Source organism: Heyndrickxia shackletonii, assembly GCF_001420715.1.
GTDB lineage: Bacteria > Bacillota > Bacilli > Bacillales > Bacillaceae_C > Margalitia > Margalitia shackletonii.
This window is the reverse complement of the sequence record NZ_LJJC01000004.1, coordinates 252,547-367,889: the sequence shown is the minus strand read 5'-3', so window position 1 is coordinate 367,889 and position 115,343 is coordinate 252,547. Positions and strand designations below refer to the sequence as shown.

The 115,343-nt window shown below is 36.8% G+C and carries 114 protein-coding genes, 1 pseudogene, 4 riboswitches and 2 other annotated features (1 of these 121 running past the window's edge); of the genes and pseudogenes, 36 read left to right on the top strand and 79 right to left on the bottom strand.

From position 1 onward, the window contains the following. Nucleotides 1-775: the 5' portion of a LysR family transcriptional regulator gene (locus AN964_RS01900; RefSeq protein ID WP_055738097.1), read on the bottom strand. Its footprint begins 107 nt before the window's first position; only the first 775 of its 882 coding nucleotides appear in the window; the start codon lies at nt 773-775; its stop codon lies off the left edge, out of view. Between the two features lie 107 nt (nt 776-882). Between AN964_RS01900 and AN964_RS01895 the strand changes: the two genes are divergently transcribed. Beyond that, complete coding sequence (locus AN964_RS01895) at nt 883-1,434, top strand: flavodoxin family protein (protein WP_055738096.1); 552 nt, start codon at nt 883-885, stop codon at nt 1,432-1,434. Between the two features lie 66 nt (nt 1,435-1,500). Here AN964_RS01895 and AN964_RS01890 read toward each other — a convergent pair whose 3' ends face one another. Beyond that, entirely contained in the window at nt 1,501-1,965 is a 465-nt protein-coding gene (locus AN964_RS01890) for a hypothetical protein (RefSeq protein ID WP_055738095.1), read from the bottom strand. A 112-nt stretch (nt 1,966-2,077) separates the two neighbouring features. Next, on the bottom strand, nt 2,078-2,617 hold the full coding sequence (locus AN964_RS01885) for a CBO0543 family protein (protein ID WP_126647284.1): 540 nt from the start codon (nt 2,615-2,617) through the stop codon (nt 2,078-2,080). Between the two features lie 431 nt (nt 2,618-3,048). Between AN964_RS01885 and AN964_RS01880 the strand changes: the two genes are divergently transcribed. Beyond that, nucleotides 3,049-4,014, top strand: coding sequence for an MraY family glycosyltransferase (locus tag AN964_RS01880; RefSeq protein ID WP_055738093.1), 966 nt, complete (start codon nt 3,049-3,051; stop codon nt 4,012-4,014). A 221-nt stretch (nt 4,015-4,235) separates the two neighbouring features. On the opposite strand, the gene AN964_RS01875 is transcribed toward AN964_RS01880, so the two are convergent. The 3 genes from AN964_RS01875 to AN964_RS01865 form a co-directional block, all read right to left on the bottom strand. Next, nucleotides 4,236-4,769 carry a GNAT family N-acetyltransferase gene (locus AN964_RS01875; protein WP_235950532.1) on the bottom strand — a complete coding sequence of 178 codons (534 nt, stop codon included), beginning with the start codon at nt 4,767-4,769 and terminating at the stop codon, nt 4,236-4,238. Between the two features lie 47 nt (nt 4,770-4,816). Beyond that, nucleotides 4,817-5,461: a pentapeptide repeat-containing protein gene (locus AN964_RS01870; RefSeq protein ID WP_055738092.1), complete on the bottom strand. Its 645-nt coding sequence runs from the start codon at nt 5,459-5,461 to the stop codon at nt 4,817-4,819. A 265-nt stretch (nt 5,462-5,726) separates the two neighbouring features. Next, complete coding sequence (locus AN964_RS01865; protein ID WP_161809194.1) at nt 5,727-7,319, bottom strand: WG repeat-containing protein; 1,593 nt, start codon at nt 7,317-7,319, stop codon at nt 5,727-5,729. Nucleotides 7,320-7,526: 207 nt separating this feature from the next. Between AN964_RS01865 and AN964_RS01860 the strand changes: the two are divergent. Next, nucleotides 7,527-8,276: pseudogene (locus AN964_RS01860) on the top strand (alpha/beta fold hydrolase). Between the two features lie 8 nt (nt 8,277-8,284). Further along, nucleotides 8,285-8,881 carry a TetR/AcrR family transcriptional regulator gene (locus tag AN964_RS01855; RefSeq protein WP_055741097.1) on the top strand — a complete coding sequence of 199 codons (597 nt, stop codon included), beginning with the start codon at nt 8,285-8,287 and terminating at the stop codon, nt 8,879-8,881. Between the two features lie 253 nt (nt 8,882-9,134). Here AN964_RS01855 and AN964_RS01850 read toward each other — a convergent pair whose 3' ends face one another. Next, complete coding sequence (locus tag AN964_RS01850; RefSeq protein WP_055738090.1) at nt 9,135-9,371, bottom strand: hypothetical protein; 237 nt, start codon at nt 9,369-9,371, stop codon at nt 9,135-9,137. Nucleotides 9,372-9,728: 357 nt separating this feature from the next. On the opposite strand from AN964_RS01850, the gene AN964_RS01845 reads away from it, so the two are divergent. Next, nucleotides 9,729-10,277 carry a shikimate kinase gene (locus AN964_RS01845; RefSeq protein ID WP_055738089.1) on the top strand — a complete coding sequence of 183 codons (549 nt, stop codon included), beginning with the start codon at nt 9,729-9,731 and terminating at the stop codon, nt 10,275-10,277. 193 nt (nt 10,278-10,470) lie between these two features. Here AN964_RS01845 and aroQ read toward each other — a convergent pair whose 3' ends face one another. The 12 genes from aroQ to AN964_RS01790 form a co-directional block, all read right to left on the bottom strand. Next, on the bottom strand, nt 10,471-10,914 hold the full coding sequence (gene aroQ / locus AN964_RS01840) for a type II 3-dehydroquinate dehydratase (protein ID WP_055741096.1): 444 nt from the start codon (nt 10,912-10,914) through the stop codon (nt 10,471-10,473). Nucleotides 10,915-10,972: 58 nt separating this feature from the next. Continuing rightward, nucleotides 10,973-11,869: a hypothetical protein gene (locus AN964_RS01835; protein ID WP_055738088.1), complete on the bottom strand. Its 897-nt coding sequence runs from the start codon at nt 11,867-11,869 to the stop codon at nt 10,973-10,975. Nucleotides 11,870-12,038: 169 nt separating this feature from the next. After that, nucleotides 12,039-13,223, bottom strand: a complete 1,185-nt coding sequence (locus AN964_RS01830) for an MFS transporter (RefSeq protein ID WP_055738087.1) — start codon at nt 13,221-13,223, stop codon at nt 12,039-12,041. Between the two features lie 151 nt (nt 13,224-13,374). Next, nucleotides 13,375-14,577 carry an MFS transporter gene (locus AN964_RS01825; RefSeq protein ID WP_055738086.1) on the bottom strand — a complete coding sequence of 401 codons (1,203 nt, stop codon included), beginning with the start codon at nt 14,575-14,577 and terminating at the stop codon, nt 13,375-13,377. 714 nt (nt 14,578-15,291) lie between these two features. Continuing rightward, nucleotides 15,292-16,305 (bottom strand): LacI family DNA-binding transcriptional regulator, encoded by a 1,014-nt coding sequence (locus AN964_RS01820; RefSeq protein WP_437177105.1) that lies wholly within the window; start codon nt 16,303-16,305, stop codon nt 15,292-15,294. A 125-nt stretch (nt 16,306-16,430) separates the two neighbouring features. Continuing rightward, nucleotides 16,431-17,018 (bottom strand): kinase, encoded by a 588-nt coding sequence (locus AN964_RS01815; RefSeq protein WP_083489180.1) that lies wholly within the window; start codon nt 17,016-17,018, stop codon nt 16,431-16,433. 24 nt (nt 17,019-17,042) lie between these two features. Beyond that, nucleotides 17,043-17,924, bottom strand: a complete 882-nt coding sequence (locus AN964_RS01810; protein WP_055738084.1) for an aminoglycoside 6-adenylyltransferase — start codon at nt 17,922-17,924, stop codon at nt 17,043-17,045. A 38-nt stretch (nt 17,925-17,962) separates the two neighbouring features. Further along, nucleotides 17,963-18,535, bottom strand: a complete 573-nt coding sequence (locus tag AN964_RS01805; RefSeq protein WP_055738083.1) for a GNAT family N-acetyltransferase — start codon at nt 18,533-18,535, stop codon at nt 17,963-17,965. An 84-nt stretch (nt 18,536-18,619) separates the two neighbouring features. Then, nucleotides 18,620-19,162, bottom strand: coding sequence for a hypothetical protein (locus tag AN964_RS01800; RefSeq protein WP_055738082.1), 543 nt, complete (start codon nt 19,160-19,162; stop codon nt 18,620-18,622). Nucleotides 19,163-19,635: 473 nt separating this feature from the next. Then, entirely contained in the window at nt 19,636-20,022 is a 387-nt protein-coding gene (locus AN964_RS01795; RefSeq protein ID WP_055738081.1) for an HTH domain-containing protein, read from the bottom strand. 54 nt (nt 20,023-20,076) lie between these two features. Then, nucleotides 20,077-20,205 (bottom strand): hypothetical protein, encoded by a 129-nt coding sequence (locus AN964_RS27240; protein ID WP_268888324.1) that lies wholly within the window; start codon nt 20,203-20,205, stop codon nt 20,077-20,079. A 153-nt stretch (nt 20,206-20,358) separates the two neighbouring features. After that, complete coding sequence (locus AN964_RS01790) at nt 20,359-20,946, bottom strand: GNAT family N-acetyltransferase (protein WP_055738080.1); 588 nt, start codon at nt 20,944-20,946, stop codon at nt 20,359-20,361. Between the two features lie 401 nt (nt 20,947-21,347). Beyond that, nucleotides 21,348-21,448, top strand: a riboswitch (SAM riboswitch). Nucleotides 21,449-21,532: 84 nt separating this feature from the next. Here AN964_RS01790 and AN964_RS01785 point away from each other — a divergent pair. After that, nucleotides 21,533-22,660 (top strand): 5-methyltetrahydropteroyltriglutamate--homocysteine S-methyltransferase, encoded by a 1,128-nt coding sequence (locus tag AN964_RS01785; protein WP_055741094.1) that lies wholly within the window; start codon nt 21,533-21,535, stop codon nt 22,658-22,660. Between the two features lie 158 nt (nt 22,661-22,818). On the opposite strand, the gene AN964_RS01780 is transcribed toward AN964_RS01785, so the two are convergent. The 3 genes from AN964_RS01780 to gntK (AN964_RS01765) all read right to left on the bottom strand — a co-directional run bounded on the left by AN964_RS01780 (nt 22,819) and on the right by gntK (AN964_RS01765) (nt 25,904). Next, nucleotides 22,819-23,604: a putative protein N(5)-glutamine methyltransferase gene (locus tag AN964_RS01780; RefSeq protein ID WP_055738079.1), complete on the bottom strand. Its 786-nt coding sequence runs from the start codon at nt 23,602-23,604 to the stop codon at nt 22,819-22,821. A 253-nt stretch (nt 23,605-23,857) separates the two neighbouring features. Continuing rightward, nucleotides 23,858-24,355 carry an NUDIX hydrolase gene (locus AN964_RS01770; RefSeq protein ID WP_055738077.1) on the bottom strand — a complete coding sequence of 166 codons (498 nt, stop codon included), beginning with the start codon at nt 24,353-24,355 and terminating at the stop codon, nt 23,858-23,860. 7 nt (nt 24,356-24,362) lie between these two features. After that, nucleotides 24,363-25,904, bottom strand: coding sequence for a gluconokinase (gene gntK / locus AN964_RS01765; RefSeq protein WP_200915603.1), 1,542 nt, complete (start codon nt 25,902-25,904; stop codon nt 24,363-24,365). A gap of 159 nt (nt 25,905-26,063) precedes the next feature. On the opposite strand from gntK (AN964_RS01765), the gene AN964_RS01760 reads away from it, so the two are divergent. Beyond that, on the top strand, nt 26,064-26,858 hold the full coding sequence (locus AN964_RS01760; protein WP_055738075.1) for a MurR/RpiR family transcriptional regulator: 795 nt from the start codon (nt 26,064-26,066) through the stop codon (nt 26,856-26,858). 51 nt (nt 26,859-26,909) lie between these two features. Here AN964_RS01760 and gntK (AN964_RS01755) read toward each other — a convergent pair whose 3' ends face one another. Both gntK (AN964_RS01755) and AN964_RS01750 read right to left on the bottom strand, forming a co-directional pair. After that, a complete protein-coding gene (gntK, locus tag AN964_RS01755; protein ID WP_055738074.1) occupies nt 26,910-28,451 on the bottom strand; it encodes a gluconokinase in 1,542 nt (513 codons plus the stop codon). Between the two features lie 181 nt (nt 28,452-28,632). Continuing rightward, on the bottom strand, nt 28,633-29,955 hold the full coding sequence (locus AN964_RS01750; RefSeq protein WP_055738073.1) for a GntT/GntP/DsdX family permease: 1,323 nt from the start codon (nt 29,953-29,955) through the stop codon (nt 28,633-28,635). 263 nt (nt 29,956-30,218) lie between these two features. On the opposite strand from AN964_RS01750, the gene AN964_RS01745 reads away from it, so the two are divergent. Together AN964_RS01745 and AN964_RS01740 are read left to right on the top strand one after the other, a co-directional pair. Further along, nucleotides 30,219-31,007, top strand: a complete 789-nt coding sequence (locus tag AN964_RS01745) for a hypothetical protein (RefSeq protein WP_055738072.1) — start codon at nt 30,219-30,221, stop codon at nt 31,005-31,007. A gap of 5 nt (nt 31,008-31,012) precedes the next feature. Next, complete coding sequence (locus AN964_RS01740; protein WP_055738071.1) at nt 31,013-31,471, top strand: inorganic phosphate transporter; 459 nt, start codon at nt 31,013-31,015, stop codon at nt 31,469-31,471. Nucleotides 31,472-31,596: 125 nt separating this feature from the next. On the opposite strand, the gene AN964_RS01735 is transcribed toward AN964_RS01740, so the two are convergent. The 6 genes from AN964_RS01735 to AN964_RS01710 all read right to left on the bottom strand — a co-directional run bounded on the left by AN964_RS01735 (nt 31,597) and on the right by AN964_RS01710 (nt 37,601). Continuing rightward, on the bottom strand, nt 31,597-33,087 hold the full coding sequence (locus AN964_RS01735; protein WP_055738070.1) for an amidase family protein: 1,491 nt from the start codon (nt 33,085-33,087) through the stop codon (nt 31,597-31,599). A 77-nt stretch (nt 33,088-33,164) separates the two neighbouring features. Beyond that, the gene (locus tag AN964_RS01730; RefSeq protein WP_055738069.1) at nt 33,165-33,491 is read right to left on the bottom strand and encodes an antibiotic biosynthesis monooxygenase family protein; all 327 of its coding nucleotides are present in this window, start codon (nt 33,489-33,491) and stop codon (nt 33,165-33,167) included. A 411-nt stretch (nt 33,492-33,902) separates the two neighbouring features. Next, nucleotides 33,903-35,147, bottom strand: a complete 1,245-nt coding sequence (tyrS, locus tag AN964_RS01725; protein ID WP_055738068.1) for a tyrosine--tRNA ligase — start codon at nt 35,145-35,147, stop codon at nt 33,903-33,905. A gap of 231 nt (nt 35,148-35,378) precedes the next feature. Continuing rightward, nucleotides 35,379-35,586: a binding site (T-box leader), on the bottom strand. 74 nt (nt 35,587-35,660) lie between these two features. Next, nucleotides 35,661-36,167, bottom strand: a complete 507-nt coding sequence (locus AN964_RS01720) for a hypothetical protein (protein ID WP_055738067.1) — start codon at nt 36,165-36,167, stop codon at nt 35,661-35,663. Between the two features lie 29 nt (nt 36,168-36,196). Beyond that, entirely contained in the window at nt 36,197-36,991 is a 795-nt protein-coding gene (locus tag AN964_RS01715) for a phosphotransferase family protein (protein WP_055738066.1), read from the bottom strand. Between the two features lie 70 nt (nt 36,992-37,061). After that, a complete protein-coding gene (locus AN964_RS01710; protein ID WP_055738065.1) occupies nt 37,062-37,601 on the bottom strand; it encodes a DUF1572 family protein in 540 nt (179 codons plus the stop codon). A 158-nt stretch (nt 37,602-37,759) separates the two neighbouring features. On the opposite strand from AN964_RS01710, the gene AN964_RS01705 reads away from it, so the two are divergent. Together AN964_RS01705 and AN964_RS01695 are read left to right on the top strand one after the other, a co-directional pair. Next, nucleotides 37,760-38,152 (top strand): hypothetical protein, encoded by a 393-nt coding sequence (locus tag AN964_RS01705; RefSeq protein WP_055738064.1) that lies wholly within the window; start codon nt 37,760-37,762, stop codon nt 38,150-38,152. A 429-nt stretch (nt 38,153-38,581) separates the two neighbouring features. Further along, nucleotides 38,582-38,782 (top strand): hypothetical protein, encoded by a 201-nt coding sequence (locus tag AN964_RS01695; protein ID WP_055738062.1) that lies wholly within the window; start codon nt 38,582-38,584, stop codon nt 38,780-38,782. Between the two features lie 309 nt (nt 38,783-39,091). On the opposite strand, the gene AN964_RS01690 is transcribed toward AN964_RS01695, so the two are convergent. From AN964_RS01690 to AN964_RS01670, 5 genes are all read right to left on the bottom strand, one after another. Beyond that, nucleotides 39,092-40,078 (bottom strand): ABC transporter ATP-binding protein, encoded by a 987-nt coding sequence (locus AN964_RS01690; RefSeq protein ID WP_055738061.1) that lies wholly within the window; start codon nt 40,076-40,078, stop codon nt 39,092-39,094. Continuing rightward, nucleotides 40,071-41,060, bottom strand: a complete 990-nt coding sequence (locus AN964_RS01685; protein ID WP_055738060.1) for an ABC transporter ATP-binding protein — start codon at nt 41,058-41,060, stop codon at nt 40,071-40,073. Before AN964_RS01685 ends, AN964_RS01690 begins: the two co-directional genes overlap by 8 nt. 12 nt (nt 41,061-41,072) lie before the next feature. Then, nucleotides 41,073-41,924, bottom strand: coding sequence for an ABC transporter permease (locus tag AN964_RS01680; RefSeq protein ID WP_055738059.1), 852 nt, complete (start codon nt 41,922-41,924; stop codon nt 41,073-41,075). Nucleotides 41,925-41,929: 5 nt separating this feature from the next. Beyond that, entirely contained in the window at nt 41,930-42,883 is a 954-nt protein-coding gene (locus AN964_RS01675) for an ABC transporter permease (protein WP_055738058.1), read from the bottom strand. 198 nt (nt 42,884-43,081) lie between these two features. Then, the gene (locus tag AN964_RS01670; protein ID WP_055738057.1) at nt 43,082-44,665 is read right to left on the bottom strand and encodes an ABC transporter substrate-binding protein; all 1,584 of its coding nucleotides are present in this window, start codon (nt 44,663-44,665) and stop codon (nt 43,082-43,084) included. Nucleotides 44,666-44,896: 231 nt separating this feature from the next. On the opposite strand from AN964_RS01670, the gene AN964_RS01665 reads away from it, so the two are divergent. Continuing rightward, nucleotides 44,897-45,337, top strand: a complete 441-nt coding sequence (locus tag AN964_RS01665; RefSeq protein WP_055738056.1) for a hypothetical protein — start codon at nt 44,897-44,899, stop codon at nt 45,335-45,337. 309 nt (nt 45,338-45,646) lie between these two features. Here the strand turns inward: AN964_RS01665 and AN964_RS01660 are convergent, their stop codons facing one another. From AN964_RS01660 to cidR, 3 genes are all read right to left on the bottom strand, one after another. Next, on the bottom strand, nt 45,647-46,135 hold the full coding sequence (locus AN964_RS01660) for a DinB family protein (protein ID WP_055738055.1): 489 nt from the start codon (nt 46,133-46,135) through the stop codon (nt 45,647-45,649). A gap of 95 nt (nt 46,136-46,230) precedes the next feature. After that, on the bottom strand, nt 46,231-46,830 hold the full coding sequence (gene uptA / locus AN964_RS01655) for an undecaprenyl phosphate transporter UptA (protein ID WP_055738054.1): 600 nt from the start codon (nt 46,828-46,830) through the stop codon (nt 46,231-46,233). 211 nt (nt 46,831-47,041) lie between these two features. Continuing rightward, nucleotides 47,042-47,947 carry a cidABC operon transcriptional activator CidR gene (gene cidR, locus AN964_RS01650; protein ID WP_055738053.1) on the bottom strand — a complete coding sequence of 302 codons (906 nt, stop codon included), beginning with the start codon at nt 47,945-47,947 and terminating at the stop codon, nt 47,042-47,044. A gap of 99 nt (nt 47,948-48,046) precedes the next feature. On the opposite strand from cidR, the gene AN964_RS01645 reads away from it, so the two are divergent. Beyond that, nucleotides 48,047-48,418 (top strand): CidA/LrgA family holin-like protein, encoded by a 372-nt coding sequence (locus tag AN964_RS01645; protein WP_055738052.1) that lies wholly within the window; start codon nt 48,047-48,049, stop codon nt 48,416-48,418. Continuing rightward, nucleotides 48,418-49,101 carry an LrgB family protein gene (locus AN964_RS01640; protein ID WP_055738051.1) on the top strand — a complete coding sequence of 228 codons (684 nt, stop codon included), beginning with the start codon at nt 48,418-48,420 and terminating at the stop codon, nt 49,099-49,101. Before AN964_RS01645 ends, AN964_RS01640 begins: the two co-directional genes overlap by 1 nt. A 97-nt stretch (nt 49,102-49,198) precedes the next feature. Here AN964_RS01640 and AN964_RS01635 read toward each other — a convergent pair whose 3' ends face one another. From AN964_RS01635 to AN964_RS01625, 3 genes are all read right to left on the bottom strand, one after another. After that, complete coding sequence (locus AN964_RS01635) at nt 49,199-49,630, bottom strand: DinB family protein (protein WP_055738050.1); 432 nt, start codon at nt 49,628-49,630, stop codon at nt 49,199-49,201. A 68-nt stretch (nt 49,631-49,698) separates the two neighbouring features. Next, nucleotides 49,699-50,508 carry an ABC transporter permease subunit gene (locus AN964_RS01630; protein WP_055738049.1) on the bottom strand — a complete coding sequence of 270 codons (810 nt, stop codon included), beginning with the start codon at nt 50,506-50,508 and terminating at the stop codon, nt 49,699-49,701. Further along, nucleotides 50,505-51,395 (bottom strand): ABC transporter ATP-binding protein, encoded by an 891-nt coding sequence (locus tag AN964_RS01625; RefSeq protein ID WP_055738048.1) that lies wholly within the window; start codon nt 51,393-51,395, stop codon nt 50,505-50,507. The genes AN964_RS01630 and AN964_RS01625 overlap by 4 nt, the downstream gene beginning before the upstream one ends. 255 nt (nt 51,396-51,650) lie before the next feature. Between AN964_RS01625 and AN964_RS01620 the strand changes: the two genes are divergently transcribed. Then, the gene (locus AN964_RS01620) at nt 51,651-52,238 is read left to right on the top strand and encodes a TetR/AcrR family transcriptional regulator (RefSeq protein WP_055738047.1); all 588 of its coding nucleotides are present in this window, start codon (nt 51,651-51,653) and stop codon (nt 52,236-52,238) included. Between the two features lie 99 nt (nt 52,239-52,337). Here the strand turns inward: AN964_RS01620 and AN964_RS01615 are convergent, their stop codons facing one another. The 6 genes from AN964_RS01615 to AN964_RS01590 all read right to left on the bottom strand — a co-directional run bounded on the left by AN964_RS01615 (nt 52,338) and on the right by AN964_RS01590 (nt 58,591). Beyond that, entirely contained in the window at nt 52,338-54,278 is a 1,941-nt protein-coding gene (locus tag AN964_RS01615; protein WP_055738046.1) for a BglG family transcription antiterminator, read from the bottom strand. A gap of 181 nt (nt 54,279-54,459) precedes the next feature. Continuing rightward, nucleotides 54,460-55,848 (bottom strand): glycoside hydrolase family 1 protein, encoded by a 1,389-nt coding sequence (locus tag AN964_RS01610; RefSeq protein WP_055738045.1) that lies wholly within the window; start codon nt 55,846-55,848, stop codon nt 54,460-54,462. Between the two features lie 76 nt (nt 55,849-55,924). Continuing rightward, entirely contained in the window at nt 55,925-56,230 is a 306-nt protein-coding gene (locus AN964_RS01605; RefSeq protein WP_055738044.1) for a PTS lactose/cellobiose transporter subunit IIA, read from the bottom strand. Between the two features lie 85 nt (nt 56,231-56,315). Continuing rightward, a complete protein-coding gene (gene celB / locus AN964_RS01600) occupies nt 56,316-57,611 on the bottom strand; it encodes a PTS cellobiose transporter subunit IIC (RefSeq protein ID WP_055738043.1) in 1,296 nt (431 codons plus the stop codon). A gap of 23 nt (nt 57,612-57,634) precedes the next feature. Then, nucleotides 57,635-57,943: a PTS sugar transporter subunit IIB gene (locus AN964_RS01595; RefSeq protein ID WP_055738042.1), complete on the bottom strand. Its 309-nt coding sequence runs from the start codon at nt 57,941-57,943 to the stop codon at nt 57,635-57,637. A gap of 369 nt (nt 57,944-58,312) precedes the next feature. Continuing rightward, a complete protein-coding gene (locus AN964_RS01590) occupies nt 58,313-58,591 on the bottom strand; it encodes a YbyB family protein (protein ID WP_055738041.1) in 279 nt (92 codons plus the stop codon). A gap of 172 nt (nt 58,592-58,763) precedes the next feature. On the opposite strand from AN964_RS01590, the gene AN964_RS01585 reads away from it, so the two are divergent. The 3 genes from AN964_RS01585 (at nt 58,764) to AN964_RS01575 (ending at nt 60,272) form a co-directional block, all read left to right on the top strand. Beyond that, a complete protein-coding gene (locus AN964_RS01585; RefSeq protein WP_055738040.1) occupies nt 58,764-59,081 on the top strand; it encodes a winged helix-turn-helix transcriptional regulator in 318 nt (105 codons plus the stop codon). A 165-nt stretch (nt 59,082-59,246) separates the two neighbouring features. Next, entirely contained in the window at nt 59,247-59,651 is a 405-nt protein-coding gene (locus AN964_RS01580; RefSeq protein WP_055738039.1) for a DoxX family protein, read from the top strand. Between the two features lie 135 nt (nt 59,652-59,786). Continuing rightward, nucleotides 59,787-60,272 (top strand): C40 family peptidase, encoded by a 486-nt coding sequence (locus tag AN964_RS01575; protein ID WP_244885856.1) that lies wholly within the window; start codon nt 59,787-59,789, stop codon nt 60,270-60,272. A 66-nt stretch (nt 60,273-60,338) separates the two neighbouring features. Here the strand turns inward: AN964_RS01575 and proS are convergent, their stop codons facing one another. The 11 genes from proS to AN964_RS01520 all read right to left on the bottom strand — a co-directional run bounded on the left by proS (nt 60,339) and on the right by AN964_RS01520 (nt 71,733). Continuing rightward, nucleotides 60,339-61,736, bottom strand: a complete 1,398-nt coding sequence (proS, locus tag AN964_RS01570) for a proline--tRNA ligase (protein ID WP_055741092.1) — start codon at nt 61,734-61,736, stop codon at nt 60,339-60,341. A gap of 90 nt (nt 61,737-61,826) precedes the next feature. Then, nucleotides 61,827-62,041: a binding site (T-box leader), on the bottom strand. A gap of 70 nt (nt 62,042-62,111) precedes the next feature. Further along, nucleotides 62,112-62,537: a nucleoside 2-deoxyribosyltransferase gene (locus AN964_RS01565; protein WP_055738038.1), complete on the bottom strand. Its 426-nt coding sequence runs from the start codon at nt 62,535-62,537 to the stop codon at nt 62,112-62,114. A gap of 175 nt (nt 62,538-62,712) precedes the next feature. Beyond that, a complete protein-coding gene (locus tag AN964_RS01560; protein WP_055738037.1) occupies nt 62,713-63,618 on the bottom strand; it encodes a TIGR01777 family oxidoreductase in 906 nt (301 codons plus the stop codon). Between the two features lie 106 nt (nt 63,619-63,724). Next, nucleotides 63,725-64,984 (bottom strand): group II intron reverse transcriptase/maturase, encoded by a 1,260-nt coding sequence (ltrA, locus tag AN964_RS01555; protein ID WP_055737770.1) that lies wholly within the window; start codon nt 64,982-64,984, stop codon nt 63,725-63,727. A 612-nt stretch (nt 64,985-65,596) separates the two neighbouring features. Beyond that, nucleotides 65,597-66,316 (bottom strand): amino acid ABC transporter permease, encoded by a 720-nt coding sequence (locus AN964_RS01550; protein ID WP_055738036.1) that lies wholly within the window; start codon nt 66,314-66,316, stop codon nt 65,597-65,599. A gap of 14 nt (nt 66,317-66,330) precedes the next feature. After that, a complete protein-coding gene (locus AN964_RS01545; RefSeq protein WP_055738035.1) occupies nt 66,331-66,981 on the bottom strand; it encodes an amino acid ABC transporter permease in 651 nt (216 codons plus the stop codon). A 63-nt stretch (nt 66,982-67,044) separates the two neighbouring features. Further along, entirely contained in the window at nt 67,045-67,794 is a 750-nt protein-coding gene (locus tag AN964_RS01540; RefSeq protein WP_055741091.1) for a transporter substrate-binding domain-containing protein, read from the bottom strand. A gap of 178 nt (nt 67,795-67,972) precedes the next feature. After that, nucleotides 67,973-68,701: an amino acid ABC transporter ATP-binding protein gene (locus AN964_RS01535; protein WP_055738034.1), complete on the bottom strand. Its 729-nt coding sequence runs from the start codon at nt 68,699-68,701 to the stop codon at nt 67,973-67,975. A 262-nt stretch (nt 68,702-68,963) separates the two neighbouring features. Next, nucleotides 68,964-69,989 carry an AI-2E family transporter gene (locus tag AN964_RS01530; protein WP_055738033.1) on the bottom strand — a complete coding sequence of 342 codons (1,026 nt, stop codon included), beginning with the start codon at nt 69,987-69,989 and terminating at the stop codon, nt 68,964-68,966. Between the two features lie 167 nt (nt 69,990-70,156). After that, nucleotides 70,157-71,365: an MDR family MFS transporter gene (locus tag AN964_RS01525; protein WP_055738032.1), complete on the bottom strand. Its 1,209-nt coding sequence runs from the start codon at nt 71,363-71,365 to the stop codon at nt 70,157-70,159. 188 nt (nt 71,366-71,553) lie between these two features. Further along, nucleotides 71,554-71,733, bottom strand: coding sequence for a twin-arginine translocase TatA/TatE family subunit (locus AN964_RS01520; protein WP_055738031.1), 180 nt, complete (start codon nt 71,731-71,733; stop codon nt 71,554-71,556). A gap of 354 nt (nt 71,734-72,087) precedes the next feature. Beyond that, nucleotides 72,088-72,231, top strand: a riboswitch (cyclic di-AMP (ydaO/yuaA leader). 147 nt (nt 72,232-72,378) lie between these two features. On the opposite strand from AN964_RS01520, the gene AN964_RS01515 reads away from it, so the two are divergent. From AN964_RS01515 to AN964_RS01505, 3 genes are all read left to right on the top strand, one after another. Next, nucleotides 72,379-74,199, top strand: a complete 1,821-nt coding sequence (locus tag AN964_RS01515) for an APC family permease (RefSeq protein ID WP_055738030.1) — start codon at nt 72,379-72,381, stop codon at nt 74,197-74,199. Nucleotides 74,200-74,560: 361 nt separating this feature from the next. Beyond that, nucleotides 74,561-74,752, top strand: a riboswitch (Lysine riboswitch). Nucleotides 74,753-74,968: 216 nt separating this feature from the next. Continuing rightward, nucleotides 74,969-76,438, top strand: a complete 1,470-nt coding sequence (locus AN964_RS01510; RefSeq protein WP_055738029.1) for an amino acid permease — start codon at nt 74,969-74,971, stop codon at nt 76,436-76,438. Nucleotides 76,439-76,675: 237 nt separating this feature from the next. Beyond that, nucleotides 76,676-77,671, top strand: coding sequence for a DUF3231 family protein (locus AN964_RS01505; protein WP_235950783.1), 996 nt, complete (start codon nt 76,676-76,678; stop codon nt 77,669-77,671). Nucleotides 77,672-77,709: 38 nt separating this feature from the next. Here the strand turns inward: AN964_RS01505 and cstA are convergent, their stop codons facing one another. The 4 genes from cstA to AN964_RS01485 form a co-directional block, all read right to left on the bottom strand. Continuing rightward, nucleotides 77,710-79,512, bottom strand: a complete 1,803-nt coding sequence (cstA, locus tag AN964_RS01500) for a carbon starvation protein CstA (protein ID WP_055738028.1) — start codon at nt 79,510-79,512, stop codon at nt 77,710-77,712. A 333-nt stretch (nt 79,513-79,845) separates the two neighbouring features. Further along, a complete protein-coding gene (locus AN964_RS01495) occupies nt 79,846-80,580 on the bottom strand; it encodes a LytR/AlgR family response regulator transcription factor (protein ID WP_055738027.1) in 735 nt (244 codons plus the stop codon). After that, on the bottom strand, nt 80,555-82,342 hold the full coding sequence (locus AN964_RS01490) for a sensor histidine kinase (protein ID WP_083489178.1): 1,788 nt from the start codon (nt 82,340-82,342) through the stop codon (nt 80,555-80,557). The genes AN964_RS01495 and AN964_RS01490 overlap by 26 nt, the downstream gene beginning before the upstream one ends. Before the next feature lie 316 nt (nt 82,343-82,658). Beyond that, entirely contained in the window at nt 82,659-84,041 is a 1,383-nt protein-coding gene (locus AN964_RS01485; RefSeq protein WP_055738026.1) for a glycine--tRNA ligase, read from the bottom strand. 450 nt (nt 84,042-84,491) lie between these two features. On the opposite strand from AN964_RS01485, the gene AN964_RS01480 reads away from it, so the two are divergent. From AN964_RS01480 to AN964_RS01470, 3 genes are all read left to right on the top strand, one after another. After that, nucleotides 84,492-85,028, top strand: a complete 537-nt coding sequence (locus tag AN964_RS01480; protein ID WP_055738025.1) for a YceI family protein — start codon at nt 84,492-84,494, stop codon at nt 85,026-85,028. A 195-nt stretch (nt 85,029-85,223) separates the two neighbouring features. After that, entirely contained in the window at nt 85,224-85,958 is a 735-nt protein-coding gene (pyrH, locus tag AN964_RS01475) for a UMP kinase (RefSeq protein WP_055738024.1), read from the top strand. 98 nt (nt 85,959-86,056) lie between these two features. After that, a complete protein-coding gene (locus AN964_RS01470; protein WP_055738023.1) occupies nt 86,057-87,040 on the top strand; it encodes a ketoacyl-ACP synthase III in 984 nt (327 codons plus the stop codon). A 40-nt stretch (nt 87,041-87,080) separates the two neighbouring features. On the opposite strand, the gene AN964_RS01465 is transcribed toward AN964_RS01470, so the two are convergent. Beyond that, nucleotides 87,081-87,959: a LysR family transcriptional regulator gene (locus tag AN964_RS01465; RefSeq protein ID WP_055738022.1), complete on the bottom strand. Its 879-nt coding sequence runs from the start codon at nt 87,957-87,959 to the stop codon at nt 87,081-87,083. Nucleotides 87,960-88,084: 125 nt separating this feature from the next. Here AN964_RS01465 and AN964_RS01460 point away from each other — a divergent pair, with 125 nt between their 5' ends. The 6 genes from AN964_RS01460 to AN964_RS01435 all read left to right on the top strand — a co-directional run bounded on the left by AN964_RS01460 (nt 88,085) and on the right by AN964_RS01435 (nt 94,441). Beyond that, complete coding sequence (locus AN964_RS01460; protein WP_083489177.1) at nt 88,085-89,131, top strand: YeiH family protein; 1,047 nt, start codon at nt 88,085-88,087, stop codon at nt 89,129-89,131. Between the two features lie 824 nt (nt 89,132-89,955). Continuing rightward, nucleotides 89,956-90,777 carry a nuclease-related domain-containing protein gene (locus tag AN964_RS01455; protein WP_055738021.1) on the top strand — a complete coding sequence of 274 codons (822 nt, stop codon included), beginning with the start codon at nt 89,956-89,958 and terminating at the stop codon, nt 90,775-90,777. Nucleotides 90,778-91,057: 280 nt separating this feature from the next. After that, the gene (locus tag AN964_RS01450; protein ID WP_055738020.1) at nt 91,058-91,963 is read left to right on the top strand and encodes an ABC transporter ATP-binding protein; all 906 of its coding nucleotides are present in this window, start codon (nt 91,058-91,060) and stop codon (nt 91,961-91,963) included. Between the two features lies 1 nt (nt 91,964). Next, nucleotides 91,965-92,702: an ABC transporter permease gene (locus AN964_RS01445; protein WP_055738019.1), complete on the top strand. Its 738-nt coding sequence runs from the start codon at nt 91,965-91,967 to the stop codon at nt 92,700-92,702. A gap of 6 nt (nt 92,703-92,708) precedes the next feature. Continuing rightward, the gene (locus AN964_RS01440) at nt 92,709-93,842 is read left to right on the top strand and encodes a sensor histidine kinase (RefSeq protein WP_055738018.1); all 1,134 of its coding nucleotides are present in this window, start codon (nt 92,709-92,711) and stop codon (nt 93,840-93,842) included. Continuing rightward, nucleotides 93,839-94,441: a response regulator transcription factor gene (locus AN964_RS01435; protein WP_055738017.1), complete on the top strand. Its 603-nt coding sequence runs from the start codon at nt 93,839-93,841 to the stop codon at nt 94,439-94,441. The genes AN964_RS01440 and AN964_RS01435 overlap by 4 nt, the downstream gene beginning before the upstream one ends. A gap of 127 nt (nt 94,442-94,568) precedes the next feature. Here AN964_RS01435 and AN964_RS01430 read toward each other — a convergent pair whose 3' ends face one another. From AN964_RS01430 to AN964_RS01410, 5 genes are read right to left on the bottom strand one after another with little or no spacing between them, the layout of a single operon-like run. Continuing rightward, the gene (locus tag AN964_RS01430; protein ID WP_055738016.1) at nt 94,569-95,642 is read right to left on the bottom strand and encodes an ABC transporter substrate-binding protein; all 1,074 of its coding nucleotides are present in this window, start codon (nt 95,640-95,642) and stop codon (nt 94,569-94,571) included. Further along, nucleotides 95,639-96,442 carry an ABC transporter permease gene (locus AN964_RS01425; protein WP_055738015.1) on the bottom strand — a complete coding sequence of 268 codons (804 nt, stop codon included), beginning with the start codon at nt 96,440-96,442 and terminating at the stop codon, nt 95,639-95,641. Before AN964_RS01425 ends, AN964_RS01430 begins: the two co-directional genes overlap by 4 nt. A gap of 3 nt (nt 96,443-96,445) precedes the next feature. Further along, entirely contained in the window at nt 96,446-97,246 is an 801-nt protein-coding gene (locus AN964_RS01420; protein ID WP_055738014.1) for an ABC transporter permease, read from the bottom strand. Continuing rightward, nucleotides 97,236-98,342 (bottom strand): ABC transporter ATP-binding protein, encoded by a 1,107-nt coding sequence (locus tag AN964_RS01415; protein WP_055738013.1) that lies wholly within the window; start codon nt 98,340-98,342, stop codon nt 97,236-97,238. Before AN964_RS01415 ends, AN964_RS01420 begins: the two co-directional genes overlap by 11 nt. Nucleotides 98,343-98,355: 13 nt before the next feature. Further along, nucleotides 98,356-98,898 (bottom strand): helix-turn-helix domain-containing protein, encoded by a 543-nt coding sequence (locus AN964_RS01410; protein ID WP_055738012.1) that lies wholly within the window; start codon nt 98,896-98,898, stop codon nt 98,356-98,358. Between the two features lie 347 nt (nt 98,899-99,245). Between AN964_RS01410 and AN964_RS01405 the strand changes: the two genes are divergently transcribed. Then, nucleotides 99,246-100,004 carry a class I SAM-dependent methyltransferase gene (locus AN964_RS01405; protein WP_055738011.1) on the top strand — a complete coding sequence of 253 codons (759 nt, stop codon included), beginning with the start codon at nt 99,246-99,248 and terminating at the stop codon, nt 100,002-100,004. Nucleotides 100,005-100,360: 356 nt separating this feature from the next. Here AN964_RS01405 and AN964_RS01400 read toward each other — a convergent pair whose 3' ends face one another. The 3 genes from AN964_RS01400 to AN964_RS01395 form a co-directional block, all read right to left on the bottom strand. Then, nucleotides 100,361-101,626, bottom strand: a complete 1,266-nt coding sequence (locus AN964_RS01400) for an alkaline phosphatase (RefSeq protein ID WP_055738010.1) — start codon at nt 101,624-101,626, stop codon at nt 100,361-100,363. 106 nt (nt 101,627-101,732) lie between these two features. Next, nucleotides 101,733-101,903, bottom strand: a complete 171-nt coding sequence (locus AN964_RS26210; RefSeq protein ID WP_163258613.1) for a hypothetical protein — start codon at nt 101,901-101,903, stop codon at nt 101,733-101,735. Between the two features lie 53 nt (nt 101,904-101,956). Continuing rightward, the gene (locus tag AN964_RS01395) at nt 101,957-102,460 is read right to left on the bottom strand and encodes a DoxX family protein (RefSeq protein ID WP_055738009.1); all 504 of its coding nucleotides are present in this window, start codon (nt 102,458-102,460) and stop codon (nt 101,957-101,959) included. A 251-nt stretch (nt 102,461-102,711) separates the two neighbouring features. After that, a riboswitch (ZMP/ZTP riboswitch) is annotated at nt 102,712-102,797 on the top strand. 51 nt (nt 102,798-102,848) lie between these two features. Here AN964_RS01395 and AN964_RS01390 point away from each other — a divergent pair. Next, nucleotides 102,849-103,691 (top strand): bifunctional 5,10-methylenetetrahydrofolate dehydrogenase/5,10-methenyltetrahydrofolate cyclohydrolase, encoded by an 843-nt coding sequence (locus tag AN964_RS01390; protein WP_055738008.1) that lies wholly within the window; start codon nt 102,849-102,851, stop codon nt 103,689-103,691. Between the two features lie 241 nt (nt 103,692-103,932). Here the strand turns inward: AN964_RS01390 and AN964_RS01385 are convergent, their stop codons facing one another. Beyond that, a complete protein-coding gene (locus tag AN964_RS01385) occupies nt 103,933-104,337 on the bottom strand; it encodes a VOC family protein (protein ID WP_055738007.1) in 405 nt (134 codons plus the stop codon). Between the two features lie 254 nt (nt 104,338-104,591). Here AN964_RS01385 and AN964_RS26610 point away from each other — a divergent pair, with 254 nt between their 5' ends. Further along, nucleotides 104,592-104,750, top strand: a complete 159-nt coding sequence (locus tag AN964_RS26610; RefSeq protein WP_163258614.1) for a hypothetical protein — start codon at nt 104,592-104,594, stop codon at nt 104,748-104,750. 503 nt (nt 104,751-105,253) lie between these two features. Then, nucleotides 105,254-105,400, top strand: a complete 147-nt coding sequence (locus AN964_RS25935) for an FbpB family small basic protein (protein ID WP_126648062.1) — start codon at nt 105,254-105,256, stop codon at nt 105,398-105,400. 40 nt (nt 105,401-105,440) lie between these two features. Here AN964_RS25935 and AN964_RS01380 read toward each other — a convergent pair whose 3' ends face one another. After that, nucleotides 105,441-105,704 carry a DUF3892 domain-containing protein gene (locus AN964_RS01380; RefSeq protein ID WP_437177104.1) on the bottom strand — a complete coding sequence of 88 codons (264 nt, stop codon included), beginning with the start codon at nt 105,702-105,704 and terminating at the stop codon, nt 105,441-105,443. A gap of 361 nt (nt 105,705-106,065) precedes the next feature. Beyond that, complete coding sequence (locus AN964_RS01375) at nt 106,066-106,989, bottom strand: ketopantoate reductase family protein (RefSeq protein ID WP_055738005.1); 924 nt, start codon at nt 106,987-106,989, stop codon at nt 106,066-106,068. Nucleotides 106,990-107,219: 230 nt separating this feature from the next. Here AN964_RS01375 and AN964_RS01370 point away from each other — a divergent pair, with 230 nt between their 5' ends. Further along, nucleotides 107,220-108,536: an APC family permease gene (locus AN964_RS01370; RefSeq protein ID WP_055738004.1), complete on the top strand. Its 1,317-nt coding sequence runs from the start codon at nt 107,220-107,222 to the stop codon at nt 108,534-108,536. A gap of 319 nt (nt 108,537-108,855) precedes the next feature. Here the strand turns inward: AN964_RS01370 and AN964_RS01365 are convergent, their stop codons facing one another. After that, nucleotides 108,856-109,737 (bottom strand): LysR family transcriptional regulator, encoded by an 882-nt coding sequence (locus AN964_RS01365; protein WP_055738003.1) that lies wholly within the window; start codon nt 109,735-109,737, stop codon nt 108,856-108,858. 256 nt (nt 109,738-109,993) lie between these two features. Here AN964_RS01365 and AN964_RS01360 point away from each other — a divergent pair, with 256 nt between their 5' ends. Beyond that, on the top strand, nt 109,994-111,202 hold the full coding sequence (locus AN964_RS01360) for a multidrug efflux MFS transporter (protein ID WP_055738002.1): 1,209 nt from the start codon (nt 109,994-109,996) through the stop codon (nt 111,200-111,202). A gap of 18 nt (nt 111,203-111,220) precedes the next feature. On the opposite strand, the gene AN964_RS01355 is transcribed toward AN964_RS01360, so the two are convergent. The 4 genes from AN964_RS01355 to AN964_RS01340 form a co-directional block, all read right to left on the bottom strand. Next, nucleotides 111,221-111,742, bottom strand: a complete 522-nt coding sequence (locus AN964_RS01355; RefSeq protein ID WP_055738001.1) for a DinB family protein — start codon at nt 111,740-111,742, stop codon at nt 111,221-111,223. 155 nt (nt 111,743-111,897) lie between these two features. Then, nucleotides 111,898-112,860, bottom strand: a complete 963-nt coding sequence (locus AN964_RS01350; protein ID WP_055738000.1) for a helix-turn-helix transcriptional regulator — start codon at nt 112,858-112,860, stop codon at nt 111,898-111,900. A gap of 556 nt (nt 112,861-113,416) precedes the next feature. After that, nucleotides 113,417-114,667 (bottom strand): DUF445 domain-containing protein, encoded by a 1,251-nt coding sequence (locus AN964_RS01345; protein ID WP_367591757.1) that lies wholly within the window; start codon nt 114,665-114,667, stop codon nt 113,417-113,419. Between the two features lie 150 nt (nt 114,668-114,817). Then, the coding region (locus AN964_RS01340; protein WP_161809192.1) for an IS3 family transposase at nt 114,818-115,343 on the bottom strand (526 nt) is incomplete at its 5' end.

Genomic DNA, 115,343 nt, shown 5'->3' with positions numbered 1-115,343 from the left:
ACTTCCATGCTATTTCCTTTATTTTTCCTTCTTTAATATCGTTTTTCACTACCATCTCCGGTAATAATGCTATGCCTAGTCCGGCAATGACACATTGTTTGATTGCCTCTATACTTCCAAATTCTATTTTATCCAAAGGGTATACCCCTGCTGAATTAAGGGTGTCTTCAAGCATCATACGATAAGAACACCCTGCTTCTGTAAGCAAAAGAGTCTCATCTTTAAGATCGTTCACTGAAAGCACTGATTTGGGATGGTTTGGTGCGACAACCAATTTTAACTTTTCTTCGATAAGTTGTTCGACTTTTAACGAACCTTCAGGTTTACTTGCATCCATAATAAAAGCAACATCTAATACCCCCTCCATCAGCTGTTTTCTCGCCATCTCGTCAGAGTGTGCAGGTTTAAAAACGAGTTTCACTTTTGGAAAGGAAGCCTTGAACTCCTTAAGAATGGGGGGCAGTCGATAGGTGCACTGACTCTCTTGAGCTCCAATTGTAATGGTGCCAGTTGTTTCATCATTTCCGTTTGCAGCCATAATGGCTTCCTCGCTTAGTTTAATCATCTTTTCCGCATATTGTTTAAATTGATGTCCTGCCTCCGTTAGAATCAATCGTTTTCCAAGACGCTCAAATAAGGGTTTGCCAATTTCATCTTCAAGAGCTTTCATTTGAGCGGTTACACTGGATTGTGCAAAGTTCAATATTTTTGCAGTCTGGGTGAAGTTTAAATTTTCCGCTGCATACTTAAAAGTAATCAGTTGTTTAATTTCCATAATACCCACCTTTTATAATCGCTTTTTTCGATTGAATAAATCAAAATAATCATCTTTATCGATTTTTAATTTCATTATAAGATATAAATAAGGAAGGAGGAATAAAAATGTCAATAGCAGTCATATATGGGGGAACTCGTCCAAATAGCAATACAGAGATGCTGACAGAACACGTAATTCAAGATCTGGAAACAGAGAGAATTTTCCTTAAGGATTATCATATTAAGCCAATTATAGACATGCGTCATTCAACAGAGGGATTTCAGGACAGGAAGGATGATTATAATTCCATAATCGACCGTATTCTTCCGCATGACATTTTAATATTCTCTACTCCAATATATTGGTATAGCATGTCAGGAATAATGAAAAACTTCATTGATCGATGGTCACAAACTTTGAGAGACGAGAATTACCCTAATTTCAAAGCAAAAATGGCGTTAAAAAAAGCCTTTGTAGTGGGTGTCGGCGGAGATGATCCACTTATTAAGGGACTCCCTATGATTCAGCAGTTTAAGTTTATATTTGATTTTATGGGAATTAATTTTGCGGGATATGTTATAGGAAATGGAAATAAACCTGATGACATACTTCAAGACAAAAATGCACTTTTCACAGCGTCTCAAATTCATAATGAATTACAATTATTAACCAAATAATGGAGGTTTCAAAATATCAGTTCAGATAACCTCCCATTAACTCAAAAATAAAGGAATCCATTACTCTTACTTGGATTCCCCTTTTTTTATTAATCGTCTCACAAACCATACTTGCAAAAATAGTATCTCGTATAAAAAAGGATAGGAAATCGCCGAATACCACCATTCCCATCCACCATGAAAGTATTCGTATCCGGCAAGATAAAAGGAATACTCGAACGCAGATGAAAATATGGACCAAGCAAGGACATATCTTATCTTAGCTATACTTGTACCTTTATAAGGATACCAATTTATTAAAAGAACTGTGGCTGCTGGATATATTCCTAGGATAATAACTGTACTTGGCCAGTCAATAACATATGGTTCAAAAAAACCATAAAAATCCCACTTGTCCGTCCATCTATCTGTGAATTCCGCAAAGAATAGCCCCCAAAAGATAGAAGCATAATATACGATAGGTTCTAATTTCTTTTTGGTTAAAAGAGCAACACTATTAAAAACCAAAACAGAAAAATAAAGATACCACATAGACTCCCTCACTTGTCTTTTATAGTTTTAGGATGTCTATATGGTATTTTTTTAATCATTGTAGGTGGAATCATCCGTATTATCTTATCAGAGGCATGTTTTTAAAAATTAACTATGCGTATTTTTCTGACTTTTTAAAAACAAAATCCACAAAAATCTTTGAAAGCATAAGCATTAACATCATAACCACAAAGGAGTAAAAATAGTTCCAATTCTCTATCTCATACAGATGGAAATAAACAAAGATTGGAGCCGCTATAAAACATATAATAGCGGAAAGAAGAATACTGGAGAGAATATACATTTTCCACTTACTAAAATATTGATAAGTTAATGACATACTAATTGGAACTACAAAAAAATCTACTGCATTTAAACGATGGGTAAAAACTGCAAGCTGATGCGGGTAGCTCCAAGCATTAAAATAAGTTCCAATTTCATCAGTAAACCCTACAATCACAAAATTTACTAAGAAAGAAAATGTAATTAATAAAATTCTATAACGATCCATTAACATCAAAAACACAATTAGAAACAGAATATTTAATATCACGATCGTCCACCAATGACCGCTAAATACATCATGATGCAGCCAAATTTTAGTTTGTAGTGAATGATATCTGTTTCCGATTTGGTCGGATTGATTATACATACTTTTACCCTCTCTTTTTGGACAACAATCTAATTTCATAAAAAAAGTATTCCCCTATCTTGAAAATAAATTGCACAAAAGTATACAAAGCCATTTAGGATTTAAAATGGTACCTGAAATAATTATTGCTAATAGGATATGGGAAAAAGCTTTGTAGATAAAAAAAGCAACGGGGATTCCGTTGCTTTTTAACTCCATTAACTAGTAGCCTTATTTAGAAAGCTCGACGAGTACTACCTTACCTTGTAATTGTTCAATAATACCTTCTTCATTTAATATTAAAAGACAGCGTCAATTAATTATTTGATATTTTTTACAATTCAATATTGTGTGTATAATGTATAAGTAATATAATCAAAGTGACAAAATAGACAGAAAAGTATAATTTACGACACAATATAACTTGCTAATACTTTTTTAGGAGAGGTAATATGCTTTATTACATATTTTCTTTCATGGTATCGTGCGGAATCGTTTTGATTTTGATACCACCTTTGAAAAATCTGGCCTTTAAGATAGGATTTGTTGATAATCCCCAACCATTTAATGATCGGAAGACTCATCAGGAACCAATTCCACTTTTAGCAGGCGTGGCTATTTTTTTTAGTTTTACCATTACATACTTTTTATTTATTCACAAAATATCGCAAAAATCGTTAGGGATTTTATTAGGCAGCTTATTAATATTGATTATCGGAATGATAGATGATTGGTATAAAACGCAAGGAAAAGAATTTAGAGCATTTCCAAAATTTATTGTGCAAATATCAGCAGCCATCATTGTTTATTTTTCCGGAATTACTTTTAAAGGCTTTACCAATCCTTTTAATGACCATTTTATCGTTCTACCTGAATTTTTGCAGTTTATTTTAACAATCGTTTGGATTTTTGGAGTTTCTACCGTTATAAATTTTACTGATGGTATTGATGGTCTAGCAGCTGGATTAACAGCAATATCAGGGGGTACATTATTCATCGTTGCAATAGTTCAAAACCAGCAATTATCTGCGATGATGTCCATCATTATCGTTGGCAGTGCGTTGGGGTATTTAAGATTTAATAAACCACCTGCGAAAATGTTTATGGGGGATGCAGGTGCAACGTTTTTAGGTTTTATCCTAGGAATAATTGCTCTTGATGGGGCTCTAAAACAAGCTACTGTTCTCTCGTTATTTATTCCCATTCTAGCACTTGGTGTACCAATATTCGACAATATTCGAGTCATCCTTTTTAGGTATTTGAAAGGGATACCGGTATATAAAGCGGATGCATCTCAGGTTCATTTCGTACTTCTTCGTAAAGGATTAAAAAAAGGTGAGGTCCTTTTATTTCTTTGTTTAGTTAATTTTTGTTTTGGGCTAATTTCTATTATTTTGTCTCTTTTAGGTAATCAATGAGTATGTACGGTACTGATTCACGAAGTAATAAGCCTAAAAATTATGTGCATTTATGCTTACCTTTTTGCATGACTCAGGCAACTGAGTCTTCAGCAATAAGTTCATCAATACGAAAGTGTAATGGATTGAAGAACTTATTGCTGTTAATAAAAAGCTGCCAAAAATGACAGCCTCGTTTTAATGTCTTTTTGATAATGCTTTTCTTCTTTAAATATCCCTTTTTAAAGGATAAATTTACTCATCAAAATATCATCGACATATTCATTTGGACCCAATTTAATTTGCTTTTTTCGTCGACCTTCTTCTGTAAAACCCATCTTAGTATATAAATGAATAGCTCTTTTGTTATTGGAGAAAACCTCAAGGGAAATTTTTTCTACCCTCGAATCTTTTTTAGCCCACGCAAACAGATTTTTTATGAGCGCTCCCCCAATACCTCTATTCGTGAATTCTTCTTGAATACTCATTCCAAATATCCCTTGATGGCTAAATCTTTTACGCGGAGATAATTGAAAATTAAGGAGTCCAATAATCATTCCATTAACTTCCGCAACCAATAATAATCCATGCTTATTGTGGGATATTATCCAATCTTTTTCTTCCTCGATCGTAATGTTAAATTCCTCTAAAGTGGTCCCCATTACATCTGGATTTTCTTCTAACACCTTTTTCGTATGTTGAATTATTTGTTCAGCATCATTTTCCACTGCTTTTCGAATTTGTAGGGTTTCCAATGCGTTAAAATCCTCTGACAAAATGGTCACTCCTTATCCATTAGCGTTTAATAAGTTAGCTATCATTTTCATTCTTTCACTTTTAATCCAAGCATAGTAGCAAAAGCAATTGCTTGCTCAGGGGAAACTTCGCATCCTGCTAAATCTTCCATGTTAACGCTAATTCTTTCAAACGTTGAGCTACTTATATCAATTCCTTTGAGAGGTGTTCTAGAAAAATTCACCTCATTGATATCACATTGATGAAACGAAACTTTCTTAAATTTGCATTCATAGTAATCCGCATTTCTTAATGAACAATGATCGAACTTCACTTGCTTTAAACTGCCATAGCCATACGAGCTTAAATTCAACATACAATTTTCAAAAAGAACGTTACCAAGATTAGCATCCGAAAGATTTATTCCTAGCATTTTTGAATCTTTAAACTCAACTCTATGAATAATTCCTTCTGTAAAATCGGCATTTGACAAATCGCAGTTTTCAAAGACAACATCTGTTAACTCAATATTTTTAAAAGATACTTCATGAAAGATTACATTTTTAAATATAACCTGCGAGAACTCAATTCTCTCCATTTTTTCTCTTTCGACAGAGGAATTTGATATTATACAAGAATTGAGGTAGGGTTCATCCCTATAAAAGATTTCATGAAAGTTTGCTGATGGTAAATGATGTGGAATTTTGGGATGCTCAATATTTATTTTTGTCATATTATCACCTTAATATCTTTTGAAGTTGAAAATCATAATTTCTATGCGGTCAAATTATGTATGAATATATTATTGAAAAGAGAATTCACTACATTGTCTAGTAAAACACAAATGAAACTATTATGATATGTCTCTATTATGCTCCTATTTTTGAATAGATTTTCGAGAGACCCATTAACTTGTAATGAGTCTCTCGTATGGCACCAATCAAAATATGCGGCAATAATATAACGGCACTTATCTTCTGCAGGAAATTTCTCGTATGTTAATAATAGATCAACTTGATTATTACCTTACCTGTCTTATCAACGAACCCTGCCTTTCCATCTTTCTTCACGTAAACAAGCCCTTCATGAAAAGATCCAACTTGATCATACTGTGGAGGTATGACCACTTTGCCCTTATCGTTAATAAATCCATATTTACCTTTATAAGATGCAGTAGCTAAATAATCGTTGCTCTTGTAAAAAAAATCAATGTCATCAAATTCTGGTTTCACTAATATTTTTCCCGTTGAAGAAGCTATTCCATATTTAGAGCCTTGATTTATTCTAATCAAACCATTATGTTCAAAAGGATCGATTCGGTCATAAATAGGTTTTAGGATGACTTTTCCTTCTCTGTCTATAGCACCTTCTTTGTTATTTTCTTTAAAAATAACAAAATCACCTGTAAACTCTCCATCGCCATAGGTTGCTAATCTCAAAGAATCATAGACCGGCTTTGCAATGATTTCTCCCTTATCATTTATAAAACCATATTTATTATTTTGCATAAAAATAGCCAACCCTTTTTTGTTAAACAAACTGAAGGAATCATATTGAAAATCAAGAATTACTTGACCCTTTTTATTAATAACTCCGTACTTTCCGTTTTTCATAACGACCGCGGCATTCTGCCAAAATTCATAGAGTGAGTTTCCATCTCCATCGTAAGCTTTCTCATATTGCGGTTCCATAATCCATTTTCCATTTGTATCGATATAACCTAGCTTTCCGTTTACTTCGACCGGAGCAATACCATTCCTAAATACATCGACGGAATCAAAAATCGACTCCGCAATTACTTTTCCTTTCGTGTTAATGAACCCATATTTATTTTTTATTTTTGTTTGGGCAACATCATTGAAAAACGATGATATTTGATCATATGCAGGTTTGGCAAGGATCTTCCCACTTGTGCTCATTACCCCGTATTTGCCATCGAATTTTATTTTAAATAACCCATTTCCGAAATAGCCTATAGAATCATAAATTGGTTTTGCGATAACCTTTCCTTGCTTATTGAGTAAACCGTACTTTTTATTTTGGTAAAATGTAAATACTCCGTTATTGTTTTCCTTGATTTTGTCATATGTTGGTTTTAGTACAACTCGGCCATTTTTATCGATGATTCCATATTTCCCTTTACTGATAAATTGGGCTACACCATTTTGGAATCTTTCAATACTTTCATACTTGGGTGAAACAATCGTTTTCCCGCTTGTATTAATCAATCCACTTTTGTTATTCTTGATAACTACTATCGGATTTTCAAACATGACGAAATCATATTGCGGTGCCACAATGACTGTTCCCTTCTTATTAAGGAACCCGTATTTATTTTTCTTTTTAACCAGCCATAAATCGGTTTGTCCATATTGTTCAATGCTATCGTACTGTGGTTTAACGGCCACACTCCCTTTTTTATTCAACATCCCGTATTTTCCATTTTGCTTAAATAACACTAGACCATTAGTAAATTCATATCCCAGTTCTTTCTTACCACTATCGGCAAAGGCGGTGGAATTCCATGTACAACCCATAAACAAACTAAACAGAATAACACCAATAAACCAAGCTTTTAGTTTATTTTTCATATGCTCCTCCTTCATATTTCCTTTCATAATCTTAATATATGTATTCTTGATACATTTGGTAAATACCTTCTTCACCAATTCTGCTTTAATAGTTCTCGCTTGTTTGGAAAATGCATGTTCTGTAATTTTCAGTGTTTTTACATTGACTAACCGTTCATTCAATAATAAAATTATACTGAATATTATAAATGTTATGGAGGGTTCGCAATGGATTTGTATTATGAGGTAGTTGGAAAAGGTCATCCTGTCGTTCTTCTTCACAGTGGTGGTGCTGATTTACGGGTTTGGACATTTGTTGCACCTCTTCTTGCCAAGCACTATAAGGTCGTTACTTATGATGGACGCGGTTGCGGGCAATCGCCATCCCCTTTAGAACATACCAATTATGTTGAAGATTTGCTGTCGCTGCTTGACCATCTAGGACTAGAAAAAGCAACCATAATAGGACACTCCCTCGGCGGCTATATCGCTACCGAATTTGCTTTGAATTACCCTGAAAGAGTGTCGAACCTTGTTTTGGTTGGTCCTTCTTTGCTAGGCTTTAATTATTCACAAGAATTTAATGCGTATATGAATAAAATTAACGAGGCTGCCCCAGATATAGAAAAGATGATTGAGCTCTCACTTAGTGGCTCATTGTATCATGTTGTTATGGCTGGCCCACACCGTAACCTGTTGATTCAAATGCAAGAGGATTATTTCAAACGGATATTAAAATGGCCAGCGTTCGAAATGATTTGGCCGAAACCTCCGGCTATTGAAAGGTTGGAGGAATTGACCGCAGATACACTCTTCATCATCGGTGAGAAGGACTCCTAAGATAATCTTCGTGTTGCGGATTGTTTTCGAAGACTCCCAAAAGTCCATTTCGCTGAAATCCCGAATGCAGACCATATGGTAATGCTCACCCACCCTGAAGATCTATATCACTATATTACTGGCTTTATGGAGGAATGAATTTAAGCATGCCCAGAACGCAGAAAGAGAATGAGAGAATACGTCAGTTAGCAAAAGAGAATATTCGCAGTGCTGCTATGAGATTGTTCATTAAGCAGGGATATCATGCTACTTCTATTAGCGATGTAGCTAAAGAAGCAGGCATCTCAAAAGGCTTATTATACAATTATTATAAGGGCAAAGAGGAACTGCTTGCTACAATGGTAGAGACCAGAATTGGAGAATTAATTGAGGTAATGGAAGGTGCAGCCGCAATTGAGACACCTACTGAACAACTTAGATTTATTATAGAAGGCGCGATCGATAAAGTTTATCAAAATCCGGAATTATTCCGTTTCTATCTGCACCTGCAAACACAGCCAGAAGCAGATCAAGAACTAATCAAATACAGCAATATGCTGATTCAAGAAAGTGCCAGACTGTTCGAGTTACAGTGTGAGATGTTCGAAAAGCTGGGTGTTAAAGATCCTCGGATGCGTTCGTTATATTTTTCATCCACGCTTCAAGGAATCATGTTAATGATATCTACTTATCCGCAACAGTTTCCCATTGAAGAAGTAAAAACACAGATGATTCGTGAGTTTTGCTTCGCTTCTTCTGAATAAAAGTGATTTAGGATATCGTATATTCTATTTATTGCGATATCCTGGATTTCTCTTGCCTTTAAGCCACTTGTTGATAAAAGTACTTCAAACCTTTAGTTGAAGCTGCCTATTTAATTGAATTAAGATTTATCCTTTAATGCTAGTCTTTATGATTCCATAATCGAATTGGTGTTACAATGTAGAGCATATTCATAACATCAATATTTATACCGCTTTAAAAATTCTTCTCCCATGAAAAGAAACAAACCGATTATCAATATAAATAGTTTAATAGTGATAATAACCTTTCTTTTTTCTGTTCCTGATTAAAATTTTGATCTAATATTTCCTTAATTTGGGCTTCAAGTATCCTGTCTCCATTCGACAAATTAAGTAAACGTACTAAACTCCTCTTTTCTTTTTCCGACAATAAGTTGTTTTTTAATCCATATATAATATCTAGCGCTTCATATCCTAAAGTACTTAGTAAATCGCTATAATTATGTTTCATAATTCCCCCTCCTATCATTATTGAAGCTTTATGTACTATCGTTAGTTACTGCTTTCCCAACTTAAGTATCATTTTGTCCGATTGGTATAAGATTTATTAACTTTTGCTTTATGCTTAATCCACTAATATTTTAAAGTACTTTTACAATATCTTTAGACTATAATATAATATTAAAAATAAATTCCATAATTCAACACTATCAAGGAAACCATTCAATATCTATTAACTTAATAAGCTTTTAAGATATTTTAATTGACCCGAATATTCTCTTAATACATATGCAAGGGGACATTATCCCTGTTAATGAAATTTAAAGTAATACCAGCTATTTAAATATTATCGAAAGAGGTGGAATAAATGGGAAACGATAATATGTCTCTAAAGGAAAAAAGCATCGTCTTTATTGGCTTTATGGGAGTGGGCAAAACTACTATTGGTTCCTTAGTGGCAAAAAAGCTATATCGAGATTTCATCGATATTGATCAAGAAATTGAAAAAGAATATGGTATGCCTGCTACAGAGATTTTTAAGACTTTTGGTGAGAAAGTATTTAGAGAAAAGGAAAAGAACATTATTGATTTCTACTCTAAACAGAAATTAAAGATTATTTCTGTTGGTGGCGGAGCCTTTTTACAAGAGGAAATACAAAAAATTTGCTTATCCAATTGTATTGTATTTTTTCTAGATCTTTCTTGGGAATCTTGGAAAGAACGAATTAATCTAATTATTGATAGCCGACCTGTTTTACAAGGAAAAAGCCTGGACGAAATAAAAGAGCTTTTTTATACTAGACAACAATATTATACGAATCATCATTCAAAGGTGGAAACGGATAATCTTGATATAGAATCCGTTGCAAATAATATTGTAGATGCATTAAAAACTGCATGGGAACTTTATGATTAACATTAGGAATTATTTTATGAGATAACTACTAATACATCATGGAAGATTTTTAGCTATTTAAAAACCAACTAATTATATTCCCTATTTTTTCTTGTATAACCACTGATCTCTTAGCACAATAAAATGCACCGCGTGTGATGATTCTTCATTAACACACTCGATGCATTTTATATCAATTTCCGTTATTAAATGATTAATATTGTCTGCTCGCTGCTAATGCTGCGCGAATCCCTAGTAAATAACTTTCTTGTCCGAATCCGGAAATTTGACCTGTTGCTATTTCCGCAAAAACGGACTCATGGCGAAATGCTTCACGTGAATGGATATTGGACATATGAATTTCAACGACTGGGACTGTTAAAATAGCCAAGGCATCACGGATTGCGTAGCTATAGTGTGTCCAAGCCCCCGCATTGATAACAACTCCGTCAACTCCCGATAAAAAGGCTTCATTGATTTTATTAACCATTTCACCCTCATGATTGGTTTGAAATGTTTCTACTTCAATGTTTAATTCTTTTGCTAGTTGCTGGATATTATTATTTATTTCATCTAATGTAATAGTTCCGTATTGTTTAGGATCGCGTTTACCGAACATATCATGGTTAACACCATGGAGCATTAAAATTTTTGTCATGTCTTTCTCTCCTTCGGCTGCAAGGTTCGTTTCATGAAAACTACTAAAAAGAAATGTCTTACCCGAACATAATTTTCTTAATGTCATCTATTGGCATATCCTCACCAGTGAACAATTTGAATCCTAGTGCTCCTTGCCAAAGCATCATCCCTAAACCATTAATCGCTGTTGCGCCTGCTTCTTCGGCTTGTTTTAATAATTTAGTTTTTTGAGGGTTGTACACCACGTCTGTTACCACCAAATCTTTACGTAAGACATCCAATGTATCATCCACAATGCTTAATTGATCCAACGGTTTCATCCCTAAGCTTGTTCCATTTGCCAACACAGCACTTTCCGCCACTTCTTTACGGAATCTATCTTTATCCTCCAATGGTAAGATGTTAGCTTTTACACCAAAGGATTTCATTTCATTATTGATATAGTTCACATTTTCTTCTGCGTTATGGAAAAATTGATCATTCCGTGCAAAGATATTAAGTTCTTGAATACCTGATTGTGCTAATTGAATGGCAATCGGTGTTGCAACGCCACCAGAACCAACTAATGTTACCTTTTTACCTTTTAAATCAACGCCTTGTTGTTCAAGGTTCTTCACATAACCTAAGCCATCTGTATTATAACCGATAAGCTTACCATCTCTGTTTACAACCGTGTTACTTGCACGTGCATATTTTGCACTATCATCAAGCTCATCAAGATATGGAAGGATTTCCATTTTATTTGGCATCGAAACGTTAAAACCCGCAACTCCCAATGCTTTCATACCTTCTACAGCTTCTTTAAGAGTGTCATTGCCTACTTCAAACGCAAGATAAGCATAGTTTAAACCTAAAAGAGTATATCCCAAGTTGTGCATTTGCGGTGAAAGGCTGTGGCCTATTGGTGTAGCCAATAATCCAACTAATTTTGTTCTACCATCAATTTTTCCTAAGTTTTTTTCATAGTTTGCCATAATAACTATCTCCTTATCTCTTTATTTTTGGCTATATTCGTGTTGATCTAGCCTAATGCGTACACGTAAACGGGTTTTATTCGTATGAAAACTAACGTGAACGAATACGCAAGGAGGTATGATCGTCAACATCGTAATTATTTTTTTAATATCTATTAAATTATCATTTTTATTTAAAAACTTTTCGCCCGCGATATAAAACAAATATTGCTAATAAAACACTTATAACCGCGATGACCATATCAAATACCAATGTCATGGTGATATTCACTGCACCAACTAAATAGCTTGTGATCATCGGCACAAAAATAAAGGCTAAACTTGAAGCGATATTTACGTAAGATGTGGTCGTTGCTTTATTTTTCACAAAGAACTGTGTCATGACACTTAAAGCTAATTGGAAAATCCCTGCAGTTGATAGACCAAGGATAAATGTACATATTAAAACGACCGGATAAGCTTTAATGCTGAATAGACCTAACATGGATAAAAAGGCTATTACCGGATAAATAATCATAATCGTTACAGGCTTTACAAATTTATCTAAAATAACTGCCAAAATTAATACGGAGACTAACGCGCCAATACTAAAGTAACTTAATAGTTGTACGGAGTTATTTTGGCTTAAACCAATAAATTTACTTCCAAGCTCCGGTAGCCATGTTTGCCATACTACGAATAAGGCGGTACAAGTGAAGCCAATTAAAATAATTGCTAGCCCTTCACGCCACAATTTAGGTTCTACTTTAAATGATGAAGACTCCTCTTGTATTTCATGTGATTCTCCCCCACCATTTGCAGATGGAAATGGCATGAAAATAAGATAAATGCCGCATAACAAATACAGGATACCCCATATGAAGAATGACCAGCCCCAGAAGATGTGATTCGCTACTAATATGGAGATGATAAACGGCAATAATGTTGCGCCAATCGAAACAAAAGCTTTAACAAGAACAGTCGCGGAACTTGACTTCTTCGGAAATGCTTCAATCAAAGCAGGATATGTGCCCGAATCAAGTAATGAGTTCGCGATACCAGCCACAATAGCAAAAATAAAAGCAAGGGTATAACTTGACGTTATCGGTATACCGATCAAAAATAGTATTTCTAAAAAGCTCCCAATAACAATCACTGGTTTCCTGCCGTATTTGTCGGAAATCCGACCAACAAAAAATAAGGATACAAGTTTCCCTATTCCAATAGCAGAAACCAAAAGACTAATTTTTTCCACTGAAACATGATATTTGCTAGAAAGATTATGCATGTTAGATGCAACGATAATGTTAATCATTCCGAGCATGAAGTAGTTTAAATACATTCCAGCTGATGTCTTAATATATCGGTTTTTCAACTTGTCCACTCCTTTGAATGCATCCCAATCTTTTACAAATTCCCCTTTATGAAAGAGACATAATGCAAAAGAAGGAACCAAAGTATATGAGAATGAATGTTCAGCATTTTGCTTTACTCATTCTACTTTTCAAATACGATGCCGGCTTGTCTCAGTTGTAAACGGATATGGCTTTATATCTTTTGAAGATATAGATTCCAAGAACAACACTGACACAAGCCAAACAAATATCAAAAATAAATACAGAGGATACTCCTAAGTATTTAGTTAATAAGCTTGTTACAAAAGGGACGACAATAAAAGCTATACTAGCCGCAGCACTAACATAAGAAACACTTGCTCCCTTTTTTTCTGAAAACAGTTCCATCATCACTGTCGCTGTTAATTGAAAAATCCCTGACATAGAAAACCCTAAAAAGAACGATACAACCGTAAGAATGGTTGGATTATGATTGAATTGAAGCACGATTAAAGTGATCAATGCCATACATGGATAGATAACCATAGCAGTTATTGGCTTCATTAGCCTTTTTAACAAGATAGCAAGTAATAGTACAGACAGGATACCACCTATACCATAATAACTAAGTAATTCAACCGACTTCACTTTGCTTAAATGAAGCACATCTTGTCCAAAGGTCGGAAGCCAAATTTGAACGACATTAAACAATGAAACAGAAGCAAAACCATTTAGAATAAGGGCAACGCCTTCTTTCCAAAACTTTAGCTTTGCCGGATCAACTGGTTGCTTTATATGTGAATCATCCACCTGTTGTTTCTTATGTTTATTTTTTGTCGGATCAGGAAAGTTAGTTCTTATTAAAAAGAGACCACTCAACAAAAACAACGCTGCAGGTACAAAAAAACTATAGCCGTAAAACATTTGGTTTGTGATAATAAAAGCTATAATGATGGGTAACAGGACCGCCCCTATTGAAATAAAAGCTTTCAATAAAACTGTTACGGTACCTGCCGCATTTGGAAATCCTTCATTGAGTGCAGGATAAGAACCTGAATCTAATAAGGAATTACAGATTCCCGCAATGAGAGCAAGTCCCATGGCGTACTTATATTGAGCTGTAAATGGTATTCCTATTAGAAATATCATATATAAAAAGACCGCTGTCACAATTAGAGGCTTTCTTCCATAACGATCGGAAAGCTTTCCGGATACATTAATACTTAATAAGTGCCCAATACCAACAACTGAAATCAAAGAACTAATATCTGTTCTTTCAACTCCCAATTGTTGAGAAAGAAAGCTCATATTTGATGACAAGATGATATTGATCATTCCTAAAAGTAAGTAATTTAAATAAATTCCTGATGCCATTTTCCAATATGGATACTTCATTCAATATCTCCTCGATGTCATACAAATTCCAAATAAATAAATCCCATTCCCCACCTCAGTACCATTTATAATCTTAGTTTGTTTCTTAAATAAAAATTAAATTCCTGTGTATACACAGCCTACTCAGTCTTGTGAATTTTTACGAAGGTTGCTGAGATGGGAAATGAAAGATATTTTTTTGAAATTCCTATTGAAAATGAGAAAGTTCTAGTGATCCTCCCTCCATTAATTCACCTATCTATCTAGTATATCGTTCTACTAAAAATGAAATTTTTATATACATAATAATAATATATAATTTCGAACTGTAACTTTCTTCAGTAGAACAACACATTAAAATAAAGGTATTTTTATGGGACATTATTTTTAACTCATTAGATAAATATAGGTATTATTTTTAGTAGAACGTTCTACCTAACAACAAATAAAAATATACTCCTGATTTCTATATGTGTCAAGTATGTGACAAGGGCACTTAAAAATTGGTATGTGGATTGGGCTTTTAGGGTAGTTTTACTTCTATTAAAGTGCTGTTTCCGTATAAATTGTGGTTTTTCGTAAATTGTTTTAAATCCTAAATTAGTCTTAGTTTCGGGCATCATTTCTTAAAATGGATTTTCTTTTCTAACCCAAAATAAAGAAATGATAATATTTTCTTCCATTAAAAAAAGAAGATTAACATTTGTTATCTTCTTTTAAAAATAATCTTTAGTTTTATGAAGTTTCACGAATGATAAGTTCAGGCTTTAGTATTATTCGTTGTTTCTCGGGACTACTTTTTGTCATTTTTTCGTATAAGATATTTGCTGATTTAATCCCAATTGATCTTGGAAATGAAGAAACCGTTGTTAAAGGGGGATGATAAATTTCTGAGTCTGGAATATTATCAAATCCGACTATATCGATGTCAACTCCTGGTGTTAACTCATGCAATGCTAGACCCTGTAAGACACCAGAGGCTACCAAATCGCTAAAGCAAAAAATGGCTGTAGGAGGATTTTCATTTTGCAAAACTTTTGATACCGCATCAAATCCCCCTTCTCTAGTAGGCGGTCCATCAATTATTAGGGATTCATCCAATTTCAATCCAGCTCTTTCATAAGCTAACTGAAATCCCTGCATTCTCTCAATCCATGTAGAGGATGCCTTTATTCCCCCTAAATAAGCAATTCTTTTATGTCCTTTTTCTAGCAGATGGGTAACGGCAATATACGCACCTTTAACATAGTCAATTCCTACATAATCACAATTCGCGTCCTCAAGCTCTCGATTAGCAAGTACAATTGGTATCTGAAGTTCATTGATTTTTTTTACGGTTTTCTCGGAGCTTTTCGAAGCCGGATTAAGAATTAATCCATCCACCCTATGCTCTACCATAGTTGATAGTAATTTGTCCTGTTTCGAAACAGAATCGAAGGTAGTACCCAAGAGTACAGTATAACCAAACTGTTCTAAGGTATTTTGCGCACCTATCAAAAATTCCGAAATAAACTTGTTCGAAATATCGGTCACAATTACTCCTACAATACCAGAGCTTTGTGACCTCAAGTTAGCGGCAACTCGATCGTAAACGTATCCCAATGTATTGATAGAATCAAATACCTTTTTTCGTGTGGCTTCCGAAATTCGAGGATTATTCCTTATAACTAAAGAGACAGTTGATGTAGAAACACCTGCATGCGCGGCTACCTCATGTAATGTAACCCGATGTTTTTTGCTCATATAGATTGTCACCAGCTTTAAAATAAATAAAATATATATCAATGTTGATGAAAATAATACTAATAATAACGGAAATGAAATCTATTATCAAATCATTATTTCAACCCTATTAATTTATAACCAGCGTATTCTTAGCTCTGAAAAATGAAATCAGCTTGTTTTTTCGGAGACTCAGTCTCTAGATAATACTCTTCTGCCTTCCAGTATCGTTTTCTAAACTTTTCAATATTTTGTTGTGTTTCTTTGCTTTCACGCTCAAATCTTTTCTGTCTCGGACAATCAAAATATATAACATAGTCATAATAGGCTCTCCACTCTTTTCTTTGAAGGAACACGCCTTCCACTATTATGAGACAAGTGTCAGGTATTTTCATTACCTGGAGATTATGCGTATCAGAATGTTGATCATAAGTTGGTAGATTTAATATTTCTGAACCCTTTAGTTGTTTAAGGAGATTATTAGTAAGCCCTTCTATATCCCATTGCAAATAGTAATATTCATACCATTCTTCATAACTAGTATTATAACGCTTTTTTCTTTCTGCAATATAATCATCTATATGAAAGATGACAGTTGGGATATTTTTCTCTTGAAGATGCTTTTTAAAGTTTGCTGTAAATGTTGTTTTCCCTGAACGGCTTAAACCATCTATACCCAGAATAAACCTCTGACCTTCTGCCATTCTTTCCTTTAATACAGTTAGTATTTTATCTTCCAAACCGTTCCCTCCTTCCCCATGATGTTAAAATATTTCTTTGGCATCGGAGGGCAAGTTTCTTACATGAATTAGATAATCCGTCATATTTTTATCATCATTACTTGGGTACGCAAAGGATAAATTACTTGCAACTTCCACCGCTAACGTTCTAAACAAATCGCAAGTGACAAAGACAGAATCCCAAAGATTGTCATAATTATAATCGGAATATGTTTTTTCGTACATCTCCCAATAAGTTGCAGAAAGGTAGTTTTTGAAATACTTCCCCATTTTCCCCGCAGAAATTTGGAAGTCGTTGTTCATGCCAATCCACCAGGAGACCATTTCATCCAGTCTGCCTCTTATTACATTTTCAAACATTTGCTTTGCATACGGCAGCTCATCTCTCCATATTCCTTTTGCAACGTTTTGCAAACACCACCAAAAATCATTACAGCAGCCCATGAACATAGGCCCCGTCGGCTTTTTCACATGGTAGTCAATATCAGAAGAAGTCGAGATAGATGGAAGAATGTTGTCTTTATCTAAAAGGGGAATGGTAAGACTGTCTTTGACATAACATTCCAGCATGTTTTCCTTTGTTTCAATATGTAGGTCGATTCGATTTCCATCTGTAAACAGCATTAAATATCCGTAAGATTGATCAAAATCCATCTCCATCCCCAAAAGTTTATCGATTTTATCGGGCTCTTGAAGGATACGTAACTCTCCAAAAATATCAATCCATTTTTCGTCCTTTATAAAAGAAGCTGTTTCAGTTACGACATATACAATATCGTAATCCTGAAAAATATCCTTTGGAGCATTGGAGTTCGTTCTGGAGCCGTTCATATATACAGCTCGAATCCGTTCATCTTCGCGTGCTACTCCTAATATTAAATCGAACATTTCCTTTTCGCTTCTCATTGTCATCCCCCGGAAATTAACATTATTTTATAGCTGACTCACCTTTGAATCTTTTCATAATCTTCTTGAAGAATTCCATAAATCTCTAAATCAACTATTCCCTTTCCTGCCCAAAGTGTTGCCTGTCTTATTGTTCCTTCCTTGATAAATCCGTTTTTTAATAAAACCTTTTTGGAATTCACATTTAAGGGCATTACTTCTGCTTGAACCCGGTTAACTTTTACCTCTTGAAAAAGAAATTCCAGCAATATCCTAACTGATTCGGTTGCTATGCCTTTACCCCAAAACGCTTCTGTTAAAAAATAGCCGATCGTGACCATATTTACTTTTTGATTAAAATCTTGAGCCTCGATTATTCCTATTAATTTATTGTTATTATCAAATATGCCCCACTTAACCTTCGATTTTTTATAAAAATCACGTTCAAAATGCCCAATCATCTTTCTAACCGTTTCTTTATTATGCTTAGGAATAATTCCACAGAATTCGAACACCCTATCGTTGTTATAAATATCAAATACATCATCCAGATGACACTCACTGATTTTTCCAAGTGTGATACTATTTGAATTTAAAACTGGCAGTCTGGAAAACACCGCATCTATGTTCATGTATTCTCACCATCTTTCTTTTTGGTTGTAGACACTTTGGCTCCTTTCGTGGTGCAATCCTTTCGCTATTGTTACTGTTTCCTCTTATGCTTCCACTTTTCGGGCACAATACTTCCTCTTTTGTTCCCGTTTCCTCCCAGGCTCCCATTTTTCGGGCACAATACTTCCTCTTTTGTTCCCGTTTCCTCCCAGGCTCCCATTTTTCGAGCACAATACTTCCTCTTTTGTTCCCGTTTCCTCTCCAGCTTCCACTTTTCGGGCACAATACTTCCTCTTTTGTTCCCGTTTCCTCCCAGGCTCCCATTTTTCGGGCACAATACTTCCTCTTTTGTTCCCGTTTCTTCTCGAGCTTTCCCTTTCCGGGCACAATACTTCCTCTATTGTTACCGTTTCTTCTCGAGCTTTCCCTTTCCGGGCACAATCCTTCCTCTTTTGTTCCCGTTTCTTCTCGAGCTTTCCCTTTCTTGGCACAATACTTCCTCTATTGTTACCGTTTCTTCTCGAGCTCTCCCTTTCCGGGCACAATACTTCCTCTTTTGTTCCCGTTTCTTCTCGAGCTTTCCCTTTCCGGGCACGATCCTTCCTCTTTTGTTCCCGTTTCCTCCCAGGCTCCCATTTTTCGGGCACAATACTTCCTCTATTGTTACCGTTTCTTCTCGAGCTTTCCCTTTCCGGGCACAATACTTCCTCTATTGTTACCGTTTCTTCTCGAGCTTTCCCTTTCCGGGCACAATACTTCCTCTTTTGTTACCGTTTCTTCTCGAGCTTTCCCTTTCCGGGCACGATCCTTTCACCATTGTTATTATTTTCACGCATGGTTACCCTTTTCTTGGATATTTAGTCCGTTTTAACTTTTTTATTTTCCACACCTATTTTTGGATACGTCAGATAAATTGTGCTTTCAGTTAATATTATTTTTATCGATTTCCTCATTAATGGTGGATTCCCAAAATATCTTTTCCTTCCCAGTTGCATAACTGCTAATTATTTCTCTTAAAGGGTATGGCTGAAGGTTCCTTTCCTCTAGCTCATCGATATTGGCACAATAAGAAAATGATAACAATAATAAAGAATAAATTTTCTATACCAGGTAATGTAATTTAATCGGAAATAGTCTCAATTTTATATTTTTCCTTCAAAACAAAATGCAAATACATTATTCTAACAGCTAATATAAACTTTTTCTCTATTTTCAAAGATGCTGGGCTATGTAAAAATTCCTCAAACTCAAATGTATCTATACCGCCATAAACAGCCAACGTTTCATAGCTAATACCAATATTTCTATGCAGCCCCTCGATAATAGAGATTATTCTTACAGTATCATCTATATTATCTACATGTGTTAAAAAGCTGCTGATTTCTATTGGATGATTGGAATAGGTTGTTGTTTCATTCGAATATAAAATCTTATTGATTAAGCCATCAGACATTTTGTATACATTTTTCAACTTCGAAATATTATCTTCTAAATTAATGCTTTTCATAAAAAACACCCTTAATACTCTATTTTTTGTTAACCTATTAGAATAATGCTTTGTTTATAATTTTCTAAATAAAAGATAAGTAACCACAGGAAGCAGTACAACCATCATTTCATCATTATTGATAAGCAATTTAATTAAACCAATTCCCCAAATGATAATTAGAAAAGTTATGAGCCAAACCATTCGAACCCCTTTTATTCTCATTTCGTACCATTTCCTTTTGAGACTCAGGTATTATCGACTATATTATTCTTCAACATAGGAGTTTGTTTTCCTCCCTATTAACTATTACATTCCTTACACAAAACAAAATTATAGGTTGCCTAAGCAACCTACTTACTCCAACATTTTTTCATAACAAACACATTCATGTACTCTATTAAACTTTTTCTTTACTAATTCAACATCTTCACCAACATAATGAGCAAATGCCTGAACGGGGAAAAGGTTAGGCATTTCACTTTTAATCGTCTCTTTCAAATCATTTCCGCCATCAATGTACACATGTAAGTAGGATTCTACCTTTGTAAATCCATTTTTCACATACCACTTATTTACCCATTCATCGTCTCTCGTCCAAGCTTCTAATCGATTTAATCCCTTGTTTTTAGCAATTCTTTCTGCTTCGTTTAAAAGCTTTGTACCGATCCCTTCTCTCCTAAAGTCAGGATGGACGGCAATATGCCATATCATTCCGCCAAGTCCAGTGCCTCTTGAACACACTGTCCTCTCCTTTATTTCGTATTCAATATCTATTAATCCGACTATTTGACCTTCCTCTTCAGCGACTAATTCCATTGCTGGGTTTTCATAGATTTCCTTTTCCTTTAATACATTGTCAAAATACGCAGTATCCAAAAAGGACAATACCCTGCATCTTACCCATCCCTGTTCATCTTCTATTTGATACGGTCTAATCTTCATAACTAAACTCCTTTTTTAAATGTTAGTCAAATAAATAAAGACCTCCGTTTTTTACGAAGGCCTTCTAAATGAAATAATCTGCAATTTTATCATTCTTAATTTAAACTTGAGGGGCTTGAACCAACGTAAAATTCAATTTGTATACAATTTGATTTAATCATAAAAATCCCCTCCCTTTAAAAATAATTACCAACATTATAAATTATACAAAAAATTATAAACGGATGTAAATATTAGGGAAGAAGTATGGAGCAGTATTAAACTCAAAAAGCATTAATAAGGATCATTGAAGTTAATAACGAATACCACAACCATTATCATCCCCTTGCTCCCTGCAGATTTTCATTGACAGAATAACAGAACAGGTGTAACTTAACTTATAGTTAAATATTTTTAGAATTTTCTTATCTAGAGAGGCGGAGGGACTGGCCCTGCGAAGCCTCGGCAACAGACTTTTAGGAGTACTGTGCCAATTCCAGTAGCGAATGCTTGAAGATAAGAAGAGATCGGATATGGAAATTGCCCCTCTTCTTATTTGTGAGAAGAGGTTTTTATATTTTTTAAAGGAAAGAGGGAAATGATTTTTATGACTAAAACACTAGTTAAAGCACCATTTAGAGCCGATCACGTAGGCAGTTTTCTTCGAACAGAACCTATTAAAGAAGCAAGAAAGGCTTTTGCAAATGGGGAAATCGATACAGATGCCCTAAAGGCTGTAGAGGATGCAGAAATTGAGAAACTTGTCCAAAAGGAAATCGAGGTTGGTCTTAAATCCATCACAGATGGGGAGTTTAGACGCTCTTATTGGCATTTAGACTTTTTGGCAGGCTTAGAAGGCGTAGAATTGTTTGAAGCGGAATATATTAATAACTTCAAAGGTGACAAACCAAAAAGTAATGCCATTAAAGTAGTTGGTAAAGTAGATTTTAATGGCCATTATATGTTAGAACACTTTAAGTTTTTAAAACAAGCAGTAGAAAAATACGGTGATGGAAGCCAGGTTGCGAAGTTTTCGATCCCTAGTCCTAACATGTTATTTACTAGAATTCAAGGTGATGAATATTATCATGACAATCAAGAGCAGTTCTATTGTGATACGGTAGCGGCTTATCAAAAAGCAATTCAAGCATTCTATGATGCTGGCTGTCGTTATCTCCAATTAGACGATACTTCCTGGATTGATTTTGTTTCAGAAGATCGTATCAAAGCAGTTGTTGAAAAACATGGTAAGGATGTACAAGAAATCATTGATACTAGAGTTCGTTGTTTGAATGATGCTATTTCTAAGAGACCTGATGATATGTTAATTACCATGCATATTTGCAGAGGAAACTTCCGATCTACTTATATTACAAGTGGTGGATATGATACGATATCGGATGCCATATTCGCGAACTTACAGGTAGATGGACTCTTTCTTGAATACGACGATAATCGTTCAGGTGATTTCGAACCCTTAAAAAGCTTCAAACGTACTGATTTAACCGTTGTATTAGGACTCATTACATCTAAATTCCCAGAACTAGAAGACCCAGACAGAATAAGAGAAAGAATAAATGAGGCAAATAAAAATATTCCTTTAGAAAATCTAGCAATAAGTCCTCAGTGCGGATTTGCCAGTACGGAAGAGGGGAACAAGTTAACGGAAGAGGATCAATGGAAGAAGATTAAACATGTAATTGAAATTGCCGAAAGTGTTTGGGGTACTATTTAAGTATATGATTGATAAAACACCTCCTTCATTTTTAATAGACGGAGATGTTCTAATTTCCTGATTGTATTAATCCCACCGTATATAAATAGACCGTCCATTTGACGGTCTTATGTATTTATCTATATTTTTTTAGGTACAAATCACAATCTTGTTGCCAATCATTTAAAAGCATTATTAGTTCCAATAACGACAGTAGCATCCAGTTCTAAATCTCTAACTACATTTGTTGTTAATCCGGCATTAGTAAAGATTTCGAACGTTTGAGGTGCTTGGATTTCACTCGTCTCTATCAATAGCTGACCTCCAGCAGCGAGCCAATATGGAGCTTCTTCAGCTACCCTCCTTTGAATATTTAGGCCGTCATCTCCTCCGTCTAAGGCTAACTTTGGTTCATAAAGACGTGCCTCCATGGGAAGCATATCGATTGCTTTAGTAGGAACGTACGGAACGTTGGCAACTAATAAATTTATATGACCTTTAATCGATTGTGGTAAAGCCTTATACAAGTCACCTTCAAAAATATGGTCCCGGAAATCCGTTACGTTTCGTCTTGTACATCGAATAGCGACCGGATCGATGTCAGCACAGTACAAGGAAATATCCCCGAGTGTTGCCGCCAGAGCAGCACCTACAGCACCTGAGCCACAACAGAGGTCAACGACTATATCTCCAGAACAAGACAGGTCTGCTGCCTGACGAACAAGAAATTCCGTACGTTTCCGAGGTACGAAAACTCCCTGTTCCACTTCTATCCGCAGACCACAAAACTCTGCCCATCCAATGACGTATTCAAGCGGCAGACCATCTGCTCGCATTTTCACCTTTTGGTTGAAGTCGTCTAAAGAATGTGCCTCTGAAATAAGTATTTGAGCTTCCTCTTCTGCAAATACACAGCCAGCACTTCGAAGCCTGTTAACAATAGATTTTTCCGTTTTGTCGTCCAATTGGATACTTAATTTTACTTTTATTCGCTATCACCCTTTTAATTATGGTTTATCTATAATTCGATCATAAAAGAAAATATCCTTCTTTAACTGACTTGTTACCTTAACATCTTTTGTTGATGGAAGGCCATTGAATACACTCCCTTCTTGGCTGTTCACAATTATAAGACAATATAAAAAAATAATGTCAGTGTTTTGTATATAACTTCCTTGTAAACCAAAAACACCAATACCCAGCACACAAAAAAGAACTCTAAATATTAGAGTCCTTTGTAATTGATGCTCCTCCAACAGTTGATAGAAGTTGGTCATGAAACATACTAATAGGAAATAAATTCCCTCTTTGCAAATTATTCGTTATTTGCCTTACCACACCCACTTCTCGAAGTTCCTTATCTTCCATTTCTGCCAGCTCATTTAGCTTAATCCATTTGCAATCGATTATCTCCTCTTCTGTTAGGTTCAAGGAACCTCCACTAAGCTTGGCTGTAAAATGAAATAAAATCACCTGATCTCCCGTACTACTTTGAAAATTATATACACCAGTAGTACTAATAAACTTCACTTCATAACCGGTTTCCTCTTTTACTTCTCGTAAAGCTGCACTCAGAATATCTTCGCCATATTCAATATGTCCACTCGGAAAATTCCATTTACCTATGGCTGTGGGTTTGTTTTCCTTAATCATTAATACTTCTTCATCTTTAAATATTGATACGCTAACTACTAAGACAATCCCTCTTTGATCCATTTTATATTTACACCCACTTCTTTTGAAATGCCGAAATGCTATCATACTCTTCCTGCAGCAGCCTTGTAAGGCGAATGTAAATGGGAGTTAGATCCTGATAAATAGAGACATGTTCACTGTTTGGTGTATGGTGATGGGTTGCACCTACCATTTCATCTGCAACCTTGAATGAATCGATTTCTCCAAGACTGAACAAACCAAGTATAGCGGCACCAAGGCATGAACTTTCAAAGCTTTCCGGGATGTATACTTCATGATTAAATATATCCGCCATCATTTGCCGCCATAGCTCTGATCTTGCAAAGCCGCCAGTTGCATGTATTTTTTGAGGTTCTCCTATAAGCTCTGCTAAAGCTAAGAGAACTGTATATAAGTTAAAGATAACTCCCTCCAAAACAGCCCGGATAAGATGTTCTTTTTTATGGTGCATGCCCAAACCAAAAAAGGAGCCGCGGGCATTAAAGTTCCAAAGTGGAGCCCTTTCGCCTGCTAAATAAGGATGAAAAAGAAGACCATCAGAACCGGGAGTTACTCTGTCGGCTATTTCCGTCAACAATTCATATGGATCCTTCCCAAGCCTATTCGCGGTCGCCACCTCGGAATCTGCCAGCTGATCCCGTACCCATCGAAAAATCATACCGCCATTGTTAACCGGTCCTCCAATTACCCAATGATTTTCGGTTAAACAATAACAAAAGATTCTTCCCTTAGGATCCGTAATCGGCCGATCTACCATCGCACGAATGGCACCACTAGTACCAATCGACACAGCCACCACACCAGGTTCTATCGCGTTAACGCCAAGGTTAGATAAAACCCCATCCCCTGCTCCAACTACAAACGGAGTGGAAGGTAAAAGATTCATTTCATTTGCATAGGCTTCATCAAGACCTACCATTTGATAAGTAGTAGGAACAGGCTGAGAAAGCTCTTTTTCCGTCAAGCCTGCAATTTCTAGTGCTTCGCTATCCCAAGTTAATGTTTGTATATTAAAAAGACCGGTGGAAGATGCTATGGAGTAATCAATAACATATCTACCAAAAAGCTTATAAAAAACATACTCTTTAATGGAGATAAATTTATCCGCATTATGAAACAACTCTGTAAAATCATTTTTGAGCCAGACTAATTTTGACAGTGGGGACATCGGATGGATTGGAGTACCTGTCCGAAGGTAAATTTCATGTCCATTCATTTCCGACTTAATCTTCTCCACCCAGTCAGAACTTCTGTTATCTGCCCAAGTAATGCATTCTGTTAATGGTTTTCCTTTTTTGTCTACAGCAATGACACTGTGCATAACCGAGCTAAATGACACACACAGGATATCCTCCTCGGGAACACTGCTCTTTTGTTTGGTTTTCTTGATTGCCTGTATGACCGCTCTAAAAATTTCTTCGGGGTCCTGTTCAGCGGTTTCCGGAGTGGGAGAATACATAGGATATTCAATACTATGGCTGGAAACTACTGTCCCACTTTTAGAGTACAGAACTGCTTTTGCACTAGTAGTTCCTATATCAACACCTATCACATACTTAGAACTCATTATTATTCCTCCTTGAACCTTTCACAATCTTTCTCAGTTGCATTTTTTTATACAATAATTCCGCACTTATGGGTTTCCCCAAGCAAACGGTTTCAATTTGAATGTTATTAACTCTCTAATTATGCTATACTCCAAGTAGGAATGCTAGAAAGGGAAATAACAATGAGACAAAATTGTTTGCCGACCATTCGGTCCATCTATTCCAAACTGAGTGAAAAAGAAAAGAAAATTGCAGATTATATACTTGAAAATCCTGAGTTGGTTATCCACCAAACCATCAACGAAGTGGCGGATTATTTACAGCTTGCAGATGCCACTGTTTTTCGCTTTTCCAAAAGAGTTGGATACAAAGGCTTTCAGGCAATGAAAATAGCACTTGCATCGGAACTTATCGAATCAGAACCAAAAACGATCATTTCAAAAATAGATAAAAAAGATAGTAAATGTCCTTCCGAGTTATTATTCAAAACGACTATTGCTTCTCTTGAAAAAACGTTTGAACTTTTGGATAAGAATGCTCTTTCTAAGGCAATTGAAGCTATTCTTAACGCAAACAGAGTACAGTTTTTTGGAACAGAGGCTTCCGCAATCCTTGCCCTTGATTCATTTTATAAATTTTCCAGTGCAGGAATAAACGCTTCTGCTTTTTTGGAGACTCAATTTCAATTAATTACTGCTGCCACGTTAACTAAAAACGATATAGCGATTGTAATATCACAATCCGATACCAGTCATGGAATACTTCCCATTATGGAGGAAATTAAGAAAACGGGGGCCACTGTTATCACTGTAACAGATTCTTCCAATTCCCAAGTTAACTTACATGCGGATATTGCCCTTTATTCCTTTACAAATGAAATACATGAGGCAGGAATGCTTTCCTTAAGAAGTGCACAGCTGGCATTGCTAGATGCTCTTTATATGAATACCGTCTCTATTATGAACAAAGAAAGTTAAACCAAAAACCCCACTATAATACATGTGAGGTTTTTTGTTTTTTCTTTCTTATCATTGCACCCATTTCTTCTGAAATGCAGCGATTCTTTGATAATCTTCATTTAAAGATCTTGAAACATGAATATAAATTGGTGCGAGTTCCTCATAAATTTGAACGTTTTCCTCTATTGGCCTGTGATAGTGGCTTTCCCCTACCATCTCGGAAACTACTTCAAGGGAATCAACCATTCCAAGGCTGTATAATCCTAATATTGCTGCTCCTAGACAAGAACTTTCAAAGCTTTCAGGAACAGATAATTCTTGATTAAAGATATCCGCCATTATCTGCCTCCACAAGTGGGATCTTGCAAATCCACCGGTGGCTTGTATTTTTTTCGGTTCCCCAATAAGCTCTTTCAAAGCAAGAAGAACAGTATATAAATTAAAAATAACACCTTCCAGTACAGCCCTAATCATATGCTCTTTCTTATGGTGCAAACCAAGTCCAAAGAAGGAGCCTCTAGCATGCGCATCCCATAATGGAGCACGTTCACCAGCAAGATATGGATGAAATAACAATCCATCAGCTCCCGGACTAACTTTAGCAGCAATTTCAGTCAGCAAATCGTATGGATCTACTCCTAACCTTTTTGCGGCTTCTATTTCTGATGCACCAAGCTGATCGCGCACCCAGCGGAAAATCATCCCACCGTTATTAACTGGTCCTCCAATTACCCAGTGATTTTCTGTTAATGCATAGCAAAAGATCCGTCCCTTCGGATCCGTAATCGGCCTGTCTATTACCGTTCTTATGGCACCGCTTGTCCCAATCGTAACAGCAATAGAACCTGGCTCTATCGCATTAACTCCAAGATTAGAAAGGACCCCATCACTTGCTCCAACAACAAACGGTACATTTTCTGGAATACCCATTTCTTCTGCGAATTTGGAATCCATCCCTGTTAGTCTGAAGGTTGTGGAAACTGGTTTTGACAATTGAGATGAAGTAACACCAGCTACCTTTAATGCCTCTTCATCCCAATTTAATTCTTGTAAATTAAACATGCCGGTAGCAGAAGCAATAGAATAGTCCACTACAAACTGACCAAATAGTTTATAGAAAACATACTCTTTTATGGAGATGAATTTTGATGCACTGCTAAATAACTCGTATTGTTCCTTTCTCATCCAAAGCAGCTTGGAAAGAGGAGACATCGGATGGATTGGAGTACCTGTTCGAAGGTAAATTTGATGCCCATTCATTTCATCCTTTATTTTATCCGCCCATTTAACACTGCGGTTATCAGCCCATGTAATACAAGGGGAAAGAGGTTTCCCTTCGTCGTCAACAGCGATCAAGCTATGCATTGCTGAACTAAAGGATACGCATACAATATCATTTAGAGGAATATTACTAGATAATATCACCTCTTTAATTGTCTTCACAACTGCGTTCATGATTTCTTCGGGATCCTGCACTGCTGTATCAGGAGTAGGAGAATAAAGTGGATATTCAATGTTGTAACTTGAAATAATTTCCCCTTTTTCGGAAAATAATACTGATTTTGTACTGGTAGTTCCTATATCTACACCGATGACATACTTTGAACCCATTTCTTTATACCTCCTAAAAACATACAATACCAAATAGCCTATGCTTATTTGTTTGCTCTTTTATTATATTAAATGCCTTTTGCCATTACTTTTATCTATTTTGTGAAAAAGAAAATTTTTTTCATATTAAACAAGAAAAACTGGCTTCAGGTTTCAGCAACCTTAGCCAGTAAAATACCTATTAAATAAAAACATCGAGAATTAGCGCTAATCCAAATGCAACGAAGGATAAAATGGTTTCCAGTACGGTCCATGTTTTTAATGTTTCCGGAACACTTAGACCCAGATATTCTTTCACCATCCAGAAGCCGGCATCATTCACATGCGAGAACATTAGGGAACCGGCACCCGTTGCAATAACCAATAATTCAAGGTTAACTCCGGTCATATGTTGAATAATTGGTGATACAATTCCAGCTGCAGTTGTTAAAGCAACGGTAGCTGAACCTGTAGCAATCCGGATTAAGCCTGCAATAATAAAGGCAAGCACTAATGGCGATAATGAAAAATGCTGTGCCATTTCTCCAATTGTATTACCTACACCACTGTCAATCAATATTTGCTTAAATCCGCCGCCTGCACCAATAATGGCTATAATAGAACCGACTGGTAAAAAGCATTCCTCTACTAACGTTTTCATTCGATTTTTATTTAATCCTTGTCGGAATCCAAGGAAGTACATAGCAGCAAAAACAGAAATTAATAGAGCAATCAAAGGGCTTCCGATAAATCCAAAGAATTTTTTCATCCCATCAGACATTCCGATAAATGGAACTAGTGCTGAAAATACCATGAGAATAACAGGTAATAAAATGACTAAGAATGAAATACCTGTTCCAGGAAGTTTCTGATTGTCCATATCCTGAATTTTAATAAGCTCAGGTTCTTGTTCTGGTTTTATACGTTTAGAAACCCATTTTGCAAAAACTGGCCCTGCCAGAATCGCGGAAGGAATTGCAATAATAAGAGAGTACAGAAGTACCTTCCCCATATTGGCATTATAAATTCCAATCGCTGCAATCGCGCCCGGATGCGGCGGAATCAAGCCATGTGCAATGGATAAACCGGCAATCGCTGGCAATCCAATAAGCAATAAGTTTTGCTTAGATGTTTTGTGCAGTGAAATAACTAAAGGAAGAACAATTAATATTCCTACTTCAAAAAATACAGGAATACCAGTAATAAATCCTGCAAGAAGCATGGCCCAAGGAAGTTTCTTTATCCCAAAAGTACGGACAAAGAAATTGGATACCTGTATTCCTGCCCCTGACTCTGCCATTAGTTTTCCTAAAATTGTACCAAGAGCAAGGATTCCAACTAAGTGCCCCAAGGTACCCCCTACACCTGTTTCAATCCCGGTAACAATCTTATCTAAGGATAAACCGGAAAAGATAGCCAGGAACAAGGTTGCTACTAGTAAACTAATAAATGCGTGCCACTTAAACAATGTAACCCCAATAATAACGATAATAATAGCTAATAGTGCTACAACTAAATGAAACATTATTTTCCCCTCCTCTTTATTCTAATCTGTAATCAACTTCCTTCATTTTCACCAAACCAACTATTAAATAGTTTGATCGGGAAATGAAAGCACTTTCAAATCATAAACCTATTATACGAAAGAAAATTTCTTTCATCAATATGTTTTGAAATTTTTTTTCTTGATTTGATTTTCAAGTAGTATGAAGACAATTAAAGATAGCCTAATAAATCAAGCATAAATACAGTTCACTTTTGGAATTATATATAAAAAAGGTGGATTAAATGGACAATTACACAAATGACAACACTGCCAGAAGATATAAAGCCCATGTTAGTATTTTAGGAACAACCCAACTACATTTGAGAAATCCTTATATTATTGCTTGGTGGTCCGCAGCGTTCCCTGGATTCGGACATATGCTTTTATCTAAATATCTTAGAGGGTATGCATTATTTATTTGGGAAGTTTTCGTTAATGTTAATCCACATGTTAATTCTGCTATGATTTATTCCTTTCAAGGGAAAATAGACATGGCAAAAGAAGTGTTAGATACAAGATGGCTTCTTATGTATATTCCTGTTTACCTTTTTGGTATTTGGGACAGTTTTCGGACAACAGTAGATATGAATAAGGTTTATGTTTTAGCCGAGCGAGAGGCACACCGTTTTAATTCTTTTTCATTAGGAGCTTTAGAGATTAACTACCTGGATAAACGAAATCCCACTGTTGCCGTTATGTGGTCAATATTTATTCCTGGTTTAGGACAACTGTATATTCATAGGATATTAACGGCAATATTTGTCATCGTATGGTTAGTTATATTTTTTTATTATTCGCACATTCAAGAAGCGGTTGTACTTTTATTTTTAGGTAAAATAAACGAGGCAACCTCTGTTTTAAAGCCAGATTGGCTCCTTTTTATCCCTTCGCACTATGGGTTTGCTATTTATGATTCTTATATGAATACCGTTGAGAATAACAAACTGTTCGAAAAAGATTTAAGGGATTACTTATCTGTAAATTATCAATCGAAGAATTTCCAAATACTAAAAGGACAAAAAGTGAAGTGATATAATTGCAGCTTTTTTCAACATTTGAATGCACAGGATTTTTGGAAATGGCAGTTTCTACGTTAGAAAAAAAAGGGATCCAAAAAGAAAATATATTTGCCGTCCCGCTGGATAATAGAACGGAAGACCGTAAAATTTTTGATAGCCTGCACCGTTCAGATGGTACAAGCCTCATTGATATTGGTATGGGGATTGCCACTGCATTTGCGGTTATTGGAGCAAGTATAGGATTTGAATTAGCATGGGGGCCAATATACTGGGGACTGATAAGTGCATTTGTCGGGTTTGTTCTTGGCTTTATTATTCGTCTCTTTATGGAATTGGTTGTAAAGAAAAATAAAAGAGTTTTAAAAGGAAAGCATTCGGAAGTCATTCTAATTATTGATTGTGAAGAATCACAAGCTGCATTAATTGAGGATATACTTTGGAAGCATTTTGCTTTAGGAGTGGCAAAAGTAAAGTGATTGAAATCCCACTTTTTGAGAAGAAACGGGTTAGAGGTATCTCGGCTTTATTACATTAAACACATAAAATCCCTCCTTTTTAATTAAAAGCAGGGACTTTTCTTCATATTATTTATAACATCTTTTCAGGAACTTATTATATTCTCCCTATTCACTATTGGAACTTTTCGATGCTTAGTAGCCTGCTCAAAAGCAAAAGCTAATTTAATTAATAAGCCTTCGGTGTATGCAGTGCTTGCAAATGTTACCCCAAACGGTCTTCCATTTTTCATATAACCAGCAGGCACAGCAATGGAAGGATACCCTGCTTTTGCACAAATGGTTGAACCTATATAAGCAGGAAAAAGAATGGCATCAAGATCATATTTTTTTAAAGTAAAATCAATCCCTTGTTCCTGTGAATAATATAAATCTTCCAATTTTGCCTCTAAATACTCAGGATTTCTTAATGTATTAGCAAGCGATTCTCTTTGCTCCAGTTTATTCTGACCATATTTCAATGCTGCTTCTTTATTATCTCTATTGAATTGGATTAATTCCGTCAATGAATGTACTGGAATATTGGATGGTAGTTGAGAAAGATAATTGTCTAAGCTATGTTTTAACTCATATAATGATACCCCGTAATCCCACTTTCTATGAAAGGAAGGGATTTCAATATCTTCTATTATCTTCGCTCCTTGGTCTTTAATAGTTTGTATTGCACTCTTATATAATTCGTCATCATACTCTTCAAAATCATGAAAAGCATTAGAATCACTATGAAATACTCCTATTTTTGCTCCTCTTAAACCGGCTGTGTCCAAATAAATGGAATAATCATTTTCTATTCTTCCTTCACTTTCATACGTTGCAGCGTCACCTTCATCAACACCAGACATTGCTCCCAATAACAGCGCAGCATCCGTAACAGTTCTGGCAAATGGCCCAGCTGTATCTTGAGAGTATGTAAAGGGGATAATGCCCTTTCTGCTGATTAACCCAACAGTTGGTTTAATGCCTACAACTGAGTTTTGTGTGGCAGGGCTAAGAATGGATCCATCTGTTTCAGTACCTACTGATAAAACTGTAAGGTTGGCTGCCACTGCAACGGCAGAGCCGGAGCTTGAGCCACCAACAAAAAGACTACCATCCCCATAAGGGTTTAATACTTGCCCACCCCTTGAACTATACCCTGCCCACATTTCAGTAGACATTCCATTCGCAAATTCTGTCATATTTGCTTTACCTAAGATTACCGCTCCCGCTTTACGCAGTTTTTGAACAAGAAATGCATCATTGCTAGCCATATGGTTTTCTAAGGCAATGGATCCTGCACTCGTGTGCATGGAATCACCTGTTTCAATATTATCCTTTAAAACTACTGGAATTCCGTGTAAAGGTCCCCTTACACCCTTCGTTTTTCTTTCATAATCAAGTCCTTCCGCGATAAAAATCGCATCCGGATTAACTTCAAGTATGGAATTTAACCTTGGACCTTTCTGATCGTATTTTGCAATTCTATGTAAATAAAACATTACCAATTCTTTTGAAGTTATCTCGCCATTTTCCATCGCTCTTTGAATTTCATAAATAGTTAATTCTTCTCTGAAAAAATCATTAAATGGTATAGCCATTCATACACCCCTTATTATTTCTATTCCACTAACCGCCCCTTAAAAAGTGAAGCTAAATGAAGTTAAAATGCTTGCCATCACAATCCAAAAGAATACTCTTTTTCAACTTTACAAATCCGAATAGAGTAATTTTTATACCATTCTTGTTTCCCTTTTTCTTGTGCTATTTTATGAGCTGAATTTTCTTTCCAATTTCTAATAGCTTCTAAGGAATCCCAATAGGAAACAGTAATACCCAATTCATTATCCCTTGCACTCTCAATACCTAAAAATCCCGGCTGCTTGGAAGCTAATTGTTCCATTGCTTCGGCCATTTTTCCATATCCTTTGTCACCTAGTGTTCTATGTGAAGTGAATATTACAGCGTAATATGGCGGTTGAAATGCTTTCGTATTGCCATTCATTTTCATTTCCCCTTAAAAATTTTTGTATTAAATCTAAAACCTTATATTTTATTCCGCTACTATTTATCTACACTTCATCACTAGATTAATAATGTTATAGTCCACGTTCATGACACCTTTAACAAGTACTCCTTCCATTAATTCGATTCTTTGTGGATTATATCCTCTTTAATGAAAGCGATCTTTTTATGATAGCTTTACTTAGCGGACACCAGATCCGTTATTTTGTGCAAAATAGGCAAATCAACCAAATTTGCGGACATAGGTTCCGTTATTTTGTATAAAAGCAGTGATTTCCTTATGTTTTTTCGAAAATAACGTACTCAGTGTCCGCTAAGACTCCAAAATAGGGGTATTTAATAAAAATAGCGGATTCTAGGTCCGCTAAAAAATATTTCTAGTTTTAGATTACTATCTTTCCAATTTTACAAACTTTCGTTTCCCTACCTGAATAACGGGTTCTTGCTTAATATCCACCATTAAATTTATATCGATCACCTTAACCTCATTTATCCTCACTCCGCCATTTTGGATCATTTTCCGCGCTTCTGTTTTTGATTTTTGTAATTTTAATTCTGTCAGTAAATCAACTATGGGAACTTCCATTTCTCCCTGCCATTTTACAACAGGGATATCATCAGGCAATCCCCCTCTTTGAAATACTGCTTTAAAAGCTTCTTCCGCACTTTCTGCCTGCTGAGCATTATAAAAGCTGCTTACAATCGTTCTAGCTAGAAGCATTTTGGCGTCTCTCGGGTGGAGTTTTCCTTGAGCTAATTCTTCTTTTATTTGCTTTTTCCGTTCAAGCGGCAAATCTGTAACAAGCTCAAAATATTTTACAATTAATTCATCTGGGATGGACATCGTTTTTCCATACATATCACTTGGGCTATCATCCACACCAATATAATTATTTTTGGATTTAGACATCTTTTCTACGCCATCAAGACCCTCTAGTAATGGAAGTAAAATAACAATCTGTTTTTCTTTTCCGAAATGCTCTTGCAGCTGTCTTCCCATTAAAACATTGAAATGCTGGTCAGTTCCGCCAAGTTCAACATCACTTTCCAGTTCAACGGAATCAAACCCTTGCATGAGCGGATAGAAAAATTCATGCAAAGAAATGGGCTTCCCTGCCCGAAAACGCTCTGAAAAATCATTTCTTTCGAGTAATCGCGCAACCGTGATACTGGATGCTAAATGAATAATATCTTCCAGATTTAATCTGCTGAGCCATTTTGAGTTGTAATGCAGCTCAACCTTCTCCATATCTAATACTTTGCCAAATTGTTCGAAATAGGTTTTTGCGTTATTTTTTACTTCTTCATTCGTTAACTGTTTTCTCACCGTTGATTTTCCTGTCGGGTCCCCTATCTTACCTGTAAAATCCCCTATAATAAGCTGAATCGTATGTCCATTCTCCTGGAACTGTTTAAGCTTATTTAAAACAACCGTATGACCTAAATGAACATCAGGAGCGGAAGGATCTAATCCTAATTTCACCTTCAACGGTTTGTTTTTTAGGATAGACATAGCAATTTTGTTCTTTAGCTCCCAAGCAGGAATGATTTCCTTTGCTCCGCTGCAATAAATGTCAAATTGCCTCTCCACTTCTGCTAATTGTTCTCTCGTAAGTTGTTCCAAAAAGTTTTCCAAAATACTCTCCTCCTATCATCAAATGTGCAAGCGCCTTGCTCATCGGCGTACGGATTTCGTAGTCTTCGTCTAAGATAAAGAAAACTGTGCTGAGGTATTCCTCGAGCTGATGTTGACTTATCGTAGGTCGGAGACGGAGAAATCCGTACGCCGATAGGCGATGGAACTAAACGTAGTTTTAAAGTTTTACACAGGGTTATATTTTATAAATATAAAAAACCACGCCCCGAAAAAAGGGACGTGGTTAACGCGGTACCACCCTTATTGAAGATTTCTCTTCCACTTCATTCGAATAACGGTTCGTCCGTTCTTTACTACTATCCGTTCGCAAAGAAAGTTCATGGAGGTAATTCGCCCTTATCTTTATACTGATTTTCACCACCACCAGCTCTCTGCTACAGGGAGATAAGAAACTACTTATTCCAATCATTACCTTTATATTGTAAATATTTCATTTATATTAACCTAAATTAGGGGAAAATTCAAACTAATTTTTGCGTATTTTATCCTAACCTATTTAATTTTTGTAAGATTACCCACATTAAATCTTTTGGTTGTTGCTTTCCCATCGATTGTTTCCCAAGATACTGTTACAACTTTAGAGCTTAACGCTTTTTTTACGTCTTCATCGTTTAATCCTTTTGAATAATAAATGAACTCGTAACTATAATTTGCAAAGTTTTCTTCTGCGTTATCCTGCTCCCACCCAGTCATATGTATAACCCTCGTTTTATCAATTGTATTAATTACTTTCTCAATATCTGGTATTACTATTTTCCGAGAAGTAATACCATTTGATTGCTTCATATCTACTTTATAGGTCAATATTCTAAAATCACTTATGCCGGAGTCTTCATAATTCACTCTTTCAAGTCTATTAAATTCATCTTCCGTTAGCTTTGAAATATTAAATTTAATCGTAATGGTCGGCTCCTCTACATTTTCCTTTTTGTAGAATACGATGGCAATTATCATAATAATTAATACTATCGGCACCACTACCTTAAGATATTTCCCCAATTCGCATCCCCCCATAAAAATACATACACTTAAAAAAACTCATTTAATCCATTCGCAAAATAATCGTATTCCTTATTATTAAGAATTTTCTCCCCGTATCCCTCGAAGAAAATTTCTCTATCTAAATTATTTTCGAATAAATTGGGTTTAGGACGGATAGCCAATGAAAGATCATATCTAGGGTCACCGTTGGCTCCCCCACTCCAATCAATGATGCCTGAAATGACGCCATTAGAAACTAAAACGTTATCGATTGTAAAGTCTCCATGAATCAGTGCTTGTTTAGCCATGCTAGGTTTATTCGTTTTAATTTTATCTAACAATGCTTTATTTCCATCCACCTTGTAATGATTTAAATTATATTCAGCATGAAGTAGCATATCGTCAATCCATGGCCGCTCACTTTTTAGTCGGTCGGGGCAAGGGGTTGAATGGATTTTGGATAGGATATTTCCAAAATGAAAGATCAATTCCCTTCTTTTGTTTTTATTCTTTTGATTGGATATAGCAGTTCTTAAAGTTTCTCCCTCTATGTACTCCATGAGAACCCAACATTGATCATATTGTTTTTGTTTAACAAACTTCATTGCTTTCGGAACAGGCAGATTGGTTTCATTTGATAAACAATCTAATACAGATGCTTCTTTGTTTAACCATGAACAAAATAACTCTCCCTTCGCCCTTTTCAGCACATAGATGCCTTGATTGCTTTCAAGTATGCCAACATCGGAAGTATAACCCTGTCTGGGGAATTGAATAGAGTTAATATTTTTTACATACTCTAATATTTCTGTTGGGATTTCTCCAATTTGAATCGGTTGCAATTTAGAATACCTCCTCGCAATTAATTTTCCAGCCATTTATCCACCCCGATTACATTATAAAAACCCGAATCTATTCATTACTTTTCTTTGAAACTGATTCATTATAAGCTTCTGAACCATTCTTAGGAATGCTTAAAATCATCCAATCTTTATCTTTTAATTGTTTACCAATATATAAGATTTGCCCTAAGTGATAACTAATGTGAGCTACTTCCGTTTGAATTGCTTGCAGAACACTTAATGGTTGCTGTCTTAGCGTTACCGTTTTATGTAAGTCTTCTGGCTGGAAATTCTCCAATGTGTGAAAAAGCAATTTCCAGCCATCTTCCCAAATTTTCATAAGTTGTTCCTGAGGCTCCATATCATCTACAAATTCCGAGTCCCTATTTCTATATGGTTTTTCTCCATCTGCAGTTAAAAAATCCACCCATCGAGAGTGCATATTCCCACTTATATGCTTTATTATTATTGCGATATTATTAGATTCTTCACTTGGCTTCCAGTGTAATTCTTCTTCTGATAATTGCTTAAAAGCCTTCTCTGCTCGTTCCTTAAAATGCCTAAATTGCTGCGTTACAATAGATAGGTATTCTTTTTCTAATTGATTCAAAGCTTTTCCTCCTTATTTATTCAAAATTATTTGGGGATGACCATTCATAAGTGTTAAATAACTTTCACTAATTACGTAAGGCCATTGCGATCGTTTAAGATATAATAAAAATAGAAGTATTTCTTTTCTAACGCTCGTAAATAAAGGAGATCGTAGAAATGTTCCTAGCAGAACTTAATCAAGAGGAGAAAACAGCGTTTCTTGAATTAGCTTCTCTCATTGCCAAAATTGACCATAGTCAATCAATATATGAAGATACAATTCTTAATAAATATAAAAAAGAAATGGAAATGGATCATTATAAAATACAAGGATTCGAGATGGTGGACATCCTTAAAGTATTTAAAAATGAACGCTCTAAAAATATCGTTTTAGCTGAGATCCTGACACTTATTTTTTCGGATGGGGTTTTTCATGATTTAGAAAAAGAATCTGTCCGCTTTATTAAGCAGTATTTTGGATTCAACTCCAATGAATACGAAAGCTTCAAGGACTGGGTAGATAAAATTAGGGAATTAGCAAACCATGAAAATTACCAAACGTTGAGTTAGTGTTTAACAAGATATTTGTTCTGTTATGAATGATGATTGGATATTTAAGTCCAATCATTTTTTTAGATCTAAACATAGCCACCTCGCTTCTTTAATAACCTTCAGCAATTCAACCTTTTATGATATGGATGATGCATGTAAAGAAAAATATGTCCTAATTCTACGAAATTGGCATAAAAAGGTTGCAAGAAAAAGGGATATATTATGGTTCATCATCATAATAATATGCATGCACTGTACATAATCCTTCAACAGAAGCTGGACTGTAAATACATAGCCTTTTCCTGTTTCCACCATTCTTTTTCACACCTTTTATATTCTCTTCAAACTCCAATGTAATATTTCTTTACACTTTTTTTAGAAAGCATTAATACGCGCTTAATGAACAGCCAATATAATAAAGTTAGAAAATTAAAGGAGGTCGTAAAGATGACAGTCCAAATAGTAGTGGATGAAATTATGGGTGGAGAAAGAGTAGAAGTCACCTTAGCAAAATATATTGGTTTATCTTTAACTAAAAAGGATGTACAAATCGTCAAAAATGCGGTGAAGAAAAAAGATGAACAACAAATATACCGAGCTGTTCAAACCATTCTACAAAAACCTCGGAATCGGAAACTGTTGAATTAATTTGCGGTGCTTACTGCTCATTTACCTTTATATTCCCACATTTATCCTCCACTTTTAACCGATTATAAAAAAATATCCAAAAATCTTTTGATTTTATAGGTAATATTCTTTCCTAAAAGGGAAATAAGATTGCTTTTAAAAATAACTCAGGCAGTTTGAAAGATAATTCCGTCACTTTCCAACATAATTCAGGCATATCTGGGAATAATTCAGTCACAACTCGGAATAATTCAGCCAATACAAAAAGGAGTAGAATCCAGAGACTATTCAAAAAAGGGTTCCACCAATCGGAACCCTCCTTCAAACCGTTTATTCATATAAATGACAAGCGACAAAATGCCCGCTCGCAACTTCTTTCATTTCCGGGTCCACTTCCGCACATTTGGCGGTAGCAAACGGACAGCGCGAACGGAATCTGCAGCCTTGCCCAATATCTAATGGACTTGGCAATTCTCCCTTAATGGACTCGATACTGGCACTTTGCGCTTTGATTGGATCTGGAATCGGAATTGCTGATAATAATGCCTTTGTATATGGGTGGAGAGGATTTTTATACAAATCGTTACTATCCGAAATTTCTACTATTCTTCCTAAGTACATGACCCCAATTCGATCCGAAATATGGCGAACCATAGAGAGATCATGAGCAACAAATAAATAGGTGAGACCCATTTCTTCCTGCAAATCCTCCAGCATATTGATTACCTGAGCTTGAATGGAGACGTCCAATGCAGAAATAGCCTCATCGCATAAAATAAACTCAGGATTAATCGATAATGCCCGTGCAATGCCAATTCGTTGGCGCTGTCCGCCGCTAAACTCATATGGAAATTTCTCCATATCCTGCTTTTTTAACCCTACTTTTTCAAGCAATTCACCAATCTTTTCACTTCTCTCCTTTTTTGATAGATTCGTATGAATCTCTAAAGGTTCATCAATTATCTCCCCGACATTCATATACGGATTGAGAGAAGAATAGGGATCTTGAAAAATAATCTGCATTCTTTTGCGATAAGGCTGCAGTTCTTTAGCCTTTAATTTGGCGATATCAGTTCCATCAAAAATGATTTCTCCTTCGGTTGCATCATATAAGCGATTGATGGTTCTGCCGAGCGTTGATTTCCCGCAGCCAGATTCACCGACAAGTCCAAAGGTTTCGCCTTTATTTATATGGAAAGTGACATCATCGACCGCTTTCACATATTGATCCTTTTTATGAAGAAAGGACGATTTTAAAGGAAAGTATTTTTTCAAGTGGTTTACTTCAATGAGTTTCTGCTGTTTGTTATCACTCATGTTCGCCGTCTCCTTCCCCAGCTAAAAAGCACATGCTGCTTTGTGTTTCTGAAAATTTTTTGTAAGCTGGCATCTCCGTAAAGCATTTCTCCATCGCTAGTTCGCAGCGCTCCGCAAAAGGACATCCCTTCGGAAGATTATTTAAGGATGGTGCAGATCCTTTAATTGGCTTCAATCTGCTTTTTTCTCCATCGTCCATCTTCGGAATGGAGTTTAGCAATGCTTTTGTATACGGATGCTTAGGAGAATAAAAGATTTCCGCAGCAAGTCCTTCCTCCATAATCATTCCTGCATACATCACGACAATCCTGCTGCAAAGGCTAGCTACCACACCTAAGTCATGAGTAATAAGAACGACAGACATATCATTTTCGCTTTGTAACTTTTTTAATAGATTCAGAATTTGTGCCTGAATCGTTACATCCAAAGCAGTAGTCGGTTCATCCGCAATTAATAGTTCAGGATTGCAAGATAATGCCATCGCAATTAGAACCCTTTGCCTCATACCGCCGCTAAACTCATGCGGATATTGATTCACCCTTGCTTCTGGTGAGGGAATCCCGACCATTCTTAGCATTTCAATTGCTTCATTTTTGGCTTCCACCTTTTTCATTCCGCGAACGCGAACCAATAACTCGACAAGATGATCCCCTACTTTTTTTAGTGGATTTAAAGCAGTCATTGGATCCTGGAAAATCATCGCAATTTCTTTGCCTCTGATTGCTCTTTTTTCCTTATTGGAGAGATTCTCAATATGGCGTCCGTTTAAAATCATTTCTCCGCTTTCGACCTTCGCTGTTTTCGGGATTATTCCCATAATGGATTTCATTAAGACACTCTTGCCACTTCCAGATTCGCCTACGATTCCGAGGATTTCCCCTTTTTGTACATTTAGGTTAATCCCACGAATCGCTTCAAGCCTTGTTTTACCATCATAAAAGGTCGTTTTTAAATCTTTCACCTCTAGTAATGTGTCGCTCATACCATTCACCCCCTATTTACCCGTTTTCGGTTCTACGACCACGCGAAGTACATCACCTAATTTATTAAAGGAATACACCGTTAATACAATTAACACTCCTGGTAAAATCGCCATATATGGAGCACTTGCCAGATTGCCTTGCGCCGTTTGCAACATGCTTCCCCATGAAGATAGAGGCTGCTGTACACCAAGACCAAGGAAGCTTAGTGCCGACTCCATTAAAATAGCATTGGCAATACTAACTGTTGATGCAACAATAAAGGTTGGCAGCGCACCCGGAATAATATGCTTAAAAATGATTTTCCAAAAGGATTGTCCTGATGCTTTTGCATATAAAACATATTCCCGTTCCTTTATCGTTAAGGTTTCAGCACGAACCAGTCTTGCTGTCCCCATCCAAGTAAATAAACCAATTACAAGAATGATTGCTTTCAATCCTGGAGTTAAAAAAATACTAATAACCGTTACCAGGATCATCCACGGTATGGATGAAATGATATCAACAATCCTCATGAGGAGATTATCAATTTTCCCTCCAAAATATCCGCTTACAGTTCCCACTAATACACCGATGCAGGTAGAAATCGCCATCGCTAAAAGCCCAACGGTAAGGGATATTCTTCCTCCATATAACGCCCTTGTTAAATAATCACGGCCGAGCTCATCCGTGCCAAATAGATGACTGCCATTCGGCTTTTCCAATACCTTTCCAACATTTACTGCATTCGGTGAATAAGGTGATAGAAAGGCAAAGATAGAGGCTAGTATAATGAAAGAAAGAAAGATAAAAGCAAATAATGCCGTTTTATTAGACTTTAATTCTTTTTTCAGCTTTTCGATTCTTCTATTTTTTTGTTTAGCCACTTCCGTTACCTCATTTCCTTAATTCTAGGGTCGATAATGCAATATAGAATATCTGACAATAAGTTCCCCAGAATAACTAAACTGGCCGAAAACAACATAATTGCCATCACAACAGGATAGTCAAATCCTTGGATAGCTTTAACAAAATATGGTCCAATTCCTGGCCAGCCGAAAACAGTCTCCGTTACAAAGGCACCTGTAACAAGCATCGGCAAAGACATCCCCACGATGGTTACAAGCGGTAATAAAGCATTACGAAGAACATGCTTGAATAGAATGGCTGCACCAGAAGAACCGTATGCTTCTTGAACCATTACATAATCTTCCGCCAACTGTCCTATCGTTGATGATCGAACATAGCGAATTAATTCCGGTAAAAAGGCAATCGTCAATACTACGCATGGCAAGACAAGATGGTGAAAGAAATCCGAAGCAGAATCTTCCAGACCAATCGTATGCATGCCCAAAATCGGAAATAAACCCATTTTATATCCAAAAATAAAAATAAAGATCATTGCTAACCAAAAACTTGGGATTGCAATCCCGATTGAGCTAAAACCATCAATCATTTTATCTAGTAATTTACCTTTATTTGCACCTGCAATAAGACCAAGCACAATCGCTAAAATAAGCGCTAATACATATGCCGGTAAAACTAATACGATTGTATTTGGAATTCTTGAAAGTAAGTCTTGCGAAATGCTTTGGTGCGTAACAAGGGAGTAACCAAAATCACCACGTAAAATTCCTTTCACCCAATCAAAATATTGAATATAGGCAGGCTGGTCCAGCCCATATTTTGCTTTTATAAGCTCAATGGTCTTTTGCGACATATTAGGAGTAGTCATGGAATCAATCGCATCATATGGCGCCATTTGAATCAGCGCAAAACAGATGATGGAGATGATAATTAACATCGGTATCGCCTGTAAGACCCTTTTTAAAATATATTTGGCCAATCGCTTTCACTCCTTATTTTGAGACTTTTTTCATAGTGAAGATTGTTCGTCGAAAGCATACTCACATCCATCTGTATAAAGTGCCCCCGGACAATGTTTCGGAAATCGAACCATAGCTTATAACAAAGTGGATGAAAGAGCCTATCCTAAAAATAAAGATAAACAGCGCTAGAGCCGTTTATCTTTATTTACATAAAATTATTTAAAAGAAAGTTTTGACATATCCTCAAATGTATACACCGGAACAAGTCCTGCTTGATCAATTCCAGTAATATTTGAATCAATGGCTAAAATCCGTTTGTTTTCTGTAATCGGATAGAATGCTGCGTCATCAATGATTAATTTTTGAATCTTTTCATAGATTGCTTGACGTTTCGCATCATTTGTTTCTACTCTGCCTTTATTGAATAAATCATCCACTTCCGGATTACTATAGTGCATATAGTTGCTCGGACTTCCTGTTACAAATAAGGAGTTAAAAGTATCAGGATCAATCCCCATAATAAATCCGTTTAAATACATGTCAAAATCTGTTTGTACTTTCTCTAGCTTTTGGCTTAATGCATTTGCATCCATTCCAACTAATTTCAAGTCGATACCAACTGCTTTAAGGTCTTGCTGCATAACAGCTGCTTGCTTTTGTTGAATAGGATCGCTTCCAATATAAGCTAGTTTAAGAGATAATCCCTCTACTCCAGCTTTCTTAAGAAGTTCTTTTGACTTGTTGACATTGAAGTCATGTTTATCGACATTTTCTGTGTAGTAAGTCGCCTTTCTTGGTAAGAAAGTATATGCCGGCTCTGCATAATCATTAGATAGATAGCTTGCTTTAATAATTTCATCGCGATTTAATGCATAAGCAATCGCCTGACGTACTTCTTTCGATTGTACGGCTTTCGAGCTTAAATTAAAGGCCATGTAACCGATGCGGCCTTCATCATATGGTTTAAGGGTAACTTTAGAATCATTTTTAAACTTTGCAACATCTGAAGGCTGGATAATTAAAGCGTTAATTTCTCCGCTTTGCAGTGATATGTTAGCAGTATTCGCATCTTCAATAATACGGAATACAACTTTATCAATTTTTGGAGCACCTAAGAAATAATCTTTATTTTTCTCAAAAGTAACACTCTCACCAGCTTTATATTGCACAAGCTTATAAGGGCCTGTTCCTACTGGAGTTGCATTTTTAGAACTATTGGCAATATCTTTTTCTCCTTCATAAATATGCTTTGGCATGATAAAGATATTTCCAAGTGATTCCATTGCCCCCATACTTACTTCCGGAAGCTCAAACTTCACTGTATAATCATCTACTTTGACAACTTTAACCGGTTTGTTGTTAAAGATAAGCATGCTTCTTGCCCAACCACCGTTTGATTCTTTTAACATTTGATCGTAAGTAAATACAACATCATCTGCTGTAAATGGCTTACCATCTGACCATTTAACATCTTTTCTTAATTTTGCTGTGTACGTTTTGAAATCTTTAGACGGTGTCATACTTGTTGCTAAAAAGTACTTCACATCATCTTTTCCGTTATACATATATAAAGGTGAATAGATCGCTTTAATTTCCATAAGTCCAAAACGATCACCTGTTGTAATAACGTTTACAGAATTACCCGGATCTCCACTAATTCCATAGATAAAAGTATTTGATTTGCTTCCCGATCCATTCGTTTTATCACTGGATGTACTACTGGAATTAGATGAACATCCCGATAAAACCAAGACAAAACTTAGCAATATTGCAGCAAATAAACCAATTTGCTTTCTCATCACTTGTTCCCCCTAAGTTGGTTTTTTCTTTGTAAAACCAAGTATTAAATAACGGAATAAACAGTTTTTTTATGTACGAATTTTAATTCCGATTAATTCTATATGTTTTACAGACTATAAATATACGATATTATAATAACGAATTCAATCTTTTCTTTTTACATTACAAAAGTCGGAATTATATAAACAATTCTGCTATAATTATTTTAAACATTACTAGGAGGAATACAAATGTCTACAGTTCAATTATCCATGCCGATCGGTCTTCAATTAGAAATAGCTCGTTCGGGTGGTTTATCGAATGATCGTATACTAGAAATATGTAAGTCCAAGGATTTTCATGCCTTAAAATCTCTGAATCAGGATGATGAAGACTGGGAAATGCTTTTTCAATTTGCTGAAGAACATTGGGAAGAATTTAAAGAGGCTGTACAAGCTGGGTATAAATTCAAGTTTGTTACACGAAATGGCTTAAAGCATTTCATGATACATAGATATGGACTTGAAGAGGGGAAGGACTTCGAATTTGGCGATACCTATTTTGATCAAGTAAAATTGAAACCTAATCAAGTTGTTGAGCTTGAAGGGATGATTACACAAAATTGGAGAATCAAACGCCTGACTACAGAAAATAATGGGCGTCAATTAATCCGAATTGAGTTATCACGATAAGCGCCGCAGCTTCAGCGAACGTTTTTTGGAGAAGCAGAGGAAGCAGGCACTACAAAAGAAACACAAAGTTGGTAATTAAGCGGACATACGTTCCGTTAAGTAAGTCAAAACAGGTGTTTTTACGTTTTTACCGGACATACGTTCCGTTATTTAGCTAAAAACGATCATTTCCCCATAATTTTTGGCAAATAACGGATTCTGTGTCCGCAAACACCTAGAAAACAGCATTTTTTATGAGAATAACGGATTCTGTGTCCGCTAAACAAAAAAGCGCATGAATTTCAGTAACCATCCATACGCTCCCCTTTATTAATATAAATCAAACATATTAACCTCATAACCTAATTCCTTCAAATAGTTAAAAAACTGGCCACGATGATGAAAAATATGTGTTGTACTTTCCGTCAGCCACTTTGCCTGAGTATGTCCTTCCATTTCAGCTCCAAAATAAAAAGGCTTTGATTTTTTTTCAAGGAAATCCGTTTCGGAAAGTGATTCATAATATGCTTTGAAATCTTGGTATCCCTTTTTTAAAACCTCAATCAGTTCTGAAGCATTCCCAGCCTGCAATTTATTTTCTAAATGACGTATTTCCTGCTCATTTTTCTCTTGCCAAATGGCCAAATCGACAACAGGAATCTGGACAAGGTGATTGGCAAGCTCCAGCAATGTTCTCATGTTTTCACGCGGGCGATAATCCCAATCTTTTTCCTGAACCTTAGATAATAAATTGCTTATTGTACGAACAGCAACATCCCACTCAGAAAACAGTACCTCTTTCATTTTACTTACACTCATTTTTTAAAACCTCCTTTTCAAATACAATTTCGCGAAAGAAATGCAAATTCCTTCATAAACAGAAAACCCAACCATTTCGGTTGGGCAAAACATATTTATACGGTTTTCTTTCTTTTTCGGAAAATGGTTAAAACAACATATAGAACAATTACAATTACAGCAATAATCATGACTGGCTGCACATACGGTTTTGCGAGCTCATTTACTTGCTCCCAGTTTGAAGCGAGCTTATGGCCTAAATAGATGAATAAAATAGACCAAGGGATAGCAGCAAGTCCTGTATATAAAGTAAATTTCCCGAACGACATTTTCGTTATACCTGCAGGAATTGAAATGGCATGTCTTACAACTGGAACAAAACGTGCTGTGAAAACAACACCGGACCCATATTTATCAAACCACTTTTCCGCTAATTCAATATGATGTTCATGAATGAAAATGTATTTGCCAAATTTCTTAAGAAATGGTCGGCCGCCATAAGCACCAATCCAATAAATAATCATTTGAGCAATCGTTCCCCCAATAACACCAGCTATAACTGCCCCAATAAAACTGACGTTTCCTTGCGAAACAAGATAACCAGCAAAGGCAAGTACAATTTCACTTGGTATAATTTCAATAGCCAAGCCTAGTATTATTCCTACATATCCAAGACCAGCAAAAGCCTGTAATAAAGAGTGTACTATATCTCCCATTTTGTGCCTCCATTATATTGCTTTTCAAGTTAATAGACTTTCTTTTATATTCTAAAGTTCATTTTAATACACAAAATGATAGCCTGAGCCTATATGCTCAGACTTTCGAATTTATTCTATATCCCACTATGTATAGTATAACCCAAGCGTGGAAAGGAATAAAAGTTTACAAATGTGGACAAGCTGTGTCACCGTAATTACAGAACTTTGGCTATGCTTTGTATTGATTCCTTTCCCTTTCCATAAATTCCTTCGTAAACCGCAGCCACTCCCTGGCAGCAAAAGATAAATATCTATCTTTCCTCCAGATAATCCCGAGTTCCCATGGAATAACCGGATCCTTTAAAGGTATGATGGAAACACGATTTTGATCCAAGTGTCTGCAAACCGTCTCTGGCAAAAGTGCAATGCCGAGATTTGCTGCAACCATTTCGCTGATAAAATCCCATTGAGAGCTCTCATATATGATATGCGGCTGAAATCCTGTTCGAACACATTCCGTTATAATTCGATCATGAAGGGCAAAATCCTTTCGAAAAAGGATAAAATCCTCGTGTTCCAGATCCTTCAAAAGTGCCACTTCTCTTTTACTTAAAGGGTTTGTCGGATGAGTTAATAGCATTAATTGTTCCTTTACAAACGAAAAAGTGTGGAAAATATCATTCTTCGTTGGCAATACAACAACACCAAGATCGAGTATTCCATTACCAACATCTGATTCAATCTTTTTAGCTCCGTCTTCAAAAAGATGCACTGTAATTCGTGGATATTGCTTATGAAACTCCTGAATTACTCTGGGGAAAAATCGCGAACCAGTCATCGGTGGAAGTCCAATTTGAATGCTGCCTGTTTTCAACTCTACTAAATCATCTAGCTCAGAGGACAGATTTTCAAAGGATTTTATAATATTCTGGGCTTGTCCGAGCAATATTTTTCCTGCATCCGTGAGCTTGACTTGTTTACCGGATCGATCAAATAATGTAACTCCCAATTCTTCTTCGATACTTTTGACCATTTTACTAATCGTCGGCTGAGTCACATAGAGCTGCTGGGCAGCTTTTGTAAAATTACCTTGGGTTGCAACTGCTACAAAATACTGTAAATGCTGAATATCCATTTCTATCGCTCCTATAACCTAAAGGAATGGTCATCATTCTATATATTCATTTTACCTATTGTTAAAGCTGCTGTACACTTTGGATGGGGTGAAGAACACATGATGAATTTTAGTAAAGGTTTTATACAAGTAGCAATTTTAGTTGCTTTTTCTTATATAATGGACAAGCTTTCCAACTTGCTTCATATCGGAATACCTGGCAGTATCATCGGCATTATCATTTTGTTTATTTTGTTAAAAACAAACATGGTGAAACTGAAATGGATTGAGATAGGAGGAAACTGGCTGCTCGCTGAATTTCTTCTTTTTTTTATTCCTTCTGCAGTCGGGGTGATTCAATACAAAAGCATGCTCGTGGATAATGGCATCAAAATCTTGATGATTATCATATTAAGTTCTGCATTAGTAATGACATGCTCCGGATTCATTGCAGAAAAAATCATGCATCGAAAGGAAGAGAAACATATATAATGGTCGGTCTATTATGCTTGCTTTTAACAATCGGAATCTATTGGGGAGCGAAGTGGTGCTATCAGTATATGAGGAAAATATACTTAACTCCGCTTCTGATTGCACCAATTCTTATTGTTACTATTTTATTATTATGCAATGTTTCCTATAGTAACTATCAAGGCGGCGGCAAATGGTTAACAGATCTTTTAAAGCCGGCAACCATTGCTTTTGCCATCCCGCTTTACAAATTTTATCCTGTGCTCAAAAAACATTTTAGCGAAATTCTTTTAAGTGTATTAACAGGTTCATTAATTTCAGTTATTGCTTCCGCCTTCATGGCTGGCTTTTTACATTTAAATAAGTCGTTGATTCACAGTATTATTCCATATTCTATTACAACTCCGATTGCCATGGGGGTTTCGTCCAAAATTGGCGGGATTCCAACAGTAACCGCCATCTTTGTGATTATAACCGGGGTTACAGGGATGATACTCGGACCTATTATCATCCGTCTATTTAGATTCAAAAGTGATGTTGCCCATGGAGTATTATTAGGAACAAGCTCTCATGGGGCAGGGACATCAAAGGCTTTAGAAATTAGCAATTCAGCAGGTGCTATTTCAAGTGTTTCGATGATCTTAGCAGCGTTGATGTCGTTTTTTATTTCGCCATTCCTTATTAACTACGTATTTCAATTATAAAAGGGCTCCTATCAAGAGCCCTTTTGTTATGTTATAAGAATTTTTGCAGCACATAAATTACTTCACAAGTTTAGCCTTTGTCTGGATGGTCAGGGTCTTATTTCGCCTTTAATTGCTTCAAATGATGCTCGTCATGCTCTATTTCACCATTTACATATTCTTGGAGTGATATTTTACGATCCTTTATCGTAAACGTCCTGGATAAATCTTCATCCTGCAGTTTGTCTAATAACATTTGCCGATATTTCAAGGCCTCATCAATGATCTCTTGAAGGGTTATTCCGGAATGAGCATACTCTTCTGCCTTCTTGTTCATTTCTTCCACTTGCTCAGCAGTGATTCCCACTAAGGTTTCCCCTTTTAACATATGGGGCAGTCGTTCCTCATAAAAGAAGCGATCCCAAAACATCATGTGCGAAATAATGGCCGCTTTCGACCATTTCCCTTCTTTATATGGCTTAAAAAAGCTATCATGTTCCTTTCCATTGATACTGTTAAGATAATCCATCCATGCTTTTAATGTTCCCATCTGTCACACCCCACTTTTTTCGATTCCTTATTATTTCGCCGAAGTATCGATTTTTTCCTTGTGGGATTTTATAAAGGAAGATCCCTTTTTGAAAAAATAAGGATCGCTATAGTGTACAAAACAAGACCCGAAAATCCTAATCCGAGTGATATTGGCAGAATATCAACCGTGCCTTTTGCAATATCAGAAGGATTAAACGTTGAAAAAACGGTAAGATATTTTAACCAATCAAAATCGGTGCTCATCTTCGCTACTAAATTGATGGCAAAGAAAATAACAGAAAGACCTCCAGATACCGCCAGTGCACGTTTCTCATCGTTAAAAACACAGGAAAAGAAAAAAGAGTATCCGCTAATCACAAAGAAAAGCAGGAACCCAACTACATTCATCTGTATAAAATTGGATACGTGAAGATCATTATTTTTAATAATCATATCCGATCCAATTAGAACCGTTGCTATCGTAATAATCGTTATCAGCAATAGGCCAAAAATTAAAATGGCTGCTTGACTAATGGCAATTTTGGTCCTTGAGACAGAGGTTGAAAGCAAATATGCCATTGAGCCCCGATCCACTAAGCGAACCATTAATTGTGAGGAAAGGATGACACTATAAATCATCAAAATTAGAATAAACAACAAACCATAAAACTCCCCAGCTAAAAATCCGCTAAGATCCTTAGGCATCCCGCCGTCAAATCCGAAGGCACTTAAATATTTTTGCGGCATTTGTTTGAGTACAACATCCATGGCATTTGATTTAGCAAAGGATGGATATATAAGCATAATTAACAAAACATAAAAAGCAGATCCAATTGCATAGCTAAAAAGTGTTTTTCCATTTGTTTTTAAGGTTGATAAAAAAAGTGAGGCATTCATATTGCTTTTTCCTCCCTGTCATAGAAATGCATAAAAATCTCTTCCAGTGACTGTGCATGGATATCTAAATTATTAATCTCGCATTCTGCTAATACTTTGACAAAATGATTGTAGTCTCCTTGCACGGCAACTTTTACTCGTAGCCCGTTCTCTGAAAGGACTTCAAGCCCGGATTGCTTTACTATTTCCAGATCCTCTTTCTTTTGAACGGTAATATCGAACACTTTCCGTTGAATCGATTGAAGATGCTGAACATTTTCTACCGCTACTAATCTGCCATCCTTAATAATGCCTACTCTGTCACAGGTGCGATCGATCTCCTGAAAGATATGGGATGACATTAAAATCGTTTTACCTTTCGATTTTTCTTCTAGGATTAAATCTATAAATAAGCTTTGCATCAATGGGTCCAATCCGGATGTCGGTTCATCAAGGATTAGTATTTCCGGATCATGCATGAATGCTGCCACAATTCCTACCTTCTGTTTCATCCCTTTTGACATTTTACGAATTGGTGTTTTCACATCAAACTGGAATCGTTCAATGAGCTCTTCCCGTTTTGTGAGATCCTTCATTCCTCGCATTCCCCCAAGTAAATCAAGGAATTGAAGTCCATTCATATTATCTAAAAAGGCGATTTCACCCGGTAAATAGCCAACATGCTTTTGAATTTCAGCGCTGTTACTCCAACAATCCAGGCCATTTATTTTAGCAAAGCCTGCTTTTGGCTTCATAAATCCCATTAAATGACGGATGGTAGTTGATTTCCCCGCACCGTTTGGTCCTAAATATCCAAATACTTCTCCTTGCTTCACCTCAAAGGACAAATCAAAAATGCCCTTACCATTTGGGAACACTTTCGTTAATTGGTTAATTTGAATTCCCATCATTAGCTCCCCTTTTTATAAAATATCAGAATTTGTAGTGAACCATTTTAGAATTGTCTAGCTCCAAGTGAAATTGGCACTTCAAATTTCACCAGCTCCTATCGGCTAGCGACTTTCACCTTTCTTTTATGTTTTGAATAATATTTATTCATTGGTTTCATAATAAATCACCACTAATTGAAAATCAATATGTTTTGAATAAAATTTATTGTTTCATTACAAAATATATAGTAATCTTAATTTGAGGTGAAAGAAATGGACGGATATCAACGCAGAACGGAGAAGAAAAAAGAGAGTATAAGAAAAGCGGCATTTGAACTTTTCAGTACATACGGAGTGGAAAAAGTGAGCATTGCCGAGATTGCTAAAAAAGCGAATGTTTCTCCGGTATCAATTTATAATTACTTCGGAAGTAAAGAGGAACTGACTAAAGCGGTTATAGAGGAATTTTTTAATACAGAGATGGAAAAATTCGAAAAAATATTTCATATGGATATTCCCTTCCCAAAAAAGGTGGAAAAGGTTCTGTTTGATCGGATGGAGCTGACAAAATCCATTTCGACCGATTTTCTTAAATCCATAACCGACCCAGCGATCCAAAAAGTTATTGAGGATTGGACATATAAGAAAGCGATGCCCGCGATGATGGAGTTGATTGAACAAGGAAGACAAAGCGGCTACATCAATCCGCAAATATCCATTGAATCCATTATCCTTTATTTCCAGATCTTCACGGAAGCAATTCAGCATCCAGAGTTAATTGCTAATCAAAACAAGCAATCCATTATTGATTTAGGGGAACTTTTCTTTTATGGGTTGATTGGCAAACCAAGAGAAGATTGAAATGAGATTATATTGTAACGATATGATGAAGAAAAAGTTGAACAAATTAATACATTAACCACTATATTAAAAATGGCCATCCATTTTTTTGGATGCCCATTAATTATACCCAACTAGTATTCTCATAAACTCATGATAGTCTTTTGACTTGATTAATTTTTGCACGATGGAACTGCTGTCAATAATTTTTCCGAGCAATTCATACATCGATTGCAAATCCTCCTGGCTATTTTTCTTCACATTGATGATACAAATAAATTGGACTAACTTTTCATTCCATTGAATCGGTTTTTTCAAAGTACAGATGGTTAAAAATGTCTGATATGACTTTGGCGTAATCGGATGGGGGAGGGCAACTAAATTACCAAAGGCCGTTGGTGCTACCTTTTCCCGTTCATAAACGGCCTCCAGAAAGGTTGGCTCCACTAACTCCATTTCCACTAATTTCTCTTGTAGAAATTCTAAAACAGCTTCTTTCGAAGTGAAATCTTCACCAAGAAACATGAGTTCAGGTCTAAAATACTGCTCCACCTCTAATGTCTGATCAGCCAATAGTTTTTCAATCTTCACTAAATCATTTTCGCCTAAAATTGCATTGATTTCTACAACTGGAACAGGTAATTCTGCTTGAATTGGAATGGAGCTAACAATAAAATCGATATCACTTAAATTATACTGCTTTAAATTATAATATTCGGTTGTACCAACAACATCGAGTATTTCTCCGAATTGTTTTCTTAATTTATAATAAATCAACTGTGCTGTTCCAAGTCCTGAAGCACAGACAATGATACAGCGTTTTGGGCCTGATTTCAGTTTCTGCCTTTCGATCGCTGCACCAAGATGAAGCGCAAGATATCCAACCTCATTTTCATTCATTTTTGTCCCGGTTTGCTTCTCAATTGCCAGACCGGCTACAATCCCTGCTTCAAATGCAAGTGGGTAATTCTTCTTTATCGCTTCTAACATTGGATTTCGAATATTCATTCCAAATTTATAACGATTTATTGCTGGTTTTAAGTGAAGACTTAAGGCGATGATTAACTCTTTATCATTTTTCAAATCTAGGTTGAGTTCTATTTTTATTTTGTCTAGAGCAAACATAATCATTTCAATAATTTTTTCATCCATCACCTGCTCGACGACTTTTTCACCGACACTAGATTGATTTAATATTTTTGTACCCAACAAATGAATCGCAATGTAAGCGGTCTCATCTTGAGGAAAAGTTACTTGGAATGCGACCTCAACCTCGTCGACAATTCTTTTTGCCACCTTATATTCACTTTGTTGCATTATTTCTTTCATTTCTGACTTAAACAATGTTACATGATTTCCAGTTTTAATCCGTTCATAAGCAATTCCAATATGGATAAGAAGATTATTAAGAGCGACATCTGATAAAGTTATGTTTGTCTCCTTAATTTGACGCATAATGATTTCTTGAATCTTATCCAAATCTTCTTTTGGTAATGGAGAAAAACTAAAATCTGATATCAATTCGGTGCTCCGACTATTCCGATCAAATAAATATTCTGCAATACAAAATCGCAGTTTCAGTTCATTTCCAACCGCCTTCACCCCATAATTTGGGCGTGATTCTATATGAATATCATACTTTTCTAATCTTTGCTTTACATCCTTTAAATCATTTTGAATAGTCGATTTGCTAATATACATTTCATCCGCTAAATCTTCCAATTTCAAAAATGTCTCACTTAATAATAATCGTTTAATAATATACGAAATCCGTTCCTCAGGTGATGTAGGAATATCTTTATCGTATGTTGCCTTTTCTTCAATATTCGCTTGTAAATACTTTACAAACTTTTGATTATCCAGTATCTCTAGTTTATATCCTTTTCCTCTGAATGAATGAATTCTTGCACCATGATCAGCCAGGATGGAATCAAGATTTTTAATATCCTCTCTAGTAGTTCGGGATGTAACCTGATTTACATTTGCTAAGTATGCACCCGTTGCAAGCCCGTTTACTGTCATTAATTCACGTAAGATCATGCGCATTCTATCGTTAAGCATGATGAATTCTCCTTAGATCATTCTCTTATTTATTAGCATGCCATAAACATAAGAAAATTTCTTCTATTTTCCTCTCTTTTGTGTTTCTTTGAATAAATAATTCAAGATGAAGGTTCCAGTTCTTTAAGAACCAGAACCTTTCAGACATTTTACTTCATGGTATTTTTCAACCTTCTCAGATCTAAAAACCATTATTTTCGGATACTTCCTTTATCCAATACGCACTTTTCTTCAGCGTGCGTTTTTGTGTATGAAGATCAACAGAGATAAAACCGTAGCGATTTTTATAAGCATTCATCCATGACCAATTATCCATGAATGTCCACAGATGATATCCCTTTGCATTGCAGCCCTCTTCAATCGCTTTATGCAGCCATTTTAAATGCTCACGAATAAAATCAATTCGATAATCATCTTGGATTTCTCCATTTTCTGCAAACCTTTCCTCATTCTGTACACCCATACCATTTTCAGAGATAAAGGATTCGATGTTCCCGTAATTCTCTTTCAGATTGATCATTATGTCGTAGATGCCCTTTTCGTATATTTCCCAACCACGATATGGATTCATCTTTCGGCCAGGCATTTCATATAGATCGAAGAACCATTCCGGCATGAATGGACCCTCAGTATTTGGTAAATGATCCTTCGCCTTTACTCGGCGCGGCTGATAATAATTGACTCCTAAAATATCGACCTTTCCGGCTTTTAGCAGCTCTTTGTCACCATTTTCAGTGATTGGAAGTTGATCATATTCCTGCAAAATTTGTATCAATTCCTCTGGATATTCACCCAAAACAGCTGGATCAAGGAAGCTTCGATTAAAGAATAAATCCGCAATCCGTGATGCCTTTAAGTCTGCAGGATGCTGGCTTCTTGGATAGGATGGGGTTAGGTTTAAAATAATTCCAATCTTTCCATCTTTCATGTTACATTCACGGAAAGCTGCAACTGCTTTGGCATGAGCAACCATCGTGTTATAAGCAACCTGTGCTGCACGCTTTCCATCTACTACATTCGGATAATGGAAATCATATAGATAACCACCTTCCACTGGTACAATCGGTTCATTGAAGGTAAACCATTTCTTTACACGATCCCCAAATAGCTCGAATGCAATTTTTGCGTAATGTTGATAAGCTTTGACAACCTCTCTACTTTCCCAGCCACCTTCATTTTGTAATTCCAGCGGCATGTCAAAATGGAAAAGGTTTATAAATGGATCGATATCGTTTGCTATCAGTTCATCAATCACATGATTATAAAAATCAACTGCTTGTTGATTTACTTCACCACGTCCTCCAGGAATTAATCGTGACCAAGAAATCGACATACGAAAAGTGTTATGCCCGATTTCCTTCATTAATTGAATATCTTCCTTATAACGATGATAGAAATCCGATGTTGTTTCAGGACCAATATTTTCAAAAAAGCGATCTGGTTCTTGTTGATACCAGTGATCCCAAATATTTTCGCCCTTGCCGCCTTCATGTGCGGCCCCCTCTATTTGTGTTGCTGACGTTGCGCTTCCCCACCAAAATCCTTCTGGGAAAATATATTTATTAGACATACTGTACCCTCCGATGCATGAATCTAAGGAAATTAGCTTCATAGATTTATGACTTCATATTTTCTGTACGGTTGGTTTATTTATTTCGATAGATTTCAATAATTTCAATCGCTAAATCTCTCACTGTCATCGCAGTCATTAAATGGTCCTGTGAATGAACAAGAATAACGTTCACAGCAGCACCTTCACCGCTTGCCTCTTCCTGAAGCAACTTTGTTTGATAGCCATGGGCCTTTCCAAGTTCTGTACTTGCAGCTTGAATTAATTGATCCGCTTCTTCAAAATTTGCTTCCTTTGCTGCTTGAATTGCCTCCATCGCATTGGATCTACCGTTGCCAGCATATAAGATAATTTGGAATGCAATCTCTGTTATCGTATCCATATGTTAGTCTCCTCTAATGTGTTTGTCCTGACAGAAAATCTAAAGATGCCCTTAATTCCTAACAGGGCATCTTTGCTAACAAAAGTTAGCTTGCTTTAGAATTAGATTCATATTTTTCCGTTTCATAATAATTCTTATCTAATATTTTCAAGAATGGCCACCAAATCACTGCTACTATTAAAAAGTTGATAGCCTGTAAAACCCCGCCTTGCCAAGCATTTCCTGTGGCTAAAAATCCATTCAAAACAACTGGCGTCGTCCACGGTACAATCACACCAGCTGGACGTGGAACCAATCCAGTTGACATCGCAACATACGTAACAATCGTTACAATAACCGGAGCTAAAAGCCAAGGAATAAGAACTAATGGGTTCATAATGATTGGCAAACCAAAGATGATTGGTTCATTTACGTTAAATATACCAGCTGGCCCGCCAAGCTTTCCAAGTTCTTTTACCTGTCTGCTTTTCCCAATTAAAAAGATTAAAAAGACAACAGCTAATGTCATACCAGATCCACCCATACCCACAAGGAATGAATCAATAAATTGCTTTGTAATAACGTGCGGCAGCTCCGTACCTGCTTGGAAAGCCTTTAAGTTGTCGTCATTTAATGCATACCAAATCGGGTCAAAGACAGAATTGACAATAATTTGACCATGCAATCCGAAAAACCAGAAGATTTGAATTAATAGTACGGCAACAATCGTAGCTGGTAAACCGCTTCCTAAATGTGTTAAAGGTTGTTGAATAATCGTATAAATGAAGTTCTGAACGGTGTCATATGGTGTATAGCTAAAAAGGATGCGTACTACTAAAAAGATTGTTAATGTCAAGGTAATGGGAATCAATGCACTAAATGACCTTGATACGGCATCAGGGACACCTGGAGGCATTTTAATGGTCCAATTCTTTTGAACAAAAATGCGATAAAGTTCACTTGAAATAAAAGCTGTAAAAATTCCTAAGAACATTCCTTGTGCTCCGAGACTTGCTGTTGGAATAACACCAGTTACTTTTTCCACTACTTGCGGTGTCAGGATAAGAAAGGATGCTAACGCAACAACACCGCCATATATTGCATCAACCTTATAAAATTGTGTCAATTTATAACCTATACCGATAATCACAAATAGTCCCATGATACTTAGAGTTGCGGCAGATGCTGGTCCTAAAGCGTCCTGATATTTTGCATAGGCATCAGCGCTTATGACCTTATCAAGGAATGGAAAATTTGCAATAACGACAAAGATTGACCCAAAAATAATTAAAGGTAACGCCACCATAAATCCGTCACGCAATGCAGATAAATAACGGTTATTATTTAGCTTATCTGCAATAGGCAATAAGACATTTTCCAATACTCCCATGAATTTATTCATTTGTTTCCCCCCTAAACTTTGTTTTAGTTACCAATTAGCTGAAGAGCCTTATTCAATACAGCAGCCCCATCTACACGTCCATATGCGACAGGATCAATCACATCCAATGGAATACCGACTTCCTCCGCAACTTTGGTAAATTTCCCCTTTAAGAACCTCATTTGTGGTCCAATTAATAAGACATCCGCTTTTTTTATATCCTCAAAAGCTTTGTCTTGGGCAACAGCCCAAATTTCCGTTTCAATTCCCTTTTCAGCCGCTGCTTCTTTCATTTTTGATACTAATAAACTTGTTGACATACCGGATGAACACGCTAACAAAATTCTTTTCATGATGATTTCCTCCTAAATAGTTAGTCATTAATAATTGAAATTTAGAATTATCTGATAGTCCTATAGTAGTATATAAGCGTTTACAATAACACATATTGTTTTTCCGTTAGGTAACGGAAATCCGTGCATAAAGGAACTTCATTCCTATATTTCAATCACAACTTGACCAATTTTTCATTCCTAAATTGTGAGAAATGAAAAATAAAAAAAAGCTCTCACAAACTGTGAGAACCCTTGAAGTTGAAGTCCTTTTCTTGTCATCAATACTTGTAGACCGTACCTGTAAACACTCTTTTTTGACTCAAACAGACTCGAGATGCTCAAATGAATTTAAACTTCCATCTTATCTACAAATTTTCTTAGCATTAGTTATGATTGTTGTTCTTCCTGATTATAATAATCAACTCCATACATTGCACCTTCACTTAACATTTGATGATCTTCAAAATCATAAGGGTCTGAATGTCCCACCTTTGTTAATGAAGATTTTTTATGTTTCATTTTTGTAATCCAGGAGTCTGCTTTTACCTTTGCATTTTGAAGCATTACACGTGCCTTTTGACGATTATTCTTGGAGGACAAATACGAGATCCCTGCTATACCAATACCCGCCAGAACCGCTTTGTTGATACTGCTAATTTTCGTCATAATATCTTCCTCCTTGTCCATTTTCTTTTATTTACCCCGTTTTTCCACGAATCATGCAGAAATTCACAAAAAAGTTCAATTAAACTTACTTACTTTTAGTAAGCAGTAAAAAGGTGTATAATAGGAAATAAGGTTTAATCAATGGATTATCCTTTTAGGAGGTGTAACAAGGATGGAAGGATTTAGTCTATGTCCTAAATTTGAAAAGGCATTTCAGTTATTGGGCAAACGATGGGTCGGGGTAATTATTCGCGTGCTCATTGAAAGACCAAAAAGATTTAATGAAATTGCTGATCAAATTCCACATATAAGCCAAAAAATGCTTTCAGACCGTCTTAAAGAATTGGAAGCAGAAGATATAGTCGTTCGGGAGGTTTATCCGGAAACCCCAGTTCGGATCGAATATCGTTTAACAGACAAAGGTCATGCTATTATGCCTGTCTTAGATGAAGTACAGCATTGGGCGGATAAATGGATATGTGTTGAATAGGTGGAACCCTTTTTGAAGGGTTCTTTTTTTATTTTTGATTCTGATGTTTGCGAATTCTTAATTTTATAAATTAACTTAATATATTTTAGTTATTGACTAACTATTTGTAAGTAACTATAATAAAAACTGTTAAATGAATTTGAACATTTAAGGAGGAAAATATAGATGAGTGCTTTAGCGAGTTTAGGTTTACTATTAATTCGAGTTATTTTAGGTGCATCCTTTGCAGCACATGGCTCCCAAAAATTATTTGGATGGTTTGGCGGCCATGGTCTTGCAGGTACAGGCGGTTTTTTTGAGTCCATTGGAATCACACCCGGAAAAACGATGGCATTTCTTGCTGGTTTAGGCGAACTAGTTGGCGGATTGCTTTTTGCTTTTGGTTTATTGACTCCAATTGGAGCTATTTTAATTGCCCTCACAATGATTGTAGCTATCGCAAAGGTACATGGCCCAAATGGCTGGATTAAACCAAATGGATATGAATACAATTTATTATTAATCGTTGTAGCTATTGGTGTTGCGTTAGTTGGACCTGGGACATACGCAATTGATGCGTTAATATTTTAATGACTGAAACCTCTCTAATTTGCAGAGAGGTTTTTTGTCCTTTTATTTTAAAATTAAAACTTTAGAATCATCCCGATAGTTCTTTCATATATTAAATGGTGTTTGAAAATATACAGAAAAATAGGGGGTTTTTTCGTGGGGGTAACAATAAAGAAATCTAATCTTCTTGCAGTAATCTTAGCCGTTTTTATTTTTGCTGCAACAATGTTACTAGTGCCTTTTTCGAAGGCATCTGCGTCAATTAATTACGGGGAAGAAGTAACTGCAGTCGCTCAGCTTTATAATGGGGCAAAATTTAAATATGGAGGAACTACTCCTAAAGGTTTTGATGCAAGTGGTTTTACCAAGTTTGTATACAAAGATGCAGCAACAGAAATGGTCATTCCACGCACCAGTGCTGACCAATATAAAATCGGCAAACCCGTGAAGCTAAAAGAGTTACAACAAGGTGATCTTGTTTTCTATGCAACTGGTGAAAAGAAAGGCAAGGTTTCCTTCGTATCCATCTACATTGGAGATGGAAAATTCATCGGTGCAACATCTAAAGGTGTTAAAGTAGTGAAAATGTCTGATAAATATTGGAAAGCTCGCTTTATTGGTGCAAAAAGAATTGTAAAATAAAAGTGGGTGTCAGGCACCAGATTAGAACGATTATAATCTGGTGCCTGACACCCTTTCATTATTGTTTTAGTATGCTTTTGCCCAGTAAACAAGGTGCTTAGCTTCTTCCCCACAGCATACACATTTATCGGCGAGATGCTCTTGTTCGAATGGCATACAGCGGGAAGTTGCAGCAGTTTCTTCTTTGATGAAGTTTTCGCACGCTTCGCTTCCACACCACATAGCTTTAATAAAGCCTGGATTTTCAACTAAATTCGTTTTAAATTCATCCATGTTGTAAGCAATAGATGTTTTTTCTTCACGGTGCTTTTTCGCTTTTTCGAATAAATTGTTTTGAATTTCTTCAAGCAACGCTGGAATTTTTGTTTCTAGTTCATTGATTGGTACAATGATTTTTTCACTTGTATCACGTCTTGCCAATACAACTTGACCTTTTTCAATATCCTTAGGTCCAATTTCTAAACGGACAGGGATACCTTTCATTTCATACTCATTGAACTTCCAGCCCGGCATTTTATCGCTTGCATCAATATCAACACGAGCAACTTTGCTCAATTGGTCTTTCAATTCATATGCCTTATCTAAGACGCCTTCTTTATGCTGTGCGATTGGCACGATCATTACTTGTTTTGGTGCAATTCTTGGTGGTACAACAAGACCGCGGTTATCCCCATGAACCATGATTAATGCGCCGATTAGTCGAGTTGTAATACCCCAGGATGTTTGATTTACCGTTTGGAGCTTGCCATCTTTATCTGTGAACTGGATGCCAAATGCTTCTGCAAATCCTGTTCCTAAATGATGGGATGTCCCTGATTGAAGTGCTTTTCCATCATGCATTAGGCTTTCAATGGTTAAAGTAAACTTTGCACCAGCAAATTTTTCTTTCTCCGTTTTTTGCCCTTTCAATACCGGTACAGCCAGATAGTTTTCTACAACCTCTGCATATACCTCTAGCATTTTGCGAGTTTCCTCTGCTGCTTCTTCTTCTGTAGCATGACATGTATGTCCTTCTTGCCATAAAAATTCTAGTGAGCGCAAGAATGGTCTTGTTGTTTTTTCCCAACGAACAACATTTGCCCATTGATTATAAAGCTTTGGCAGGTCACGGTAAGAATGAATAATATTTGCATAATGTTCTCCAAATAAAACTTCGGAAGTAGGTCGAACTACTAGAGGCTCTGCTAATTCTTCTGATCCGCCATGTGTTACCAATGCAACTTCTGGAGCAAATCCTTCAATATGATCTTTTTCTTTTTGAAGCAAGCTCTGAGGAATTAGTAATGGCATATAAACATTCTCATGCCCTGTCTCTTTAATTCTACGGTCCAAAACGCTTTGGATATTTTCCCAAATCGCATATCCGTAAGGGCGAATAATCATGGACCCTCTTACAGATGAGTAATCTACTAAATCAGCCTTTTTGACAACATCTGTATACCATTGTGCGAAGTCGTCTTCCATTGCCGTGATTTCTTCAACAAATTTTTTATCCTTTGCCACGTCATTTCTTCCTTTCGAATTTAATATAAACGCAAAAAAGCCTCGAGTCCAAAAAGGGACCGAGGCCTGGTGGTACCACCCTTATTTACAGCTAAAGAGAAGCTGTACACTTTGCTTGATAACGGATATTTCCGCATGTATCTTAGTTTAAATCGATACAGAACTCCAAGGCAGGTTCAAATGCAGTCTTTAGAAATCTTTCACCAATTGATTTCCTCTCTATAAAAGACGAAAAACATTTTACTAATCCTTTTCAACGTTTCATTATAATTTTTTATTACTATATTCATTTTTTTGGCAAATGTCAAGTTGTAATTTTATTATACAATATAAACTTTAAAGCATATCACCTGTATAGAAAGAACTCGCAAGTTGGTTAAAGTCATAATCTCTCAGTTCTTCAAGTGTAATATTGGCATGTGCACCTTCATGCACCATTAGATTACTGTTTTCACCAACATGTATTAAAATTACAGGCTTCCCAGTAGCAAAAGCATAACCGAGTTCCCAGGCTGTTCCACTGTCTGAATAGTTACCATGGTAGATACCTACAACTATTTCAGACCACTTAATATATTTAATGTCTTTCATAAATGTTTCAATGGACCATTGACGTGAACCAACCTCAACTTGTTTGTCAATTGGATTTCGGAACGGTGAGAACACTTGCAATCCCTTTTCTGCTAAAATTGCCTCAACCTGCTCCAAATATTCCATCTCTTTTTCATTAAAAAATGGACTAGCTAAATAGACTCTTTTCACTTTTCGCCCCCCTGTAGTTCCCTGAGATTATATTACCTTAAATTACATATAAATAATTGTTTTTCCAAGTTGAATTATTTCTAACCTAATTTACTTTAAGCGGATTATCTCGTTTGGTCTTAAAATAAAGTCGTAATACGTTTATTATGAACTGTTCAAAAGGTATCTTTTAAAATTATTTTCCGAGAATATTTTCTAATGCATCATTTAAATTTGAATATTGAAAGGTGTAGCCATGCTTCCTCGCAAGTTCCGGTAGAACACGCTGTCCCTTTAATATCATATCACTCATTTCACCCAACCCAAGTTTCATAGCAACGCTTGGAACAGGCAGCCAGTGCGGGCGACTTAAAACCTTACTAATTGTCTGACCGAATTCCTTCATTCGTACAGGATTAGGTGCCGTAATATTCATAGGGCCATTAATATTAGGATGAGTAATTGCATAAGCGATCATTTGCACCGCATCATCAACATGTACCCAGGAAATCCATTGTTTTCCGTTTCCCATCGTACCACCAACACCTAATTTGTAGGGTAGGACCATTAATGGCAATGCTCCCCCATCTCCAAGAATGACACCGAATCTTGTGAAAACCGTTCGAACATTTAACTCTTTTACCTTCCCCGCTTCCCTTTCCCACTCTTTTACAACGCTTGCTAAAAAATCATTTGCATCGCTTCGACTATATTCTGTGTAAGTTTCCGTTTCCGACATCCCATAATACCCAACTGCCGAAGCATTAATGAGAACCTGTGGCTTTTTTTCCAGATTGGCAATAATCCTATAGATTTCTTTTGTTGTATTTAATCTACTGGAGAGAATTCTTTCCTTCTTCGCTTTTGTCCATCGGGAACCACTTATGGATTCACTCGCTAAATGAATGATGGCGTCTACACCTTTAAGCTCCGCTTCCGGATGATTGCCTTTATTCATCCACTCGACCATTTTTACACCTTCTAGTTTTTGGTGCCCATCTAAGCTTCTTGTTAAGATGGTCACCTGATGTCCATTATTTATAAGATACATTTGCAGTCTTTTTCCTAAAAACCCGCTTCCGCCTGAAATAACGATATGCATATGACACCTCGTAATGTTTAATTCTGTTAAAATCGAGTAGGAGGAGGTGACTAACCCCCGACCTCTCACACCACCGTACGTACGGTTCCGTATACGGCGGTTCCATTTATGTCTGACGTAGTTGAGAATATCTCACATAAAGACTCTTCAGCCCTCGCATCTCCCAATAGGAGTTTGTGAGGGTTTTCTGTAGGATTGGGCTTCTGGCTATTCTCCAATATTTCTTTCTAGAGTTTCCCCATTCGTATGCCTTCTCTTTTGGAATCCCTAATCCAATGAGTTTTCTTACTTTGGTTTTTGGTTTCTTCCATTCTTTCCATTGGCACATTCTGAGACGCCTTCTAATCCATTCGTCTAATTCTTTGAAAATAGTGGGTGTATCTGCTAATGCATAATATCCGCACCAGCCAATCAAATATTGATTCAGCTTCTCTATTCTATAATCCATTGGAATTGGTTTTGACCTTGAAGTTAATTCTCGTATCCGTTTCTTGACACGTTGAATACTTTGGTTTGACATCCGCACCTTCGGTTTCTTATGAAATGTGAAGCTAAAACCTAAAAACTTTCTTTTCCAAGGTCTGTCTACAGCTGACTTTTCTCGATTCACCTTTAGTTTTAGAGTAAATTCAATGAAAGTAGTAATCGAGTCCATTACTCGCTCTCCGGCTCTTCTCGATTTTACGTAGATATTACAATCATCTGCGTATCGGACAAACTTGTGCCCTCTCTTTTCTAACTCTTTGTCTAGTTCATCTAGAACGATATTGGAGAGTAAAGGACTTAATGGTCCACCTTGGGGCGTACCCTCCTCGGATTTCGTTATGACTCCATTAATCATAATGCCAGACTGTAGATACTTCCGAATTAGTGATAGGAGCGTTCTGTCTTGAATCCTTTTGGATAGAGTCCGCATTAATCTATCATGATTGACTTTATCAAAGAATTTCTCCAAGTCCATGTCGACTACCCATCGGTATCCCTCTTCGATATATTTCTTCGCTTGTCTAACACCGTCATGACCTCGTTTGTTTGGTCGAAAACCATAGCTCTGTGTTGAAAAAGTCGGGTCGAAGATAGGGGTTAAAATCTGAGTAATCGCCTGTTGGATGAAACGGTCTGTCACGGTTGGGATACCTAATAACCTTACTCCACCGTTCGGTTTTGGGATTTCAACCCGACGGACAGGAGAAGGTTGATAAGTACCCTCCATTAAGGATGTTTTAAGTGTATCCCACGTTTCGAGAATATGTCTTCGTAGGTCTTTTACGGACATATTGTCTACTCCATGACTTCCTTTGTTCTTTTCTACTCGCTTTAATGCCAGTAAAAGATTTTCCCGTGACAGCATTCGTTCCATTAACATTGAGATTTATCCTTTCTACGTGAACAATACATTCTCATTAAGTGGGTTCTTTACTAAGCCCTCCCGAAGTCCCCCATGGAATTCACCATTTCTTCCTTTCAGGTAGGTTCCGTAAGAATTTTCTGCTTTCATACATAAAGAACCGTTTGCCGAGTGTTTGTTCTCCTAAAATGGTTCAGTCCTTCCTTGATTCTCTCGAGCAAACCAAGTACTACGACTTCGGCTGACTTCTGATTGTTCAGCTATCCATTACTAGATAGGTTACCAAGTGTACTTGGCGTATCAACCAGACCTCCCCGGGTAAGAGTGCAATCTTTCCTTCCATCTATCTGCTTCATTTACTTTGTATCACCTTCGGCAGAAAGGACTTTGTTTTGTATTGCAAACTCATCCAATGATACCTAGCCTTGTATGAAGTTCGTGTTCCTCAGACCGGAAGTTTGCCGCTCGCTTCCTTCAGATTCCGCGTCACCACGGACACCCTTGCGTTAAGCTAACTGCTACTTCTGCCTTCACAGTTCGGGACTTTCACCCTAGAGACTACACCCATGCCGGGCGCACAATAATAAAAGCAGACAATCCATCAGATGTCTACTTTTATGAGTAAAAATATTACATTGAAACCCCGCCTGAGGCAGCAGTATTTTTCACTTTTCCCGATTTTGCACTATTCCTTCTGTTTGTATCTAATCGTTTTTCAAGCCTCCTAGCAACTAGCGATAAGGCATAATTTACGACAAAATACATAAGGATTGCCAAAATAATACTCGGGATAACGTAGTTAACATTTCCACTATATATACCCTTCACATTATGCAGAAGCTCCGGTAAGGCGATAATGATAGCAAGGGAAGTGTCTTTTAGAAGTGAAATAAATTGACTCACTAACGGAGGGATCATTCGCTTAAGCGCTTGCGGCAAAATAATGAACCTCATTGTTTGAATGTATGTTAGCCCCGAAGAGCGAGCCGCTTCAATTTGACCTTTTTCGATAGAATTTAGACCACTTCGGACAATTTCACAAATCATCGCTGATTCAAAAATCGTTAATGCAACAATGGCGGCTGACTTAATTTCAAATTTGATTCCGATTTCTGGCAAGGCAAAATAAACAAAAAAGATGATTAGCAGAAGTGGGAGATTTCGGATAATCTCTACCACTAATAAGACGATATGTGATACGACGGGAATTTTGGAATAACGTAAAATCCCTAATAAACTTCCTATCGCAAAGCTTAATATAATAGAAATAAAAGCAACCTCTAATGTAACAGCGAACCCTTTCAACATATACAGCAGATTTCCTGCTTGATAAGCACCTGCAAAATCCATTTTTTCACTCCTCCCTAGTAGGCATTAGCCATTCTTTTCTCTAAATAATTGACAAGGAGGCTTAATGGGATTGTAATAACTAGATAAAACATTGCCACAAAAATATATGTATCAAATGTAACATATGTTTTTTCATGGACGGCATCAGCAAAATACATAAGGTCCATCCCCGCAATCATTGCCATGATGGAAGAATTTTTCACCAGATTCAAAAATTGATTGCCAATCGGCGGAATAACAATTTTAATAGCTTGCGGCAAAATAATCATTCTCATTGCTTGCGTATACGTTAATCCCGTTGAACGTGCTGCTTCCATCTGCCCTTTGTCTACGGATTGAATTCCTGCCCGCACAGCTTCTGCAATGAAAGCGGAAGTATAAATGGTTAACGCAATTGTACCAGCAACAAATCCGCTCATATTCACATATACACTTAGCCCAAAATAAAAGAAAAAGGCAATTACCAATACCGGTATATTCCGAATAAATTCCACGTAGCATGCCCCAATAAAATTTAATAACCGAAATGGTGCAATTCTTAAAACCGCAATAATAACACCCAAAATAAAGCTTCCAACAAGTCCGATTAGACTAATCTTTAAAGTATTTAGAAATCCTTCCATATACATATCAAAGTAATTTGTTAGTATGGAGAAATCCAGCAATCTTCTCCCTCCTTTATAAAGGAGATGAGCGCCCGCACTCATCTCCGTTTACCTTACTATTTTTTATTGCTGTTTAATCCATTTGTTTTTAATTTGATCGTATTCTCCGCTATCCTTTAGTTCTTTTAAGAATTTATTAATATACTCTTGGAATTTCTTCTGTCCTTTTCTAACTGCGATTCCGTAAGGTTCCTCTGTAAAGGTCCCGCCAACTAATTGATAATTGTTGTCTTGGTCTGCCATACCATAAAGAATGGAATCATCCGTAGTAAGCGCATCACCTTTGCCTGCCTTCAAAGCTGTAAAGGCTTCTGCATAGTTTTCAAATTCTAACACTTCGGTATCAGGTGCTGCTTTTTTTACATTATCAACTGATGTTGATCCTTTCACCGCTAATACTTTTGTTCCTTTTTTTAAGTCAGCAACACTTTTAATAGGGCTTCCTTTTTTAACTAATAATGATTGACCTGCCATGAAGTACACATCAGAAAAATCAACTTCCTTTTTGCGTTCTTCACTTATAGTCATAGTAGCTATAATGGCATCAATATCTCCATTATTTAACTTAGGAACACGAGTTTTTGAAGTAATTTCCACTAATTCTACCTTATTTTCATCTCCAAGGATTTTCTTCGCCAATGCTTTAGCAATATCAACATCAAATCCCGTTACCTCACCGGTTTTTGGATCCTTATAGCCGAATAAATTCGTATCGTACTTTACACCTACAACAAACTTTCCACGGTCTTTTATTTCTTGAAGAGTATCTTTACTTGTATCCCCATTTGTTTTCTTCCCGCATCCAGCAAACATAGCAGCAACCAACGTAAAAATCAGCCCAAGAAACAATACCTTTTTTAAACCTTTCAAAGACTCTTCCCCCTTAAATTTTCTTTATATAACTAATAAGTGGTTATATGACTTACCTTTATGCACGTTCAGCACTAGGTATTACATTTTAAATCCCACAACCACCTCTAGCTATTCTTTTTTAATGATTCAATACCCTTTTCAAAAATATTTGTGCTCTTTCTGTTTTGGGATTAGCGAAAAACTCGCTTGGTCTGGCCTCCTCTAATATTTGGCCTTGATCCATAAAAACGACGCGGTTTGCCACTTCTTTGGCAAAGCCCATTTCGTGTGTGACGACAACCATCGTCATCCCTTCCTTAGCAAGTGACTTCATAACCTCTAATACTTCCCCAATCATTTCAGGGTCAAGTGCGGATGTAGGCTCGTCAAAAAGCATGACATTCGGTTTCATCGCAAGACCTCTCGCAATGGCCACCCTTTGCTGTTGTCCGCCGGATAATTGTGATGGATAGGATTTTGCTTTATCCGGAATACCGACCTTTTCCAAGTAATACATGGCCGTTTCTTCCGCATTCTTTGGATCGACCCCTAATGCTTTAATGGGTGCAAGGGTAATATTTTGGAGAACCGTTTTGTGCGGATAAAGATTGAAGTGCTGAAAGACCATTCCAATATTCTTGCGCAAATCATTAATATTTGTTTTTTTATCATTGACCTTGAACCCATTGACTGATAAATCTCCATCTGTAATCGTTTCTAAGCGATTGATACAGCGCAGCATCGTGCTCTTACCAGATCCTGATGGACCAATGACTACTACTACCTCTCCATCCTGCACCTCAAGATTAATATTCTTTAGTACATGAAATTGGCCATAATGTTTATTAACATTTTGAAACGATATCAATCCAACCCCCCCAAGATGTAAAAAATAAAAAGAATAGGACTAAGGTCTACTCTTTGTTATGAAGATAAATTTATAATCTTACAAATCTTCATAATTATATATATTTCGACTTTTCACGAAAAATTCCTCCCACTAATTACCTTAATGGATAAAATAGTACAAAAGTACCATTTCGATGTAAAAATAGGCACACAAAAAACACGTTAACTTTTAAAAAGCTAACGTGTTTTAATAAAACATCTATTCAATCTTGACTTTTGTACTATTTAATTTCCTCTTTAATCTCATGATCTTTATTCGTTACATCTAATACGTCTAAAAGGAACATAAAAATTGGAATACCAACAATTAACCCCCATACACCAAAAAAGTGCTCTGAAAAAATTAAAACCATAAAGGTGTAGAAAATGGGCAGATTTGTTTTGGATGACATTAACTTAGGATTTAATATATATGTTTCAAGTGCATGTATTACCAGGATTGTGATAATGACATATACAACCAGCATCACTCCGCCAATACTGTAGCCTATTAAACTTAACGGAATAAATCCGATGATTACCCCTGCCACAGGAATCAGGCCGAGGAAAAAGATTAATATTGCTAACCCAAATAATTGTGGAAAATGCATAATGGACAACGCAATGGTTGTTAACACTGTATTGACAATTGCAATAATGAACTGTGCCTCGATTACTTTTCCGAACGAACGAATAAATTTTTCCGCAAAAAATTCTATTTCATTATAAAAAGCTGCTATTTTACTATGCTTAAACTTCTTCGTAAAATCAATCAAACGCTTTTTTTCTAATAGAAAAAACAAACTTAGCAATATAGACATTAGTACTTGCACAAAGACTTTGCCAATCCCTGTAAAGTAAGTAAAAACAAAAGTGACGCCATGCTCTAAATATGACGAAATTTTAGAGCTGTTAATCATGTTTACGACATAATTCAACACTTTGTTATTATGAGGCTGAGTGTAAAAAGTAGTTACTTGTTTAACAAGCTGTGAAATTTCTGAAATAATGACAGGCAAATATTTCACAATCCCTAAGGACAATAACCCAACGATCAAACAATATACTATAACAACTGTAAGTTTTCGATTGATAGGAATTTTATCTGTGACAAAATTCACTAATCGATCCATTAAAAAGGTAAAAATAAATGTTAGAAGGATTAAATTGATCATGCTCCTTAGAAAGTACAAAACAACTGCAATAAGAGCAAAAATAATTATCCTTTTAACGCTCTTTTTTTGTATAAGCATTAGCAGTACATCCATCAGTTTTTCATATCCCCTTATAATTTATCTTTTCATTCCAATTATATTATCGTCATCATATATAAATATCTTTTTTATATCCATATTTTCCTTCATTAGGTGAATATGAACTTCAATTTTCACTATAACACGAAACCGCTATTTGTTATAACTTTTTTCCTTATAAATTATGAATTATTTAAACCAACAACAGATTCGAGCTGCCTTCTGCTTCCTGCAAGAAAAAAGTATATACTAACCGTTACAATGAAAGCCATCATCCAAAATAGCCAGTGACCATTCCACTGATTTAATATCCATCCTCCCATCACTGGACCTACAGAATTTCCAATAGAACGAAATTGGGCAGCACCGAAGTACGTCCCACGTAATTCTTCCTTAGCGATTTGATCAATGAACACACTCGTGGATGGGAAAAGAAAAATTTCACCAATCGTTAATAAAACCATCGAGATAATAAAGCTTATCCAGAAGCCAGCAAATCCCATGAACAAGAATCCTAAAACAAAGAAGAAACTGCCAAGCATCATCACATGCAAGACACGCCATTTCTCTACAAGATGACTGAGTGGAATTTGTAGTACAACAACCGTTATAGCATTTATGGACAATAATAATGAAAATAATACAGGTCCATTTTCAATCATCCTGCCCAAATGCTGCGGTAAGGAGGAATCTATTTGGGAATATCCAATATTCACAAGTATCCCGCCGATAATAAAGAATCTTAAAGAAGAGTCCAATCTGATAATGTTGAATGCATCTTTAATGGTTGACACTTTCTTCACCTGATGACTCAACTTTACTTTATATTTCCTCAATAAACTAGCTAGGATCACACCATAGATTAAATAAAAAGACCCTGTAATCAAAAATGTTACAGTCGACGATACTACACCAAAATATGCGCCAAGTAACGGGCCAACAGCTGCACCAATATTGATCGCTGTATAACGAAGCGCAAATACTCTTAATCTTTTTTCCGGTTCTGTTAAGTCCGCCATCAGTGCTTGACTCGTAGGTTCAAAAAACGAGCGGCATATTCCATTCAGGGCATTTAATAGAAAAAAAGCCAATGGATCCTTCGCAAAAGAAAATCCAATAAATACAAATGCCCAAGTAAAAACGGAGGAAAGCATAATTACTTTTCGTCCAAAACGGTCCGACAAGTGCCCACCTATAAATCCACCTACTGTACCGGATAATGGACCAATCCCCACAATGATACCTATGATTACAGGATGTATACCTTCTGTGTGGGATAAGTATAAGGCTAAAAAAGGCATCGCCATAAAACTTGCTCCCCTTGCAAAAACAGTACCTCCCAGTAATGTCCACACGATAGGATGAAATCCTTTTAAACTAAGTCGACTCATGCTGTACCCTACTTTCTCCAATTGAATACGTTAAATATACAAAAAGAAAGTCGATAAGAAAATTATAAATTTTTTAAGTTTAGACATAAGAAAAAATAATCCCAAGTAAACGACTCTTTACATCATAAAAAAGCAAACAAAAAACCATAAACTTGTTAAGCCTATGGTCACTTAGATTTATATTTCCACTATTTATTTTCCTCTTTTTTTATTTCCTCATCTTCTGAGATGATTCCATTCATACCTTTTTTAAATTCTCTTAATGTCTCGCCTGCAGCTTTACCCAATTTAGGCAGCTTCGATGGACCGAAAATCAATAATGCTACAACTAGGATAATTAATACTTCACCAAATCCTAAATTACCCACTCTTGCCACTCCCTTCACTTTAGAAGTAAAACTAAATTTACGGGTTAGAATAAATACTCTGAAATTAGTCCTCAATAATCATATCATATTCCTATTTTAGGCTTATTTCAACTGCTGATATCCATAATATTTTCCCCTTAAAAAATAGACTTAAACTGTCTGCTTTTGTAGATTTAAAAGGTTGTTTTCGTTGTTATAAAACTTATTATCATTTAGTTTTTGAGCATCTTTTTTTAATGTATATAAAGTTTTCGCCAACAAAAGCAACCTCGTTTAAAAAATAGACTTAAAAAAGGAAAAATCACATCTTTACAAGTGAAAATGATGGGAGTATATTTTTAATATAAATTTTAACATCGAATAACGCTTAATCCAATTGGAGCGGGGGACCCATACTTGTGAATTGATTGTTCACTTGGGGTGAATCCTTTATAAGGTAGGGCTATTCTCTCATGTCCGAATCCGACAGCTAACCTCGTAAGCGTATAGAGAGGAATGAAAGCTTGTGATCGTAAACTACTGACCACAGAAGGCTACATCCCTTCTGTGGTTTTTTGTGTTGCCGTAAAAGAAAATAAAAATTTATACATCTTTGCTTTTTTAGAAACAATACTAAAGTGAACACATCTTTAAGGAGAATCATCCATGTACAGTTCAATTAAACGATTATTAATCGGAAGACCGTTGAAATCCCATGAATTAGGCGAACAGAAATTATCTAAATTAAAAGCTCTAGCCATTCTTTCATCGGATGCCCTTTCATCTGTAGCTTATGGGACAGAGCAAATTTTAATTGTATTAGCTACAATCGGTACTGCAGCCTTTTGGTATAACATTCCAATCGCAGTGGGGGTTTTATTCCTTTTATTGGCGCTAACCCTTTCTTACAGACAAATTATTTTTTCTTATCCACAAGGTGGCGGAGCCTATTTGGTTTCGAAGGAAAATCTCGGGGTAAATCCCGGACTAATTGCAGGCGGATCCTTGCTTGTCGATTATATATTAACGGTTGCCGTTAGTATTTCTTCAGGAACAGATGCCATTACATCTGCTTTTCCTGTCTTACATCCTTACAGCGTAGAAATTGCTATATTTCTTGTTATTTTTATTACCATTTTGAATTTACGAGGACTAACAGAGTCAGCATCTGTGTTAGCCTACCCTGTCTATATATTTGTATTTGCCATTATCCTTTTAATTATTGTGGGTGTATATAGAGTGGCAACAGGGCAAATATCGCCTAATCTGCATCCGCATTTAGGGACACCGGTTGCTGGAATTTCCTTATTCTTGCTGCTTCGTGCTTTTTCATCAGGATGTTCCGCATTAACTGGAGTAGAAGCTATATCGAATGCTATCCCTAACTTTAAGGACCCAGCTCCTAAAAATGCAGCAACGACATTAGCAATGATGGGCGGAATACTGGCAGTACTATTTAGTGGTATTACGTTTTTATCCTACTGGTACGGAATTGGTCCAAAGGCGACAGAAACAGTTGTTTCCCAAATTGCTTCTCATACATTTGGGAGAAATTATGTTTATTACTTTATACAAGCAGTAACAGCCATTATCCTTGTCCTTGCTGCAAATACGGGTTTTTCCGCTTTTCCACAGCTCGCATATAACCTCGCTAGAGATAAATATATGCCAAGGATGTTTACGATGCGGGGAGACCGCTTAGGCTATTCAAATGGAATCATCTTTTTAAGTATTGCTTCTATATTATTAATCATTGGATTTAAAGCAAGAACAGAGCATTTGATTCCGCTTTATGCAGTCGGGGTATTCATTCCGTTTACCTTATCTCAAACCGGGATGATTATTAAATGGATTAAACAAAAGCCAAATGGCTGGATGTTAAAATTAATTATTAATTTAGTTGGTGCCCTTATTTCGTTCCTTGTTTTTGCGATTATTTTTGTTACAAAGTTCCATCAAGTATGGTTTGTTGTCATCTTTTTACCAGCAGTCGTATACCTTTTCCATACTATTAATAAACATTACAAAGCGGTTAGTGAACAATTGCGTTGCTCTCATCCAGTTCTCGAAAAAATTAACGGGAATGTGTTTATTGTTCCAGTTGCCGGTATTACAACTGTTGTAGAACGATCAATTAATTACGCAAAATCGCTTACGGACGAAGTGATTGCAGTTTACGTGGCATTTGATCGGGAAGATGAAAAAAGAATGGAACAAAAATGGGCAGAGTTGAACAATGGAGTGCGATTAGTGACACTTCATTCATCATACCGAAGCATTATATATCCATTATGTAAATTTCTCGAAACCATTCAGTCAAAAGTAGCTGAAAGTGGGTATGTGGTCACTGTTTTAGTACCGCAGTTTATTCCGAAAAAAAGGTGGCATAACATCCTGCATAACCAATCTGCTTTGCTGATCCGAACAAGGCTTCTATGGAGTAAGGATATCGTTGTGGCGACACTACCTTACCATTTTAAAAAGTAGTTCTGTTCAAGTAGAAAACTGAATTGGTTAATTTGACGGACACCAGTTCCGTTATGTGTGACAAAATAGGTTCTTACCTAAGTTTCGCGGACACAGGTTCCGTTATTTTGTAAAAAAGCAATGAATTCCTAATGTTTTTTCGCAAATAACGGACTCAGTGTCCGCTAAGAGCTTAAATTAGGGTCATTTTGTTAATATAACGGATTCCATGTCCGTTTAATATTATTTTCAGTATTATTAGGGCTACCGGAAATTACCACCATCCCTTTTTCCTATTTTATTCACAAAATCTATTGATTTTTGTCGAATATCCCTTATAATTAATCACTGTACTAATTAAATATTAAAATCCTCATCAGACCGGTGAGGTAGAGGTCGCGACTTTTAATAGTAGGACGGACGAGGTGCAAAGAACACCGAAGACTCCGTTTGAAAGGAATAGTCGCCGAAGTCAAATCATTTTCTTTGAATTATTTGGCTGGGGCTGTCTCCAAATAGGAACAGAACTGTCACGTTTGTTCTTACCAGACAAACGTGTTGTGCTATCTTTCGGAAGGTATGATGCGGGGTATTGTGATAAGCCGTCGATTTTACTTTCGATGGCTTTTTTGATTCCCCACTCCTTCGAAGAAAAGCGCCTTGCCCATCGACGTACGGTTTACGAACCCGCTAATCGATAGGCACCGAAGCTGGACATGAAATGCATGGTGACTGACACCCAGAGATGTGGTATCTGGACACCAGCAGTAAATGAAAAGGAGTGACAACTTTGGAAACACATTCATTATCAAATGCAAAACAAGCTAAAAGTGAGCCTCAAACTTTAAAGCGGAGCCTTAAATCACGTCATTTATCGATGATTTCTCTCGGTGGGACAATCGGAACGGGACTTTTCCTTGCAAGTGGAGGAGCTATCCATACCGCGGGTCCAGGAGGAGTTATCGTTGCCTATTTATTAATTGGAATTATGGTTTATTTCTTAATGACCAGTCTAGCGGAAATGGCTGCCTATATGCCAGTCGCCGGTACTTTTAGTACTTATGCCACCAAATTCGTCGATCCTTCTCTCGGATTTGCACTTGGTTGGAATTATTGGTATAACTGGGCGATTACGATTGCCGCGGAATTATCAGCAGCAACCATTATTATGAAATTCTGGTTTCCGCATACTCCATCTATCATTTGGAGTGCAATTTGTTTAATTATCATGTTTTTACTGAACTATCTTTCTGTTAAAGGCTTTGGAGAAGCGGAATTTTGGTTTGCCATTATAAAAGTTATTACCGTTATTGTGTTTATTATTACCGGATTTTTAATGATCTTCGGGATTATGGGAAATAGCCCGGTTGGCTTTAAAAACTTTACAATAGGAGATGCTCCTTTCCATGGAGGATTTATGGCGATGCTTGGAATCTTTATGGCTGCCGGTTTCTCCTTTCAAGGGACAGAGCTTCTGGGAATTGCAGCTGGAGAAAGTGATAATCCTGAGAAAAGTATTCCAAAAGCAGTAAAACAAGTATTTTGGCGAATCCTTCTGTTTTACGTTTTAGCAATTCTTGTCATTGGATTATTAATTCCATACACAGATAAAAGCTTAGCAGATTCTGATGTTACAATGAGTCCATTTACGATTATATTTAATAAAGCCGGGATTGCATTTGCCGCGTCTGTTATGAATGCTATTATTTTAACTGCCGTATTATCTGCTGGTAACTCAGGAATGTATGCTTCTACACGAATGCTTTGGGACCTAGCACGACAAGGAAAAGCTCCAAAGTTTTTGGCGAAGTTAAACAAAAACGGTGTACCGGTCAATGCTTTAATTGTTACATCTTTAATTGGAACATTAGCTTTCCTTGCTTCCCTTTTCGGAGATGGGGTTGTATACACTTGGTTATTAAATGCTTCCGGGATGTCGGGCTTTATCGCATGGCTTGGAATTGCCATTAGCCATTACCGCTTCCGTAAAGCATATGTAGCACAAGGCCGGGATTTAAAAGAGCTTCCATATCGATCTAAGCTATTTCCATTCGGTCCGATTTTCGCTTTTATTCTATGTGCTATCGTGATTCTTGGACAAAACTATCCTGCCTTTTTAGCCGATAAAATTGATTGGAACGGAATTTTAGTGTCCTATATCGGATTGCCATTATTTATTATTGTGTGGCTCGGCTATAAGTTTACAAAGAAAACGAAAGTAGTTCCGCTTCAGGAATGTGATTTTACGTATAAAAATTAACCATCTTAAGGCCGTCAAATAGACGGTCTTTTTCATTGCTTAAATATTTATTACCACCTTAAAAGAATGGTCTACGTCTGCTTCAGCGCCTATCTTCTAACGATGAACATGACGCTTTCGCTTTTGTTCTGAACAAAAAAATTTCATTACAAATAATAACGAACCCTCTCATTACGAATAGAATTCCCCTATTTATCAAATTCTAATACTACGTTTACTTAGAGGGAGGGTCATAAATTGGCACAAAGACTTACAAGCGCTGAAATTGGCGGACTTTGGTCCACTTATATGAACAGCAGTATGGAGTGGTGCCTAATTACGTATTTTCACCATCATATGAAGGATTCTGAGATAAAAGCCATTCTCGAACAAGCTTTATCATCCTCGAATAAAAGATTGCATTATTTGAGAGAACTTTTTACACAAGAAGGAATTCCAATTCCGGATGGATATACCGATCAAGACATTAACTTAGAGGCACCACCTTTATTTTATGACCCTTTTGCCTTAACCTTTGTGTATTCGCTTAGTAAAATGGACATGATCTTATATTCTTTCATCACCACTGATATTAGCCGTTTAGATTTACAGGATTTTTTCACGTCTATTGTAAAAGAAAACACTGATCTATATAAGGCCTCCACTACTTTATTGTTATCAAAGGGGATATATGATCGGCCGCCAATGATTCCTTATCCTAAAGAGGTACAATATATCCAAAAGGAATGGTATATAAATGGGTTTATTGGAAAAAAGCGTCCCTTAAATGTGGTAGAGATTACAGAAATTTTTTCAAATATTGAACGAAATTATTTCGCCATTTTGCTTTGTACTGGCTTACTTCAAGTAATTAAGGATCCGGAAATTAAAGAGTACTTGAAAAAAGGGAAGCAAATTTCAGAGAAACAAATTAATCTTTTTAACGAAGTTTTAATGAAAGAAGATCTTCTAGGGCTTGTGCCGATAAATATGGAGGTCACAGATTCAACCGAATCACCATTTTCAGATAAGCTTGTCATGACGCTATTTTCCGCATTAAATGCCATTGACGTCACCCTTATCGGCCATGCACTTTCCTTATCATTTAGAACAGATTTGTCTGCCCATTATAGTAAATTTATTGCGGAGATCCTTTTATATTCTAAACAGGGGTTTGACATTCTAGTCGACCGTAAATGGTTGGAAAAACCGCCGGGGGCTCCTGATAGAAATAAACTTCAAAAGTCAAAGTAAAAAGAGCAGAGAAAACTCCCTGCTCTTTTTCCATCTGATTAAATATTTCCCGTAGACATCTTTTCCATCTTTACGTGTGGAGTGCTTAACAATTCAATCCATTTCTTAATTGCTGTAATCATGATCACTAAGCCAAGAACGAGCATGATGATAGACAATACACCATTTAGAAGGCTATAACCGGCAGCTGCATGATTTAAGTATACGTTCTTAACCATCCAGTATCCCGCGTAGTTCACTGTTACATATAAATAAGCAAGAGGGATTAAACAAGTCAGCATATATCGCTTCTTATCTGCAATTTTCAAGATAACGGTTGCTCCAACGATTAATCCGATGGAAGCCATTAATTGATTAGAAACTCCGAATAGTGCCCAAACAGATCCGATATCTCCTGAGAAGAGAAGATAACCCCATAATAGACACGCAACTGCACTAGCAAAAATAGATCCTGGCAACCAATCGGTTTTCTTCAGAGGCTTATAAATTTCACCAAAGAAATCTTGAATTAAATAACGTGCTACACGAGTACCTGAATCGATTGCTGTTAAAATAAATACCGCTTCAAACATAATAACAAATTGGAAGAAGTACGGCGCTAAATGGGAGAACCAATGAATTTTCGTAAAGATATAAGTCATCCCAACCGCAAGTGTTACAGCCCCTCCTGTACGTCCTTCTAATCCTAAACCAATTTCACTGGCAAGATGCGGCAGCTGTGAAACATGCATTCCTAATGTTTTAAACACTTCCGGTGTAGAGTTAATAGCAAAGTAGTCAGCAGGCTGTAATGCAGTTGCTGCTACTAATGCCATAATCCCCACTACACATTCTACTAACATTGCACCAAAACCAACAACTTTAATATCTGTCCATCGATCAAGCATTTTTGGTGTTGTACCCGAGCCGACAAAGGCATGGAATCCAGAGATAGCGCCACAAGCAATCGTAATGGAGATAAACGGCCATACCGGACCAGCCATTACCGGGCCACCGCCATGGATAAAGTCTGTAAGAGCCGGCATTTTAATCGATGGGTTAATAATAAACACCCCAATGATTAAAGCAGCAAATACACCAATCTTCATGAAGCTGCTCAAATAATCGCGCGGAGCAAGCAATAACCATACTGGTAAAGCGGCAGCAAAGAACGCATAAATAGGTAAAATAATAGCCAATGTTTTTGTATCTAATGTTAAAAAGTCGCCTAATGCTGTTCCTTCTATATATGGACCAACAAACACGCCAACCATGATTAAAATAAACCCTACTGTTGTTGTCAGTTTTAAATTTCCTGTCTTCTTATAAAAGATTCCCACTCCGACTGCAATCGGAATCGTCATACCAACCGAGAAAGTACCCCATGGATTATTTTGCAATGCATTTAACACAACCATCGATAGACCGGCCATCGTAATCGTAATGATAAAAAGCATCGCTAAGCCTGTACAAAATCCGGCAACAGGTCCCATTTCTTCCTTTGCCACTTCTGATAATGATTTCCCTTTTCGGCGCATAGAGGCAAATAATACGACCGCATCATGTACCGCTCCCCCAATAACCGCACCGATCAATAACCAAAGTAAACTAGGCAGGTAGCCGAATTGGGCTGCCAATATCGGCCCAACTAATGGACCAGCAGCAGCAATCGCCGCAAAATGATGACCAAAAGTCACCCATTTATTCGTAGGAACGTAATCTTTTCCGTCATTAAATTCATGTGCTGGTGTTGGTGTTGCATCATTTAACTTTAACACCTTGGCAGCCATAAACGTTCCATATAAACGATAAGCAATCATCAATATACAAATCGATCCTATTACAATTGTAATCGCATTCATTTTATGACACCCCTTTAACTCTTTTATATAACTTATCTACATTTTACGTAATGAAAACGCTAACATTGGCTTTTCATCGTAAAATGCAGAAATATAGGGGTGAAATACAAATTTGCGGATATGAAGTGCACAAAATTTTTGAAAAACTTTGTCTGTTTTTGTAAGAAAAGCGCAAACGAAATGAAACGAAATCATACAAAGACAAGTCAGAACCCTTTTCGGCTGGGAGAAGACTCAGAAATCCGTTAACTTACTTGTGTATGTACAAGTAAATTCCGAAGCTCCCATGATGCTACTTATTCCGTTAGAGAAGCATGTCCCTTCCCGAACTTTTTAAAATCCGATTAATTGTTTCAGTTCTTTTGTATATGTTCTGCTGACAGGAACCGATTCCCCATCGTTCATGACTAAATTATACGTAGAATTGAACCAAGGTTGAATCTCCACTATTGCATCTAAATTAACAAGATATCCTCGATGAACCCGGACAATCGATGTGCCTTGCAGCTTTTTCTCGAATGTCACCAAAGAATCACTGGTTTGGTATTTTTGCTTTTCCGTAACAATAATGGTTTTTCCCTCCATTGTACCGATATATAAAATATCTTGAATATGGATAATGATGATTCTCTCATCAACGGTAATCGCCAGTTTATCAGATGGAGTCTTTTTTTCACCAGCTACAGTATCTTTCTCACCATTTTTTAAAGGGAGAAAGCTTGTAATTTTCTCCACTGTTTGCAGCACTCTTTGCTCTTCAAACGGTTTTAAAATATAATCAATCGCATTTAATTGAAATGCCTTTAAGGCATATTCATCATAGGCGGTTGCAAATACAATGGCAGGATGCTTTCCCTTTTTCTTCAGTTTTTCTACTAGATCCAGTCCCGTTTCATTTGCAAGCATGATATCTACAAATAAAACATCAATAGACGTATCGTCGATCTCTAACGCATCCTCTATACAATCTGCTTCCCCAACAATCTCGACTCGTTTTGTTCTTTTTAAAAGATATTTTAATTCATCTCTTGCTAATGGTTCGTCATCCACGATAAAAGCCTTCAGCATACTCCTCACCCCACTTCTGTTCATCCAATGGCAGACTAATAGTAATTTTTGTACCAGAAGCTGGCTCACTTTCTATCTTAAAATCCGCAACTTGTCCATATATCTCATCTATTCGCTTTTTAATATTCCAAAGCGCTGTACCGGTCCCTTCTTTAGAATGCACCGCTTTAGTCCCTAAGTTTCTTCTTTGGTCTTCCGTCATCCCTACTCCATTATCAATCGTCGTAATGTTGATTTTACCATTTTCCTGACAAGCATGTATGGAAATAACTCCTTTTTTCCCTTTTTCCAAATGCTTGAATCCATGATGTACCGCGTTTTCAACCAATGGCTGCAAAGTAAATGGCGGAATCAATACATCTTTCATCGATTCATCAATCTCCATTGAAACAGTATATTTATTTGGAAAACGTGCTTGTTCTAAAGACAAATAGGCATGAACATGCTCCAATTCTTTTTCGAGCGGAATAAGCATCTGCCTTGCCCCTTGTAAATTACTTCTAAAAAATTTGCTTAGCTGTAATAGTAATTTTCGTGCCTGATCCGCATCGGTTCTAATTAAACAAGAAATAGTATTAATGGCATTAAATAAAAAATGCGGATGAACCTGTGCCTGCAACGCTTTAATTTCAGCATCCTTTAATAATTTTCGTTGCTGTTCCGCCTCTGCAAATTCTAGTTGCGAGGAAAAAAGCTTTCCTAGTCCCTCTACCAGTTCTTCGTCTACAGCACTTAAACCGTTGGAGCTTTTAAAATAAAGCTTTAAAGTTCCGATTACATGATTATTTGCTTTTAAAGGCAGAACAATGGCAGAGTTCAGCGGACAGTCCTCACGATAACATTGGATTTCTTCTTTTGTTGTCGCCTTTTGAATTTCCCCCTGCTCCAGCACCTTTTGTGTAAGCTTGGTTGCCATGCTTTTTAACGGGATATGATGATCAGAAGCCAGTCCCACATGAGATAATACTTGATTGCGGTCGGTAATCGAAACTGCATCTGCCCCAGTATGTTTTAAGATAATTTCAGCTACTCGTTCACATGATTCTTTGTTTAAGCCTTGCCTAAAATACGGCAAAGTTAGTTGAGCAATATATAATGCCCGGTGAGTCTGGAGGGTTCTAGTACGGTCCTCTTCTAATAATATCGTTTGAATAATGAGCATGAAAATAAACGTCCCGAATCCATTTACCGTAATCATCGGAAATGCAATAATTTTTACAAGCTCCAAGGCAGAGCCAAATGGCTTGGCAATCAACAAGATAATCCCCATCTGAACACATTCCATTAAAATTCCAATAATAACCGCCTTTAAATGGGCATTTTTTTCTCGTATATTAAAACGCTTTCCTAAAAGGCCAGTGATAATCCCTGCTAGAATCGTGGAAATACCGCAAGCAATACTCGTATATCCCCCGAAGGAAAGCCGATGCAATCCGGCAATTAGTCCAGCACCTAACCCAACAACGGGACCTCCGAGTAGTCCACCGATTGCAACACCCATAATCCTCGTGTTTGCAATAGCACTGCTTCCGGATAACCCACCTATATGCCACTCTTCTGAAATAGATCGGTGGTGAATCTCTATACCTGTATAATTACTAATAATTCCAAACACACCAAATATCGTGATTAAAATAATCTTTTCCTTCATCACATGCTCATGATCAATAATTCGGCGAAACGACTTCAGCCGTGATAATAGAAACGCGACAATTATCAAAATCCCAGCTCGCTCCAACATAACAGGAAGTAATTGTGCCAATGATGCTCCCACCCTTCGTTACTTCTTATTATACAAAAGATTGGGAGAGACATTTACATTTTGTTGATTGACTAAACGTATTATAAAATAAGTAAATAATATGCTGAAAAAATGAAGGTTTCTGCAGAATTCCAGAAAGAATGGGAAATCCCTCAATTTTTATAGAAAATAGCCCAATTCAATAAGCAATGACCATAAATAGTGGTATAACTCCCAACAATAGATACATTCTTCCTAACTTTCAAAGAAGATCGCTAAACTTCTTAAAAAGTTCTACAACATCAAAAAAAGACACCCCAAAAAGGTGTCTTCAAAATTAAAATTGAACTTTTTCTTCTAAGAACTTTTTCAATTCACTAATTGGAAGTCTTGTTTGTTCCATTGTATCACGGTCCCTTACTGTGACCATTTTATCTTCCACAGAATCAAAGTCATACGTGATACAGAATGGTGTTCCGATTTCATCTTGACGGCGATAACGTTTACCGATAGATCCTGTTTCATCGAAATCAACCATGAAATCCTTAGCAAGCTCAGCAAAAATCTCGCGAGCACCATCAGATAATTTTTTCGATAATGGTAAGATAGCAGCTTTATACGGTGCTAAAGCTGGATGTAAATGCATTACTGTTCTAGATGTACCATCTTCTAATGCTTCCTCTTCATAAGAATCAATTAAGTAAGCAAGCGTAACACGATCTGCACCAAGTGATGGTTCAATACAATATGGAACATAGCGTTCATTTGTTTCTTGCTCATGATAAGTAAAGTCCTCACCTGAGTATTCCATATGTCTCTTTAAATCAAAATCTGTTCTGGATGCGATACCCCAAAGTTCTCCCCAGCCGAATGGGAATTTATATTCAAAGTCTGTTGTTGCATTACTATAATGAGATAACTCTTCTTCTGAGTGATCGCGAAGGCGAAGATTTTCTTCTTTCATCCCTAATGATAAGAGCCACTTCTTCGCATAGTCCTTCCAGTAATCAAACCATTTTAGTTCTTCGCCTGGCTTGCAGAAGAATTCAAGCTCCATTTGTTCAAATTCGCGAGTACGGAATGTGAAATTACCAGGTGTAATTTCATTTCGGAAACTCTTTCCAACTTGGGCAATACCAAACGGAAGCTTCTTGCGCATCGTTCTTTGGACATTTTTAAAGTTAACAAAAATACCTTGTGCTGTTTCTGGACGAAGGAAGATTTCATTTGTGCTTGATTCCGTTACACCTTGGAAAGTTTTAAACATTAAATTAAATTGGCGAATGCCTGTAAAATCTTTGCTGCCGCAATCAGGACAAGCAATGTCATACTCTTTAATAAGCTCTTCCATTTTGGAAAACGGAAGTCCATCCACTACCATCTCGATGCCTTTTTCTTCGAGAGCATTTTCAATCAGTTTATCAGCACGATGTCTTGCCTTACAATTTTTACAGTCAATCATCGGATCGTTGAAATTGCCAATATGTCCGGAAGCTTCCCATGTTCTCGGGTTCATTAACACGGCAGAATCTAAACCTACATTATAAGGAGATTCTTGAATAAACTTTTTCCACCAAGCTTTTTTCACATTATTTTTCAATTCTACGCCTAGCGGACCGTAATCCCATGTATTTGCTAATCCACCGTAGATTTCAGATCCCGGGAAGACAAAACCTCTATGTTTGGCATGGGAAACAACTTGTTCCATGTTTGCACTCATCTTAAATCGCTCCTTTTATTGTAAAAATAATAAAAGCCCTCATCCTCAGACTCTGTTCGAGTCTGGGGACGAGAGCTGTACTCACGCGGTTCCACCCCAGTTGATGCACAATATGTACATCCACTTTCCAATGTATGACTCCAGATTGCCGTTTCACTAAGTATCTTATTGGGCTTACACCATCCCCAATTCGCTTGAAAGATTATTCATTAGCTACTATAAATCCTTCGACGTCACAATATTATTTTTAATGATTATAATACAAGATGGTTTCAAGGAAGTCAATGTCCCAGGAATGATGAAAATGTCTATTTTTATCAAAAAAATGTTATTGACATCTCGAACTCAAGATATTATACTTACTTACATAAAGTTACTTGATGAATATTTCATCGTTTTTTATAGAAATAATAGTTAAAATAAATCATTAATAAACGGAGGTAAACCAAAATGACAAAAAGCAAATGGGTAGTAGACACAACACATAGTGGAATCGATTTTTCAGTAAAACATATGATGGTTTCAAAGGTAAAAGGTGCATTTCATTCCTTCAATGCAACAATTGAAGCAGATCCAGCTGACTTAACAACAGCAAATATTGACTTTACCGTAGATGTTGCAAGCATTGATACACGTAATGCTGACCGTGACGGACATCTTAAATCTGGAGATTTCTTTGATGCAGAGAAATACCCTACAATGACATTTAAAGCAACAAACATCGTGAAAAAAGACGAAGATGAGTACGCAGTAACTGGTGATATGAGTATTCATGGCGTAACTCGCCCAGAAACATTTACTGTAACATTCGAAGGTGTTGCAAAGGATCCTATGAGCGGAGCAGAAAAAATCGGCTTCAGCGCTGAAGGAAAAGTAAAACGCAGTGATTATGGTTTAACTTGGAACGCAGCACTTGAAACTGGCGGCGTACTTGTTGGTGATGATATTAAAATCAATATTGAAATCGAAGCTGCAAAAGAAGCTTAATATTTTTTTAAAAAATATTAGCTAATTGAAGAATTATTTCGTATAATCAAATAAGTGAAATTATCCATTAGGGAAGGAGTGGATTTGTATGAAAATGAAAAAATCTTTTCAACAGCCATTTCTTTTCAATATTTTAGGAGCAAGGCATTAGCCTTTGCTCCTTTTTATTTGTCTTAAAACGGGGGAGGAATTGGAATGTTAAAATATCAACGCGTTTTACTTAAGCTTAGCGGTGGTGCACTAGCAGACCAAAACGGGAATAATTTTGATTCTAACCGCTTAGAACACATTGCGAATGAAATTTTATCCGTCGTTCAATTAGGGGTGGAAGTATCCATTGTTGTGGGTGGAGGAAATATCTTCAGAGGAAAGCTTGCAGATGAATGGGGTATTGACCGTGTGGAAGCAGATAATATTGGAACACTCGGAACGATTATTAACAGTCTGATGCTAAGAGGTGTCTTAAAAAGCAAGACCGATAAAGAAGTTAGAGTTATGACATCGATTCCAGTGACAACTGTTGCAGAACCGTATATTCGGTTAAAAGCGATGAACCATTTAGACAAGGGGTACGTTGTTATTTTTGCCGGCGGTAACGGGCAGCCCTATGTGACAACGGATTATCCGAGTGTTCAAAGAGCATTGGAAACCAACTGTGAATCCATTCTTGTTGCAAAACAAGGAGTGGATGGAGTTTTCACTGCAGATCCAAAACTAGATCTAAATGCAAAAATGTATGCGAATCTTAACTATAACGATGTCGTACAAAACAATCTGAAAGTGATGGACCAATCTGCTTTATTACTTGCTCGCGACCATCATTTACCTGTTCATGTATTTAATTTTGATGAAATCGGTGTAATGCAGAAAATCTGCATGGGCAAGCATTTCGGGACGTTAATTAGTCATGAAGAATCCAGTTTAAAATAGATCTGTTGAAAAAACAGGTCTTTTTTTATTGACATATTTAGTACCTGGTACTAATATTAGTTATTATTATTAGATAATAAATAGGATGGTGAAATTTTATGAACTCAACTGCTCGTATTACAGCCATTGGTACTTATGTACCGCAGAAAATATTGCAAAATCAAGATTTAGAGAAAATGGTTGATACAAATGATGAATGGATCGTCCAAAGGACAGGGATGAGAGAGAGAAGAATCTCCGGTGAAGAAGAATTTGCTTCTACTCTTGCCTTTAAAGCGATTGAAAATTTAATGGAGACATATAATAAAAGTTTACAAGATGTTGACTGTATCGTTGTTTCCACCACAACACCAGACTATGTATATCCTAGTGTTGCTTGTCAAATCCAGGATTATTTTCAGATTCCTCACACAGGTGCCTTTGATTTAAATGCAACCTGTGCAGGTTTCACGTATGCTTTACATGTTGCAAACAGCTTTATCACATCAGGCTTGCATCAAAAAGTTTTGGTTGTCGCAACCGAGACTTTAACAAAAGTAACCGATTATACGGACCGCTCCACTTGCATCTTATTCGGAGATGGTGCAGGAGCCGTTTTAGTGGAAAAAGATGAAGGAAAGCCAAGTTTTATAGCTACCCATATGGGGACAAATGGAGATGGCGGTATTCATGTTTATCGAAGTAATCTAGCTACTACTATGTTCGGACATTCTATAAAAGCAGATAGAAAAATTGTTCAAAATGGACGTGAAGTTTATAAGTGGGTATCTAGAACGCTTCCTCCATCCATTGACAAGCTGATGCAAAAAGCAGAAATCAATCCTAATGGTATTGATTGGTTTGTTCCACACAGCGCCAATCTCCGAATGATTGAGTCGGTTTGCGAACGCTCTGGAATCCCAATGGAGAAAACATTAACAAGTGCAGAGTTCTATGGGAATACCTCTTCTGTTACCATCCCACTTGCTTTGGACCTTGGGATAAGGGAAGGGAAAGTCAAAAATGGAGATATTATGATGGTGTATGGATTTGGCAGCGGTCTTACACATGCAGGTCATATCATCCGCTGGGACTTAGATTAAAATATAAAAGGGGTGCCTCCTTCTACGAGACACCCCAATTCTATTTTTGCAAAGGAATTAATGTGTTTTTTCTTAATAGGTCTAGGAATACTTCTAAAGCCTTTGTCTGAAAAGGTGTTTTCGTAATAACCGAAAATTCACGTTTAATTGGAAGCCCTTTGATATCGATGATTTGTAAGGAATCTAATATAAGCTCTTTTTGAATAGTCCAATTGGAAAGCAAGCTAATCCCTAGCCCCGCTTCCACTGATTCTTTAATTAGCTGTGTACTTCCAAACTCCATTAATTTTTTGGGGGTAATGTTAAACTTTTGAAAAAATGATTCTTGTGCTTCTCTTGTCCCTGAACCCGGTTCACGTACAATCCATGTATCTTTTTCTAAATGGTTTTTATTTATATTAAGAAGCTTAGTTGAAGCCACAATCACCATTGAATCTTCTGCAAGCTTCTCAACGATCAAGTTTTTTTCCTTAAAATGTCCTTCTACAATTCCCACGTCCAACTGATGATTTGCAATTAGCTCCGCAATCTCCTTCGTATTTGCAATCGTTATCGTCGGATCAATATCCGGATACCCAGTCTGTAATTTTGCCATGATATGCGGCAGAACATATTCCCCAAATGTATAGCTTGAACCAATGCTTAAGGCACCGCTCGCTTTATTTGTAAGATCATCTACAATTCTTTGCATCTTCGTATACAGTCCTAATATTTCCTTCGCATGATGATAAACAGCATCACCTGCTTTATTCAACCGCACATACTTATTTGTTCGCTCTAAAAGCCGCGCTCCAACCGTTCTTTCAAGTGTTTGGATGTATTGGCTGACTGCAGGCTGCGTCATATGTAGCTCTTCTGCTGCACGAGAGAAGTTCCCTTTTTCCACAACCGTCACAAAAACATGTAAGTATTGATCCATCCCCATTCCCCCTTTTACTTCTATTATATAACTTTACTTATGATTACTATCATAATGATTTATTTTTCTTATTCATAAATCTGTTATATTCTTGAGTTACTAAGAAGTAAACAGGAGTTGATTAGATGAGTTCAGAACATGCAAGAGTACTGCAGGCAGAACCTCAGAAGAAAGGATCGTCCGGTTTTGGGTTATGGATTGGTGGAGTTGCCTTCACTTTTTTTATCGCCCTTCTAGGATATTTTCTTGCAAAGATTCCGGGATTTGATCATATTGGACAACTGGCGTGCTCAATCATTATCGCTATTATTTACAGACAATTTTTTGGTTATCCGGAGATTATTCGAAAAGGAATTACTTTTTCCTCTAAAAGACTTTTAAGAGTAGCAATTATTTTATATGGATTGAAGCTTAACATTGATGTTGTTTTACACGATGGATTAGGCTTACTGCTGCGGGATGCTTGTGTTATAGCTTTTGCAATTTTTCTTACCATTTGGTTAGCAAAAATATTAAAAGCAGACAAAATGATTTCTCTCTTGTTAGGTGTAGGAACTGGAGTTTGCGGTGCCGCGGCAATTGCTGCTGTTGCCCCTATTGTAAAATCAAAGGATGAAGATACCGCTATTGGTGTAGGGATTATCGCTCTTATCGGAACCATTTTTGCTATAGTGTATACGATTTTACGCCCGTTTCTTCCTCTAAGTCCCGTCGAATACGGAGCTTGGACGGGAACAAGTCTTCACGAAATTGCTCAGGTTGCATTAGCGGCAGCACCAGGCGGCCAAGATGCACTCGCAATCGGACTTCTTGCTAAACTGGGTCGTGTATTCCTGCTTGTCCCATTGTGCTTCATTTTTATGTACTGGATGAATCGTAAAAATAAAGGTAAGGGTCAATCGGATACGAAAATTGAATTCCCTTGGTTTTTAGTTGGATTTATTATTTTAAGTATTTTAGGAAGCTATGTGTTTGGTCATTCTATCCCAGTTTCTACTGGTGTCATGAATGGGATTTCCACCGCAACTACATGGTTGCTAACTGCGGCAATGGTTGGACTCGGTCTCAACGTTAGTTTGAAAGATTTGCGCACAAAAGCGTTGAAACCACTGATCGCGATGGTGTTTACTTCGATTGTGTTGTCTGTGGTTACGTATTTGATTGCGTTGTAGTGATTAGTAGACTGATATTCACGGAGGGTTCGTGGGTATCGGTTTTTTTGTTTTGAATTGGATTTGGTTTGGAAGCAAGGTTTGCGGTATTCAATGGATTTCCTTGGATTATGTGTTTACTATAACGGTTCCCCGTTTCCACTCTTTAGTTCAGCACTTTTTCCAAAAAGTTCAGCGTTTTTCTCCCCTATTTCAACGTTAATCTCTATTTTTTCAGTATTCCTCTGGCGGTTCCGCGTTTCCACTCTTTAGTTCAGCACCTTTTCCAAAAAGTTCAGCGTTTTCCTCCCCTATTTCAGCGTTAATCTCCAATTTTTCAGCATTCCTCTGGCGGTTCCGCGTTTCCACTCTTTAGTTCAGCACTTTTTCCAAAAAGTTTAGCGTTTTCCTCTCCTATTTCAGCGTTAATCTTCATTTTTTCAGCATTCCTCTGGCGGTTCCCTGTTTCCACTCTTTAGTTCAGCACTTTTTCCAAAAAGTTCAGCGTTTTTCTCCCCTATTTCAACGTTAATCTTCATTTTTTCAGCATTCCCCTGGTGGTTCCGCGTTTCCACTCTTTAGTTCAGCACTTTTTCCAAAAAGTTCAGCGTTTTCCTCCCCTATTTCAGCGTTAATCTCCATTTTTTCAGCATCCCTCTGGCGGTTCCGCGTTTCCACTCTTTAGTTCAGCACTTTTTCCAAAAAGTTCAGCGTTTTCTTCTCTTTTTCAGCACTTCCCCAAGGAAGCTCAACACTTTTTACCAAATTATTATAAAAAGTATTTAAAATAAGCAGGAATTCTACATCCCTCTAAGGAAATTTACATAAAAAAGGAGGAATTATAATTGATTAAGAAAGAGCTAACTATTCCAATGAGGGTTCTCCACTACCTAGCTTTGCTGGAACGTCTGCCTCAAACTCATCCACAAAGGAGCAAGGTGGAAAGTGATTTTGCTAGGCTTTTAGCAGGTTACCGAGGAGAAAAGAATTTGCGGTATCACTTAAGTTTTCTTCCGGAAAATGAATATCAAATCTTCTTCGATCTTCATCTCAGCGTCAATAATTTAGAATTTCAAATTGATTGCCTTCTGTTATCACCCCACTTATCCCTTATTATTGAATCTAAAAACATCGCCGGTACTTTAATTTTTGATACCAGGTCTGAACAATGCTTACGAATCTATAACGGGAAAGAAGAAGGATTCCCCAATCCAATTCTTCAAGCTGCTCGCCACCGCATATTATTTCAAAGGTGGTTGAAGCTGCATAAGTTCCCACCAATCCCCATTGAATCTTTTGTTTCCATCGCTTTCCCGACAACCATCATAAAATCCGCAAATGATGATACCTCCATTTATGAAAAAGTGATTCTGGCTGAAAGTGTTATTCATAAAGTGGAAAGTTTAAAACAGCTGTATAAAAAGGAATTTATTAAGTCTAATCAGCTAAAATTTTTATGTAAAGCGCTGCTCGAAATGCATTCACCATCTGAATTCAATATCCTTGAGAGACTTGAAATAAATAACAAAGATATAATCAAAGGCGTAAAATGCCCTACATGTCCCTCCTCCATTATGAAAAGAAAATACGGTACATGGTTTTGTCCGCGTTGTGAGCTCCATTCTAAAACAGCCCATGAACAAACCCTTCTAGATTACATTCTTTAATTTGGACCCAATATTACAAATAAACAATTCAGGGATGTCACGCTTTTATCAGCCCGTGGTACTGCGGCCTATTTGTTATCTAAATCAACATTACTTCCTATCCAAAAGGGAAATAAATTTTTATATCAACCACCTTCCATCGATTGTTTTTATGAAGATCCTCGGATAAAGAAACTCCTATAACATGACATTTGTCACCTGACATTCATGACATCTCATACTAATCATTCAAATCTATCGATAATAAAATAGTCTTATAAGTGATGGAGGTGTCGTGCAAATGACGGAGATTGTTCGTGTTCAACATGTTTCGAAAACATTTCATGATAAAAAGGCAGTTAACGATGTTTCTTTTTCGATAAAAAAAGGAGAAGTGGTCGCGATTCTTGGACCGAATGGGGCTGGTAAAACGACAACGATTTCGATGATGCTGGGGTTAATGCACCCGACAAACGGTGATCTTAAATTATTTGGTTTAGATCCATCTGACAAAAAGGTTCGTGAAAAAATTGGGACCATGCTGCAGGAAGTTAGCGTGATGAATGGGTTAAAAGTGAAGGAACTGTTGGAGTTAATCAGAAACTATTATCCGAATCCTCTTTCTCTAAAAGAGTTAATACAACTGACGGGTTTAACGGAGACTGATTTGAAAACTCGTGCGGAAAAATTATCTGGTGGTCAAAAGCGCAGGCTCAGCTTTGCACTCGCTCTTTCTGGAAATCCGGATTTAATTATTTTTGATGAGCCAACTGTTGGGATGGATATCACCTCGAGGAATCGTTTTTGGAAAACGATTAACCAGCTTGCCGATCAAGGGAAAACGATTATTTTCACTACTCACTACTTGCAGGAAGCGGATGATGTAGCGGAAAGAATTTTATTATTTCATAACGGAAGTATTATTGAAGATGGAACTCCAGCAGAAATTAAGGCAAGAATTGCAAAACAAGCAGTATCGTTTGCTACGGACGATCCTATCCATTCATTAGAAAAATTGAACAAACATGCTGTTGTAACGAATATTTATCAAAAAAATAACCGGGTGATCGTTCAAACCGAGGATACAGATGCGGTTTTAGCTCTGCTTTTTGAGGAAAAAGTGGGAGCAAGACAAATTCAAATTGAGAACGGAAAATTAGATGAAGCTTTTGAACAGCTGACAAATGAACATCAGGAGGCGATGTAAAATGAAGATTTTGCGATTGCAATGTAAAGCGGAAATTTTACGCGTGTTGCGAAATCCCTATTTTGTATTTTGGTCCTTATTAATGCCAATCGTATTCTATTTTATTTTTACAAAGGTTGTAAATACAGGTGCACCAGATAAAACTGAATGGCAAGCACATTATCTTATGTCCATGACCTCCTTTAGTGTGATGGGGTCATCGATTATGACGCTTGGTATTAGGATGGTGCAGGAACGTCAGCAAGGCTGGGCAACTTTTATGAGGCTAACCCCACTATCTGATACGGTTTACTTTTTTGCACAAATGATGGGCCAAACGGTTATCCACTTATTTTCGATTATTGTTATTTTTACTGCTGGGGCAATTATTAACGGTGTCACCCTGTCTTTCACACAATGGATATTCAGCGGCCTTTGGATTTTACTTGCTTCGATTCCGTTTCTTGGATTAGGAACACTTATCGGCTTAATGAGAAGAGTGGAAACTGCTGCAGGAGTTAGCAATGTCCTTTACATGGCAATGGCTGTTGCCGGAGGGATGTGGATGCCGCTCGAAATCATGCCGAAAATCATGCAAAATATTGGAAAGTGGCTTCCATCCTACAATTTTGGGAATGGTGCGTGGGAAATTGTGCAAGGCAACGCCCCTGAATGGCGAAATATTTTGATTCTAATAGCTTATCTCGTCTTGTTCATGCTACTATCAAAATATATTAGAAGAAAACAAGAAGCGGTGTGATAGGCAATGAACAAACTGAAGAAAATCCGGATTTTTCCTGAAAGATTCGGATTTTTCCCCTATGTATTTTTATTTTATCTTGTCTTACCTGGATTCTCTTTATTACAAGAAACAGGGATAAAAATGGGCATCGGATACGCTTTACTCATTGTATTCTCCATTACGTATCGTCAGCTTTATTTTTGTATGCAAAAAACCAGTTATACGTATTGGCTTGCAACAGAGTTAGTCATTATTCTTATTTTTGGTTTGTTTTACGATCCTAATTATCTATTTATGGGATTCTTCCCAGCTCATTTTATCGGTTGGTATAGTGACAAAAGGAAATTTAATATTGCTTTAATTGGATTTATCATAGTTGAGGTCCTTCCTATTTTCCTTTCAGGAGTTCTTACAGACCTAAGTAGATACTTATATTTTGTACCATTTATCATCGTTATGCTGATATCGCCATATGGTGTTCGGTCTATGAACAAAAGAATGGAACTGGAAAAACAACTGGATCAGGCAAATGAACAAATTAAAGAGCTGGTGAAACGGGAAGAAAGAGTACGAATCGCCCGTGATCTTCACGATACACTTGGGCACACCCTGTCATTAATTACATTAAAAAGCCAGTTAGTTGGGAAATTAACAACGATTAATCCTGATCGTGCACAATTGGAGGCAAAAGAAATTGAGCAAACTTCCCGCGCAGCATTAAAGCAGGTTCGGGAGCTTGTTTCCCAAATGAGAGCAATAAGAGTAGCCGAGGAGTTAACGGATGTTCAAGAGATTTTTCAAGCAGCGGGCATAGCCTATCATTTTCAGGGTGATTCCGAATTACAGGATGTCCCTCTCCTTACACAAAACATGATAAGTATGTGTTTAAAGGAAGCAGCGACAAATGTAGTGAAACATAGCCAGGCACGGAATTGTTTTATTACCATCTCTCTTACTCTGGAAAATATAAAAATTATGATAAAAGATGATGGAATTGGACTTGCGAATCGATATACAGGTGGGAATGGCATCAAAGGTATGGAAGAGCGATTAGCCCTCATTGATGGAACGATTACTTTAACGAATGTAAATGGAGCTGTTTTAGAAATGGTTGTTCCACTTGTACAGAAAAAAGAGAAAGAAGGTGCTGCCATATGATTCGTATTTTTATCGCCGAAGACCAGCGAATGCTGCTAGGTGCTCTAGGTTCTTTGCTTGATTTGGAAGAAGATATGGAAGTTGTAGGCCAGGCCTTAAACGGGGAGGAAGCGCTGACCTCTATCATAAAGCATCAGCCCGACATTTGCTTAATGGATATTGAAATGCCTCTTAAAAGCGGACTTGAGGTCGCCGAAGCAATAAAAAAATTGAATCTAGGATGTAAAATCATTATCCTAACAACATTTGCCCGCCCTGGCTACTTTGAACGCGCCGTGAAAATAGGAGTAGATGGTTATTTATTAAAAGATGGCTCCATTGAAGAACTTGCAGAGGCTATTAGGAATGTGATGGTTGGAAAACGTATTTTTTCACCTGAACTTATGTTTGATTTAATTCGCGAGGAGAACCCATTAACTGCGAGAGAACAGCAAATACTAAAATTAGCTGCAGAAGGCAAAACAACCAAAGAAATTACTACCATTCTTTTTCTTTCCTCCGGTACGGTTCGAAACTATATGTCTGAAATTCTGCAAAAATTAGAGGCAAAAAACCGAATTGAGGCTATTAGTATTGCAGAGGAAAAAGGGTGGATCTAAAAAAGACTGATGAAGGTTAAACTTCATCAGTCACTGTTTTTTTTGAGTCTCCTCAACCTAAACATCGTTAAACAGGCGCTTCCGCTTTTCATTTGTCCAGCTTCAGCGCCTATCGGCTAGTGGATTTCTATTTATGATGCATTTTAAATTCGAGAAACAACTCATTATAATGTGCTAACATCTTCTTCCCAAGGTTTTCATATACCTCAAGATTCTCCGTTTTGGTTAGATCCGGGTAAAAGCGTTTATCATTCGCCACTTCCTTAGGCAAATACTCTAGAGCTTTTTTATTCGGAGTTGAATACCCTACATATTCTGCATTCTTTGCGGCATTTTTAGGATCTAGCATAAAGTTGATAAATTTATGGGCTCCATCTATATTTTTTGCTGTTTTCGGGATGACCATGTTATCAAACCAAAGATTCGATCCTTCCTTAGGGACTACATAATCAAGCTTATCGTTCTGATCCATGATTTCAGATGCATCTCCAGACCAAACAACACCTACCGCTGCCTCTTCATTAGCAAGTAACATTTTAATTTCGTCCCCAACTATCGCTTTAATATTAGGAGTCAACTTTGCCAACTTACGCTTTGCTTGCTGAAGATGGGCTTCATTCGTGTCATTCAAGGAGTAATGCAAGCTATTTAGCCCCATACCCATTACTTCCCTGGCTCCATCGACTAGCAAAATTTGATTGCGAAGATCCTTATCCCATAAGTCATTCCAGCTCGTTAATTTTTTGCCGCCGAGCATGGAAGAATTATAGACAAGACCAACCGTTCCCCAAAAATAAGGAATGGAGTATTTATTATTCGGATCAAACGATAAATTCATAAAATGCGGATCGATATATTTCAAGTTCGGCAGTTTCGATTTATCAATCGGCAATAGCATATGATCCTTTTTCATTTTATCAACAGCATATTCGGAAGGTACAGCTACATCAAATGTGGTACCCCCTTGAGAAATCTTTGTCATCATCGCCTCATTGGAATCGAAGGTTTGATAAATGACTTTTATTCCCGTTTGCTTTTCAAACTTTTTTATTAGTGCCGGGTCAATATAATCTCCCCAGTTATAAATCGTTAACGTATTACCACCTGAAAATCCTTGTGTCGCATTTAGTCGCGACACCAAAAACATCAAGGCGAACGATACAACAAAAATAATGATAAAAAACCGTGTGAGCGACTTCATTTTTTAACCCCCAATCCACTTGGGCGATTATTCCGTTGATTAATAAAGTAATAGCCTATTACTAGAACAATAGTAAACAAGAATATAAGGGTTGAGAGGGCATTGATCGATAAAGAGATTCCTTGTCTTGCCCGTGAATAAATTTCAACGGAGAGCGTCGAAAAACCATTGCCTGTTACGAAAAAGGTAACCGAGAAATCGTCGAGTGAATACGTAAGAGCCATAAAGAAGCCGGCGAAAATACCTGGTGTAATAAACGGCAGTATGACCTTTGTTAACACCTGCCAGTGGCTTGCACCTAAATCCCTTGCCGCATCAATTAACGTCGAACTCATCTCCTGTAACTTCGGCAGCACCATAATGACGACGATTGGTACGCTGAAAGCAATATGGGAAAGCAATACCGATGCAAAGCCTAATTTTATCCCGACAATCGTAAATAAAATCAAGAAAGATGCACCGATAATAACATCCGGACTTACAATCAATACATTATTCAGAGTCAGCAACGTATTCTTTGTCTGACGTCTTTTTACATAGGAAATAGCAAGGGCCCCCGCAACTCCTAATATAGTAGAAATCGCTGCAGATAAAAGAGCGATAATAATCGTATTGATCACGATAATGATAAGACGGGTGTCTTGAAACACCTCTTTATACCAATCCAGTGTAAATCCCTTGAAGTTATGCATCGTTTCCCCGCTATTAAACGAATAGAACATTAAATAAAATATTGGAGCGTAAAGGATAATAAAAATGATAACCAAATAAATATTGGATAATTTTCTTTTGCTTTTCATTTCTTATATCCCCCGCTTCCGTAAACCTGTTACCGCCATAATAATGGCCATCAAGATGATGAGGAAAACGGCAATGGTGGAACCCATCCCCCAATCCTGTGTAACAAGAAAATGTTCTTCAATCGCTGTACCCAATGTAATAACACGGTTACCCGCGATTAATCGAGTAATCATAAATAGTGAAAGGGCCGGTATAAATACCGCTTGGCACCCGGACTTTACTCCATCAATGGTCAACGGGAAAATAACCCTTTTAAATGTTGTCCAAGCTGAAGCACCAAGATCCCTTGAAGCATCAACCAATGACGGATTCAGTTCTTCCAAAGAATTAAAGATTGGTAATATCATAAATGGAATAAAAATATAAACTGATACAAAAATAAAACTGAAATCGGTAAATAATATTTGCTTTGCTCCAATTCCAAGGAGTTTTAGCAATGAATTGGCCGTTCCATACGTTCCAAAAATACCGATAAACGCATAGGCTTTTAAAAGCAAATTAATCCATGTCGGTAAAATAATTAGTAATAGCCATAGCTGTTTATGTTTCGTTTTTGTTAATAAATACGCAGTCGGATAAGAAATCAGTAAACAAAAAGCTGTAATCAGTAAAGCATACCAGAAGGAGCTCAAGGTCATTCTCATATAAACGACTGTAAAGAAATGTCGATAGTTTCCAAGTGTAAAATGCCCCTCTATATCAAAAAAGGAATAATACACGATTAAGACAATCGGAGCTACCACAAAAAGCACAATCCAAAGTACATAAGGAATCAAATATATATTTCGTGTTCTACTTTTCATGGCCAGCCTCGTTATACGCTTCGAGACGTTTATCAAATTCTTCCTCTGTCTCTCCAAACCTCATGACATGAATAGCTTCAGGGTCAAAATTAAGACCGATTTCGTCTCCTACTACTGCCTTTTTCGTCGAATGTACTAACCATTCATTTCCTGCTTCATCAAAACAGCATATCTCATAATGAACACCACGGAAAAGTTGAGTATCAACACGAACCTGCAGTTTTCCTTGCTCTTTCTTCGTAATCTCCAAATCCTCAGGACGAATAACGACCTCAACCGCTTCATTTGATGTAAACCCTTGGTCGACACATTCAAATCGTTTGCCTACAAATTCTACTTCGAAGTCCTTGATCATTTTACCAGAGACAATATTGGACTCTCCGATAAAATCGGCCACAAAACGGTTAATCGGTTCATCATAAATATCAATCGGTGTCCCGCTTTGCTGAATTCTTCCTTTATTAATAACGAAAATTTCATCCGACATCGCGAGCGCTTCTTCTTGATCATGTGTTACGAAAATAAAAGTGATTCCTAATCGTTGCTGTAATTCCCTAAGCTCATACTGCATTTCTGTACGAAGCTTCAAATCCAGCGCAGATAATGGCTCATCCAATAAAATCACCTTTGGTTCATTCACTATCGCTCGAGCAATTGCAACACGCTGTCTTTGTCCCCCGGACATTTCTCTGATTTCGCGATTTTCGTAGCCTTCAAGATTGACGAAACGAAGCGCTTCTTTCACCTTTGTGGTGATTTCACTATTTTTCATCTTTTTAATTCGCAAACCAAATGCCACATTTTCAAAAACATTTAGATGCGGAAACAGCGCATAATCCTGAAAAACAGTATTTACTTGGCGCTGGTTGGCAGGAAGACGGTTAATGATTTTCCCATCAAAATAGATATTTCCTTTAGATGGCTCTATAAATCCCGCAATCAAGCGTAGAATGGTAGTCTTTCCGCAGCCTGAAGGACCTAGTAACGTATAGAACTTTCCCCGCTCAATTTCAAAGCTTACATCATCTAATACAGCAGGATCATCATCATATTGTTTTGTTACACCTTCAAAACGAATAATCGTTTGTTCTGCCATATAAGACACCCCCTTATAAATATGAATCAGTTGCTACAAGAATCAATTCAGATTCTCCATTGTAATCATTGCTAATTTGATGCTTATCAGAAGCATGGAAGTAAATTACTTCCCCTGCTTTGGCATAATAAATTTTTCTGCCTAGTTGTACTCTTATTTTCCCTTTCAAAACATAAGCAAACGTTTCAGAAAGAGACGGTTCAAACTGCTTGAATTCCCCATTTTCCTGAAAGGTAAGGCGAATTGGCTCCATTTCCTTCTCATTGGATTCAGGAACAAGCCATTGAATATGATAGCCCCGCTCCTCATCAAAATAATCCGTAAAGTCTTCTTCTCCATATACAACCTTTTGCTCTCTTTCTTCATCATCAAAAAATTGTTTAGGAGTACACCCAAGAACCTCTAAAATATTGAAAAAGGTATCAATGGAAGGTGAGCTTAGATTACGTTCAATTTGCGAAATATACCCTTTACTCAAATCGGTGCGCTCCCCAAGCTCCTCCTGTGTCAAACCCTTTTTTAAACGGAGATTTCGTATCTTTTTACCAAATTGCATCGTATGACCTTCCATCATGTTTATTTATACTAAACTTGGAGTCAATAAAGTTTATAAATAGTAAACTCTAAGTTTACTATTACCAAATGATATTATAACTAATAATCTAAAAATTACAATGACCTTTTGAAAAGATTTTTAGAAAGCCGAAGAACTTTTATATGAAAGTATTTATTGCGTTACATTTTTTATTCTTTGATACCCTTTCCCTACTTTTTCCACACCTTAATTCCGCAACAATAACTTTTTAATTCCCCTATTTTTGGCAGGAAACTTTATTTAGTCAATCGAATACTTTCCATTAAAACACCTAAAGGAATTAATATAACAGATAAAGGAGATATATAATGAACGAAAAGGATTTATTTGATTTATTTGTGTTGGAAGCGGAAAGGCCCTTCTCAGGATGGGATTTTTCCTATATAACGGACACCGGAAGAATGGCTAGTGAACCAATGAATTGGAACTATACAAGTGAAATTTTAGCAAGTATCAGAAAAGCGGATTCCCTACTCGATATGGGTACTGGCGGTGGAGAATTTCTATCAAAATTACAGCCATTTCCACGCAATACGTTTGCAACGGAAGCATATGAACCAAATGTTCCGATCGCCAGAAACCGCTTGGAACCATTAGGGATTACAGTTGTAGAAGTAAAGGATGATAATCAATTGCCTTTTGATAATGAACAATTTAATTTGATTATCAATAAACATGAATCCTATTCTGTTTCTGAGCTTTATAGAATATTAAAACCGGGCAGCCAGTTTATTACCCAGCAAGTTGGTGGTCAAGACCATTTAGATTTAAACAAAGCTTTAGGTGCAAACGAAGACAATGGTTACCCGCATTGGAATGTAAATTATGCTGTCCAGGAGTTGGAAAACGCAGGATTTAAAGTGATTAAGAACCTGGAACAATTTCCATATACAAGGTTTTATGATGTAGGGGCTCTGATTTATTATTTAAGTGCCATCCCTTGGCAAGTTCCAGACTTCACTGTTGAAAAATACTTTGACAAGCTATTACAGATTCATCATCAAATTCAGGAAAGAGGATTTATTGAGTTTAAGGAGCATCGATTTTTTATAAAAGCGGTGAAATAATCGTTCATATTTATTGAAAATTTACTTGCGAAATTCATAGTCAGAGAAAAGTATCCTTTATAGGTGCGACAACTTTTGTAAGAAAAGTAGTTTCAGTTAAAGTGTCTATTGGATACCTGATTCAGTTTCTGACAAAGTTTTGTCCTTCATCTCCCCTGTGAAGGACACCTTGCCTTTCTTCCCTTTCCATTTTGGTCTTCATCTGCCCCATGAAGGACATCTTGCTTTTCTTTCCAATTCATTTCGTCCTTCATCCCTTAGCTTTGGAAACATTACTTTTTTTCTTAATAAAACTCGTTCATTATAAATCAAAAAAACACACAAGATCGCAAATAGACCTCGTGTGTATTTATAAATTATTTACGTTTATCCTTTAACCCCATTGCTGTTTTGACCGCTTCGAAAATATGTGTATTTTCGTATGTTCCCGATAATAATTCGGAACCAGCCCCCATTGCTGTCAGAGGTACATTGACACCGCCATGTCCGGTTGTTGTCCAATCCATTGTAAATTGGTCGTTACTGTTCGCAACTTTAAATGGTCCATCCTCTTTGGAAATTCCGTCACCGGATTCGTCCTTATCATTTACTTCCTCAATTGTTAAACCGCCGCATTCGTGATCCGCAACAACCAATACTAGTGTATCAGGATGTTTTTTTGCAAAATCCTTTGCAATTTTAACGGACTTATCCAGTTCCTGGCCTGCCTTCAACATTTTTTCAGCGTTATTTTCATGGGAAAATTCGTCGATTCCCTCTTCCTCCACCATTAAAAAGAAACCTTTTTTATTAGCGGAAAGTGTATCAATTGCTTTCTTTGTCATATCAGGCAATGACACAACTGGATTGTATAGATCGCCTTCTCCCTCTGGCCTTTGTTCGAACATTTCCTCATTCGCAAAAAGCCCTAAAAGCTTTTTACTTTTTGATTTCTTCAGTTCCTCTGCGCTTGTTACATATTGATATCCAAGACTTTTTGCCTTTTCCACAAGATTTCCTTGCGTTCCTTTACTTTGTTCAGATGGATCTTTTGCGGGATGATCTTCAAACGTTCCGGGATTTCCTGCAGGATACCAGAAATCTTCCCCGCCCCCTAGTAGTACATCAACTTTGCTGTTCTCTAAGTATTGTTTGGCAATCTCACTTTGTTTGGACCGATCCGTTACATGCGCCCCAAATGCCGCCGGTGTCGCATCGGTAATTTGACTTGTGGTAACTAATCCTGTTGATTTGCCAGCTTCCTCAGCCATTTCTAAAATGGTTTTGACGGATTTTTTATTTCCGTCTACTCCGACTGCTCCATTATATGTTTTAACCCCGGATGCCATCGCAGTTGCAGCAGCTGCCGAATCGGTAACAGGTGTTAGGGAACTTGTATGTACTAGACCTGCTACTGGCATGCTATTCATTTCGAGCTCACCCTTCAATCCAACCGTAGCCAAGCGGATAGCTTCACGATGAGCTGCTCCCATTCCGTCCCCTACAAAAAGAATGACATTTTTCGCTTTAGGTTGAACGTGACTATTATTAGTTTCCTTGGCACTGGAAAAATGACTGAATCCAACACCAGACAATACTGCTAGAGATAATGCAGCATTCACTAATACTCTCTTTTTCCCCACTAGTACCACTCCCCTAAGTTTTTTCCTTACAATCACAAATATAAAGGAAATTAATTAAGGAAATTTTGAAAAATTGTAAAAATATGATGGTTTTATTGTAAAAAAACTATTCACATTTTGCCTCATAGCGCTGAATTAATTCAAATGGTCTTACTTTAAATACCTCATAAGGTAAATAGCTTGGTTTGATAGCATCTAACAATCTTGTTTTAAAATGTGGCCGTTTAATCCATTGATCCACGTTCTCTTTATCCACTTTCTTGGCAGCTTTCCTCATTATTACCTTCAAACAATGAAAGGAGCGGAATTCCGCTCCTTTCATTGTTTATTCTAATTTGCAGGGGCATGATGTTGACGATTCACTTTTTTATCATGCATCCAATTTTTTATTCTAGGAATAATAATCCGATCTATTCCGTAATAATATCCAGCTGTACCGGCAGCTAATAACAGAATCTCAACGGTATATAAAATAGGATTGGTGCTTGTTGTTCCTGCAAGCATAAAGTTTAAATTCATAAATGCAGCTGCTATAAGAGCTGGAATAGTAGCGACCCCGAGAATTAATCCGACACCTACTAATAGTTCACCAATTGGGATTAAGTGATTGAACAACTCTACATTAGGGATTGCAAAGTGTTGTAAAAAGTTTGCATACCATCCTTGCACCGCAGGATGATCCCCTTTAGCATTTGCCATTGCACCTTGCAGAAATCCTAATGCATCAAATCCATGTGTTAACTTTTCTATTGCAGCTTCCGTCCATTGTAATCCTAGCCAAATTCGCAGAACTGTCCATACTATTGCCATTTTGGGTCCTCTTAACCATTTCATGACTAACATCTCCTCTTTTGTGAATAATTTCACAAATTAGTGTAAAAAAATATAGACATTTTATACAAGCCAGCTAGCTTTTCGAAGAAAGTTTGTGAATTATTTCACTAACTTTCTATATCTATAATATATACCCAACCAACTCCTTATACAATACCGTTCACAAAATATTCAACAAGAAAAAATCCTTGCCAGTATCGATATTGAAGGCGCTGCCCTTTTATGATAAGATTTCACTATAACAATGGATTTTTAAGCACAGTAACTGACGACAAACGTGGAATCGACCACATGGGAGCTGTGTTTTTTATAGAGTCGGGTCGTCTGGGCAGAGATAAGGGGGTAGTACCATCCTTATCTCTTTTATTATTTTAAGGGGGATTTTGACGTGGAAAACCTTATTTTAGACGGAAGAGTAGTGGCCGGGAATGTAAAGGATCGTTTAAAAGAAAGAGTAGCAACTCTAGTGAACAAAGGGGTAACACCTTGTCTTGCAACGATTTTAGTAGGGGATGATCCCTCTTCGGAAACCTATGTAAGAATGAAGGGAAATGCCTGTGAAAAAATTGGGATTAAATCAATGAGAATTCATCTGCCAAAAGAAACTACTACAGAAGAACTTTTGGAAAAAATTAATGAATTAAATGCGGACGAAACCGTTCATGGCATTCTTCTTCAGCATCCGGTTCCTTCTCATATTGACGAACGTAAAGCGTTTGAAGCCATTGATATTCACAAAGACGTAGATGGTGTAACAAGCCTTGGGTATGGCCAAACCGCTTTTGGCTTCGGAAAATATCCTTCCTGCACTCCTGCCGCCATTATGGAAATTTTAGATTATTACAATATACCAGTTGAAGGCAAACATGCCGTTGTAATTGGCAGAAGCCCTATTTTAGGAAAACCTGTCTCTGCCTTACTTTTAAATAAAAATGCTACTGTTACAACTTGTCACTCCCGAACTACTAATTTAGCGGACGTTGTTAAATTAGGTGACATTGTGGTGGCAGCGGTTGGAAAACCTAAATTTATTCAAGGAAATTGGATTAAAAAAGGTGCTGTCGTACTAGATGCGGGCTATAACAAAGGCAATATTGGAGATGTTGATTATGATGCCTGTCTGGAAAATGCCAGTGCTATCACACCAGTTCCCGGCGGTGTTGGGCCAGTGACGATTTCAATGTTGCTTAAGCATACGGTCGATGCTGCGGAGGAAATGATAAATAAGTAAGGGGTTCATCTTGTGTTACTGTTTCCTGAAAAATATTAATCGATTTGACATAGGTTTTTACAATTTAAAAAGCAAAACTCGCCAATGGCGAGTTTTGCTTTTTTGTAATACTTCTGTAAGAGTCCTCCTAAACTTATTAAACATACCTACCGCGCAAGCAAAAAGGCGTCTCTACTAATGTAGAAACGCCACCATAAAACTAATAAAGATTTAATATAAAAAAGTTACTACTACAGCTGCATTAATATTTATTAAGAAAATTTAGTTGCCATGATACTCCGTACCGATCATTTAACCAGCCAAACTTTTTACTAAATCCATAGTCGCCAATTGGCATAAGGGCTTGTCCATCCACAATAAGTTTTTGATAAAGATTGTTAATTTCCTCTTCAGTATCACAGGTAATATAGATTGAGAATGAAGGGGTAAAGGAAAACTGATGTTTCACATTACTGTCAATGCACATAAATTCTTGCCCTTTTAAGGAAAAAGTAGCCTGCATCACTGTTCCTTCATCACCAGATTCATTGGCTCCATATCGAACAATACTTATAATCTCTGAATCATCAATTATGGATGTATAAAAATTCATTGCCTCTTCCGCTTTTCCATCTTGAAACATTAAAAATGGTATAACCTTCCCCATTAAAAATCACTCCTTCAAGTACTTAATTAAAAAATAATTAGCCTTAAGCAATTTAATATGATGAACAGATTATGCAAGATTGATTTCCTTAAGTATGAACTTACCATACAGATAAATCAATCATTGTCATATTTGTTCTTCAATTAACGGGTCATGTGCTTGAAGCCTTCAGTGGCTTTTAAAATTTTCTGGATATACCGAGTGTTTTTTTGTAAATAATAAGAATGTGAAATATTATATTGAGGAGGATCTGTATGCAACAGGATCAACAAGCGAAACAGAATTTGGGTTCTACTACGAAATCGGAATTTACCGGAACTAATCCACAAAAAGTTAAACAAGAAATTCAAAAAGATGTGAGCGCAGGACAAGGTGCAATGACTTCCCGAGAGGCAGGAGCAATGCGCGATTAAAATCAGCTCTGAGTGTTTTTAAAGGTATACACTTTCCATCCTTCAATTTGATTGAATGGAACAAACTAATGAAACGATGGGAAATATAGAGTAAAAAGCAAATCCCACTGTTACTGTCCAAATTATCGGCAGCTGGAAAATTCAAATTCAGAAATATATGCTGAAATTTCTAGTTTATCATCCCAACTGACCACGCGGCGAATAAATTGAAATATGGTCGTAAAAGATTACACAAATGGTGTCCTTCACCTACTACTATCACGAGAAGAATCAGAGGGTGCATTTCATACTGCACCCTTCTTTTATTATTTAAGAAATAGCAATAACTTACTTCGGTCTCAGATTCTGAATATCATCATATTACCACTGCATCATGAGCTATTTATAAAAAGATTGTTAAGAATTTGTAAAAATAAACTGACTATATGGTTTATTTAGATTTTTTATATTATAATAAATTATAGAAAAAATAATTTGATTTTTTTTATAGATTGGAGAAAGCTATGAAAACAAGACTTCGTAAACTGCACAATACAAAGTTTTTCAACTTACATGATTTAATAGATGAAAATAAAAAAATGATGGTAAAAGATGAGAAATTCATTAGTGAATTAGAAAAGAGATTGGATGAGAAGTTAGCGAAGAAATAAATAATGCTCTTACATTTTAAAGCGGGAGATTTTTCCCGCTTTAAAATGAAGGCAAGTTGTCTAAGTTATTTTCTTCAATCCCATCAGGTTCACTGCGAATGATATCACGACCATATTTATGAAAAACATCAATGTGAGCAATTTTTCCTGCTTTTGCTTCGTCCAAGGCAGTAATATAATCTAGTTCGCGACCAGTATTTGTTTTAAAAGCAATAATATCTCCATCATCATTTTTCCTCACTGCCACGACTTCTTCTTTTCCCATTACATTCTCTCCGCCAGCTTCCATTTTTGCTTGCTGCATGGTTTGCTCACGATACTCCTGATAGATTTTCTCAAAATAATTATCTTCCATAAAAAACACCTCCATGTACACTATTATTCTTCGATAGGGTGTATTTTATGTGAAGTTTTCATATCGCTAAAATCACGATTTTTGTGTGGAAATTTAAAAAGTTCCTGATTCAATGAACGAATGTCCATTCTGTAATCCACTTTCTTTTGAAAATCAAAAAATCGTATTGGAAAACGAGCATAGCATTCAATAATTATAGGTTCTGGACTTATTCTACATTCCTACCTGTACCTCTCTTTTATAAAATTCACCTATTTTAAGGCTATACTTTGATGGAAGTAATTTAAGAAAATAAAAAACCCTAAAGCCATTACTTTAGGGGTGTTCCATTTGTATAGGGGTGAAGGAGTGAATAGATTGCCCGGACGACTGGTACTTGAATTCCATGCTTCGTTGCTTGGTCCAAAATATATCCTTGCAGGCTTTCTACTTCTATAGGCAAGCCTTTTTCAAGGTCACGATGCATAGAGGATGTCATAGCTGGAGGAAGTCCCTCGGCTTTATTTATAATTTTTCTTACCGTATCCTCTGCCAATGGAATGTGAAGTGAAATGGCAATTTGATAGATCTCCTGAATTAAATCTACTAACAATGCCTTAGTTGCCGGATCATTCATAGCTACGCCAATTGGCTGCCTTGTTGCAGAAGTAATTCCACTTAATGTAGCTAAAAAGATAAATTTATTCCACATTTCACTTACGATATTTTCAGTCTGTATAACATTCACGTTCGATTGCTTGAACATATCTTCCATTTGATTCAGAAATGGTGTTTTCCCGTTATTTAAGGCACCAAAAACAATATCATGCATTGGGCTTGTTTGAACAATGTCCCCTTCTTCGTTTAACGTGGATTCTATGTAACAAACTCCTCCCAAGATATTCTCTTCACCGAATTGATTCGTTAATATCTCCATATGTTGAACACCGTTAAGCAGCGGTAATATTTTGGCACCATTTTTTATCAATGTCTCTAGCTGTGGAAGTGCCCCCTCTAGATGATAGTTTTTCAATGCTAGAATAACTAGTTCCGGATGTTCAATTTCATTACTGCTTACTGCGAGATTAGGAGTGATGGTAAAATCTCCATGAAAGCTTAAGACTCTTAAATTGCGTTTTTTCAGTTGCTCAAATCTCTTTTCACGGACTAGAAAGGTAACTGGATAACCAGCACATGCCAATTTCCCGCCAAAATAACCTCCGACAGCGCCTGCACCAAATACGACCGTATGCATAATATTCCCCCTTTTTATGACTCAATCTTATTCTATACCATTTCTAATCAATTTGCCCATTATTCTGACTCTTCCCATTTTGCTATTTCACAAAAATAAAAGTTGGGTTTTTTTACAGATAAAATCAAATTTTCCATTGTAAGCGTTTAAAATATAAATATTCTAATAAAATAATTTCGTGTATTTTTATGATATAATTCTATTAAAACAATTGTACGTGAGGGATGGACATGAGCAATGAAACACATTTAAAGAAAAATGTTGGATTTTTACTTTCTGTATCCATTGTCATCGGGACAGTTATTGGTTCCGGAATTTTTATGAAACCTGGAATTGTTTTATCCGCAACCGGGACAACAAGTAAAGCTCTTCTTGCATGGGTGATTGGCGGAATTATTACACTTGCCAGTGGTTTAACGATTGCGGAAGTTAGTGTAAAAATTCCAAAAACAGGAGGATTATACGCTTACTTAGAGGATGTTTACGGCAAGCTTTGGGGCTTTTTATGCGGGTGGGTTCAATCCATTATTTATGGACCTGCCATTATTGGGGCACTCGGTCTTTATTTTGGTACATTAATTGCGGGCTTTTTTGGATGGCCGGATCATACAAAAATTGTGATTGGGATTATGACCGTTATCCTTCTTTGTGTATTAAATTTACTCGGAACACAATATGGGGGTATCATTCAAAATATTTCTACCATCGCTAAATTGGTGCCAATCGTGCTGGTAGCTGTTTTTGGGATTTGGAAAGGCGGACACCCAATTTTTGCAGGGTCGATCCATTCGGATACCATTAATTTTGGGGCAGCCGTTCTGGCGACACTTTATGCATATGATGGCTGGATGAATGTCGGTTTCATGGCTGGAGAAATGAAGAACCCTGCCAAAACATTGCCTCGTGCAATTATTTTTGGAATTGTTATTGTTATTATCGCGTATTTAACTGTTAACATGGCGATGTTTCACACGTTATCTGCTCAGCAAATTATTGATTTAGGTCCGAATGCTGCTAAAACAGCCGCAACGATTCTGTTTGGGGGGTTGGGAGGAAAACTGATCGCAATTGGGATTATGATCTCCATTTTCGGTTGCCTTAACGGGAAAATCCTTACTTTCCCTAGAATTACGCTTGCTATGGCTAATACAAAACTGCTTCCCGGTTCCAAGGCAATTGCAAAAATTCATCCTAAATACCAAACACCTATTGGTGCTACAGTAATACAAGTTCTAATAGCCATTTTGATGATGCTCTTTGGAAACCCAGATCGATTATCCGATCTTGCTATTTTCACAGTATTTATTTTTTATAGTTTAGCATTTTATGCTGTTTTCCTCTTACGGAAACAAGATAAAGGAAAAGAAACAAAAGGTTTATATAAAGTACCGTTATATCCTATTACTCCGATACTCGCCATCATCGGTTCTGCTTATATTGTCATTAATACCTTAATTAGCAGCCCTTTGGATGCAGTGATTTCGATTGGGATTACGTTAATTGGTTTAGTGGTATATTTGATTAGAAAATCAAAGGTTCAATCATGATGAAATGCAATATTGTTCGCTACTTTTGTCCATGAGATCACTTCTTCTCATGGACATTTTGCTGCCGTAATCACTTGCTTATGTCCTTCACACCGTTTATGAAGGACATTTTGCTCCCGTGCTCACTTGCTTTTGTCCTTCACACCGCTTATGAAGGACGTTTTCCTCCCGTGTTCACTTGTTTTTGTCCTTCAGACCGCTTATGAAGGACATTTTGCTGCTGCACTCACTTGTTTTTGTCCTTCAGACCGCTTAACCAAGGACATTTTCCAATGCCCCAAAATGCTACCCTCCTAGGCCATTACGAAAACATAAATGCTCAATCCAATTTTTTAAAATACTCCACCATGAATTCTCGGAATTCCCGGACAACCATTGAAGTATACCGCTCCTTTTTCCACGCCATACCGATTGTCCGCTTACAAATTGGCTGGTCAATGTGCAAAGCGACAATTTTATCATGATGGGAATAACGAAGAGTATGTTCTGTTAAAAAGGAAACTCCCAACCCTGCTTCCACATAGTTTTGAATGAAGCCCGGTTCCTCTAATTCAAAGGCAATATTCGGAGTAAAACCTGCTTTCTCACAAAACCGGTCCGTTAACATTCTGAAAGGGTTTGTTGGTTCCATATGAATAAATTGTTCATCGGCCACTTCTAATAAATGAATGCTCTCTCTTTTCGCCAAAGGATGACTATCTGGAACGATGATGAAAACCTCGTCCTCCATTAGATTCACCCAACTGATGCCTTCTGTTTCAATCGGAAAATAGGTGACACATAAATCAATTTCCCCTTTCTCTAATTGATCCACAATCCTGAAGGGTGAATGCATTCCTACTTGAAACTTTGCTGATGGATATTCTTGTCGAAATTCGCTAATAATATTCGGCAGTAATGGGGTATGCATGACGGAAAGAGATATTCGGTTCTCACTTTCCCCTGCGAGTTCTTCCATTTCGAGTTTTGCGGAATCTAGTTCTGAAAAGGCTCTGTCCACTCTTTTTAAAAAGATTTTTCCATACTCGTTTAATTTAATATTCCTGCCCTCTCGATCAAATAGAGGAAATCCTAGCTCGTCCTCTAATCGAGAAATGGTTTGGCTCAGAGAAGGTTGGGCAATCGTTAGTTTTTTAGCTGCCTTGGTCATATGTTCAAAATGCGCTACGGTTTGAAAATACCTTAATTGCAATAAGTCCACTTTGTCCACCTCTATTGATAGTTCTAAACCTATAAGCAAATAGTAATACATATATTAGTCATTATCAATTATTTGGAGTATGATAAAGGGTATCAATTATTACGAAAGCCGAAATAAAATGAAACTTCAATCATGTTATTATCCAACTGATTGTTAGGTGAAGTAATCGGGCGTTTACAGGCAGTTAGGTTTTGAAGAGAGGAACTTCCTGTCCCTTAACCCGAGATAAATTTCAAATTATAAGAAAGGTGTTCATATGGAAAACTGGAAACGTAATTTATTTGTTTGTTGGTTTGGATCATTTGTAACGGCCGCGGGAATGAGTCAAATCGCACCAATGTTACCTTTGTATATAGATGAACTAGGAGTACATGCTAATTCAGATATTGAAAGATGGTCCGGATTAATTTTTGGCTCGACCTTTTTACTCTCAGCAATCGTTTCACCTATTTGGGGAAAGCTTGCGGATAAAAAGGGAAGGAAATTAATGCTATTACGCGCCAGCCTTGGAATGGCGATCGTTGTTTTTTTCATGGCATTTGTACAAAATGTTTACGAATTACTTGCATTACGAATGTTAATGGGGGCTGTTTCTGGTTATATATCCGCATCCGTAACATTAGTCGCTACGCAAACACCGAAGGAAAAATCAGGATGGGCACTCGGAACACTTTCAACGGGGTCGGTTAGCGGCGGGCTTTTAGGACCGTTATTAGGAGGATTTATTGCAGAATTCTCAGGGATTAGAAGCTGTTTTATTTTAACAAGTGTTTTACTGTTAATCGCCTTTTTTGCTGTTCTTTTTCTAATAAAAGAAGAATTTACGCCTGTTCATAAAACTCCATTGCCATTTAAACAGGTATGGAAGCTTGTTCCGGATACTAGATTATTAATTTCTTTGTTTGCTAGTACGTTTATTTTACAAATTGCCAATATGTCTATTCAGCCGTTAATTACGGTGTATGTAAAAGAATTGTCGCCGCATATTGCACACTTATCCATGGTTGCTGGAATGGTCGTCGCTGCTTCTGGACTTGCCAATATTATTGCAGCACCTAGATTAGGCAAGCTTGCGGATCGCATTGGATCCCAAAAAATCCTTATCGGTGCATTAATTGTCGCTGGGATTATCTTTATTCCTCAAGCCTTTGTCAAATCACCTTGGGAACTAATGGGGCTCAGGTTCTGTCTCGGACTTGCAACAGCAGGATTGTTGCCATCGATTAACAACCTTGTGAGAAAAAGCGCACCGGATGAAGTAGTGGGTCGTATTTTCGGCTATAATCAATCTGCCCAATACATTGGAACCCTTGGAGGATCTGTCTTAGGAGGGCAAATGGCCGGATTATTTGGCATTCATTATGTGTTCTTCAGCACAAGCGCTTTATTACTGCTTAATGCATTATGGGTGTACAGTATTAATCATATCGGTTCTAAAAGAGGGACGATGTCACATAGTCATTAAAAAATAGCACGCTGAAAATCAGCGTGCTTCTTCTTTTTGTTTTTCAAACAAATAAAATATGTAATCCGTCGAAGCGCCAGAATATCCTAATTGTCTTAACATAGCAGTAATATTCCCTCTGTGATAAGTTCCGTGATTCGAAACATGCTGCACCAACTCAGATACGGTGGACTCTAATTTTCCGAACTGAGGATGCTCCGTCACAACAGGTTGGTCCTTGTAACCTAAGCTAGAAAAGAATTCTTCATATTGATTTGCTAAACTTTGATAGGCATTTTCAAAATCGGCAAGATTCATCGTTTTTATTTTCTCCGTTACCCCACCCATTAATGCCACAATTTCGTCGAAGCTTTTCCCCATCATCACATTTAACCAAACCACATCCACTCTATAAGTATGTCCGACAGCATCTAATATAGTTGGGAATACGCTTTGAATTTCCTTTTGTAATAATTGCTCAGGTACTTCCTTTAGCTTCGCAAATACTCTTTTATTCGCCCAAACATGATAATCATAAATCTTTGTAAATTGTTGGTCCATATATACCCTCCTCAACTTTTATCCTATTGTTTTAAAAAAATGGCAGCCTTTCTACACCAATCATCCTTACAATGGTGAATCTCGTGGTCTCTGGCAATAAAATCATTCTATGGTCATCATATCCCATCTCCCCTGACAATTTCAGTCAGTGTAATTTATGATTGATAAAAATTATTTAATTCAGAGGTGATATTTATTAATTTCTCTTTCAAAAAACTTGGCTCCTGCACTTGAATGGATTTTCCAAAGGATAAAATTAGATACGGTAAATAGAAGGTAATCATATCTCTATCAAGCTTAAAATGTACATCATGAACAGATCTTTCTATTAAAACATGTCCTAATAACCAATGCTCACAAAGGTTATCAATCGCTGATTTGTGCCCTTTTATTCGAACAGAGATTAATTCTGCAGGGTCCTGAATACCAGGCAAAATACTATTCATGAAAAATTGCCGTGCGGAAAAGTCCAATGGTCTCTCAAACTTTTGATCTGTCTCTGCAATAGTAATAATTCTATCAACCCGAAAACTCCTAACCTCATTACGAAGATGACAGAATCCTACAACATACCATCGATTTTTCCAGAACAATAGCCCATACGGATCAAGTTGTCTACTTGATTGTTCCTTGCCATTCCCTTTAATGTACTCAATGGAAAGGGTTGTTTCATTTGCAACAGCTTCTTCTAACAGTTGGAGAGTTTTCGTTTTAGGTGTATGAATAGGTGAATGAATTACATCAAATCCTATGGAATGACGATTTATTTTCTTTAGTTGTTCTTCATTTGTATAAAGCTTTAATTTTGATATGGCAGATTCTAAGGCATCACCAAAAGGATAACCTGCTTCTTGTGCATATTTTGCTGCATGAATAAGTGCCTTTTGCTCCTGCAAATCAAAAAATAAGGGAGCCTCATTAAAGTGTTCCAATAAGCTATAACCGCCATTATGACCGGAATCAGCAACAATAGGCACCCCGCTTGCACATAATGAATCGATATAGCGGTATACAGTCCGAATACTAATTTCCAATTCCTCTGCAATCTGTTTTGCCGTCATTTGCTTTCTTGATTTTAACAGCCATAAAATAGATAGCATGTTATCCGATTTGGACATTACTCTTATCTCCTTTTATTAGTTAGTACCCATCTACCCAAACACAAATTAGTATGTACCATGTTTATATTCTCATCTTCCCACTCAATTTCCTCCCACCTGCATTTTAATCAAATGTTTGATTAAATCGCGTAGGCCTTGATACAAAAGAGATTAGCCAATTAATCAAACGTTTGATTAAATTATTTTTTCATCAATCTACCCATCAAAATAAAAAAAATTTTTATACCAAAAACACATTGCAAAATCTCATAAATTTCCACAACACAATTCAAAGTATTTTGCACAGTCAAAAAGGCTTAGAGATGCAAATCTCCAAGCCTTTTTTAATTTTCTTTTATTTGCTAAAGCGCCTGTAGTATACAAGTCATTAGACGCTGAAGCTAGTTTGATAAATAAGCGGAAAAATTCCTCTTAATTAGGAAATAGCTCTGAAAATGACTTAAATAGACGGAAGGATTCCGACTATTGACTAGAAAAACGGAAAAATGGGTAAATTTGCTTTTCTTAATCGGAAAACCTCCGCTTATTTCCCCCCCTTTTATAAGATGTTTTTTTAAATCAATATTTTAAGTGTTGTTAGCACCAATCCAATAATAAACCCACAAACCGCACCGTTAACCCGAATCCATTGCAGATCCTTGCCAACATTGGTTTCAACCAATTCCACCAGTTTATCATTATCGAGCTTATCTAAGTTTTCTCTTACAAGGTTACCGATTTTGGAATGATTTTTTTCAACAAGATCCATTACTTGTTTGTGAATCCATTGTTCGATTTGATCCACTTTAGTTTGATCTGCCTTTAAATCCTCTAATAGCCTTGTTAAAAGCGGAAAAATATACGGATCTAATTTATCATCTTCAATAAATGTTATGAGCTTTTCCTGTGTTTCTTTTAAAATACCCGCAATTTGCTTTTTGGCATCCCATTTTTCCAGAAAGCTGATTTTCCAATGATTCAGTTCTGAAATAACCTGTTGGTTTTCTTTTAAGTTTTCCAAAAATGTTCTTGCCTTCGCAAGCAAAACAGCTCGATTTTTACTGTCACTATTCCGAAGATCATCAATGCCTTTTGTAACAAGCTTATATATAATATTCCCAAGCGTTTCTTCATTAATAAGATTGCGGAATGACTTGATTGCAAATTTAACAAAACCATCTACATCCGCGTTATCGATTAATTCTACAGCTAAGCTTCCCAACTGCTCGCGAGTGCTTTGCTTTGCAATCCATTTCTCTACTTCTGCCAATAGATAATCAAACGTTTTCTCATCGTATTGTCCTGCGAGCGTTTTATCGATGACTAATCCAAGCAGAGCCTTCACATCAATCGAATGAGCTTTATTCTTCACTTCTTTTTCCAGAATGCCAGCTAATTTATCCAAGTCTATTTGTACTACTATTTTTTTCGCAAAGCTGGATATGCCTTTCCGCACTATCCTGGAATCCAAATTCTTTTCAAGCTCCTGCAATAATTTTTCCGTAATTTGAACTTGAGCCACCTTGGATTTAATACTTTCCTTCGAAAGCCAATTGTTCTCTACCAAATTCGTCGCAGCTTCAGTCATACGCTTTCGATTATTCGGCAAAAGTGCGGTGTGTGGAATCGGAATGCCTAGTGGGTGGCGAAATAACGCAGTTACCGCAAACCAGTCTGCCAGCCCTCCTACAACACCGGCCTCAAATGCCCCTTGTAAAAGTCTGCCGATTATATAATCTTGAAATGGCATCGTAATAAAAAAACCTAATGCCATCACAATTAGAAAAAGAGTTGCTAAATATCTAGAATTTCTTTTTTGTTTCACCAATCATCGTTCTCCCTTAATCATGAGGATATAATTAACATTATCTCCAATTTTCGAGTTTCTTCTTCATTTATTGTTATGTTATTTTGCAGTTAAAGTCAATCAAAAAACCGCCTAAGTTGGTGGTTACCCCTAAAAGTTAGAGTTTTATTATGCAGCTGATTGGCTGGATTGAGTTCGGTATTCAACTGGACTCATTCCAGCCAATTTTTCTTTTGAACGTTCATTGTTATACCAGTAGATATATTCTTCTATTCTTCTTTTTAATTCTTCATAGCTTACTAGAATCTCCCCATAATACATTTCTTGTTTTAAAATGCCGAAGAAATTCTCCATCGAAGCGTTGTCTGCGCAGGTTGCTTTACGTGACATGCTTTGGAATATTTTATTTTCTTTTAACGTTCTGACCCATTGGTTGTGTTGATAATGCCAGCCTTGATCGGAATGGATAGTGGTGCGATAGGTCGCATGATTCTTTAATATCTCTATTGTTTCTTTTAAAGGTTTCATGACAAGATCTAACGTTGGACGTTTCCTAATTTCAAACGCAACAATTTCTACGTTATAAAGGTCAAGAATCGGATTTAAATATAACTTCTCATCGCCTAGACATTTGAATTCTGTAATGTCTGTTACTAATTTTTGAAGAGGGATAGGTGTGGAAAAACGCCGGGAT

Coding starts and splice junctions, on each gene's coding strand:
- AN964_RS01770 (WP_055738077.1), bottom strand. CDS start 24,355: ATGGATCAAAGAGGGATTGTCTTAGTAGTTAGCGTATCAATATTTAAA.
- AN964_RS01855 (WP_055741097.1), top strand. CDS start 8,285: ATGCCCAGAACGCAGAAAGAGAATGAGAGAATACGTCAGTTAGCAAAA.
- AN964_RS01480 (WP_055738025.1), top strand. CDS start 84,492: ATGACAAAAAGCAAATGGGTAGTAGACACAACACATAGTGGAATCGAT.
- AN964_RS01745 (WP_055738072.1), top strand. CDS start 30,219: ATGGACAATTACACAAATGACAACACTGCCAGAAGATATAAAGCCCAT.
- AN964_RS01850 (WP_055738090.1), bottom strand. CDS start 9,371: ATGAAACATAATTATAGCGATTTACTAAGTACTTTAGGATATGAAGCG.
- AN964_RS01580 (WP_055738039.1), top strand. CDS start 59,247: ATGAGTGCTTTAGCGAGTTTAGGTTTACTATTAATTCGAGTTATTTTA.
- AN964_RS01750 (WP_055738073.1), bottom strand. CDS start 29,955: ATGTTTCATTTAGTTGTAGCACTATTAGCTATTATTATCGTTATTATT.
- AN964_RS01685 (WP_055738060.1), bottom strand. CDS start 41,060: ATGAGCGACACATTACTAGAGGTGAAAGATTTAAAAACGACCTTTTAT.
- AN964_RS01760 (WP_055738075.1), top strand. CDS start 26,064: ATGAGACAAAATTGTTTGCCGACCATTCGGTCCATCTATTCCAAACTG.
- AN964_RS01470 (WP_055738023.1), top strand. CDS start 86,057: ATGAACTCAACTGCTCGTATTACAGCCATTGGTACTTATGTACCGCAG.
- AN964_RS01640 (WP_055738051.1), top strand. CDS start 48,418: ATGGTCGGTCTATTATGCTTGCTTTTAACAATCGGAATCTATTGGGGA.
- AN964_RS01515 (WP_055738030.1), top strand. CDS start 72,379: ATGTACAGTTCAATTAAACGATTATTAATCGGAAGACCGTTGAAATCC.
- AN964_RS01605 (WP_055738044.1), bottom strand. CDS start 56,230: ATGGATACGATAACAGAGATTGCATTCCAAATTATCTTATATGCTGGC.
- AN964_RS01435 (WP_055738017.1), top strand. CDS start 93,839: ATGATTCGTATTTTTATCGCCGAAGACCAGCGAATGCTGCTAGGTGCT.
- AN964_RS01895 (WP_055738096.1), top strand. CDS start 883: ATGTCAATAGCAGTCATATATGGGGGAACTCGTCCAAATAGCAATACA.
- AN964_RS01880 (WP_055738093.1), top strand. CDS start 3,049: ATGCTTTATTACATATTTTCTTTCATGGTATCGTGCGGAATCGTTTTG.
- AN964_RS01620 (WP_055738047.1), top strand. CDS start 51,651: ATGGACGGATATCAACGCAGAACGGAGAAGAAAAAAGAGAGTATAAGA.
- AN964_RS01885 (WP_126647284.1), bottom strand. CDS start 2,617: ATGTATAATCAATCCGACCAAATCGGAAACAGATATCATTCACTACAA.
- AN964_RS01665 (WP_055738056.1), top strand. CDS start 44,897: ATGTCTACAGTTCAATTATCCATGCCGATCGGTCTTCAATTAGAAATA.
- AN964_RS26610 (WP_163258614.1), top strand. CDS start 104,592: ATGCAACAGGATCAACAAGCGAAACAGAATTTGGGTTCTACTACGAAA.
- AN964_RS01395 (WP_055738009.1), bottom strand. CDS start 102,460: ATGAAATGGTTAAGAGGACCCAAAATGGCAATAGTATGGACAGTTCTG.
- AN964_RS01660 (WP_055738055.1), bottom strand. CDS start 46,135: ATGAGTGTAAGTAAAATGAAAGAGGTACTGTTTTCTGAGTGGGATGTT.
- AN964_RS01445 (WP_055738019.1), top strand. CDS start 91,965: ATGAAGATTTTGCGATTGCAATGTAAAGCGGAAATTTTACGCGTGTTG.
- AN964_RS01420 (WP_055738014.1), bottom strand. CDS start 97,246: ATGAAAAGTAGAACACGAAATATATATTTGATTCCTTATGTACTTTGG.
- AN964_RS01370 (WP_055738004.1), top strand. CDS start 107,220: ATGAGCAATGAAACACATTTAAAGAAAAATGTTGGATTTTTACTTTCT.
- AN964_RS01550 (WP_055738036.1), bottom strand. CDS start 66,316: ATGGATTTTGCAGGTGCTTATCAAGCAGGAAATCTGCTGTATATGTTG.
- AN964_RS01385 (WP_055738007.1), bottom strand. CDS start 104,337: ATGGGGAAGGTTATACCATTTTTAATGTTTCAAGATGGAAAAGCGGAA.
- AN964_RS01425 (WP_055738015.1), bottom strand. CDS start 96,442: ATGAAAAGCAAAAGAAAATTATCCAATATTTATTTGGTTATCATTTTT.
- AN964_RS01625 (WP_055738048.1), bottom strand. CDS start 51,395: ATGGGAATTCAAATTAACCAATTAACGAAAGTGTTCCCAAATGGTAAG.
- AN964_RS01805 (WP_055738083.1), bottom strand. CDS start 18,535: ATGAACATAGATGCGGTGTTTTCCAGACTGCCAGTTTTAAATTCAAAT.
- AN964_RS01405 (WP_055738011.1), top strand. CDS start 99,246: ATGAACGAAAAGGATTTATTTGATTTATTTGTGTTGGAAGCGGAAAGG.
- AN964_RS01790 (WP_055738080.1), bottom strand. CDS start 20,946: ATGAAGATTAGACCGTATCAAATAGAAGATGAACAGGGATGGGTAAGA.
- AN964_RS01380 (WP_437177104.1), bottom strand. CDS start 105,704: ATGCAGCAAGCAAAAATGGAAGCTGGCGGAGAGAATGTAATGGGAAAA.
- AN964_RS01485 (WP_055738026.1), bottom strand. CDS start 84,041: ATGAGTGCAAACATGGAACAAGTTGTTTCCCATGCCAAACATAGAGGT.
- AN964_RS25935 (WP_126648062.1), top strand. CDS start 105,254: ATGAAAACAAGACTTCGTAAACTGCACAATACAAAGTTTTTCAACTTA.
- pyrH (WP_055738024.1), top strand. CDS start 85,224: ATGTTAAAATATCAACGCGTTTTACTTAAGCTTAGCGGTGGTGCACTA.
- AN964_RS01595 (WP_055738042.1), bottom strand. CDS start 57,943: ATGAAAAGAATTTTGTTAGCGTGTTCATCCGGTATGTCAACAAGTTTA.
- AN964_RS01415 (WP_055738013.1), bottom strand. CDS start 98,342: ATGGCAGAACAAACGATTATTCGTTTTGAAGGTGTAACAAAACAATAT.
- AN964_RS01785 (WP_055741094.1), top strand. CDS start 21,533: ATGACTAAAACACTAGTTAAAGCACCATTTAGAGCCGATCACGTAGGC.
- AN964_RS01360 (WP_055738002.1), top strand. CDS start 109,994: ATGGAAAACTGGAAACGTAATTTATTTGTTTGTTGGTTTGGATCATTT.
- AN964_RS01865 (WP_161809194.1), bottom strand. CDS start 7,319: ATGAAAAATAAACTAAAAGCTTGGTTTATTGGTGTTATTCTGTTTAGT.
- AN964_RS01735 (WP_055738070.1), bottom strand. CDS start 33,087: ATGGCTATACCATTTAATGATTTTTTCAGAGAAGAATTAACTATTTAT.
- AN964_RS01810 (WP_055738084.1), bottom strand. CDS start 17,924: ATGAGAAGCGAAAAGGAAATGTTCGATTTAATATTAGGAGTAGCACGC.
- AN964_RS01845 (WP_055738089.1), top strand. CDS start 9,729: ATGGGAAACGATAATATGTCTCTAAAGGAAAAAAGCATCGTCTTTATT.
- gntK (WP_055738074.1), bottom strand. CDS start 28,451: ATGGGTTCAAAGTATGTCATCGGTGTAGATATAGGAACTACCAGTACA.
- AN964_RS01690 (WP_055738061.1), bottom strand. CDS start 40,078: ATGAGTGATAACAAACAGCAGAAACTCATTGAAGTAAACCACTTGAAA.
- AN964_RS27240 (WP_268888324.1), bottom strand. CDS start 20,205: ATGGTTTGGCTCATAACTTTTCTAATTATCATTTGGGGAATTGGTTTA.
- AN964_RS01585 (WP_055738040.1), top strand. CDS start 58,764: ATGGAAGGATTTAGTCTATGTCCTAAATTTGAAAAGGCATTTCAGTTA.
- proS (WP_055741092.1), bottom strand. CDS start 61,736: ATGGAAGACGACTTCGCACAATGGTATACAGATGTTGTCAAAAAGGCT.
- AN964_RS01630 (WP_055738049.1), bottom strand. CDS start 50,508: ATGAATGCCTCACTTTTTTTATCAACCTTAAAAACAAATGGAAAAACA.
- AN964_RS01730 (WP_055738069.1), bottom strand. CDS start 33,491: ATGAATGGCAATACGAAAGCATTTCAACCGCCATATTACGCTGTAATA.
- AN964_RS01705 (WP_055738064.1), top strand. CDS start 37,760: ATGTTCCTAGCAGAACTTAATCAAGAGGAGAAAACAGCGTTTCTTGAA.
- AN964_RS26210 (WP_163258613.1), bottom strand. CDS start 101,903: ATGAGGAAAGCTGCCAAGAAAGTGGATAAAGAGAACGTGGATCAATGG.
- AN964_RS01835 (WP_055738088.1), bottom strand. CDS start 11,869: ATGGCAAACTATGAAAAAAACTTAGGAAAAATTGATGGTAGAACAAAA.
- AN964_RS01355 (WP_055738001.1), bottom strand. CDS start 111,742: ATGGACCAACAATTTACAAAGATTTATGATTATCATGTTTGGGCGAAT.
- AN964_RS01870 (WP_055738092.1), bottom strand. CDS start 5,461: ATGACAAAAATAAATATTGAGCATCCCAAAATTCCACATCATTTACCA.
- AN964_RS01615 (WP_055738046.1), bottom strand. CDS start 54,278: ATGCTTAACGATAGAATGCGCATGATCTTACGTGAATTAATGACAGTA.
- AN964_RS01465 (WP_055738022.1), bottom strand. CDS start 87,959: ATGGATCAATACTTACATGTTTTTGTGACGGTTGTGGAAAAAGGGAAC.
- AN964_RS01430 (WP_055738016.1), bottom strand. CDS start 95,642: ATGAAGTCGCTCACACGGTTTTTTATCATTATTTTTGTTGTATCGTTC.
- uptA (WP_055738054.1), bottom strand. CDS start 46,830: ATGGGAGATATAGTACACTCTTTATTACAGGCTTTTGCTGGTCTTGGA.
- AN964_RS01795 (WP_055738081.1), bottom strand. CDS start 20,022: ATGAAAAGCATTAATTTAGAAGATAATATTTCGAAGTTGAAAAATGTA.
- cstA (WP_055738028.1), bottom strand. CDS start 79,512: ATGAATGCGATTACAATTGTAATAGGATCGATTTGTATATTGATGATT.
- AN964_RS01375 (WP_055738005.1), bottom strand. CDS start 106,989: ATGCATACGGTCGTATTTGGTGCAGGCGCTGTCGGAGGTTATTTTGGC.
- AN964_RS01610 (WP_055738045.1), bottom strand. CDS start 55,848: ATGTCTAATAAATATATTTTCCCAGAAGGATTTTGGTGGGGAAGCGCA.
- AN964_RS01560 (WP_055738037.1), bottom strand. CDS start 63,618: ATGCATATCGTTATTTCAGGCGGAAGCGGGTTTTTAGGAAAAAGACTG.
- AN964_RS01695 (WP_055738062.1), top strand. CDS start 38,582: ATGACAGTCCAAATAGTAGTGGATGAAATTATGGGTGGAGAAAGAGTA.
- aroQ (WP_055741096.1), bottom strand. CDS start 10,914: ATGACAAAAATTTTAATGCTCCATGGTGTTAACCATGATATGTTCGGT.
- AN964_RS01440 (WP_055738018.1), top strand. CDS start 92,709: ATGAACAAACTGAAGAAAATCCGGATTTTTCCTGAAAGATTCGGATTT.
- AN964_RS01450 (WP_055738020.1), top strand. CDS start 91,058: ATGACGGAGATTGTTCGTGTTCAACATGTTTCGAAAACATTTCATGAT.
- ltrA (WP_055737770.1), bottom strand. CDS start 64,984: ATGTTAATGGAACGAATGCTGTCACGGGAAAATCTTTTACTGGCATTA.
- AN964_RS01635 (WP_055738050.1), bottom strand. CDS start 49,630: ATGGGAACATTAAAAGCATGGATGGATTATCTTAACAGTATCAATGGA.
- AN964_RS01645 (WP_055738052.1), top strand. CDS start 48,047: ATGATGAATTTTAGTAAAGGTTTTATACAAGTAGCAATTTTAGTTGCT.
- AN964_RS01670 (WP_055738057.1), bottom strand. CDS start 44,665: ATGAGAAAGCAAATTGGTTTATTTGCTGCAATATTGCTAAGTTTTGTC.
- AN964_RS01890 (WP_055738095.1), bottom strand. CDS start 1,965: ATGTGGTATCTTTATTTTTCTGTTTTGGTTTTTAATAGTGTTGCTCTT.
- cidR (WP_055738053.1), bottom strand. CDS start 47,947: ATGGATATTCAGCATTTACAGTATTTTGTAGCAGTTGCAACCCAAGGT.
- AN964_RS01495 (WP_055738027.1), bottom strand. CDS start 80,580: ATGCTGAAGGCTTTTATCGTGGATGACGAACCATTAGCAAGAGATGAA.
- AN964_RS01540 (WP_055741091.1), bottom strand. CDS start 67,794: ATGTTTGCTGGATGCGGGAAGAAAACAAATGGGGATACAAGTAAAGAT.
- AN964_RS01530 (WP_055738033.1), bottom strand. CDS start 69,989: ATGGATGTACTGCTAATGCTTATACAAAAAAAGAGCGTTAAAAGGATA.
- AN964_RS01525 (WP_055738032.1), bottom strand. CDS start 71,365: ATGAGTCGACTTAGTTTAAAAGGATTTCATCCTATCGTGTGGACATTA.
- AN964_RS01460 (WP_083489177.1), top strand. CDS start 88,085: ATGAGTTCAGAACATGCAAGAGTACTGCAGGCAGAACCTCAGAAGAAA.
- celB (WP_055738043.1), bottom strand. CDS start 57,611: ATGAATAAATTCATGGGAGTATTGGAAAATGTCTTATTGCCTATTGCA.
- AN964_RS01350 (WP_055738000.1), bottom strand. CDS start 112,860: ATGTCCAAATCGGATAACATGCTATCTATTTTATGGCTGTTAAAATCA.
- AN964_RS01825 (WP_055738086.1), bottom strand. CDS start 14,577: ATGAAGTATCCATATTGGAAAATGGCATCAGGAATTTATTTAAATTAC.
- AN964_RS01410 (WP_055738012.1), bottom strand. CDS start 98,898: ATGCAATTTGGTAAAAAGATACGAAATCTCCGTTTAAAAAAGGGTTTG.
- AN964_RS01590 (WP_055738041.1), bottom strand. CDS start 58,591: ATGACGAAAATTAGCAGTATCAACAAAGCGGTTCTGGCGGGTATTGGT.